We start from the raw sequence: 115,343 nt of genomic DNA on the forward strand, positions 1-115,343 counted from the left end.
CGGAACCGGATGACACTCTCGAGCCCGCGCCGTGACCACCGCTGCTCGTCACACCGGCGCGGTCAGGCCCTCCTGAACGCCGCTGCTCCCATCAAAGCGGCAACAATCAGCCACGCCGCCGCCGCAACCCAGGTTCCCACTGTTCCGATGGAATGGACAATCGACAGTTCAGCCACCTCGCCGTAGTACAGGCTCGCCGCCGAATACATTCCCAACGGAAAGACAATGCTCCACAGGCCAGACTCGTAGCGAAGCGGGTGACGCCGGACAAGATGCCGCCACACCCCGAAGATGACAAGCAGCGGCACCCACCAGAGCCCGAAGGCCCACAGCAGGTAGGTGAGGCCTCCCACCACGTGCCCCATCACCGCCATGACCGGCAGGCCGGCCGGAAGCGCCATGATGTGTGAGCCGGCCAGGACCGTGATCGCCGTGGCCCCCATGAAGATCCAATAGTTGGGGCTGAGCGTTGTCGCCTCGCTTCGAGCCGACAACAGGCGCAGGGTCACCAGTGTCGACAGCATCACATAGAGGAAGACTCCGATCCCCCACAACCCGACCGCAATCGCGGCCAGGGCGCGTGAGTCATGACCGGCACCCAGCACCGCCGCGACATCCGCCAACGACTGGGTGGCGACCACCCAGAGAAACCAGCTGCCGTCGACAGAGGCTGCCACCGGCGACTCGTGCTCTCGCAGCATCAGAGTGGCCGGGATGCCATAGTTCAGCACCAGCCAGATCGGAACACTGATCACCGCCAGAATGATCGTCACCAGCGGTGCGTGAGGCGAGTACAGCAGCACACCGACCACGTTGAGCCCCGCCACGATCGTCAGGTAGCCGAATGCGCGGCGGGGATCGGCCGCATCGCGAAGGAACTCGTTCCTGAACGAGATGAAGCGCCACACGTACAGGATCGCCAACACGATCAATCCGCCGACCGCGATGCCTGCCAACAGCACGGAGGCGAGATCCCAGCCGTTCAGGTGCAGTGCGAGCGAAACGATTCCCGAGGCCATCACGAACCCGAATGCGTTCGGCGGCAGACGCCGCACAGTAAAGACCACGCGGCCGGCCTCGTTTCGAACCGGCTTAGACGGCTCTGACGATTCCGTGCCGGCGGGCATCGAAACTACCCCTTGTCGACGGGCGTTTCGTGCAACGCGTGCAGTGCGACCGCGCTGTGCGCGTATGCCCCGCCCGCCCGCATCTCGGCCGCGACCCAGATGGCCTCCATGATCTCTTCCGGGGTGGCCCCCGTGCGCGTAGCCAGCTTGGTGTGGCCGTCGATGCAATAGGGACACTGGGTCGTGTGGGCCACGGCCACGGCGATCAACTGCTTCGTCTTCTCATCCAGCGCCCCAGCGGCGAACACCTGTCTGCTGAAGGCCTCGAACGCCGCGTGGGTGTCCGGAGCGAGGTCGACTCGCTTCTTGGCCATCTCCGGCGTCATTCTGGGCAACATCGGCTCACTCATCTGAACGCTCCCTCGTACCATGAGCCTGCGCCAGGCCACTGGCGCGGCCGGTCTTCAGCTCACTTCCAGAGTATGCCTCGCTCTTTCCTGGAGCCCGAAAATAGGCGGGTTCGCACATCAAGCGGATTGAGCCGGCACGAACAGTTCAGACGATCAGACGCATCGGATTCTGAAGCAGCTCGGTCAGCTCACGCAAGAAGGCAGCAGCGGTGGCGCCGTCGAGCACACGGTGGTCGGCCGTCATCGTGATGCTGAACTTCGGCACGTTGACCAGCTTCTTCCCCTTCTTCACCAGATGGTCGCCAGCCGCACCCACAGCGAGGATCCCGGCCTCCGGGGGGTTGATCACCGCGGTGAATTGGTCGATCCCGAACATGCCGAGGTTACTGACTGAGAAGGTGCCGCCGGTGAATTCGTCGAGCTTCAACTTGCCGGCACGTGCGCGAGTCGCCAGCGAGATGGTTTCGACCGAGATCTCACTCACCGTTTTCTGGTCGGCGTCGTGGATCACCGGTACGATCAGCCCGTCGTCGAGGGCAACCGCGATCCCCACGCTCACTCGGCCATGACGGATGACGGCGTCGGTGTCGAACGAGGCGTTCACCTCGGGGTGGGCGCGCAGGGCCAGGGCGGATGCCCTCACGATCAGGTCCGTGACACTGATCTTGATGCCTTCGGGCGCCAACTGCTCGTTGATGTCGGCCCGCACCTTCAGCAACCGTTTCGCGTTGACCTGGTTGGTGAGGAAGAAATGCGGTACCGCCTGCGACTCGGTCAGCCGCCGGGCGGTGATCTTGCGGATGTTCGACAACATCACACGTTCGTCCTTGGGTCGCTCAGTGCCTTCTGCCCGACGGCGTGCCTCTCCGTGCGCCATCGGGGCCACCGACCGGGCCTCCGGCTCCCCGGCGCCGGTACCGGGGGATCCGGTACCGCGGGTGCCGGCGATGGCATCCTCCACGTCGGCACGCACGATGCGCCCACCCGGCCCCGTTCCTGCCACGTTGGCCAGGTCGATGCCGCCCTCCTTGGCCAGTTTCCGCGCCAGCGGTGAGGTCACGATGCGACCCGACGGTGACGTGGCCGCCGGGTGCTCCTCCGCCGCATCGGATGCGCGGGCTGCCTCCTCGGGCGCAGTCTGATCGGCACCGGCTGGCTCGGCTGGCTCGCTCTTCACCTCGGTGGGCTCATACGTCGCGCCGCCCGTCTCTTCCCCGCCCGGAGCGGCTTCCGCGGCTTGGGAAGGTGCCGCCTCCTGCTCAGGACCCGTCGAGTCATCAGCGGCCGCCGGGGCGCCTGCCCCGGGGATCGACTCGTTCATGCCGCTGCCATCGCCCACCACGGCGACCGCTTGTCCGATCGGCACCGTGGTGCCCTCAGCAACCAGCAGCTGCTCCAGCACACCGCTTTCGAACGATTCCAGATCCATCGTTGCCTTGTCGGTCTCGATCTCGGCAAGAATGTCACCTTTTGCGATCGTGTCGCCGGGCTTCTTCAGCCAGCGACTCAAAACGCCTTCCTCCATCGTGTCGGAAAGGCGGGGCATCACTATCTCGGTCACGTCTCTCCTACTTTCTGAAGCGGGTGTCTTGCAGCAGTTCGCGCACGGCGCGAGCCAGGTCGTCGGCGTCAGGCATGGCCGCAAGCTCCAACGGTTTGGCGTACGGGAGCGGTACTTCGGCTGCGGCCACTCGGCGCACCGGGGCGTCAAGGTAGTCAAAGGCGCCTTCGGCGATGGTGGCCGAGAGTTCGGCTCCGATCCCGTACGTGAGCCAGTCGTCTTCAAAGACCACTGCCCGGCCGGTTCGCATCACGGAGGCGCAAATGGACCGCCGATCGAGCGGTCGCAGGCTGCGCAGGTCGACCACTTCGATCGAGACCCCCTCGGCCTCGAACCGCTCGGCGACCTCCAACGCTGTAAGAACACCGCGCGAGTAGGACACGATCGTGACATCCGTTCCCGCACGAACCACTGCTGCCCGCCCGATCTCCGCCGCCTCATCGCCATCGGGTACGGGGCCCTTGGTGTTGTACAGCGCCAGGTTCTCGAGAAAGATCACCGGGTCATTGTCGCGAATGGCAGCCAGCAAGAGCGCCTTGGCGTCGGCCGGCGACGACGGTGCGACAACTTTCAGCCCGGGGATGTGCGCGTACCAGACCTCAAGGTTCTGCGAATGCGTGGCCGCCAGTTGCTGGCCGCCTCCGCCGGGAGTGCGCAACACCAGAGGAACGCTCGACTGGCCGCCGAACATCGAGTGGATCTTGGCTGCGTGGTTCACGATCTGATCGATTGCCTTGAGAGTGAAGTTGATCGTCATGATCTCGACCACCGGCCGGTAGCCGAGCATGGCTGCACCGATTGCTGCCCCCGTGAAGCCCTCCTCGGCGATCGGGGTGTCTCGCACGCGCTCAGGGCCGAACTCGGCGAGCAACCCGGCAGTGATCTTGTAGGAGCCTTCGAAGACGCCGATCTCCTCGCCGATGAGAAACACCTTGTCGTCGCGTATCATCTCCTGGCGCAAGGTGTCGTTGAGCGCCTGCCGGTAGGTCATCACCTGTGCGTTCGGCATCGCCACGTGATCGGCGCGAGTCAATGGACGGCGATAGCCGTGCGCGCCGGGTTCCGACGCTTCGACGGGTTCAGCCACTGTGCCTGAGCGGGAGGTCATGACACCACCAACCTTTCGCCGGGTAGAGATCTGGGGGCGTTGGCCACATCCGTGGCATACGCATTGTCAAACAGTTCGTCTGGTGACGGATCGGGGCTGTCCTCGGCGAACTTCACCGCGTCATCCACCACGAGGTCCACCTCCTGATCGATCGCGGTCGCCGCCTGGGCATCGAGGTGGCCCGCCTCGATCAACCGCTCACGGAACGCGGGAACCGGATCCTGGGCCTTCGCCTCTGCGGTGTCGTCGACGGAGCGGTAGCGGGCGGGGTCGACCACTGAGTGCCCGCGCAGGCGATAACTCATCGCTTCGATCAGTGCGGGCCGGCGCTCGATCCTGGCCTGCTCGAGTGCGGCGAGCGCGGCATCGCGCACTTCGATCACATCGTTGCCGTCTACTCGCACACCGGGAATGCGGTAGGCGGAACCGCGCTTGTAGAGTTCTGGTTCGGCCGAAGCCGCCTCGACCGGTGTGCCCATACCGAGTCGGTTGTTGATGATGACGAAGACGATCGGCAGATTCCAGACGCCGGCCAGGTTGAGGGACTCGTGGAACGACCCGATATTGGTGGTTCCGTCACCCATCAGGCACATCACCGCCTCGGTTTCAGCGCCTGCCGGGCCGTCCATGCTGATCGCGAGCGCCGCTCCCACCGCTGGTGGAATCTGGCCGCCGACGATGCCGTACCCGCCGAGCATTCGCCGTTCGGCGTCGAACATGTGCATCGATCCTCCGCGGCCGCGGGAGACCCCCGTGGTCTTACCGAACAACTCGGCCATCACCTTGCCCGGTTCCATCCCGCGGGCGAGCGCGTAGCCGTGGTCACGGTAGGTGGTGAAAAGATAGTCACTCGGCTGCAGGGCATCCATGAGCCCCACCACGGTGGCTTCCTCCCCGAGGTTCAAGTGGCAATAGCCACCGATACGCGCGCGGGCATACATTTCGCTGGCGCGTAGTTCGAATGCGCGGATCAACGCCATCTCACGGTAGAACCCGATGAGGGTTTCGGCCGACTCTTCGTGGCGGTGGCCGGCGACCTGGTTGACTTCCGCCGATGTCACTGGGGCAGAGCTTGGCATTGTGGGCCTCACTTTCTACACGCGATGTCCTTCTCAGCCTAGACCTGTTCACTTCCCCGAAACGGGGTCCGTTGACAGCCGGGGCCAACCGGACGAGAGTGGGCAGAGGGCTCTACAATGCATGCGGCGCCGAGGCCACGGGCCCACCAGCGGAGGTTTGTCATGTCAAATAGCTTTTCTGCACGCAACACGCTCACCGTCGGTGATGCGACCTACGAGATCTTCCGGCTCGACGCCGTTCCGAACTCTGCGCGCCTGCCGTACAGCCTGAAGGTGCTTCTGGAGAACCTCCTTCGAAACGAGGATGGCCACCTGGTCACAGCCGAGCAGGTCACGGCCCTGGCTTCGTGGGATCCGAAGGCAGCCAGTGGTTCGGAGATCCAGTACACGCCGGCCCGTGTACTGCTGCAGGACTTCACCGGGGTTCCGTGTGTGGTCGACCTGGTTGCCATGCGCGACGCAATGGCATCCTTTGACGGCGACCCGCAGAAGATCAACCCGCTGATCCCGTCCGAGCTCGTGATCGATCATTCGGTCATCGCCGACGCGTTCGGGTTCGATGGGGCATTCCAGATCAATGCGGAGCTGGAGTTCTCCCGGAACAAGGAGCGGTACCAACTGCTGCGTTGGGCGCAGCAGGCCTTCGATGACTTCCTCGTTGTACCGCCCGACACCGGGATCTGCCACCAGGTGAACCTCGAATACCTCTCGCGGGTGGTCTTCACCCGGCCGAATGCGGGGTCAGACGGCCTCACCCAGGCCTACCCGGACACCCTGGTGGGCACCGACTCGCACACACCGATGGTCAACGGCCTGGGCGTTCTTGGTTGGGGCGTAGGTGGTATCGAAGCGGAAGCGGCCATGTTGGGGCAACCGATGAGCATGTTGATCCCGCCCGTGCTGGGGTTCAAGTTGAACGGGGCGCTGCGTGAGGGCGTGACTGCGACGGACCTGGTGCTCACGGTGGCCCAACTGTTGCGCAAAGTCGGCGTTGTCGGCAAGTTCGTCGAATTCTTCGGCCCCGGCGTCGCCAATATTCCGCTGGCGAACCGGGCGACGCTCGGCAACATGAGCCCCGAGTACGGCGCCACCTGTGCGATCTTCCCGATCGACGATGAAACCCTGACCTACCTGCGCCTGACCGGTCGCCCGGACAGCCAGGTGGCGTTGGTCGAGGCCTATGCCAAGGAGCAGGGCCTCTGGCACGACCCGGAGCACGAAGCCGAGTACTCGCAGGTGATCGAGTTCGACCTCGCCAGCGTGGAACCCTCCATCGCCGGCCCGAAGCGTCCGCAGGATCGCATTCCGCTCTCGAACGCCCGTCAAGTGGTCGGCGCGATCCTGCACGAGGGGTCGAAGGCTCCGGAAGAGCTCACCGGGCTTGACGAGGCCTCCTCCGAATCGTTCCCCGCCAGTGACCCCATCGCCTACGGCAAGGTCGGGCCGAGCCAACAGCCGATCGATCGCAGCGGCGATGGCACGGAGCACGAGTGGCTCTCCGACCCCGCGACGGTCAGTATGCGGGGCGCCGAGCCGTACACCGTCGACAACGGCCACGTGGTCATTGCAGCAATCACCAGCTGCACCAACACCTCCAACCCGTCGGTGATGATCGGTGCTGGCCTGCTCGCGAAGAAAGCTGTGGAGCGCGGGCTCACTCCCAAGCCCTGGGTGAAGACATCGCTGGCTCCCGGGTCCCGGGTCGTCACCGACTATTTCGAGAAGGCCGGACTGACTCCCTACCTCGACCAGCTCGGATTCAACCTGGTCGGATACGGTTGCACGACCTGCATCGGCAACTCCGGCCCGCTCATTCCGGAAGTGAGCCAGGCGGTCAGCCACAACAACCTTTCGGTCAGCAGCGTGCTGAGCGGAAACCGCAACTTCGAAGGCCGCATCCACGCGGAAACGCAGATGAACTTCCTCGCGTCGCCGCCGTTGGTCGTGGCATACGCCCTCGCCGGAACGATGAACATCGACCTGCTCACCGACTCTCTCGGTACCGGCAAAGATGGCGAGCCGGTCTATCTCAAAGACATCTGGCCCACGAGCCAGGAGATCGAGAAGGTCGTGGGTGAGTCGGTCGAATCGGCGATGTTCACCGCGGGCTACGCCAACGTCTTCGACGGGGACGACAACTGGAAGGGCTTGGAGATCCCCAAGGCCCACATGTTCGCCTGGTCAGACACCTCCACGTATGTACGGCGCCCACCTTACTTCGACGGGATGCCACGTGAACCGAAGCCGCTCGAGGACATTTCCGGTGCCCGTGTGCTGGCCCTGCTCGGCGACTCGGTGACCACCGACCACATCTCGCCCGCCGGCCAGATCAAGCGCGATTCCCCCGCGGGCCGTTATCTCGTCGACAACGGCGTCGAGCCGGACGACTTCAACTCGTACGGCTCGAGGCGCGGAAACCACGAGGTGATGATCAGGGGAACCTTCGCGAACATCCGCCTGCGCAATCAACTGGTTCCCGGGGTCGAGGGCGGCTTCACCCGCCACCTGCCCGACGGCGAGCAACTGAGCATCTTCGACGCCTCCACCAAGTACCAGTCGGATGGCACACCACTTCTGGTCATCGCGGGCGCCGAATATGGGTCCGGATCCTCCAGGGACTGGGCGGCCAAGGGAACCCTGCTGCTCGGGGTGAAGGCAGTGCTCGCCACCTCCTTCGAGCGCATCCACCGCTCCAACCTGATCGGCATGGGCGTGTTGCCCCTTCAGTTCCAGACTGGCGACACCGCGGAAAGCCTCGGCCTGACCGGCGAGGAGACCTATTCGATCACCGGGCTCGCCGGCATGGATGTGCCCCGATCGGTTGCGGTCGAGGTGACCGACGACTCCGGCGAGAAGAGAGAATTCACCGCCACTGTGCGCATCGACACTCCGGCGGAGGCTGCCTACTTCCAGCACGGAGGAATTCTGCAGTACGTGCTGCGCCAGTTGTTGGCCAGCTGACTAAAAAAAATGAACACAGGTGTGCAATGTCGAATGAACAATCAATCGTCATAGTCGGAGCCAGCCTCGCCGGCGCGAAAGCTGCCCAGGCGCTGAGAGAGAACGGCTTCACCGGATCGCTCACGCTGATCGGAGACGAGCCTGACCGCCCGTACGAGCGCCCGCCGCTGTCGAAGGACTACTTGCAGGGATCAACCGAACGGGAGAAGATCTTCGTGCACCCGGAGGGCTGGTACGCCGAGCACGACGTCGACCTCAGGCTCGGCGCCCGGGTGACCGCGATCGACCGTGACGCCCACACCGTCACCCTGGCGGGCGGTGACCAACTGCACTGGGACAAGCTGCTGCTCACGACCGGTTCGACGCCGCGTACCCTGCCGACCCCGGGGATCGACGAGGAGCGTGTGTTCTATCTGCGCCGCGTGGCCGACAGCGACCGTCTGAAGGCGATGATCGGCTCCTCCAAACGCATCATCGTCGTCGGTGCCGGCTGGATCGGTCTGGAGGTGACCGCCGCAGCACGCATCGCCGGAGTGGAGGTCACCGTGCTCGAGATGCTCGACCTGCCGCTGTTGCGGGTTCTTGGCCCCGAGGTGGCCCAAGTCTTCGCCGACCTTCACGACGAACACAATGTGGACCTTCGCTTCGGCGTGAAGATCACCGGCATCATCGCCGGAGTCGATTCACCGGTGACTGTCACCCTGGAGGACGGGCGGACGGTCGACGGCGACGCAATCGTTCTCGGGGTGGGCATCGCGCCGAATGTGGAACTTGCCGAGCAGGCCGGGCTGGCCACGAAAAACGGCATCACTGTCGACGAGCACCTCGCCACCTCTGACCCCGACATCTTCGCAGCCGGCGACGTGGCGAACGCGTTCAACCCGGCCCTCGGCAAGAGTATCCGGGTAGAGCACTGGTACAACGCCGTGCACCAGCCAGAGGTGGTTGCGAAGTCGATGCTCGGGATCGAGGCGACGTACGACCAGATCCCCTATTTCTACACCGACCAGTACGACCTCGGCATGGAATACGTTGGCTACGCCGAACCTGGCGAGAGCGACCAGGTGGTGTTCCGTGGGGATAAGACGAAACGTGAATTCGTCGTTTTCTGGCTCAAGGACCGCCGTGTCCTCGCCGGGATGAATGTGAACATCTGGGATGTGAACGACCAGATCAAAGACCTGGTCGCTTCCGGCAAGCAGGTCGACATCGCGCGACTTTCCGACCCGTCGATCCCGTTGGACGCCGTACTGTCCGGCCCGGATGCCTCCTCCGAAGTAGCTGGGAAGGATAAGTGACGACGCGGCATCGTCCTATTGTTCAACCGCTCCGAGGCAGCACGAAGCCGGAGGCACTGGTTCTGGATGCCATCGTTCTGGCCGGAGGAAGGTCGAGTCGTCTCGGAGGCACCCCGAAGTCGAGCCTGCGCCTCGGTGGCCGAAGCCTGCTGGCCAGAACGTTGGCCGCCGTGGCGGACGCACGCATGACCGTGGTCGTCGGTGATGTCGCGAGCGAAGGCGGCACGGTGTTGCGCGCACGGGAGGACCCACCGTTCGGAGGGCCAGCGGCAGGGATTGGGGCCGGCCTCACTGCCTTGGCACGGGCCACCGATGAGGCGAGTGACTACATCGTGGTTCTGGCGTGCGACATGCCAGCCGTGGCTGAGTCTCTGAGCTGCCTCAGGCAGGCTCTCTCCGGCAGCCACGGGACGACGCCGGTCAGCGCCGACGCGCCGGACGGGTTCATTGCTGTGGCCGTTGACGGCAGGCTTCAACCCCTTGTCGCGATCTATGCCACCGGTGCGCTGGCGACCGTGGTGGCAGAGGCGAACCGGCGTGCTGGGCTCACCGGCGCCTCAGTGTTCGGCCTGATCTCCGGGCTCGATCTGCGGCAGGTCACCGTTCCGGCGGGCTCGACCGACGATGTCGATACCTGGCAGGATGCCGCACGATTCGGAATCGAGCAGGCGGGGATCAGCCCGCTGTCGTAGGTATCAAGCACGTCATGACGTGCGTCAGTCCTGAGTGGGCAATGAGACCACACGATCAGCACCCGCGTAGACGACCATCGACTCCCCGCGGAGGAATCCGACCAGAGTCATCCCGACCTCGGTGGCCAGCTCGGCGGCCAATGACGACGGTGCCGACACCGCCGCCAGCACCGGAATACCCGCCATCATCGCCTTCTGGGTCAGTTCGAAACTTGCCCTGCCCGAGACCATCAGAACCACTCCAGTCAACGGAAGCCTGCCCTCGGTCACCGCCCAACCGATCACCTTGTCCACCGCGTTGTGCCGACCGACGTCTTCGCGCATCACCAACAGTTCGCCGCTTTCACCGTCGAACAGGCCGGCGGCGTGCAACCCCCCGGTCTTCTCGAACACCTCTTGCGAATCCCGCAGGAGGGTCGGAAACGTCGTCAACAACTGGGAGTCCACTCGCAGAGGGTCCTCGCGCACGTCGTACGCCGACTGGGTGCGCACCAGATCGATGCTCGCCTTGCCGCACACCCCGCAGGAACTGGTGGTGTAGAAGGACCGCTGCAGGCTCGGGTCAGGTGGTTTGACGCCGACAGCGAGCGTCACATCCAACACGTTGTAGGTGTTCAGCCCCTCAGCCGTCGCTCCGGCGCAGTATCGGGCAGACGCGAATTCGTCGCCTCGCGAGATCACTCCCTCCGACACGAGAAACCCAGCAGCCAACTCGAAATCGTGCCCGGGGGTGCGCATCGTGACCGCCAGGGGGGTGCCGCCGACCCTGATCTCGAGGGGTTCCTCCACCGCCAACACATCTTCCCGAAAGCTGGGTTCGCCCCCGACCAGCAGTCTGGTCACCTTGCGTCTCGCCATGAGCCTCGCCATGAGTCCGTCCTACCACTTCCGCTGGTACGCGCCAAGGAGATCCACCCGAGCCGAACGGCCCCGTCTCACGTGAGCTGACGCTTTGATACCTGAACATCGATGCCTGAACATCTCAGATCGCCTCGCCGTGAATGAGACGGATGTCAGCTGTTTGCTTCATTTTAGATCAGGCTCGTTGATGATTCGCGGTGCACGGTCAGAAGCGCAACGGTCAGAAGGCTCACCATGGGCCAATGCCCGGTCCCCGCCCCGCCAACGGGCGCGTAGAGTTGACTCACGCAGAAGCTGTCCGGCAGCGGGCACCAGGAGGCTCTATGACCACGCCGAGGATGCCCCACACCGGGCACAGCGCGCCGTTGGTCGCCGCCGGACCGCCGTTGACACCCGAGCGTCTCGCCCGATTCAGCCGGCAGTTGCTGATGCCGGGCTTCGGCGAGATCGCCCAACGTCGCCTTGCAAACGCCCGGGTGCTGGTGGTCGGGGCCGGAGGACTCGGGAGCGCCAGTGTCCCCTACCTGGCCGCCGCCGGCGTCGGCACGATCGGAGTGATCGACTCAGACGTGGTCGAGCCCTCGAACCTGCACCGCCAGGTCGCCCACGGCATGCGCGATATCGGCCGCAGCAAGGTCGACTCGATCGCTGACACGGTTGCCGCGATCGACCCCAACGTTCGATTCCATCGCCATGATCTGCGCCTGGACTCACACAATGCACGAGACCTGCTCGACGGCTACGACCTGGTGATGGACGGCAGCGACAACTTCCCCACGCGCTATCTCACCAATGACGCGGCTGCTCTCGCCCACAAGCCACTGGTCTGGGGAGCCATTCTGCGCTACAGCGGCCAGGCCTCGGTTTCCTGGGCCGATCACGGGCCAACCTACCGCGACCTGTTCCCTTCCCCGCCCGGCCCCGACGAAATTCTCAACTGCGCTGACGGTGGCGTGCTGCCAACGGTCTGCGCGGTGATCGGCGCCATCATGTGCGGCGAGGCGATCAAGATCATCACCGGCATCGGTGACCTGCTGATCGGCCGAGTGACCACCTATGACGCCCTGAGCGGCCGCTATCGCGAGCTGGAGTACGGTCGGGACCCGGATGCCGCCCCGATCACTGAACTGATCGACTACGAACTGTTCTGCAGCGGATCGGCTCCCCACACGGCACACGATGATGCGGCTGACCGGGCCGATGGCGCCGATGACACGATCGACGTCCAGACATTGTCCCGGCACCTGGCGAACAGGTCACCGATTCAACTGGTCGACGTGCGCGAGTTGTTCGAGGCGAAGATCGTGTGCCTGCCCGACGCTGAGGTGATCCCGCTCGGAGCCCTGGTGGGCTCATTGGATCGCATTCGCACCGATGTGCCGGTCGTTGTTTACTGCCACCACGGCACCCGCTCTCGCATGGCGCTCGATCTTCTGCAGAGCCGAGGCTTCAGCAATGTGCGACACCTCGACGGAGGCGTCGACGCGTACGCCACTCTTGTCGATCCTGCACTCACCCGCTACTGAGCGGGTCGCAACTCCAAGCATTCAAGCCCCTGCACGGAATCGTGACTGACGCAAAGTCAGGGCGCACGTCGCCCTGCAGCTTCGTTCTTTCACGCTGACTGAGGGGTGGCGCCGCGACCGTCTTGAGCCCTCACGCGTGAGCTTAAGAAGCCTCGAAGGGGTCGGGCTTCGAGACGAACTTCCTCCGTCGGATCCGTAGATTTCGCGGGTGCTCCGACGGAGGCTGAATGTTCCTTGGCAGTGCGCTGATAAGGGCCTATCGTAAAAAACGGGGGCATCCAATCCAAAAGTAATTCATTGAAGAGCAGCTCCGGAGGATTCTCATGGATCTCGTATTTCAAGCATCCGCATACGCGCCGCTAGCCATCGGTTTTTTCGGCCTCGGCACCGGCTATCTCATCTACGGCCCGCAAGAGTTGTTCGGCTGGCCCAAGCGAGATGAGAGAGTCGACAAGTCAACCGGAATCTGGGGCATCTTTCTACCCGGCCTCTGTCAGTTGGTCGCCGGGCTGATCCTGTTCATCGGCATGACCTGGTTCCAAGTCTTCAAAGAGGCGCCACTCTACATGGCCGCTCTGGCCTTCACCGCATATGGCATTCACTGGTTTGCCCTCGGCTTCAACCGCTGGCAGGGCAGCGACGCTCGCCCGAACGCCGGCATGTGCGTGGCGTTCTTCATCATCTCAGTCGTGGGCGCCGTGGTCTTCTTCGTCGCCGGGGACTGGCCCGTGGGTCTCTTGTTCGTCGGCCTGGCTCTGATTTACTTCAGCGACTTCTTCGCCTCCATCGGGATGAAGATGGGCGAGCGGGCACTGGGCTTCTGGCACCTCATCACAGGGGCCTGGCTGATGTACCTGATGATCGCCACCGCGTTCAACTTCTCTCTCGCTTGGACCCTGCCGCTCTGAACCTGGCAGCCACGTTCACACAGCGATTGCCGCACAGCGTCACCAAATATCATGAGATCACGCACGTGTGAGCGAACCACAGGGCGACCTCGCCGAATCAGGGTCATGACCGTGAACCGGCGGGGTCACTTCTCTGTCGCGGGCTCCAGTCGGATCACCACGGACTTCGACGCCGGCGTGTTGCTGCCTTCGGCCGTGCTCCCCAGTGGAACCAACACGTTGGCCTCCGGAAAGTAGGCGGCGGCGCAACCTCGTGGCGTCGGATACGAGATCACTCGCAGGCCCCGCAGCTCACGGTCCTCATCCCCGGGAAACTCGCTGAATACGTCGACCTTCTGCCCGTCGGCGAGCCCGAGCTCACGCACGTCGTCGGGATTGACGAAGATCACATCGCGGCCCTTCTTCACTCCCCGGTAGCGGTCGTTCAAGCTGTAGATCGTGGTGTTGAACTGATCATGCGAACGGATGGTCTGCAGGATCAGGCGCCCCGGCGGGCACTCCAGGTGCTCCAGCTCGTTGACCGTGATCATGGCCTTGCCGGCGGGCGTCGGGAACGTGCGCGAGTCACGCGGCCCGTGGGCGAGGATGAACCCGCCCGGCTGCCGGATGCGCCGGTTATAGTCTTCGCAATCCGGCACCACCCGGGCGATGTGCTCGCGAATCGTGTCGTAGTCACGCTCGAAGCCGGCCCAGTCGACGGCGACCCGGTCGCCGAGAACAGCGGCCGCCAGCCTGGACACGATGGCCACCTCCGAGAGCATTCCCGAAGCCACCGGTTCGACCTGCCCGCGCGAGGGGCGCACGGCGCAGGCGGTGTCCTCCACCGAGATGAACTGCTCCCCGCCGGCCTGCCGGTCGATCTCGGTTCGTCCGAGAGTCGGCAGGATCAACGCCTCGTCGCCCACCACCGCGTGCGACCGATTGAGCTTCGTCGACACCTGCACCGTCAGGGCCGTATTCTGCATCGCCTTCTCCGCGGCGGCCGAGTCGGAGATGGCGGCCACCATGTTGCCGCCCATGGCGAACCAGACCTTGATCCGGCCTTCGCGCATGTCCCTGATGCCCTGAACGCTGTCGACACCGTGGTCGCGAGGCACCGGGAAGCCGAACTCGGCTTCGAGAGCATCCATGAACGGTTCGGGCATCTTCTCCCAGATGCCCATCGTGCGGTCGCCCTGAACGTTGCTATGGCCGCGAATCGGCGATGCGCCGGCGCCGGGCTTGCCGATGTTGCCGCGAAGAAACAGCAGGTTCATGATCTCTTTGATCGTGGGAACGGCCTTCTTGTGCTGCGTGAGTCCCATCGCCCAGGTGATGATCACATTGTCGGCGGCCACGTACCTGTCTGCGAGCTCATCGATCTGGGCCACCGTCAGCCCGGTCGCGGCGAGCACGTCCGCCTCGTCGAGATCGTCGAGATGGCGTTCGAACTCGGCGAGCCCCAGGCAGTGGCGGTCGAGGAACTCGCGGTCGAGCACCGTGCCGGGGTTTGCCCTCTCGGCCGCGAGCACCCGCTTGGAGACCGCCTGCAGGAGGGCCATGTCGCCGCCGAGGCGCACCTGCAAGAACTGGTCGGCCAGCTGGGTTCCCGTGCCGACCAGGCCGCGCACGGTCTGCGGGTTCTTGTAACGGATGAGCCCGGCCTCCGGCAGCGGGTTGACCGCGACGATCTGGGCACCCGCCTTCTTGGCATCCTCCAGCGCGGTCAGCATGCGCGGGTGGTTCGTTCCGGGGTTCTGGCCCATGATGATGATCAGGTCAGACTTCTCGAAATCGTCGTAGCCGATGGTCGCTTTGCCGACGCCGATCGTCTCCCCCATCGCCAGTCCGGTGGATTCGTGGCACATGTTGGAACAGTCGGGCAGGTTGTTGGTGCCGAATGCCCTGACGAACAGCTGATAGATGAAGGCTGTTTCGTTCGAGGTGCGCCCACTGGTGTAGAAGGCGGCCTCGTTCGGTGAGGCGAGGGCGTTCAATCGGTCGGCGATCAGCGCGAACGCGTCATCCCAGCTGATCGGCTGGTAGTGGTCCTCGCCCTTAGCCTTGTACACCGGCTCGACCAGCCGGCCCTGTTGGCCCAGCCAGTATTCGCTCTTGGAGAGCAACTCCTGAATCGGGTGTGTCTCCCAGAAGGAGGTCGGAATAGTCAGGGGAGTGGCTTCCCAAGTGACCGCCTTGGCGCCGTTCTCACAGAACTCGGCGATCTTTCGGTGCTCGGGGTCGGGCCACGCGCAACTCATGCAGTCGAACCCGCCCTTGTGGTTCATCGTGGTGAGCAGCTTCGCGGTTCGACCCAACCCCATGCCGCCGATCGCAGGAACCATGGAGTGCATGATGCCGGGAATGCCGGCCGCCGCGGTCTTCGGTGCAGTCACCTCGATCTGCGCGTCGCTGACATCATCGATCGGAGCCGTGCCGGTCATACTTCAGGTCCTTCCCCACCAAGCGTCGCCGACCGCTGATAGGTCGGCGAGCACTTCAACGATCTTCCCACAACCGCATGGCCTAGGCTCGAAGCATGCAGCAATGGACAGCCTTGATCACCGCTGAACCGATCGATGAAGCCGCGGTCAGGCGTGCGGTCGAAGCGCCGGAATCGGGTGCGCTCGTGCTGTTCTGCGGGGTTGTGCGCAACCACGATGGCGGTCGCAACGTGTTGTCGCTGGACTACCGGGCACATCCGGATGCACAGGACATCATGGCCGAGACGGTGCGCGGCGTGATGGAATCCTCCGGGCTGACAATTGCCGCTGCCCACCGCGTCGGCGAACTCGCGATCGGCGATATCGCCCTCTACGCGGCGGTCGCCGCAGCGCACCGCAAAGAGGCGTTCGACGCCTGCGCAGAGGTGGTGGAGCAGATCAAGCTCACGGTGCCGATCTGGAAGCGCCAGCACTATGTGGGTGGCATATCCGAATGGGTCGGCCTGTAGGGCGGCCAATCTCCGCGCTGAACAGGGGGAGCCAGACGCAGGGTTAGGTTGCGGGGTTCAGGCGTCGGGTTCAGGCGTCGCCTCAGCCGCCGGCAAAGGGCGGCAACACATCAACCTGGCTCGACACCGGCCAGTCGAGGTCGCGGCGCACCACTTTGTCGACCAGGAACGAGCCGGTTCGAACAACCTGTTCCATATCGGGACCGTAGCGGCGCGTGAGCTCTGCTTTCAGCTCACCGAGCGTTGACCCCGCATTCATAAGGATCATCTCATCCTCACTCCCGGCGGCGTCTGCTGCCGCGGCAAAATACCGAACGTGCACGTTCATCTCGACCGCAGTCTTTTCGACTACAGCCTTTCCAACCGCAGCCTTTTCAGCCGCAGTCTTTTCAGCCGCAGCCTTTTCAACGACAGCTGCGTCACTGGAACTCATCGAAACTCACCGACCTTTCCCGTCTGGGTCTCAGCCCCCAATATAAGACATTTCAATTCTCTTGGGCCCGGAGCCCTTCGGCCGGGTCGACCGGGTCGCCATCTCCTCGCTGCGTTGCTCGGAGTACCGGTCGCCGCGGGCGCGCCACAGGTGCGCCAGCACGGTCGAGAGCTCGTCGTCGGTACATCCGCCACGCATCAATGCGCGCAGGTCGTGGCCGTTCGTGGCGAACAGGCAGGTGAACAACTTGCCTTCGGTGGACAGTCGCACCCGACTGCAGGTTCCGCAGAAGGCCTGGGTGACACTGGAGATCACCCCGACCTCTCCGCCACCGTCGGCATACCGCCAGCGGGCAGACACCTCACCGGTGTAGTTCGGGGCCACTTCCTCAAGCGGCATCTCGGCGTTAATGCGACGGATCACCTCGGCTGAGGGAACCACCTCGCCCATCTTCCAGCCGTTGGTCGTGCCGACATCCATGAACTCGATGAATCGCAGAATGTGGCCGGTGTCCTTGAAATGGCGCGCCATCGGAACAATGTCGTGGTCGTTGGCACCCTTCTTCACCACCATGTTGATCTTGACCGGGCCGAGGCCAACCGCATCGGCGACCTCGATGCCGTGCAGTACGCGCTGCACCGGGAAGTCGATGTCGTTGATCGCACGGAAAGTGGCATCGTCGAGTGAGTCGAGCGACACGGTCACCCGGTTGAGCCCGGCATCCTTCAACGCCTGCGCCTTCTTGGCGAGGGCTGAACCATTGGTGGTCAGCGCCAGGTCGAGCGGCCGGCCGTCGGGGGTGCGCAGCTCGCGCAACTGGGCGATCAGTTCCTCGATGCCGACGCGCAACAGGGGTTCACCACCCGTCAGGCGCAGTTTCTCCACGCCGTGGGCGGCCGCAACGCGAGCGACGCGGGTGATCTCATCGAAAGTGAGCAGCATCTGTTTCGGCAAGAATTCGAAGTCGCGGCCGAAGATCTCTTTCGGCATGCAGTAGACGCAACGAAAGTTGCACCGGTCGGTGACCGAGATGCGCAGGTCATGAAGTGGCCGCCCCAGCGCATCGTTCACGGTGCCGGTCGGCGCCTCGAGTTCGGTCGGAATCTGGGAGACACGGGTGAAGAAGCGAGGGCCGTCGCGGCGCGGCTCGATTATGACCCGTTCCTTCATCACGCAGCTCCCTCCGAATACTCCCTACCGTACAGTGTGCACCTGATCATCGACCGGCCGGTTCCGGATGCGGCGACGCTCCTGCCTGAAATGGATTCCGGCGCTGTATCACCAGATTTTTCACAGTGCTTGTCCTCAGCTCGGAGCCTCATCTCTCGAAAACGCGATTCCTAGTGGTGGGATAAGGCCCCCGCTCCGCATCCGCAGCACCCCGTCCCGCCCGGGATCCGCGAGGGAACTGTCCGTCAGAAGCGAAAACCCCGGTGGTACGCTCGAAATGAGGGCTGTCGCGCAGCGGGTGGAGAACCCCACCTCGTACGACAGCTGATTTGGTGCCATGGGCCCGGTCTCGTCTTGGGATTCACGTGCGCTGTGGCCACTAACACGAGGAGAACTTCATGCCCATCGCAGTACGCACAGCGCAAACAGTTTGGGAAGGTTCGCTCGCCTCGGGCAGCGGAACCGTCACGGGCGCGACCGACGCACTGGGCACCCTGCCTGTGACGTGGGCGGCGCGCACCGAACAGCCCGGAGGTAAGACGAGCCCGGAGGAGCTGGCTGCGGCAGCCCACTCATCCTGCTTCTCGATGGCCCTTTCGCTCGCACTGGGCGAACACAAGCTCACTCCGACGAAGCTGACCGTCGAGGCCGCGGTGACCCTCGACGAGGTCGACGGGGTGCCGACGGTGGTCTCTTCCGCGATCACGGTGAACGGAGAGGTTCCCGGAACGGATGCCGCAAGTTTTCAGGGCATCGTCGACGAAGCCGCCGGGATCTGTCCGATCTCCCGGTTGTTCGCCGGTGCCAACATCACGGTTTCGGCCACTCTCCAAGGCTGAGTCACGCATCGGGGCTCAGCCGGCGCGCACGTGTGCCAGCGCGAGGCCGACCGGGATGCTCACGACGAGCACTGCCACCAGAATGACGTAGGTGAAACGCAACCAACCACGTCGTTGGCTTCCCCGTGCCCCCATCCAGAAAAGTATGAGCGAGAGGACGATGGCAGCCCCGCCGGCATCAACGAGGAATGGCTGCACGATGAAGGTTCCGGTGATCACCGCCGCGTTGCCCAGGTTGAATGCGAGCAACTCGCCGACCACGCGTCGCCGGCTGGGGCTCTCATCGGCCAGTTTGGACTGCCCGTAGCCGAGCCCGATCTGCGCCGCACCGCCGATCAATACCAGATAGGCGACCAGCCACATCGTGCGCTGGCTCGGTGCGGAGGCGGTTGCCGCAGAGATCAGACCTCCCACCACCACGAACAGCATTCCGAGAGTGATGAATATTCGTTCGGCGGTCTGTTTCTGCATGATTCCATGCTACGAGCACGCATCCGCCGGGCGCTCGGAATGAGGGCCCACGGGAGCGACTGGACGGCCAGAGGGTTTTTCAGCGTTCAGCATTCGACCCGACATCGTCTTCGGGAATGCGATCACGGCGTGGGTCGAAGGGCGGCAGTGGCGAGAACAGTTCGCCCACTCGATGCGGCCCGGGGCGCCATATCGACCAGCGAGATCTGCGTCAGCACGAGACGGTCGCCGTCGTGCGCTCGACTGCTGTTCTTGATAGTGATGTGCGGCCTGAACCCGGAGCCGGTGAACGCTCGTTCGTCGGGAGCCGCGGCAAAAGGTCGGACCGCTGCCACCAGCGCCCGGTGCATCGCATTCAGCGGTTCGTTCTCCTCGACGAGGGTCACGAGAACATTGTGGCGTCGGCCGAACATCGCGTCTGGCCCGGCTGTGCCCGCGATGGCGGGCACCGCGTGGGCCACCGCTGACATCGCCTCAGCAATCTCACTCGCGGGAGCCGCAGTCGCGAATGGTGGCAGCACGGTGATGTGCAGCGGCCAGTCCGACACCGCGAAGCTGTCGCCGGTGCGCAACGGCACCAGCGGCAGCACGATGACCAGGCGTGTCAGGGGTCGATTTTCAGAGTTGAAGTTCGCGGGGGCACGGCGGTGACGAGGAATCCGCGCGCTCCATCGGCCCGCACGATCAGGCATGGCTCACGGCGTGGCCGGGTGGATCGCCACGTCGCCAGGCGCGACACTGAGGTGCACGCAGCAACCCGGTTCAAGGTCGAGTGCCGCAACCTCGACGGCGGTCAGTTCGGCCAGAATTCCGGCCGGGTCGTCGGTGCGGATTCGGATGCCTCCGCTCACCGGCTCAAGCGCAATCACAGTGGCGGCCCATCGGTTGTCCACGGCTAGGAATCGGGGAGCTTCAGGCGCACCGGGCGATGAAGGCGCAGCCGAGGCCGATCCCGGTGCCTCGCGAATCACGTCGGCGCGTTCGACCCTCACCGCCGCCGGGCGAAAGACTCCGTGCACCACACCACCAGCCCGCGCCGGTCTTCCCGCCGGCGCCTCCGCCGATTTTTCACTCGGCGCGCCGGTGCGGCTCCTCGCCGGGACTCGGCCCGCCGAAGCGTGCCCCTGCAGCAACCGGCCGTCCGACAGCCTCATCGCGGTGTTGCCCTCTGGGTCGGTGGCCGTCAACTCGCCGGAAGCCAGGACACCCGTCACCAGGTTCACACCGACAAGATCGGCGACGAAGCGGTTGCGCGGCCTCGCCAGAACCTCGGTCGTCACACCCTGGTCGACGATGCGCCCGTCATCGAGGATCACGATCCGATCGGCCAAAACGATCGCGTCGAGCACATCGTGGGTGACCAGCACAGCGGCCGTGCCGCTGCGCCCCAATTGCTCGCGCAGAAGTAGTCGGATCTGCGGAGCCGACTGTACGTCGAGCGCTGCCATCGGCTCATCCAGCAGCAGCAGCGACGGATGGGCGGCGAGTGCCCGGGCAATCGCTACCCGCTGTTGCTGGCCGCCGGAGAGCTGGGCGGGCCTTCGTTCGGAGAACTCGGGCAGCTGCACCGCCTGGAGCCAATCGAGCGATTCCCGCCGCGCCGCGGCCTTCGGCACTCCCTGGGCGCGGCGCCCGAATGCGATATTCTCCATCGCGCTCAAGTGCGGGAACAGAAGCGGATCCTGACCGAGTAGCCCGATCCCCCGATGCTCGGGTTCCACCTGCACAGTTGGGTGGCTTCTGCCGGGGCCCGCCTTCGCGCCCTCCCTTCCGACATCGCGATGGCTGAGCACTCGGCCGGCAGTTGTCACGGTGCCCGACTCGAGAGGGAGCAGCCCTGCCACGGCGTGGAGGAAGGTCGACTTTCCGCACCCATTCGGCCCGAGCAATGCAACGATCTCCCCCGGCTCGACCCGCAGTCGGACATCCAGCACGAAGTCACCACGCCGCACGAGAATCGAGGCGTCAAGCGCAGCGGCATGCTCGTCTTCGGTCACGGTCGCAATCATTTCACGTTCCGGCGACTCGCCGACCGCAGACTGCCCGGTCCCTGCTCGCACCGAGGTGTGCGCCACCCCACTCATTGCGGGGCCCCACGCCAACTTCGCATCAGCAGCAGAATGACGATCGCGACCACGACCAACAGCAGCGAGAGCGCAACTGCGGAATCCTGGCTGACCCCGGCTCCGTTGAATGCCGTGTAGATCGCCAACGGCATGGTGCGGGTGACACCGGCGGCGTTGCCGGCGAACAGGGCGGTGGCCCCGAACTCCCCGAGGGCGCGCGCGAAGCAGAGCACGGTTCCGGCAAGGATTCCGGGGGTGACCAGCGGCAGGGTGATGCGGCGGAACACCGTCCAGCGGCCTGCACCCAGGGTGGCGGCCACCGATTCGAACCGGATGCCTGCGGTGCGGAACGCCCCTTCGACTGAGATCACGAGGAACGGCAGTGCCACGAACGACTGCGCGATCACCACGGCCGCAGTCGTGAATGGAATGCGAATGCCGAACCCGGCGTCGAGCACCGCGCCCAGCAGTCCGTTTCGTCCGAGCAGATAGAGCAGCGCGATACCGCCCACCAGCGGCGGCAAAACGAGCGGAAGCGTTGTGACAGCGCGCAGCACACCGCCGAGCCTGCGGCTGCTGCGTGCGATGACCAACGCCAGCGGGATGCCCACGATGAGACAGATCACGGTCGCGAGCGACGCCGTCTTCAGCGAGAGCAGAAGAGCACTGACCGCTTCGGGCGACGTGATTGCAGACGGCACCGTTCGCCAGTCCACTCGCAGAAACATGCCAAGGATCGGCAGGGTCAACAGGGCCAACCCGATAACAGCTGGAATATACAGCAGCCGCGGAATCTTTCCAGGGGCTACCGGGGTGTGGCGCAAGGCGCTGGACATCAGGGTTTTCCGAAGCCGTAGCCGGCAAGGATCTGCTGGGCTTCCGCCGACAGAGCGAATTGCACGAAGGCGTTTGCCACGGTTGGGTTCGGTGCGTTCGCGAGCACAGCGATCGGGTAGCTGTTCGCCGCTTTCTCCGCACTCGCAATCGGCACGCCGTCGATGGCGCCATCAGCCGCACGCACATCCGTGGTGTAGACGAGCCCGGCATCGGCTTCGCCCAGTTGCACCTTGGTGACGACCGCCTTGACGTTCTGTTCCTCGCTCACCGGGGTCAGATTCACCCCGTCGTCTGTGAGCAAAGTGTTGGCCACCGCGCCGCACGGCACTTCGGGTGCGCAGAGCACGACCTGCAGGCCGGGGGCGACGAGATCGGCCAGGGAGGTGATGTTCTTGGGGTTGCCGGGCTGCACCGCGATCGCCATCGTATTGCTGGCAAAGTCGGTCGCGGGGACGGCAAGCATGCCCGCCTTGTCGGCCCTGGTCATGTTCGCCTGGTCGGCTGATGCGAATACATCCGCGGGTGCTCCCTCGGTCAACTGTGTGACCAGGGTTGATGACCCGTCGAAGGTGATCGGGGGGATGGTGACCCCCGGATGTTGCGCCATGAACACATCAGCCAATTGGGTGAAGCTCGCCGTGAGCGAGGCGGCAGCAAAAATGGTGAGGTCACCGCTGAGTTCATCGGCGGCCGCCGGAGTCTCGACGGCCGGGTTCTGAGACGCCGGGGCGTCGTTCGGCGGCGCAGAGGCCGCAGAGCAGCCGGAGACCAGAAACAGGGCTGCCGCGGAGGCGATAATGGCGAGACGACGGATTGGGGCCATGGGGTCACTCCTGTTGGGTTTCGACGATGACCATGGTGGCCTTCACCACGGCAACTGCGCGAGACCCGACCTCGAGTCCGAGATCGCGCACGGCTTCACTCGACATCAACGAGACGACCCGGTTGGGGCCGCACTGCATCTCGACTTGGGACATCACGGTGTCAGAAAGTATGCCGGTGACAATGCCCACGAACCGGTTGCGTGCGCTGCGGCTCACCTGGGTGCGGTCTTCAGCGGCGTTCGCCACCTCTTGGGCGCGCGCCGCGAGGTCGGCGCCGAGGATCACCTGCCTGCCCGAGGCGTCCTCCTCAGCCGGAACCAGACCGGCGGCGATCCAACGCCGCACGGTGTCGTCGCTCACACCGAGCAGTTCTGCAGCCTCACCAATCCGATAATGCGTCATAACCACGACGATATCATCGCGAATGCGGGAGAATCCATCCCGAATGTCGGAAGATTCGGATACGATACTACCGGCGCGAATGCACAGCATAGAACTTCACCCCGGTCGGCCGTGTGGGATCCAGCCCGATGCGAGACTCGCGGACCTGCAGATCTGGTCCGGCCGGTGGAGGCCTGCATTCGGGTGAGATTCTCTGACTGCATCGCTCACCGCATGGCCCTTCGTGCCCCTTCAAGAAACACTGTGGGCGTTGCGATAGATTCAGCGGAAACCCTGATTGGGATTCATGAAGAGACGGAGTCGGATATCGCGCAGCGAACAGCGCCACGGACACCGGCGCGCAAGCTTGTCCTGTGGGACTTGGACTACACCCTGCTCGACCCGGCCGGGTTTGGCCATTCGTCGATTGATCTGGCTTTCAAGCGACTGTTCTCGGAAGACGCACCGACAGATATCTCGTTCGCCGGCCGCACCGACCGCGCAATACTGGGCGATCTCATCCGCAAGGGCGCCCCCGGGCAGGAAGCTCGTCAGGATGAGCTTCAAGAGCTCGTTGCGGCGCTCGTTGAGCAACGGAACGAGAACCTGGTGGAACATGGCGGAAGGGCACTGCCGGGGGCTCTCCGGGCGCTTGAACGTCTCAGCACAGAAGGCGGGATCATCCAATCTGTACTCTCCGGTAATCTTCGGCGAATCGGGAGGATCAAGGTGGACAGTATCGGCGCGTCGGCCTACCTGGACCTCGATGTGGCCGCATTCGGTGATCACCACGAGATTCGCGCCGATCTGGTTCGGATCGCTGTCGCGGCCGCCGAAGCAAAATATGGCCATGTTTTTGGGGGCCAGGACATAGTGCTGATTGGCGACACTCCGCTGGATATCGAGGCCGCGCTGAATGCCGGCGCGAACGCGATCGGGGTTGCGAACGGTGGCTTCAGCGTCGCCGAACTGGCTGCCGCCGGCGCAACGGTGGCTTTGCCAGATCTGCTCGATTCCGAGGCCATTCTGGCCAGCGTCCTCGGCACTCATCGATAGCGGGCCGGGGACGGCCGGAGAAACCGCTCACGGGGATACTAGGGTGGGAATCGTGAGCAATTCAGATAGTCATCCGCACGTCTCCCCCGCGGGCACCGCAGCTGCGCACACCGGGCTTCCCGCCCCGGGAACACCGGTGTCGATCGAGGACCACCTGGCAACCATCCTCGCCACAGTGTCGACCACAGAACCTGTTCGGATCCCGTTGGCGGAAGCCTTGGGACTCACCCTCGCCGCCGACGTGAACGCACTGGTGCGAGTGCCCGGCTTCGACAATTCCGCGATGGACGGGTATGCAGTCATCGATACCGATGTGGCCACCGCCAGTGCGGAGTCGCCCGTCACCCTTCTGGTGGTCGCCGACCTCGCGGCGGGTACCGACGAAGATCCGTTGCTCGTGCCCGGGCAGGCAGCCCGGATCATGACCGGTGCCCCGATGCCGGCGGGAGCCACCGCCATTGTGCCCGTCGAAGACACCGACGGCGGTGTTGAGACGGTGACAATCACACGCCCTGCCGCGGCTGGGGCTCACCTGCGCCTGGCCGGGGGCGATGTCGAACCGGGCGGACTCGTGCTGACTGCCGGCGACGAGGTCACCGCTCGCCACATCGCCGCAGCCGCCTCGACCGGGCACGCCGACCTCATGGTTTATCCGGCGCCGCGGGTGGGCGTGTTGTCGACGGGAAGCGAATTGGTGAAAGCCGGGGAGCCGCTCAAGCACGGCCAGATCCACGATTCGAATTCTCTGATGCTCGCCGCCCTTGTCACCGCCGCCGGGGCGACGGCGGTGCACCTGGGCTCGGTGTCCGACGACGAGGCAGAATTCGAGCGGATACTCGCCGACAACGCCCACCGGGTCGACGCCTTTCTGCTCTCGGGCGGGGTAAGCGTGGGCGCGTACGACGTGGTCAAGGCGGTGTTGTCCCGAATGGGCTCGGTACGTTTTGTGCGTGTGCCGATGCAGCCGGGCAAGCCACAGGGCTTCGGCGTGTGGGCCGACGGCACCCCGATCTTCGGGCTGCCGGGCAACCCGGTGAGCGCCTTCGTCTCGTTCGAGGTGTTCGTCAGGCCGGCTCTGCGCACAATGATGGGCTGCCGCGAGCCGCAACGGGCGCTGGTACCCGCTGTTGCTGCAGTCGGATGGCGCACCCCGCCGGGTCGCAGGCAGTACATCCCCGTCACCATTCACGCGGAGAAAGGCGTGTCACCCGCGGTGCGCCCATCGGCGGCTGGCGGGTCGGGCTCCCATCTTGTGGCGAGCCTCGCGGCTGCTGATGCCCTGGCGGTCGTCGAAGCCGACGTCGACGAGGTTCGCGCGGGAGACACCGTCACTGTCATGCTGGTGAGACCATGACCGATCCCGCCACCACCCCTGACCAACCGTTCACCCACCTCGACTCGGCGGGCCGAGCCCGGATGGTTGACGTCACCGCGAAGATTCCGACAGTGCGCGAGGCCAGTGCGACCGGTTTCGTGCGGTGCAGCGCGGCCGTGATCGAGGCCCTGCGCTCGGGCACCGCCCCCAAGGGCGATGTTCTGGCGGTCGCCCGGGTTGCCGGCATCCAGGGCGCCAAACGCACGGCGGAGATCCTTCCGTTGGCCCATGTGATCGGCGTGCACGGGGTGACCGTCGACCTCGACGTGCGCGACGACGGAGTGTTCGTGGCCGCAACTGTGCGCACGGCCGATCGCACCGGGGTCGAGATGGAAGCCCTCACCGCAGTGGCGGTCGCAGCCCTCGCCGTGGTCGACATGGTCAAGGGGATGGACAAGACAACCGTGATCGAGAACGTTCAGATCACGGCGAAGTCGGGCGGACGCTCTGGTGATTGGAACCGGCCGGCCGACGCGTAGCCCGCCTGCAACGATCGCGGTTGGCCCCACGTGTTCGAGTGTCCTCAGCGTCGGCAGTGCGCATCGAGTGACGACAAGGCACCCCACTGCATCGGTGACCGCGTAAGAGCGGTCCTTGAACGCCCTGATGCGTCAGTGGTCGCCGCCGTCGAGTTGGTCAAGAATGTGCCCGACCAGCGGCAGCAGCACCTCGAGACCTTCCTGCACCGCTTTCTCCGAGCCGGGTAGGTTCACCACGAGCGTGCGGGAGTCGTCGCCGGCGATGCCGGCAAGCCCGCGGGTGAGCACAGCCATCGGCGCCTTCTTGGCCCCTTCGCTGCGGAGTAATTCGGCGATACCGGGAAGCTCTTTCGTGAGCAGCGGCCGCGTGCCCTCCGGGGTGAAATCGGTCGGGCTGACGCCGGTGCCGCCGCTGGTCACCACGAACCGGGCCCCGTCACCGAGCGCGGCCAGGATCGCTCCGCGCACGCTGTCGACGCCATCGGGAACGATTCGCGCCGCCGAAACCGCGAACCCGGCCTCCTGGAGAAGTTCGACGGCGCGCGGCCCTGACGCATCCGCTCGTTCGCCGCGTGCACTGCGGTCGGAGACGGTGATGACAACCGCGGTCCTTGGTTCTGACGTGTCCATGGCTCCACCGTATCCGGCCCGCCTCACGTGTGCATGCCGCGCATTCGACATACTGTAGAAATCTTCAGGCAACGCGCTTAGGCTGGACACATGACTGCCCAGCCGATTGAATTGAAGACCTCCGCCGACCAGCCTGCACCCGCAACATCCGGATGCGCGTGCGGTGGCACCGACGATGAAGCGCTTGTTCTGGACACGCGGGTGATCCCGCACGCGATCCGGCACGCGACGATCTTCGGTGCGCTGGACTCGCTGGGGGTGGGCATCACCCTGGAACTGGTCGCCAACCACATGCCGGCGCCGTTGCTCGCCCAGCTCGAGCAGCGCCAACCCGGTCAGTTTGACGTGGAGTTGGCTGAAGAGGGCCCTGAGGTCTGGCGCCTGCGCCTCACCCGCACCGGTCGCTGACCTTCCTATTCAGGCCGCTTCGTCGGGCCGCTTCGTCGGGCCGCTTCGTCAGGCTGTCATGTTAGGTAGCCTCGTCAGGTGGCCTCGTCAGGCCGCCTCATCAGGCCGCCTCATCAGATCGCCTCATCAGGACGCTCAGTCGGGCCGAGCCCGGGAGAGCTCGTTGGCGCGTGGGCGCTTCGGCTGAACGCCGAGCAGAAGACTTCGGCCGCATACCTGCGAGCAGAATCTTCGCTGGAGCAACCTGTCCTCCACAGCCCGCCTTTACTGCGATTATGCACAGTATAAAATTGTTCTGACCAGCATTTTCATCCCTAACGAGAATGTCGGTGGCTGGTGCTTGAATGAGAGCATGAACACCCCGACCGGTCAGCTCGAGACGATTAGCGAACAGCTGATGGCACTCACCGCTGGCAACTCGTTCACCGGTCTGTCTGGTGAGGACCTGTTGCGGTTCACCGGGGCCATCGAGCAGGCCGGCCGGCTGGTGGATGCCCTCCGGGTGGCCGCGGCCGCCGAGATCGGGTACCGGTCCCGGTACGAACTGGGCTCCGCCGGGCTTTCCGCGCAGAAGGGCTGCCGCAACGCGGGCGACCTCATCGAGCGCGTCACCCGGGTCTCCGGGCGCACCGCCCGGGACCGCATCGTGTTGGGCGAACAACTCCGCCCGCACTCCTCCCTGACCGGGGACGAACTCCCGGCCCGGTTCCCGGCGGTCGCGGCCGCGTTGACCGGCGGGGCACTCGGGGTGGATGCGGCCTCCGCGATCGTGACCACCCTGCTGCCAGCCCTGCCCACGGCCGGGGTGCTGGCGTTGCAGGGCGCCGAGCACCAGTTGGTGGCGGCCGCGACCGGTACCGGCCCCGACACTCCCGTCCCGGCTGGGGCTGATGAGATCAGGCGTCAGGGCCAGGTGTGGCAGAGCGTCCTCGATCAGGACGGCACCCGGCCATCCGAGGAACGCGTCCTCGCCAAACGGGGCTTCGGTCGAGGGGCCGCCCGGGACGGCCTGATGGTCGGCCGGTACGCGCTCGCGCCGGACGTGTATGCGAAACTGCAACGCGTCTTCGACGCCTATATCCTCACCCGTACCGCGCCGAGGTTCTTCACCGACGAAGAACTCGCCGCCCACCAGTGCGAGAGGGATGACCGCAGTTGGCAGCAGCAACGCCACGACGTGTTCGCGACCATCATCGATGTCATCAGCCGCAGCCGTGACGTGCCCACCATCGGCGGGGCGCCACCGACCGTGTTGGTCAGTGTGCGGGCCGAAGACCTCGACACCAACCCGGATGCCCGGCGGGCCGCCGGGGGTGCCGGGCAGGGTGGCGGTGGCGGTGGCCGGCGGGCTGCCGGGCACGGTGGTGGTGGTGTCGGGCACGGTGGTGGTGGTCTCGGGCGCGGTGGTGGTGTCGGTCATATCGACGGGCTGGGTATCCCGATGTCGTTGCGCACGGTGAAACAATACGCCTGCACCGGCGGCACCCAACAGGTGCTGATCGGCGCGAACGGGGCGGTGGTGGCGTTGGGGACTGAGCAGCGGTTGTTCAACCGGCAGCAACGCCGGGCGATCAACCTCCGGGACGGCACCTGCATCATTCCCGGGTGCACGATACCGGCGTACTGGAGTGAGATCCACCACGTCATCCCCGACAGCCAGGGTGGGCCCACTCATACGAACAACGGTGTTTCGTTGTGTTGGTATCACCATCGCACGATCGATACGTCGGGCTGGCAGATCCGTATGATCGACGGGGCACCGCAGGTGAAAGCGCCCCGGTGGCTGGAAACGAACGCGAAATGGCGGCCCGCCGGCACAAGCCCCACCCAGCTCGCCCGCACCCTCGAACAACGTCGTGCCCGATCGGCGGGGCAGCCCAGTACCGGTCCGCCCGCGCGACCGACCCTTCGGCCACCCGGGCAAACCGAACCTGGAGCACCTGGGAATTCCGAGCGGCGAACGCTGGGAGAACCACCCCCGTGACCACCGCCGAGACCACTCGAGAGATCGAGCGAATCATGCGGTCGAGTGCCCGTCTCTCCCTCGAGTGCCATCGAGATGAGAGTCAGACCCACGCGTCGAACGGGGTGGGCCTGCGCTGGTCGCAGCATTGACTGGCCTTCAACGCAGCCGCCCGAAAAACCCTCAGCTCAGCAGGGAAACCTTCACTCAGCCGCTCCCGTAAGCAAGACCTCGACCAGACCGAGGCTGCAGCCTGAGTCAGATGCGCCACCCACCGCATTGTTACTCGGTGACGTGGAAGACTCCGGCCGCACCGCGCTCGGCATCGACCATCACGTGGTTCACAAAGGGATAGTTGCCCGCTTCCGGGAATGTGAGCTCGACGAATCCGCCCTGGGCAACCGCGAGGTCAAGTACCTGTGATCCGCCGGTGCCGGTGCTTCCGCCGTTCTTGAGCGTGTACTCGCCCTCCTTGAACACCGTGTCGAACTGGCCACCGATGACGTGGAACGCCTCGGACCGGTTGGGGCCGGGATCCAACACCCAGATGCGCACCTTCTCACCGACCTTAGCCGCCAACGGCCGATACTTGTACTGGTTCGCATACCCGTTGAACACCACCAGGTCGGGCTCTTCTGCGGTGACCTTGGCCGCATCGACCTCACCGCTCTGTGGGCCGAGGTAGTACTCCGACTGCAGCAGCACATACTCACGGTCGACCGGCTCCAGCCCTGCCGGGTCGATGATCACCGCCCCGAACATGCCATTGGCGATGTGGGCCGACATGGGCATGGTCGAGCAGTGATACATCCAGATCCCCGAGCGGGTGGCCGTGAAGACGTAATCGAGACTCTCTCCGGGGCCGATGGTGCGCATCGGCTTGTCCGGGGCGAGAGCTCCCGCATGGAAATCGATCGAATGCCCGATCGACCCGTCATTGGTGAGCGTGATCTCGAACTTGTCACCCACCTTGCCGCGCAGGGTCGGGCCGGGAGCCGTTCCGTTGTAGACCCACAGGCGTTGGCTCACCCCGGGTGCCACATCGACGACCAGGTCGGTCACGGTGAGGGTCAGGCGATGCACCGCGGCCGCCGGTGCAGGCGCCAAGGCCGCATCGTAGGCGGTGAAGTCGGCACCCGGTTCCTTCATCAGGTCGATGTCATCAGCGGCTGAGGAACCCCCGGTGGCACCGTCTCCCCTGTGTCCCAGGTGTCCTGCGTCCGGTGCTGGGGTCTCGGCCTGCCCGGGCGCCTGCGCCCCCTCGGACGGGCCGCCGATCACCCGCACTTGGAAGACCATGCCCAGTTGCCGGTGGCCGGTGATCGAGCACCACCCGTCGAGGTCGGAACCGATGACGCCGGCGTCGACCGTTTCGAAAGCACCGGGGGACATCCGACTCGACTGCACGCCGTTGGCCAGAGTCAAGTCGTGCACCATGTCATCGGCGTTGGTCAGCTCGATCACCAGTTGGTCACCGTAGGGTACTTCGATCACATCTGGGGTGAACCGCATGTCTTTCATCGTCATCTGCACAGTGGTGGTCTTCCCGGATGCCTCGACCCCAGACGACCCGCCGACTCCGATGCCTGCACCCGCCGGGTCGAGTGCGACCCCAAGCGTCACCACGAGCACCAGGGCGCCAGCGGCCGCCACCAACATTCCACTTCTGGAATGCATTTGGGCAGATGCCGCCTCGGCTGCCTCCTCGTCGGTTACCTTCACCCGAGCGCGCGGTCTCTCGGTCGGATTCGCCTCCGTGCGCACCCTGCGCGCAACGACGATGGCGCGCACAGCGAGAATCAGGAACCAGAGCAGCATGGCGTAGACCAAGAACGACACGGTCACCTTCACGAGGCTCGGCAGTGGCGCCAGGTACAGCAGTGAGCCGGCGTTGATCACCGTCACCCGGAATACCGCCGCCTGGTCGAGCACAGCGTTGGTCGCCTTCGTCACGGTCGGCCCACCACCTAGTACCACAGGCAGCAGATAGCTCATCGCCCCCGACACGATCTGCGCGACGAACCCGACCACGAATGCCGGCACCAGGATCTGCATGCCGTTGATGGCATCTGCCCAGCTCGCCGACGTGATGACCACGATGGCGAGTGCCGCGACACAGCCGGCCAGCCAGAGCAGGGCCATTCCGATGCTCCAGCCGGCGAAGTTCTGGGGTGGCATTTGCTTGGCCTGTCCGAGCGCGGGCACGAGCACCATGATCACGCCGGCCAGATAGACCAGCAGGCCGACACCGACACCGATCTGCAGATCGAAGACGCTGGCCGCAGTCACGAGTAACAGCCCGAAGACCAGAAGGGGCAGAGACCTGCGGGCGGCCACCTGTGCGGGCTCGGTGATCTTCGCGTGCAATACAGTCGGCCACAGCAAGATGACGGTGCCCAGCACGGTGAGGCCGACCCACCCGAACAGGTTCAAGCTGATGTGGGCCAGATAGAGACGGTCGTGCACCGCCGCTGTGACATCGGCTCGAGCCATCCATACCCCGAGTCCGACCCCCACGGCCAGGGCGAGGCTGGCCGCGATGTAGAACCCGACCAGTTTGCCGAAGCGTGACGGAAGCGCCGTCTTCAACTGCTGGCCGAGGCTTGAGGCGTGTACAACGGCGACCAGTCCGACGATGATCCCGCCGGCGAGCACGATTGCCCACTGGCCAGCGACGATCCCGGTCGCCACCAGCACCGCCCCGACCGTGTGCCCGGCGAGCCGGAGAGCGTGGGAGCGCCTGCCGAAGGCGGCCGGATGCCGAACCAAAGTATCGGCAAAATGCTGGCTCCAGATCAGGATGGCAGTGGTAGCGGCCCCCAGAAGCATCGTGTGCACCATCAGCCATCCGGCCTCGGGAATGCCGCGATGCGCAAATGCGACTACCGCGGCGACCACCGCCCAGGCCAGGACCACGGAGTTCATCAGCACGTACCAGGTGCTGCGCGGGATGGAATCGATCCATCCCGTCTTTTGAGTGTCTTTACCCGATGGCGGCAGAAGGGAGGTGTTCACGCCCGCCCACCGTTCGACATGGCGGGCGGCACATCCGAGACCGCATCGACAGTCCCAGCCGTAGCCGCGTCCGCGTCGTGCCTGGTGATCCGGGGCTCTCGCACCACCGCGGGCACACCGATGATCACCGACGCGGCGGCGAGCACCACGAACAGCAGTACCGCCACCACGTTGAGGATGCCGCCCCACTGCACCAATATCGGTGTGTCCGTTCCGTCACCGGCGATCACGCGCAACACGAGAGACAGGTTCAACAACAGCACCGGCAGGTACAGGATGGGCCGGTACGGCAACGGTTTGCGCAACACGGCCGGTAGGATCACCGGGGCGTGCGCCATGATCATCGACATGGTGAAGCCCAGGAAGATCGCGTGCAGCACCGCGTCATAGGCAGGCCCGGAGTCAACCGGCCCCACCACCAGCCACACCCCGCCGGCCAGGGCCAGCCAGAAGTATCCGGCCAGCAGGCAGGCGGCGATGTACCGGGGCAGGCCGGAGGCGCGCACCAACCGGGTGGCGACGTCGTACAACAGCAGCCAGACAACCATGGCCAGAAGTGCCAGGCCGGTGATCGGGTATCCCCAGTCGGGCCAGAGCAGTGTAGCGAGCGCACCCCCGGTGAATGCAAGCGCCAGCACCAGCACCCAACGCTGCGCGCGCTCGGTGATGACGACCACCCGGGCCAGTTCCACGCGTTCGCCCACAATCGTGAGAATGAGGAACACAGCCATCGACGGCACCAGGTACGGCACATCCACTCCGACCGCCCACAGCGCGGTCGCCGCGACTCCCATCACCGCGCCGAGTGCCTGGAGCGCAACCGCCATCATCGCCTGCCGCCGCCAGACCCCGATGTAGATGAGAGGCAGCACAACGCACCCCAGCAGCAGCGACCATTGCCCGACCCGGAGCGGCGCGCCGGTCAGCAGCAACACTCCGCCCACCCCGAGCAACGCTGGCGACAAGTACCCCCACCAATAGCGCATGGCGACGGCTCGTTCCAAGGCGATCACGGTGCCGATGAACCCGAAGACCATCAGCGGGCCGTGCAGGTCGGGCAAGCGGTCGGTGGTCACCGGGGCGGCCACGCCGAGTAGCAGCAGGCCGGCATCCAACCCCGCCAATAGGGCGATCGCGCCGGGAATCAGGAATGCAAGTCGCACGCCGGTGCGGGCTAGAGGTGAACGCCGCACGGGGAGGCTCGCGTCGGTGGAGCGCAGCTGTCCGGAAGTTCGCTTGATCGGTTCCGCGCCTTCCCTGCCGTTGACCTGTGAACTGGTCTGCAATCTCGGCTCCGCAGATGCGGCAGACTTCTTGCGGGCAGTCACGACTCAATCGTATCGAGTGAACCTGCAGAGCGTCCCCTCGTCTCAAGATCTCAGGATCCTCAGGCCCTAAGATCCTAAGATCTCAGGGCCACAGCCCCGCAGGATCTCAGTGCCACACCCCCTCAGTGCCTCAGGACCTCAGGACCTCAGGACCCCAGGACCCCAGGGCCGCAGGGCCGCAGGGGGCGACGATGGTGATCCCGGCGCCGGCCGATTCTCCCATGGCCACGAAGGCATCGCCCGCGTCGGCCAACCCGATGACGCGGCTGACGAGCAGGTCAGGGCGTAGCTCTCCGGATGCCACAAGCTCGAGCATGCCCGGATAGTCGGCTGCGGCCATCCCGTGCGAACCGTACACTTCGAGCTCCAGGGCGATCACCCGGTCCATCGGAAGGGCCGTCAGCGCGGCCTCGCCCAAAAGCAGGCCGATCTGCACATGCCTGCCCCGCCGACGCAGACAGTGGATGCTGGTGCGGGCCGCCTTCGGATGCCCGATGGCGTCGATGCCGACGTGTGCCCCACCCCCGGTGATCGCAATCACTTCGGCCCGAACTGCGGCGTCGTCTGCGGCATCGAGCACCACTTCCGCGCCCAACTCGCCGGCACGCTGCAGCGCCGCTGCTGACAGGTCGATCGCGATCACTCGCGCCCCGAGAGTCGTCGCGATCATGACGGCGGAGAGCCCGACCCCGCCACAACCGACCACCACCACCCATTGGCCGGCGGCCACCCGCGCGTGCACCCTCAGCGCGCGATAGGCGGTGGCGAACCGGCAGCCGAGCGATGCAGCTGTGGCGAAATCAACGGCATTCGGGAGTCGCACCAGGTTGAAGTCCGCCACCGGAACCGCGACAAGTTCGGCGAACGACCCCTGATCGGTGAACCCGGGTTGGCGCTGATCCGGGCAGACCTGGGCCTCGCCGGCCAGACAGTAGTCACACGCGCCGCAGCCGAGCACGAACGGGGCCGTCACCCGATCGCCGACCTGCCAGCGGCGCACGGTGGGCCCAACGGCCACAACCACCCCGGCGTATTCGTGGCCGGGAACCTGCGGCAGTTCGACCGGGTCGTGCCCCTGCCAGGAATGCCAGTCGGAACGGCAGAGTCCAGTCGCTTCAACCCGTACCAGCACGCCGTCGGCCGGGCAGGTGGGTTCTTCAATCTGTACCAGGCGCGGTGGCACGCCGTAGGCGTCGTATTGCAGTGCTTTCATGGCTCAGGTACGTGCGATCCGGCTAGCGGCGTCGCCGGGTGCCGAAGATTCCACGCACCACCTCGTTGATGATGCTCTTCGCCACCGGCGACCCCAACGCCTCTTCGAGCGGGGACTTCTGTTGCCGGGTTGTCGTCGTGCGCTTCGTCGTCTGACGGGAGGCGGTCTGGCGGAGGATCCGGTCGTACTCCGCCTGGGCCGCCTTCTGTGACTTGGCCTGCTCTGTAGCAGCATCCTTTGCCGCCTTCGCCTGGGCCGCGGCAGCTTGCGCTTGCGTCTTCGCCTGCTCCTCGGCTGCCCGTGCCGCCTCAACGACCGCTGCAGCGGCGTCCATCTTTCGAGCCAGCATCTCCCTGGCAGAATCGCGGTCGATCGCGGTGCCGTACTTGGGCAGGAGCGGTGATCCCGAAATGGTGGCCTGAATCTGAGCCTCCGGCGTCGGGTCCATCGACCCCTGCGGGGCACGCAACCTGGTCCAGGCGACCGGGCTGGGTGCGCCCTTCTCGTTCATCACCGTCACGATCGCCTCACCGATCGACAGCGAGGTGAGCACCTGCCCGAGATCGTAGCCGGAGGTGGGGTATGTCGACACGGTTGCCCGCAGTGCCTTCGCGTCATCCGGCGTGTGCGCCCGCAGCTGGTGCTGCACCCGTGAACCGAGCTGGGCCAGAATGTCGTTGGGCACATCTTTCGGGGTCTGGGTGACGAAGAAGATACCGACGCCCTTCGACCGGATCAGACGCACTGTCTGAGTGATCGACTCCAAGAAATCCTTCGACGCGGTGCGGAACAGCAGATGGGCCTCATCGAAAAAGAACACCAGTTTCGGCTTGTCGGTGTCGCCCACCTCGGGCAGGTCATTGAACAGATCGGCAAGCAGCCACATCAGAAAGGTGGAGAACAGGGCCGGCTTGTCCTGCACACCGGGCACCTCAAGCAGGCTGACGATTCCGCGGCCGTCGGCCGTGGTGCGGATGAAGTCGGCCGTGTCGATCTCGGGTTCCCCGAAGAAGACATCGGCGCCCTGGTCGGCGAAGGTGATCAGCTCCCGCAGGATCACCCCGACGGTGGCGGGGGAAAGGCCGCCCAAATCCTTCAACTCGTCCTTGCCTTCGTCGGTGGTCAGGTACGTGAGCACGGCGCGCAGATCACCCAGGTCGAGCAACGGAAGACCCTTTGTATCGGCGTAATGAAAGACCAGACCAAGGCTGGACTCTTGGGTGGGATTGAGACCCAGGACTTTGGAGAGCAGCAACGGGCCAAATCCTGACACGGTCGCCCGGATCGGAATGCCCTGGCCGAGCCCACCGAGGGCGAAGTACTCGGTCGGTGATGCCGCCGCCTGCCAGTCCTGCCCGATCGACTGCGTACGTGCCAGGAGCTTCGGGCCGCCTGCCCCGGGTGAGGCGATCCCGGACAAGTCTCCCTTGATGTCGGCGGCGAAGACCGGCACCCCGGCGGCGGAGAGCTGTTCCGCGAGCACCTGCAGGGTTTTGGTCTTGCCTGTTCCCGTGGCACCGGCCACCAGCCCGTGCCTGTTGAGCATGCCCAGCGGGATGCGCACCTGCACGTCGGCGCGAGCATCGCCGTTGACGAGGGCCCCCATCTGAAGCGCACTGCCGGCGAACGCATAGCCGTCGGCGATCTTCTGCACAGCTTCGTCACTGAGCGGGCCGGCGGTCGTATCAGATTCTGGAGCGGGAGATTGGGGCGCGGTTGGTGCCTCTCCGCCTGCCGATGGCGCCTCTGCCGGGGCGGGCTCTGCCGGGGCGGGCTCTGCTGAGGCGGGCTCTACCGAGGCGGGCTCTTCCGACATGGGCTGGTTCGGGGTGGGCTGCGCCGGGGCGGGCTGCGCGGCTCCTTGCTCCGAAACTACCGACTGCTCGCGACCCGCGGTCTCGGCCGCGGCCTCGGCGGCGGCCTGCGCCTGCGCGGCTGCCTCCTGGGCGCGCTGCACCGCGGCTTCGGCCTCTTCCTGCGCCTTCGTGGCCGCCGCTATTGCTGCGGCGGCGGCGGCCTGTGCCTGCTGAACCACGTCATCCGTCATGGGTTCAGCCTAATCACCACCGAGGCAGTCCGCCCCGCATACGGCGCACCCGCGCGCACGGCTTTCGCAGCGGAGTTCGCCACCCAGAAGATTCAAGGCCGCACCGCGTAAACTGCGGTCGTGGTCGCGATCAACCTGGGAATGCCCAAAGTCCCCGAAACCCTCGCTCCCCGTCGCGCGAGCCGCCAGATCAGGGTGGGAAACATACTCGTGGGCGGCGGCGCACCGATCAGCGTGCAATCCATGACGACGACCAAAACGACCGACATCGATGGCACCCTGCAGCAGATCGCCGAGCTCACCGCAACGGGCTGTGACATCGTTCGCGTTGCTGTGCCCACACGGGAAGACGCGCAGGCCCTGGCTGCCATCGCCGGCAAGAGCCAGATCCCGGTGATCGCCGACATCCACTTCCAGCCCAACTATGTCTATGCCGCCATCGATGCCGGCTGCGCTGCAGTGCGCGTGAACCCGGGCAACATCAGAAAGTTCGATGACCAGGTCGGCGAGATCGCGCGTCGTGCCCGCGCTGCCGGGGTAAGTCTCCGAATCGGAGTGAACGCCGGGTCGCTGGATCCGAAGCTCCTTGAGAAATATGGACGGGCCACCCCGGAGGCTCTCGTGGAGAGCGCGGTGCAAGAAGCGTGCCTGTTCGAGGAACACGATTTCCACGATTTCAAGATCTCTGTGAAGCACCATGATCCCGTCGTCATGGTGAAGGCGTATCGATTACTCGCCCAGCGCGGTGATTGGCCCTTGCACCTCGGGGTGACCGAGGCCGGGCCGGCGTTCCAGGGAACAATCAAAAGCGCCGCGGCGATGGGCATACTGCTCGCTGAGGGCATTGGGGATACCATCCGAGTGTCGCTTTCCGCTCCTCCGCCGGAGGAGATCAAGGTGGCCCTCCAGATCCTGCAGTCGCTGGGTCTGCGCGAGAAACGGCTCGAGATCGTCTCCTGCCCCAGCTGCGGTCGGGCCCAGGTTGATGTCTACAAACTGGCCGACGAGGTCACCGAGGGACTGAAAGAGATAACGTTCCCACTTCGAGTCGCTGTGATGGGATGTGTCGTCAACGGCCCCGGCGAGGCACGCGAGGCCGACCTCGGGGTCGCCGCCGGTAACGGCAAGGGCCAGATCTTCGTCAAGGGAGTAGTGATCAAGACCGTCCCCGAGTCGGAGATTGTGGCTACGCTGATCGCAGAGGCCGGTCGTATAGCCAGGGAAATGCCCGCAGCCGATTCCGAGATCGGTTCCCCCGTGGTGGCCGTCGGCGCCCGCTGAAGAAATGGAGATCAAGATGACATCTCGAGATCACGTGACACCTGAGCAACTGGAGACAATCCGGTCGATCATGAAAAGCACGCGCATTGCAATGCTGACCACCATCGACTCAGACGGCGCTCTGCACGCTCACCCGATGACAGTTCAAGACGCTGAGTACGACGGCGACTGCTGGTTCTTGGCGTCAGACGAATCGGATGCTGTACGACAGTTACAGGCGAACCCCAGCGTCAACGTGGCCTATTCGGGTTCGTCCCAATGGCTGTCTGTCGCAGGCAAGGCCGAGGTCGTGCGCGATGAGGCGAAGAAGAAGGAATTGTGGAACACCTTCACCGAGGCCTGGTTCACCGACGGTGACACCGATCCTTCAGTCATTCTGATCCACGTCACGGCCCAGTCCGCGCAGTATTGGGACAGCCCAGGCCGAGTTGTGACCTTGGTGAGCATGCTCAAGGCCAAGGTGACGGGTGAACAGCCGGAAGCGGGGGATTCTGCCTCGGTGGAGATGTGAACCTGCCGGTTTTTCGCTGAACACGCCGTGAGATAACTCAAACACGCAGCCTCGGCCGAGCCGGATCGGCCGTCGCCGGGCTGTCCGCGCTGGTCGGTGCGGCGAAGAACAAGCCGCGAAGAACCGAAACGTTCAACGTTTCCCCCACGAGCGGGCGCCTCCCCGACACCTCGATGCGAAGGTCCTGCCCGCAGTAGCCCAACACGACATCGTAGCCGGCGCGATCGAAGAGAACCGACTTGACGGTGCCGACACTCGTCGTCGCGGATGCGGCCCCGTCGACTCGCACATCGTTCGGCAGTATGGCCAGCGTTCCGGCGCCCGAGGCTGATTGCTCATGTTCGATCCGTTCGACCGGCAAGCGGGCACCAGTGAAATCAGTGTGGAACTCGGGGGCGCCATCCGCCGATTCGACCAGACGCCCGGCCACGATCGTCGCATCATTCAGGAACGTGGCCATGAACTCACTGGTCGGGTTCGCGACCAGTTCCTCAGGCCTGCCGACCTGCTCAACCGAACCGTAGTTCAGGGTCACGATGCGGTCGGCCAGCGACAGCGCCTCAGATCTGTCGTGGGTGACGTGCATGACGGTGAGGCCGAAATCGGTGACGAGCTCCTTCAGCTCCATTCGCAGTCGGTGGCGCAGAGGCTCGTCCAGGCTGGAAAGCGCCTCATCCAGCAGCAGAGCAGCGGGTCTCGTCACGAGCGCACGGGCGAGGGCCACTCGCTGGCGCTGACCACTGGACAGAGTCGCCGGCCGGCGCTCCTCGGCACCGGGCAGTCCCACTGTAGCCAGGGCGTCCGCAACCCTGCCCTGCCTCTCGGCCGCCGGCACCTTCTGGAGTTTCAGCGGGTAGGCGACGTTCTGCCCGACCGTCCAATGCGGCCAGATGGCGTGCTGCTGGAACACCATTCCGAGCCTCCGACGTTCCGGCGGCAGCCAGGTGGCCGGCCCAGAGACCAGTTGGTCGCCGATGTGAATGGTGCCGGATTGCGGCCGGATGAATCCGGCGATGGCCCGCAGCAGGGTCGTCTTGCCGGCGCCGCTCGGCCCTATCAGAGCGAGGAACTCCCCGTCGGCGACCTCGAGGGTCACATCGTGCACGCCGGTGCTCGTCCCCTGGTAGGTGACATTCACCCGATCGAGCCTAATTGTTGACATAAGACCGAACCGCTTTCTGTGCTGACTGGTCCACACCATCGCCGCGGGAGGCCACGACCCCGAGCCCCAGCAGCCCCACAATGACCACGAGCAGGGAGAGGCTGGCCGCCGCGCTGAAATCCCCGGACTGTTGGAGATCAAAAATTACCACCCCGAGCGTACGCGTGCCGGGAGCCGCCAGTAACACCGAGATGGTCAGCTCACGTACCGCGGTCAGCGCCACCAGCAGTGCACCGGCGGCGGCGGCGGGAAGGGCGGAACGCCAACTGATGTCGATCATCGCGCGCACCGCAGAAGCGCCGGAGATGCGGGCCGCCTCCTCCATACTGTCGGATGCCGCGGCAAGCGGGGCGCGCACCGATTGCACCACGAAAGCCACGAATGCGGTGACGTAGGCCAAGAGGATCACCCAGCTGGTGTTGTACAGGCCGACCCAGATCCCCGCGATGATCCAGCCGACCCCGATGACCAACCCTGGAATGGATTGCGGCAGGGTTGACGCAAGGTCCATCAGCACGTTTGTGCGACTGCGCGTGCGAGTGATCAGACTGCCGATCGCCAGACCGAGAATGCCGCAGATGAGCGCGGCCGAGATCGAAAGGACCACGCTGTTGATGATGCCGTTCAACGCGCCCGGATACGCGATCGCGTCAGTGAAGTTCGAGAACGTCATGGTCTGCCAGGTGAGTGGGACACCCGGCGCCGGTATCAATGACTGGTTCAGCAGGGCTATCAGTGGGAAAAGGGCAATCACCGCGGCCACCGCCCAGCTGACCACAGAAACCGGCGTGCGGCTGCGCCCGAGTTCTATGGCTGGCGGGGCGCCCCCGTCAGCCTCGAATTGCACAGAACGCGACAGTCTGCGCTGAACCAGTACGGCGATGACCGCGACCAGAAGCAGGACCAGGCCGATTGCGGCGACGACCTGCAACGGGTTGTCGAGCACGGAGGAGACCAGATATTTGTAGATCAGGGTCGACAGTGTGTAGTAGCGCACCGGAAGTCCGAGTATCGCGGGAATCCCGAAGTCAGAGAGGTTGGAGACCGCTGTCAGCGTGAATGTGGCTATCAGCGCCGGGCGGATGAGCGGCAACGTCACATCTCGCAGTGTCCTCAGCCGACCGGCACCGGCCAGCCGCGCCGCTTCCTCGAGACTTGTGGGCACGCGCCGGAGGGACGCAGAGATGATGATGTACGCCGCCGGGTAGGAGTGGATCGTGAGTAACGCAGTGATACCCACGGGACCGTAGAGGGAGAAGACGGGCTCGGAGCTGCCCACGAGCCCGCTGACTGCCTGGGTGATATCGCCCGATGGCCCGAGCAGCGAGAGCCAGGCGATCGCTCCGATGAAAGGGGGAACCAGGAACGGGCTGAAGTAGAGCAGCCGCAGGTGACGCCGGCCACGAACATCGGTGCGGTCCAGAAGCACGGCCAGGCCCGCGCCGATCAGAGTGGCGAGCAAACCACTCACCCCGGCCGTCACCGCACTGTTGATCGCCGCCTGCAGCACATCCCGGCCCACCAGCGCGGAGACGACGCCGGGGTTCAATGCCAGAACTACAACCGCGACCATGGGCAGCGCGAACGTCACGGCGAGACAGCCCAGCACCACGGCCCGGAGGGTGACGATTCCGGGGCCGTTCCCCGGAACCTGGCTGCGCATCATTTCTCTGGCACCGCTGCGGACCCTACCCGTCGAGCAGTGAATTGAAGAGCTTCACAGCAGCGTCCTGCTTCGCGGCAATAGACGCGATATCAGGCTCGAGAAGGGTGAGCTCCGAGAGGGGAACGGCGCCTTTTGGAGTTCCGACATCTTCGCGAACCGGAAGGTAGTTCTGCGCGACGGCGAGTTTCTGCCCCTTTTCGGAGATCAGAAAGCTCACGAACGCCTCAGCGGCCGGCTTGTTCGCGGAGGATTCGAAGACTGCGGCGGGCTGGCTGATGTACGGCACCCCTTCGGACGGATAGATGGTGCCGATCGGCGATCCCTTGGCGGCGAGGTCGCGCACCAGGTAGTCGACCACGATGCCGAGCGGGGGCTGGCCCTCCGCGATCGCCTGCGAAACCGGCCCATTGCTCTGCAGCACGGACGGATCGTTGGCGACCAATGCCTTCAACCACGGTTCGCCGAGGCTCGGAGTGTCCAGCCACAGCGCTGTGTTGAATGCGGCCGCGCCGGAGACGTCTGGGTTGGGCATGGCGATTTTGCCCCGGTAGATCGGGTCAGTGAGGTCTTTCCACGACGTGGGCCTCGCCACGGTCATGTTCGTGTTGTAGGCGATGATGGTGGGTATGATCCGGGTGCCCACGTAGTACCCCTGCGGGTCGACAACACTGGGCAGGAGGTTCTTCGCCTCCTGGGGCACGAACTTGGCCAAGAGGTTCTGCACCTTGAACTTCTCAAACGTGGGCGCGTCCGCGGCCAGAAGAACGTCGGCGCGGACTCCCCCGGCCTCTTGCTCGGAGGCAATGCGCGCAGTGAGTTCACCCGTGGCCGCTCGATAGAGGTTGACCGTCACATCGGGGTAGTCCTCGTTGAACGCCTGGATCACCTCGGTGATCTTGTTCTCCGGCTCTGAAGTGTAGAGGGTTATCTCTCCGCTCGGCGCTTCACCGCCCGGCGCTTCGCTGGCCGGCGGCCCGGTGGCTGGGCTCGGCTGGGCGCTGGGCAGGCTTGTCGCGCACGAGGCGAGCGAGACCGCGGTCACGGCGCTCACGATTATCAGTACTAGCCTGCGCCGATCGATCATGGTGATTCCTCCTGGTGGGGGTGTGCCACTACCGCATCTGAGACCCGAAGTTCTGGGTCGTGAACCGTGAGCTCCTAGTTATTGGCCTTTGCCTTGCCTGCAATCTTCTCGCGTTCTTCACGTTCCGTGCCAGAAATCTTCCGCGGGGACAATCGAATGGTCGCAAGCAGACCGAGCACGAGGAAGCCCGATGCCGCGAACGCGGAGTTGCGGGTACCCGCACTGAACGAGTCTCGCGCCGCATCGACGATTGGCGCGCCCTGGGATTCCAGGCCGGGGATCGCCCCTCCGGCGCTGACCACCACGGCATCCACGACCTCGCTGCGCGCGGCTTCAGGAACTCCGAGGTCGGACAGCTGCGAGTCGAGCGCGGCGCCCGTGGAGACGAACAGGACGGTGCCGAGGATCGCGATACCGAGCGCGGAACCGATCTGCCTGGCAGTGCTCGCCGTTCCGGAGCCCTGACCGCTCTGGTCTATCGGAACGTCGGCGAGAACCACACCAGTCAATTGCGCGGTCGCCAGTCCCACTCCGATCCCGTAGACGAACAGGAACGGCACGATCGTCAGCCAGGAGGCGTTCGCGGTGATGACGAAGCCCAACCCGGTCACACCCACGATCTCGGCAGCTATGCCGGCGCGCACGATCGTGACCGGGGTCACCTTCTGCCCGAAGGCCCCAGACAGCGCGCTGGCCACGAACGAACCGATGGCGAGTGCGAGCAGCACGAAACCTGTCTGGAGGGCGTCGTAGCCGAGCACATTCTGCAACCACAGCGGCAGCGACAAGATGATGCCGAATTCTCCGAGGGAGACGATCATTGCCGCGATGTTGCCGTTGCGGAAGGAGGGAATGCTGAACAGCGCGAACGCGAGCAGGGTCGACCTTCCGGCCCGCTCGCGGTGAACGCCCCACCAGACGAATGCTGCTCCGGCACCAACAGCCAGCGCGAAGACCAGAGGGATCGGCGACAGTGCGTACGGCCAGGATGCATTTGCGATGGCGCGATCCCAGCTCGGATTGACCAGCCACCACCCATAGTTGCGACCCTCGATCAACCCGAAGACCAGGGCCGCGCTGGCCACCACCGACAGGATGGCGCCGACCACGTCGATGCGGCGCGCAGGGCCCGAGTCTCTGGATTCGGCCACGCATACGAGCACTCCGACGACGATGATGAGTGCGAGTGGAACGTTGATTCCGAACGCCCACCGCCACGAGTAGTAGGTGGTGAGCCAGCCGCCCAACAATGGGCCGAGCGCAACCATTCCACCGATTGTCGATCCCCAGACGGCGAAGGCGATCCCGCGCTCCTTGCCCCTGAAGGTGGTGTTGATCAAGGAGAGGGTGGTGGGCAGAACCATCGCGCCGCCGATTCCCTGAATGATCCGCGCCCCGATCAGTAGGTCGCCCGACTGCGCCAGAGCGGCGAACACCGAGGCTGCGGCGAAAATGACCACGCCGACCAGCAGGATGCGCCGACGACCGTAACGGTCGGCGATGGTTCCGAAGACGAGCAGGAGTGCGGCGAAGACCAAGGTATAGCTCTCCTGCACCCATTGCACCTGGGTCGATGTGATGTGCAGGTCGTTGACGATCGACGGGATGGCCACATTGACGATCGTCGAATCGACGATGATCAGGGCGACGGCGATGCTGATGAAGACCAGTCCCGCCCAGCGGCGGCGCGCGGAGGTCATGCGGTCACCTGTTGGGCACGCAGCCGCCAGAGGATGGTCGCAGCCAGCACGGCCGCCACCGCGATGATCGCGGTGATCGCGGTGGGAGTGGAGAGCAGTTCGCCGGAGAGACGGGCATGTGCCAGCCACGTGAGCCCCCAGCACAGTGAGACGGCGGGCGCCAACCGGCCGCGACCGGCGACGGCCAGCCCGATTCCGACCAGTCCGGCCACGGCCACGACCGCGATCGCCCACGCGGTGGCAGGGATCCCCCAGCCGGAGAACCCGATGGCTGTGAGCCATGAGGTGATGTTCGCGGCGGTCGCCACACACACCCAGCCCAGATACAGACCCATCACACCGTCGACGACCACGGCCTCGACGACACCGGATCCCGGCGTGCGCCGATAGAGCACAAAGATCCAGGCGAGCACCGCAAGCAGTGCGACGATCACGACGACGCTGAATGCGAGCCAGCCGGCCTGAATGCTGAGGATCCACGCCGCGTTCAACACGAGGGAGGCCGCGATCGGGTAGCCGAGCCTGCGCTGCCTGCCACTCGCGGCCTGGGCGGGCAGGAATTGCCACACCGTGTAGGCGACCAGGCCGAGGTAGATGACACTCCAGATCGAGAATGCGGGCACGGCCGGAGCGATCAACGTGGCATCCGCGCCGAGGGCACCACCGGCGGCTTCGGCTATCGGCGTGCCGCCGAGTGCCCCCGATCCGACAAGCGATCCAGCCACGGCGGCCACCATGCAGACGGCGACCGTGACCTGACGGATGCGGTCGCCGGTGTTCGGCCCGGCGTCAGCGAGTGGCTGGGCTGAAAGTGTTTCTACGGGTTGCCGTGTGTGCTGCGTGAACTGTGTCATGTGAGGTCACATCCTTTCGAGTGCGTAGGCGATGAGTAGCATCGTCACAAGGAATCCGACCGTGTAGTTCAGCCAGATGAAGCGTTTCCAGCCACGGTTGGCCATTCCCGAGTTCTCATCCGTGACAAAAAAGTAGGGCGCGGCGGTGGCGATGTAGGGCAGTACGAGCACAGCCGCCAAAAGGCCGGGCCACTCGGTGAAGAGCATGAGCACTCCTGCGGCTGCCCAGGCGATGATGGAGAAGCGAACGGTCCAGTGCGCGCCCATGACAGTCGCGATGGATTGGATGTTTCCTGCCCGGTCGGGCATCACATCCTGTACGGCGCCGAATGCATGACTGGCGATGCCCCAGAGGAAGAATGCCCCCACCACCGCCAACAGTTGGGGGGTGAACTGTGCGCCTGCGAGCACCAATCCGTAGACGGCCGGGCTGACGAAGTGGGTGCTGGAGGTCACCGAGTCAAGGAACGGTCGCTCCTTGAACCTCAGGCCCGGAACGGAATAGGCGATCACAGCGAATACGCTGACGGCGAGCACTGCCCACGACGCCGGGTCTCCGAGCAGCACGAGAACGACGATGAACGGAATGCAGGCTATCACCGCGACCCACAGGGTCAGCCGGTGGTTGCTTCCGTCGAGGACCGCCCCCTCCAATCCGCCCTTTCGCGGATTGGCGAGGTCTGACTCATAGTCGAACACGTCGTTGATGCCGTACATAGCCAGGTTGTACGGCACCAGGAAGAAGATCGTTCCGACCACAAAGGCGACGTCGACCCGCCCGGTCGTGAGCAGGTAGGCAGCAGCAAACGGGTACGCGGTGTTGATCCAACTGATCGGCCGGGAGGCAGTGAGCAGTTGCCGGACACGTCCGGGTGCGTCATCGGCATTCGTCATGGCCGCCTCAGCGCTCACCGGCGCGCCCCCTGCCCAGCAGCAGCCACAACGCCGGCAGCAGAAGCAACCCGGCCAGCGGGTAGGTGAAGTCTTCCAATGGTGCAGCCCCGATGAGCAGTCCCGAGATGTGGGTGTCGGCGTAGGTCATCAGGCCCGTACCGATCATCACATTGTCGAAGACCGCTGTCAGCACCATCACGACGACCCCGGCCGCCACGATCGGCAGCCACCAGGTTTTCGCGAGGCGCCGGGGGCGGCCGCTGGTCAACCAGGCGAGAAGGAACACCGCGAGGGCGACGAGCACGAAGATGACGCACAGCCACACGTAGGTCACGACCGGCTCCTTTCCCCACGCGTGAAGAGGTTGTGGAAGCCCATCACCAGCACCATGGTGAGGTAGCAGAGGAAGAGCAGAAAGACCGGCTCCTCCAGGGGAAGCTCCGGCGCCAACACGATACCCGTCATGATGGCGGTCTCACCGATGGCGAAGATCCCCAGACCGATTCCCACGAAGTCCCAGATCAGGAAGAACACCAGGCCAATGGTGAGCACGAGCGTCGCTCGCACCGCATCGCGCCAGAAGAACAGGCGGTAGCGCCAGTCGATCAGTGCCATGCAACCGATCGACGCGAGGAGGAACGCGAGGTAGAGAATGCTCACAGTGGCTCCGGCAGCGCGGATGCGCTCACGTCGTTCCGCAACCTTTTGATCACCAGTTCGGCGCTGATCAGACACATCGGCAACCCGATTCCGGGCACGGTGGTTCCGCCGGCGTAGATGAGCCCATCGACCTTGGCCGATGCGTTCTTTCCGCGGAGGAAGGCGCTCTGACGCAGGGTGTGGGCGGGCCCGAGCGCACTGCCCTTCCACGAGTTGAACTCACCCTCGAAGTCGGCCGGTCCCACGGTTTTGCGCACGACGATTCGTTCAGCCAGATCTGGGATCTTCGCCCAGTCTCCGAGCTGGTGGATGACCTCGTCGGCGACCTCCTCAACCTTTCGGTCGCCGCCGCCGTCCACCCCGCCGCGGCCGATACCGGGGTCGGCCGGAACCGGGACGAGCACGAAGAGGTTCTCGTGATCAGCGGGCGCGACAGTCGAGTCCGTGGCGCTGGGCCGGCACACGTAGACCGAGGCCGGCGAAGGCACCGAGGTCGGCTCGTTGAAGATGCGTCCGAAATTATCTGCCCAGTCCTCGGTGAAGAATAGGCTGTGGTGGGCGAGTTCCGGCAGCGATCCGCTGACGCCCAGATAGACGAGCACGGCACCCGGACCGGCAACTCTCTTCTGCCACCACTTCTCTGGATAGCTGCGCAGATTCTCCGACAACAGCGTGGTCTCGGTGTGATGCAGGTCGGCCGCGGAGACGACGAGGTCGGCGGCGATCCGTTTGGAAGCCCCGTCAGAATCGGTGAACTCCACCCCGGTCACGTGCGGGCGAGGTGACTGCCTCGTGGTGATCGTCGTGATCACGGAGGCGCGTGCCTCGGTGACGATCTCGACTCCCTCTGTTTCGGCCAGGCGAACCAGCGACTGGATCACCTCGGTGAAACCGCCGGCCGGGTAGTAGACGCCGTCCTTCAGATCCAGATGGCTCATCAGGTGGTACAGACTCGGAGTCATTGACGGCGATGACCCGAGGAAGACTGCCGGGTATCCGAGGATCTGCCGCAGCCGCACGTCCGCGAAGGACCGGGCGATGAAGCGATCCAGCGGTTGAGCCAGCAGCCGGCCCAGTCGCCCGGCGCGCGTGAGTACGGGCCCATTTACCAGCGGGCGGAACGACGCGAACGTGCTGTAGAGGAAGCTCTGCAGGGCAATATGGAACGTGTCGGTCGCCGAGGCGAGGTAGCGTCGCAGTGCGTTGCCGGCCCCGGCCTCGATCTGCTCGAACGTTTCGATGTTCGCGTTCATGTCGGCCACAATGTCCACAGGTTCAGGGTGCTTCTCGAAGAAGACGCGGTAGCCCGGATCCAACTTCTTCAGATCGAGCTGTTCCGCGGTCGAGGTTCCGAGCAACCGGTAGAAGTGATCGAACACCTCGGGCATCAGGTACCACGACGGGCCGGTGTCGAATCGAAACCCGTCGCGCTCCCAACTGCCCACACGCCCACCGAGTTCGGCACGCGCTTCGACCAGGGTCACCCGGTAGCCCTCGCGGGCGAGAAGCGCCGCCGTTGCCAGGCCGGAGATGCCGCCCCCGATGACGACGGCGGTGCCCGCAGTGGGGGCGGTCACCAGGTGCTCCGGATGACTCTGCCGGTCGAAGTTCGCAAGAGAATCGCCACTTTCGCGACATTATTGACCCGCGTTCGATGGTGAAGCAGGTCAGAAGCTGGAGTGACTCGGAGTTGGCGAGTGAGACGGCTGAACAGCCCGTGGGCGGCGGCGATGGCGGGCCGACACTCGCGCGGCAGGCCCGAAATGGTTTCGGCCGCGGCGTCCAGGTCTCGATCGATATCGTCGATGAGCTCGTGCTTCTGGGCTTCGGTCAGCCGGGCAGGGTTCACCGACGGGAAGTAGTTGCGGCCGAGCACCTCCCAATCTGCGGACAGGTCGCGCAGAAAGTTGATCTTCTGGAAAGCGGCACCGAGTCGGCGGGCTCCGTGCTCCAGGCGACGACGCTCGTCATCGCTGGGATTCTTCCCGTGCAGGAATACCTTGAGGCACATCAGCCCCACAACCTCGGCGGAGCCGTAGATGTACTCACACAGCCCCTCCTCCGTGAAGGCGACCGGGCTCAGGTCGCGGCGCATGGAGGCGAAGAACGGGACAATCAGCTCTGGCCCGATCCCTGTCGCACGGGCGGTGGCCGCGAAGGAGTGCACGACCAGGTTCGTGCTGTAGCCCGATTCCAATGCCTTGAGGGTCTCGGCCTCGAAGCCGTCGAGCTGTTCACGTTGCTGATCGAGGTCGAGACCGGCTTCGAACGCCGCCCCGTCAACGATCTCGTCAGCGACTCTGACAACGCCGTAGATGTTCTGGATATCGGGCCGCAGTTTCTTGTGCAACAACCTGGTGGCCATGCCGAACGACGTGGAGTAGCCACTGATCACTCGCGCCGAACTTCTCTGCGCGGTCAGGGTGTACAGGGCCAGGTTGGGATGTGTCTGTTCGTGCAGCCGTTGTGTCGTCATCGCAGTCTCTCCGTCGCACGGCGGGCGACATCCCGCAGCTTGATTTGAAGCGAAGCCGGCAGTGCCGGTGTTTCGAGCAACTCAATCGCCCGGTGGACGTGGTCGGCGATCAGGCCCTCAACGAAACTCCGCGCACCACACTGCTCGAGGATTCCCCGCACCACGTCGCCGTCGGCGTCGACGCCTTCCGCCCGCGCCAGGAGCTGCTTCAGGTCGTCCGCATGATTGCTCCGCAGCGCGTAGGCGACCAGAGCGGTGATCTTCCCGGCACGAAGGTCACTGACGACGCTCTTACCGGTCACCTGCTCATCTCCGAAGACACCGAGGATGTCATCGCGGAGTTGAAACGCGGTGCCCACCAGCCGCCCGAACTCACCCAGGGCCTTCAATGCGTCTGGTCCAGCGTCGGCCAAGATCGCACCCGCTTGGAGCGGGCCCTCGAATGAGTAGCTTGCGGTCTTCTGTTCCGCCATCGCAAGCACGTCGGTCAAGTCCGGGCTCTCTGCCCCGGTCGCGAACGCGACGTCGGCGAGCTCCCCAGCCGCGGTCACGAACACGCAATGGTCGAAGAGGTCGAGCAGAGCCAATCGCTGATTCTCGCAAATCGGCAGGCGCGCCAGAGTGGACTGCGCTGCTTGGATCAGCAGGTCCCCGGCAAGTATCGCAGACGCCTGACCCCAGAGCAGCGCATCTGCATTCGACGCTCCGCGATCAGCCGCGACCTCGGCGAAGGAGCCGACGATGTTCAGTCGTCCGCGCCGCACGGTGTCCTGATCGATGACATCGTCATGCATCAAGAACGCGGTGTGCAGAAGCTCGAACGCGGTTGCGGCGCTTACGGCGTGGGTGATCTGATTTCCGGCGAACTCTCGATAAACGCTCACCACGAGAGCCGGGCGAAGCTTCTTTCCGCCCTCGCTCGCCTGACGAGCAGCCTGCCACAGGGCTCCATATTGGCCACCGAGACCTTGAGCGATCTCGATGCGCTGATCAAAGAACGAGTCGATGCTGCGCTGGATCTCAGCATCTACATCGATGGATGCGTGGGGCTCGAAACTGACCTGCATCAACGTTCTCCTCTCACTTGTTCATCTCGGCTCAATCGAAGAAGTCCACTCCTGCCAACCGGAATCGTGTGATGAAATCAATTTCGCTAGCCTGGGAAAATTATAACCTAGCATGTATTACTAGCAAGCTAAATTAATTTATCTTCCGGTCGATGGCCGATATTTTTCGTATTACATTCCCCTCATCGCCGCGGCGGTGATCCGATTCGCCATGCCGTTGAAGATGATTCCGTGAAAGGGCAGAATCGCGATCCAGTACAACCGTCCGGACAAACCCTTGGGGAAGAAGATGGCTCTCTGCTGGTACAGCGCGCCGGCTCCATCCGGAACGACCCGCATCTCGAGCCAGGCCCGACCGGGCAGCCTCATCTCGGCGCGAAGAAGCAGGAGGCGGCCGCGTTCCAGACGCTCCACCCGCCAGAAATCCAGAGCCTCCCCCGTCTGAAGTCTCTGCGGATGCCGGCGGCCGCGCCGCAATCCCACGCCACCCACAAGCTTGTCCAGCCAGCCTCGAAGCGCCCACGCCAAAGGGAACGAATACCAGCCGTTGGCGCCACCGATTCCCTCGACGACCGCCCACAGTTTTTCAGATGGCGCCTCAGAACGTCGCTCTTTGAAGTCGATGAACACCTTGTGCCCGGCCCAGTTCGGGTCACTGGGCAACGGGTCGCTGGGTGATCCCAGCACAGATGAGTTCTGCCAGGTGGTCTCCACCTCGCCGGCTTCCATCTTTGCCAAGGCGAGACGAACTGAATTGCGGTAGCCGGTGAGCCCGCCCGGCGGCGGTGGAATGACGCCATCGATGTCGTGTTCGCTCGCCACGCAGTCATGCTGCAGGGAGGCGATAATGGGTACCGCAATATTCCGAGGAATCGGCGTGACCAGGTTCACCCACTGTGACGCAACCCACGGGGTGAGCACGGGCAGCGAGGCGATGTGGCGTTGCCCGAGACCGGCCTCGAGCGCATAGCCGTTCATCACCTGACCATAGCGGAGCACATCGGGGCCGCCGATGTCGAAAGTTCGGTTGATCGACGACGGCAATTCAGCAGCAGCCACCAGATAATACATCACGTCGCGAACTGCGATCGGCTGGATGAAGTTGCGCACCCACTTGGGCGCGGGCATGTAGGGAAGAACATCGGTGAGGTGTCGGATCATCTCGAATGACGTGGAACCGGAACCGATCACCACCCCGGCCTGGAATGCCACGGTCGGCACACTCGACGCGAGCAATATCTCGCCTACCTTCTTCCGTGATTGGAGGTGCACCGAGAGATCGCTGCCCTCCGGATGCAGCCCGCCCAGGTAGACGATCCGCCCCACACCGGCGTCGGCGGCCGCCTTTGCCACCGTACGGGCCGCCCGAGTCTCGATTTCCTCGAATTTCCCCTTGGCTCCCATCGAGTGAACGAGATAATAGACGACATCCTGGCCCTCGCAGGCCGCGGTGACCGCGACCGGGTCGGTCAGGTCGCCCTCAATGACCGAAACCTGCTCCGCCCAGGGAACATCCGTCAGTTTCTGTGGCGAGCGCACGAGGACAGTGACCTTGTACCCGGCCTCCAAGAGTCGGGGGACAAGTCTCCCGCCGATATATCCGGTTGCCCCGGTGACCAGAACAGATTTCATGCGTATGTCCTCTCCTGCGTGCGTTGTTTAAGACTCTGGTGCGCCGAGAGCGCCGCGCGCCGTGAATCGTCGAGGTCGACGATCTCTTCCGGGTAGGCGTCGGAACCCCACTCAGGCACGTGGGCTCGGATGTACGCGGATTGGGGGTCGAACTTCTTCGCCTGCAGTTGCGGGTTGAACACCCGAAAATATGGTGCCGCGTCGGCGCCAGAGCCAGCCACCCATTGCCAGTTGAACGGATTACTGGCAGCGTCTGCATCGACCAGGGTGTCCCAGAACCACCGTTCCCCCTCGCGCCAGTCGATCAGCAGGTTCTTGGTGAGAAACGACGCGGCAACCATCCGAACACGGTTGTGCATGGTCCCCGTGTGCCAGAGCTCGCGCATTCCGGCATCGACGAGGGGCACGCCGGTGCGGCCGCTCTGCCACGCGACCAGCGCTCGACGATCGAGTGTCGGCCACGGGAAGTCGTCGAACTCCGCCCGCCAATTGGCATCGGCGAGTTTCGGGAAGTGGAAGAGCACGTGCCAGGCGAATTCCCGCCAGCCGATCTCCGTGAGGAACCTCGTTGCCCCCTCCGCTGCCGAAGCGGAGAGCCCGGCGCGGATCTGGCCGACCTCGTGCCAGATCTGGTGGGCACTCAGCTCGCCCCACCGCAGGTGCGGCGACAGTCGCGAGGTGACCGGGTCTGCAGGGATGTCCCGGCCATCAGCATAGTCCTCGAGATCGTCGGCGAGAAAGCTGTGCAGCCGCTCCAGCGCCGCCGCCTCGCCCGGTGTCCAGGTGGCGCGTAGCCCCTCGGCCCAGTCCGGCCTGGTCGGCTGCAGCGCCCATGACTCCAGAGACTCAGAGGCGACGATCGGGGCCGGCCCGGAAACCGCTCGGGGCACAGGCATCGGGTGGCGTGGCTCGCCCCCACGGCGGCACGCACGCCAGAACGGCGTGAAGACCGAATACGGGGTGCCCGTGCCCGTGCGGATGGTCCAGGGTTCGAAGAGCAGCGATGCCTGAAAACTCTCGACCTCCGCGCCATCGGATCGCAGCTTCGCCTTCAGCCACGTGTCGACCGCGATCTCTCCGGCTCCGTATCGCCGGTTCCACACCACCGCCGTTGCGCCGACCTCCGCCACCAACTCGGTGACGATCCTTCCGGCTGGCCCGGCCCGCAGCACCAATGGAACGCCGAGATCGCCCAAGGATCGCTCGAGGGACAGCAAGCTTTCGTGCAACCACCACTTCGCGGCGCCTCCCAGAGGGCGGATGTCCGGTGACTGATCGTCAAGGACATAAAGCGCCACAACAGGCGCGTTCCGGTCGACCGCCGCGCTCAGTGCCGGATTGTCGGCCACCCGCAGATCGTCCCGGAACCAGACCACCGTTACATCGCCGGGCACGGCCGACGGGTCTTCTTTTTCACTCATCTGACACCTCGTCGTCGCGCTTCAGTGTTTTGCAGTGTACAGCCGGAGGGCGTGAGCCCCGTATTTCCCGCAGCGCATCAATCGGCTCACCGGCGGCGGCAAACCTCACAGACCACGCCCGTCCGAAAATCCAAAAAAAGAATTTTGCTCCAGATGCATCCAAACGGAGCACTTCGACGGAAGTGGTCATGAAAGCAAAATTCCGCCCTCGGGCGCTACAAGGAGGAACAACCATGCGCAAGCTACTCGCAACCGGCATCGCAGCCGGAGCATTCATCGCCGTCGCCGCGATTGTCCCGGCCAACGCGGCCGACGGGGATGCCCAACTGTCGGTTCTGCACGGCATCCCGGGCATGACCGTTGACGTCTACGTGAACGGCGAGCTCACGCTCGACGATTTCAAGCCAGGCACCCTCGCCGGCCCTCTGGATCTGCCGGCCGGCACCTACAGCGTCGCGATCACGGCCTCCGACGCGGCGGATGATTCTGATCCCGCACTCGGCCCGATCGACCTCTCCCTCGAATCGGGTGGAAACTACACGGCGGTGGCCCACCTCACCGAGAAGGGTGACCCCAGTGCCACGCTGTTCAACAATGACATCTCGAAGCTCGACGCTGGCGAGGGTCGTCTGACGGTGCGCCACGTAGCTGCTGCGCCCGCCGTGGATGTGCTCGCCGGCGACACCGCAGTGATCACCGACCTGAGCAACCCCGACGAGAAGGTGCTGAATCTGCCGGCCGGGACCGTTTCGGCTTCGGTCGCCGCGACCGGAACCACCGACCCGGTGATCGGGCCGGCCGATGTGAATGTCGCTGAAGGTGTCAACACCATTGTCTACGCCTGGGGCAGCCTCGAGGACAAGAACCTCGACATCGCCGTCCAGACCATCGATGGGCTGCACTCGAACCCCGACAGCATCCCCGCTGGCTCGGTCGGTATGGTAGCCACGAACAAGCCGTTCGATGCAACTGGCCTGTGGATCGGTGCCGGCTTCGCGGGACTGTTGGCCGCTGCCGGTGGAACCGTCGCGGTTCGCGCAAAGTCACGTCGCTGAGCAACTGAGAGACAAAGGATTACCCAAATGAACGCCGCAACGAGAAACCTCCGGTCTCTTGTTGCGGCGTTCGCCGTGGCAGCGCTGCTCGCCGGTTGTTCGATGACTGCCACGACTGTCGACAGCGCGGCCGCCCCTTCGACGCCGAGCGTGGCAGTCAGTCCGGCCCCACCATCGCCCAGACCGACGGCCCGAAAGGACGTACGAACGGTCAGCGCCGGCCTCGACACCCAGTCGCCGCAGGCAGTGCCGCCGATTCGCCTGCGAATCAACGATCTCGATATCGACATGACCGTTGAGCCCATCGGGCTTGCCACTGATGGTGCGATGGCACTCCCCGAGAATCCTGCGGATGCCGCCTGGTACCGCTACGGCGCCTGGCCGGGCAGCGATCAGGGATCGATTGTGATCGCCGCTCACGTCGACTCCTTGAACTATCCGCTGGGGCCGATGGCGAGACTTCCGGAGGCCGTGCCCGGAACACAGATCATCGTCACGACCGCCGACGGCACGGAGGTTGTCTACGTGGTCGCCGACGAGGGATTCGTGGTCAAACGCGATGTACCGTGGGCAGACGTGTTCGACCGCACGGGCGAACCGAGGCTGACAATCGTGACTTGTGGTGGAGAGTTCGACTACGAACGACGCACCTACCTGTCAAATGTGATCGTCACGGCGCTCCCCAGCGAGTGAGGCGTTCACTATGCTGGTTGCTACCATCACACGACCGAGTGGACTCGCACCCGCGTACCACCCCGGCGGAAAGGTTCGGCCTCGGTTCGATGGGGGAGGGCGCAAGCAACTGGTGACAGCATTCGGTGACGAGTCGGCCCTGGCGCTGGCCTTCCGCTCTGGTGACGAGCGCGCGTTGGCTGCGGCATACGCTCGCTGGTCGACACTGGTGCACACCCTTGCGCTTCGCACCCTGGGGTCGACCTCAGATGCCGAGGATGTGACTCAGCAGGTCTTCATCTCGGCGTGGCGTGGACGCTCCACCTTCGATCCGGAACGCGGAGTCCTGGGTTCGTGGCTGACCGGGATCACGAGGCGACGCATCGCCGACGCGTTGGAGGCCAGGTCACGCGCCCGGCGCGTGGAGGAGGCCAGCGCGGAGGCGGCGATGACCGCCAGCCACGTCGTCGATGGCGACCTGGTGGATCGGCTGGTGCTGGCCGATGAGCTGGCGAAGCTCGAACCAATTCCGCGAAAAGTGATGACGCTGGCCTTCTACGCGGACCTGACCCACGCTGAGGTCGCTGAGTCCACAGGAATCCCGCTCGGAACAGTGAAAAGCCATATTCGAAGAAGTTTGACCCGATTACGCACACGCTTGGAGGTGAATGATGCATCTTGACGACGAGAACCTGACCATGGTCGCACTGGGCGAGCGTGACCTTGACGGTGAAGAACGTGACCACCTGAGCCAATGCCGTCGTTGCTCGGGCGAATTGGATGCGATTCGCCGTCTCGTGACAGTCGGGCGCGCTGCCACAGATGTCGAACTGGTCGCCCCGGCTGCCGGGGTCTGGCAGGCGATCCACACCGAACTGGCGTTGAGTGATGTCGTGGTCGAGGACCCGCTTTCGGGCCCCGAGCAACTGTATTCCGACCCGAGCGTGTCCGACATCCCGGCAATCCCAAGCATTCTGCCCTCAGAAACCGAAGCAGAAGCCGAAGCTGATGACTCTGCTGGGGAATCCGCGCCCGTCACGCCGATTCACCGCGGGCGTGGCGGCTCCGGATTCGGCCGGTGGTGGCCGATGGCCGCAGCAGCCCTGTTCGTCGGGATTGTGACCGGAGTTGTTGGCACCCAGTTGTGGCCCACCGCGACGGAGACGGTATTGGCCCAGGCCGCGCTGGAGCCGTTCCCCAACTGGCAGGCATCCGGTTCTGCGCAACTCGCTGAAGTGGACGGCGTTCGCGAATTGGTTGTCGAGCTCGATGCTCCCACCGGGGGCCTGCGCGAGGTGTGGTTGATCGATCCGGAGACATCAGGGCTGCTGAGTCTTGGCCTCATGGATGGGACCACTGGCCAGTTCAAGATCCCCACCGAAGTCGACGTGAGCCGCTACTCGGTCGTGGACGTCTCGCAGGAGCCGGACGACGGCAATCCGGGCCACTCCGGCGACTCGATCGTGCGCGGTGAATTACACGACACCTGAGATCACGCACCGCTACGGGATCAGTGAGAGGCGGAACCGGTCGCCCAGGGTTCGTCACGAAGAGTCATCCGCTCGGCGACCTCATTGAGGAACCTGATAACAACTTCTCGTTCCGCCGGAGCCAGCGCTGCCGCAACCATGAACCTGTTGGCATGCATGCGGCCCACGGTATCCCTCGCAACGGCATGGGTCTCATCGGTGACACTGATCGACAGCGAGCGTCGATCGGTCGGATGGGGGCTGCGCACGATGTGCTCCCCACGCTCGAGTCGGTCGAGTAATTTGGTCGTTGACGCACTGGTGATACCGAGGTGATGTGCGATCGCGCCGGGCGTCACCACCTGTTTCTGATTCGCCGCCACGATCAGGTAATGGATTGCGCGCATCTCGGTCTGACTGAGCTGCATGAATTTCTGCGAGGCTTTCGAGAGCGCTTCCTCGGCCTCTCGCATCCGAGCCATTGATTTCATCACTCGGGTGATCTGCTCGACGTCGTCGGAGCCCATGTCGGATCGGTCGATCAGCTTTCCATCCGGATCGCTGGCGTTCACGTCGTACAGGGAGCGTGCAACTGAAGAGATTCGCTCCGCCGGCTGGGTAGCGATGCCCAGTCTGCCCTGCTGGGCGCCGATCTCGTTGTTCGACATTTCTCCATTCTATTATCAATGTGGGTATTATGCTGAGTTGATTGCTAGACAAGTGAGATATATGATAACAACAAGTTGTTTTGTCCTCACGGCAAAGCATGAACAACCCACACCTTCCGGCACGGTGGGCAGGGACGGCACTGTCGAGAGGAACTCCGTGGCGAACGGGAAACACAACGCAGTCAACGACACGGACTCCGATAGCGCTGAAGTGGTCGATCCTCTCGGTCGTGGAAGCGCGAAGAAGCGAGAGCGCGGTACCGCCACGAGTGCGCCCGGTCGCGGACCGCGGGTTCCCCAATGGCTGCGTGTCGTCCTTCCCGCACTGCTCATTCTCGTTTGGCTGACGGCTGCCGGCGTCGGTGGGCCATACTTCGGGAAGGTCAGCGAAGTCTCATCCAACGACCAGACCAGTTACCTGCCGACCAGCGCAGCTGCCACCGCCGTACAGAAACTGCTCGGCGACTTCCGTGACAGTGACAGCATTCCGGCGGTCGTGCTCTTTGTCGGCGACTCCGAACTCAGCGACGCCACACTGTCCACACTGCAGAAAGAACTCGACAGCGTCAGCAGGATCGATGGCGTGAACAGCGGAATCTCACCTCTGATCTCGTCGAAGGACGGCCTGGCCGCGCAGGCCTTCGTGCCGATCGACAGCACTGGTGAGATCGGTGACGTCGTGGAGGCCACGCGAACCACGCTCGCCGAGAACCTGCCCACCGGGGTGACCGTCTACGTCACCGGCCCGGCCGGGTTCACCAGCGATTTGATTGACGCCTTCAGCGGCATCGACGGACTCCTTCTGCTGGTCGCACTGCTGGCCGTGTTCGTCATCCTCGTACTCGTCTATCGATCGATCCTTCTTCCTGTGGCGGTTTTGGCCACCAGTTTGTTCGCGCTCACCGTGGCACTGCTGACCGTGTGGTGGCTGGCGAAGGCGGGGATCCTGCTTCTCAGCGGGCAGACCCAGGGGATCCTATTCATTCTGGTGATCGGCGCGGCCACCGACTACGCGCTGCTCTACACCGCCCGCTACCGCGAAGAATTGAGAAACAACGAAAACAAGTGGGTGGCGACCATGGCGGCGCTCAAGGGATCGTTCGAACCGATCATCGCCTCCGGCAGCACCGTGATCGCCGGACTCCTCTGCCTACTGCTCAGCGATCTCAAGTCCAACAGCGCACTTGGCCCGGTCGCGGCCATCGGCATCGCGTTCGCCATGCTCTCGGCCCTCACCCTGCTGCCAGCCATCCTCTATGCGTTCGGGCGAAGCGCCTATTGGCCCAAGCGTCCGCACTTCGAGCCGGATGTGGTGCTCGCCGAGGACGGCATGCACATCACGGGCGTCTGGGCGTGGCTGTCGGCCCAGATCCGCCGGCGTCCCCGGGAGATCTGGGCCGTCACGACGGTCGTTCTGGTGATCGGTGCGCTCGGGCTCACCCAGTTGCAGGCGAGCGGGGTACCCCAGAGCGACCTCGTGCTCGGCGCTTCTCAGGCACGTGATGGTCAGGTCGCCCTCGGCGAGCACTTTCCCGGAGGTTCCGGCAGTCCCGCCTATGTGGTGGTGCCCGAGGAGCGACTGCAGAACGGCGCCGACATCCTGCTCGCTTCGCAAGGCGTCGAGTCGGTGGCTGTGACCGCCGCCGACACTCCCAGTGGAAGCGCCGCTGTGACGGCAGACGGCGTGGTCGCCTTCGGCCCGCCCGGCACACCGGCGCCTGAGGCGACCGTCGTCGACGGTGACGTGCTGTTGCAGGCGACACTGACGGATGCCGCCGATTCCGATGCCGCGGAGCAGACGGTTCGCGACCTGCGCACCGAACTCGACGGTGTGGGAATCGTGGGCGGGGTCACCGCGACCGCGATCGACACCAACGACGCATCCATCCACGACCGCAACCTCATCATCCCGGTCGTGCTCATCGTGATCTTGTTGATCCTGATGCTGCTCCTGCGTTCGATCCTGGCTCCCGTGCTGCTCGTTCTGACAACGGTCATCTCGTTCGGCACCGCGCTGGGAGTCTCGGCGCTGGTCTTCAACGGGATCTTCAACTTCCCGGGGGCGGACGCGGCGGTTCCACTGTATGGGTTCGTGTTCCTGGTCGCACTCGGCATCGACTACAACATCTTCCTGATGACCCGTGTGCGCGAGGAGTCCCTGAAACACGGCACCCGCGACGGTGTGCTGCGCGGGCTGTCCGCCACCGGCGGCGTGATCACCTCTGCGGGCCTGGTTCTCGCCGCGACGTTCGCGGCGCTCTCCGTGATCCCGATTCTCTTCCTGCTGCAGCTTGCGTTCATCGTCGCATTCGGGGTGCTCATCGACACCTTCATTGTGCGGAGCCTTCTGGTTCCGGCCCTCGTGTTCGACATCGGGCCGGCCGTGTGGTGGCCGTCGAAACTGTCCCGCCGGATGGAACTGCGCCGCTCCGAGGCGATGCGCCAGTAGGGGCCGTTCAGCGGGGTGGGGTCAGGACTGCGCCGGGCGCCAGAATGTGCTCACCTGTAGCCCGGAGGGCACGGTGATCTCACCGTGCTTCTGGTAACCCACGCTTTCATAGCGGCGGTCATTGTCCGGGTTCGACGACTCCAGATAGGTCGGAAACCCGAGCAGGTCGATGCGCCCGAGGTTCTCCCGGAGCAGCGCCATCCCGAGTCCCCGTCCACGATGATCCGTGTGCGTGGCCAGCAGGCTCAGGTAGTAGTACGGCTCGGTCGGGCGCGCGGCGTCGAAGGCCCGGCCGATCGCCTGCACCTCTCGAGCGGCGGCCTGCCCGGCCAGTTCGACCAGGAACTCGTCGAATCCGGCCTCTTCATCCGCGGTCAACTCCGCAGCGCCCGGCGGGTACCACACGGTCGCCGCCTCGTAGTTCTTGGTGACGAACGTCCACGGGAAACGGGGCACCGCCGACGCCACATAGACGCGCCAGAGCGCAGCCATTTTGTTGAACCGCGTGCTCTTGTCCGAAAAGATCGGCGCCCAGAGCGGGTCGTCAAAGAATGCAGAGGTCACCGTCTCGACGACGGCGTCGACATCCGCCACCTGGGCGACTCGGCCGGGTACCTGAAGGTCAGTCATGACACCGGCCGTTCCTTGATGCCCCGCTGCTGTTCCACGGATGAGCGCAAGGTCGACATCTGCGCGAGGGCGTTGCCCACGCCACCAACACCGCCACGAGGATCGCCATCCCCTTACGCTAGCGACTTTTGGTGAGCCGCGGCCTGCGGCGAGGCAGGCTCCGTCCGTGTCTGTCCAGCCTGCCGCTGCACTGGCACGGCGCCCCGGAGCGTGGGACGATATGGACATGAGCCAGTACGAGAACGATCCGGTCGAGGTCTTGACGGAGGAGGATTGTTGGGAGCTTCTGCGATCCTCAAGCCTGGGCAGGATCGCGGTTGCCTTTCGTGGGGTTCCCGAGATCTACCCGATCAACTTCATCGCGGTCGATGAGCGCTTGCTTCTGCGCACCGCGCCGGGTACCAAGTTGCTGGAGCTCACCATCAACGACAAGGTGGCGTTCGAGACCGACTCGGTGGGCGGCGACACCGCGTGGAGCGTCGTGGTCAACGGAACCGCACGCGTACTCGAGTTGCAATCGGAGATCCAGGCGGCCAACGAGCTTCCACTTCACCCCCTGATCCCCACCCTGAAATACGTCTGGGTAGAGATCCACCCCGTACGGATCAGCGGCCGCCGTTTCAGGCTCGAGCCCGAACCCGAACGGTACTGACCGAGCGATACCGATGCCCGCGGTTGACGGTGCTGCGCGCCATCAGCGGCCGGAGACGATGTCGGCCATCTTTGCCAGAGGAGACGTGGTGTGCCGCCCCTTCTGCTCCGCCGAATCGGCCCAACCATACGCGGTGTACAACGCCTTCACCGCCAGCCAGCGCAGTGGCTCTGGTTCCCAGTTCCGCACCCGATGGTTCACCCACGGCAGGGAGACGATGTCGCTCGCGTTTCCGAGAATGAGATCGGTCAGTGTGCGTCCGGCGAGGTTCGTGGCGGTGACCCCCGTCCCGACGTAGCCTCCAGCCCACGCAAGCCCAGTCTGGGGGTCGAGACCAACCGTCGCGGCCCAGTCCCGCGGAACACCGAGAACCCCCGACCAGGCGTGCTCGATCTGCGCTGAACCGGTCGCGGGAAAGAACGTGTTCAGGAGGGTCTTCAGGAGCACGATCGTGCTTTGGGCCGTCTGCCCGTCGTTGTCGGTCTGGGAACCGTAGCGATACGGCACGCCGCGCCCGCCGATCGCGATGCGATCGTCTGCGGTGCGTTGCGCATACATGTATGCGTGAGCGGCGTCACCCAGCACCTGTCGGCCGTCCCAGCCGATGGTCTCCCAGACAGCATCGGAGAGCGGTTCGGTCACGACCAGGGACGAGTTCATCGGCAACCAGGCCCGGTGCAAACCTTTGAGGCCGGCGGTGAAGCCCTCGGTCGCTCGCACCACGTGGCCGGCGGTGACCGTTCCACGGTCTGTGATTGCCTGCCCCGGCGCGATTTCGATCACGTGAGTGTTCTCGTACAGTTCGACGCCGAGGGATTCGACGACACGGGCCAGCCCTTCGGCGAGCTTGGCGGGCTGGATCCGGGCCGCGTGCGGGTGCCACGCCCCGCCGGTTGTTCCGGCCACGTTGATGCGCTCCCTCGCCTGGGCTGCGGTGAGCAGTTCCACGTCGGTGTTGTCCCACTCGGCCTCGCCCGCAGCGTATGCCGCGAGCCGGCCGTATTGGGCATCGTTTCGGGCAACGGTGAATTCGCCACCCTTGACGATGTCTGCGTCGATACCTTCATGGGCAGCCACCCGGATGACCTCGTCGACCGTCTCATTCAACGCGGTCTGGAAGCGGTGCGCCGAATCGCGCCCATGGGACTTGATGTACTGCTCGCGACCCCCGGTCACTGAGTTCGTCAGCCAGCCGCCGTTCCTGCCTGAGGCGCCGTAGCCCGCGAACTTCTGTTCCAGAACTACGATCCGCAGCTCAGGCACCGCCTTCTTGAGGTAATACGCTGTCCACAGTCCCGTGTATCCGGCCCCGACTATGCACACGTCTGCCTGGATGGAACCAGGGAGTGCGGGCCGGGTTTCAGGCAGATCGATCTGGTTCCACCAGAATGAAACCGAACCGTTCATGGTCTGCACAATTTACTTCTTTCTCGTTCTGTCGGTGGTCGCTCAGTGATGGTTCGACTAAGCGGGACGAAACCCGGTGGTCTCCGGCGGCTTGGCATGCCGGATCATCAGGTGCCGGCTGACCGAATAGTCCAGCAGCGGCTCCAGGCTCATGTCCTTGCCGAAGCCAGATCCCTTGACTCCCCCGTGCGGCGCCTCAGAAGCGATCGGCAGGTGGTCGTTCACCCAGGTCACGCCCACATCCAGCTGATGACTCACCCGGATGGCGCGGCCCACGTCTGAGGTCCACACTGACGACGCCAAACCGTAGACGCTGTCGTTCGCCAGACGCACACCATCCTCCTCGTTGTCGAACGGCAGCACGACCAACACCGGTCCAAAGATCTCGCCCTGGACGAGTTCTGAGTCCTGCTCGGCTCCGATGATCAACGCGGGCGCGTAGTAGGAACCGACGCCGTCGAGATATGTGCCCCCCGTCAACAGTTCGGCACCCTCAGCAACACCACGGCACACGAAACCATGCACGCGTTCGCGGTGCTCGGCCGAGATGAGGGGCCCGATGTGGCTTGCCGCGTCCATGGGGTCGCCCACGACGATGCCTTCCAACTGCGCCCGAAGGGCGGAGACGACATCGTCGAACACCGCGCGCTGCGCATAGACGCGGGTAGCCGCAGTGCAGTCCTGCCCGCTGTTGTAAGTTGCCCCGAGCGCGACCGCGTGTGCCATGTGAGCGATGTCGGCATCGGCGAAAACGAGGGCAGGCGCCTTGCCGCCGAGTTCCAGGTGCACCCGCTTGACCCCGTCGACCGCTCCCGCCATCACTGCTTTGCCCGTGCTGGTCGACCCGGTCACGCTGACCATGTCGACCCCCGGATGCCTCACCAGCGCCTGCCCGATCTCCGCACCGCCGGTGACCACGTTGAGCACGCCAGACGGCAACCCCGACTCAGCGGCGAGTTCGGCCAGCCGTAACGTTGTGCGCGGGGTCATCGACGAAGGCTTGAGGATGACTGAGTTTCCGGCTGCAAGAGCCGGACCTGCCTTCCACAACGCCATGATGAGCGGAAAGTTCCAGGGGGTGATTCCTGCCACTACTCCGACCGGCCGGCGGCTGATCACTGAGGTGTACCCTTCGCTGAGCACTCCGGCCCCGGTACCGTCCAGCGATCGTCCGGCGCCGGCGAAGAAACGCAGGTTGTCGGCGGCGAAGGGAATCTCGCCCTCGAGAAAGGTCGTCCAGGGCTTGCCAGAGTCTTCAACCTCGAGCTTCGTGAGTTGTTCGGCGTCGTCGTCAAGCGCGTCCGCCAGCCTCAATAGCGCTCGGGCTCGTTGTCCTGGCGTCTGGCCAGCCCAGGTGGCCTGCGCACCTCGGGCTGAGACCACCGCCGCATCGACGTCGGTTGCGCCTGACTCCGTCAGTTCGTCTATCGCCTCTCCCGAGGACGGGTCGATGAGCGGCAACGTGGGGCCAGCCCCCGCTCGGTACTCGTTGGAGATGTAGGTGCCTCTGCTCATGAATTTCCCTTGTGCCTGCCGCGGCGTTCGGCTGCAGCTTCTGTTGTGGTTGGTTGGGTCAGCGCTCAGTGTCGTATCAGCGGCCGGTGGTCGCGAGTTGCTCGATCAGGTCGGCTGCGTGCACCAGCCCATTTTTTCCGCGAACCCTCGCACCGATCTCGTCCATGCGCCGCAGCAGATCCACGTCGCCGAGTTGATCAAAGATTGCGTCGCGCATCTGATCGGCGGTGAAGGTGTAGGTCGGCAGCCGTCGACCGAGGCCCTTCTCATGCACTCGCTGTGCATTGTCGTACTGATCCCAGAAAAGCGGCAGTACAATCATCGGTTTTCCGAAATGCACCGACTCGGTCACTGTGTTGTTGCCGCCGTGGGTGATGACCAGGTCGACCAGGGGGAGGATGGTTGTCTGCGGAAGGAACTCAGCGCCGAACATGTTGTCGGCCAGTTCGATCTCGTCGTGACGCGGCCCTTTGGACACGATCACCCGGATGGGGAGCGTGGCCAAAACGCTGATCACGCGGTTCATCAGCTCGACATCAGCACTGCCGAGAGAGCCAAGGCTGAAGTAGATCAATGGGCCCTCTCCGGCGAGAAACTCGTCCGGGATGTCTGGCGCGCTCTCGGTCTGCCGCACCGACGAATCCAGCCGGTGCCAACTTTCACCGAGCGGCCGGGCATCCGTGTAGTCCAACTCGTGCGGGTAGACGTACAGGTTGAGGTCGCCGTCGTGGAGGAACTGGAGGTCGGGCAGCGCTGGCGCCCCCTGTTCCTGCACCCACTCGTTGAACCCCGTCCACAGATCACGATGGGTTCGCTCATACTCGTCTTCAAAAGCCTGCCACTTCTCGGGCTCTGATTCGGCGTAGCCGGAGAACACCGGCGCGACATGCTTGCCGGGCTTTTCCAGTGGGTTGCATGAAATGATCTTGACGAACGGCGCCTCAGCCGTGACCATGGCGGGATACGCCGACACGTTGTCCTGTATCAGCACGTCAGGCTTGGCGCGTTCAATTATCTCAACGAGCTGGCCCTGCACGTATTTTGAAGCGTCGATGAGCTCGCTCCAGATCGGCGCGACCACAGTCTCCAACTGTTCCAACGTCGACTTTCTGAACTCGGGCGCGGTCTCGGCGATGTAATCCTTCCAGAACTGACCGGCATCCTGCTCTGGCTCCCCCTCCACAGGTTCGTCCGGCGCCGCCAGGTGAACCAGGTCTTCCTCGAACCCGAGCGGACTCAGTTTCCCTTCCCAGGAGGCCTCCGCTGCGAAAACGACCCGGTGGCCGCGCCGAAGTAGTTCATGCCCGATTCCGATGCAGTTATTGGTCGGCCCGTATGCGCTCTCCGAGGTGAACAGGAAAGTCTTCTTCTGCGTCATTATCCAACTCCATTATTGTTTGACTATATGCTCAGGGAAGATGACGGATCGTTGTCATCATAGAAAAATTGCTCAAATAATTCTTTGAAGGCCTCTTCAGCCTATCGAAAATCGACGGTCGAACGAAAGGGATGCCCCATGGCAAGGCCGAAGCGTCAGGAGGCGCGGCGCAGCGAACTTGTTGCGGCGGCGCAGCGTGCCATCATCGGGCACGGCCCCGGGCTGGGGCTTCACCATGTGGCCGAAGAGGCCGGGCTCACGTCGGGTGCTGTGCTCTACTACTACCCCAATCTCGATGAGTTGGTGCTGGAGGCGAACCGAGCCGGAATGGAGCGATTCTATGAGCAGCGCAGCCGCATGCTCAATGAGCTGCCTGACGACCCGGTGGACCGCCTTCTGGCCCTGATCCGATCGGGACTGCCCGCAGATCGCACCGATGAGGGCGTGAGGTTCCTGTGCGAGCTCGGCGGCTCGGCGGGCCGGAACCCGACCGCAGCGGCGCTGCTCACGACCCTGTTCGACCGGCAGGTCAGCCTGTATCAGGTGGTGTTGGAGCAGGGGGCGGCTCGTGGCATCTTCAAGCTCACCCAGGGCTCGCTCACCATCGCCCGAAATCTGGTCGCGCTGGAAGACGCCTACGGCTATCGAATTGTCGCCCAGCACCCGGTCATCGACCACGCGGGCGCGGCGGAGTTGATCATCGCATTCGCACGGATGTCCACCGGTCATCCGCTGATCCCTGCCGGCACCGCCGCTTCCCGCTGAGGAACCGCAGAAGAAACCTCGCCGGGCACGATGACGCACCGGTCGCTCTTCCAGCCGACGCCGACCCTGTCACCAGGCCGGAGGCCCGTAGCCGCATGCAATACCGACGTCACGGGAGTGGCGTGGCCGTCGACGGCGAGTGAGACCGTTGACCCACCGCCCAAAAAGACCGTATCGATCACCGTGCATGTCCAACGACCGGTTCCGGGGTCGCCCAGGATCATGTCTTCTGGCCGCAGCACGGCCGAAGCGGGCCGGCCCGCCGGCACAGCGTGCTCGCCAGGGAAGTGGCCGAGACCGGGGACCTCGATCCCGGCCGCGTCAGCGGTCCCGTCGAACAGATTGGAGGTTCCGATGAAGTCGGCGACGAAGCGGGTGCGTGGCGTCGAGTAGAGGCCGACCGGGGTGTCGAGTTGCTCCACCCGGCCCGCGTTGAGCACCGCAATGCGGTCCGCCATCGACATGGCCTCCTCCTGGTCGTGGGTGACGACGACGAAGGTCATCCCCACTTCACGTTGCATGCGCTTCAACTCCAGCTGCATCTCCGCGCGCACCTTCCGGTCGAGTGCTGAGAGCGGCTCATCGAGAAGGAGCAGGCGCGGGCGTTTGATGATGGCACGCGCCAGGGCCACCCGCTGTCGCTGGCCGCCCGAGAGCTGGGCGGGCTTACGCTTTGCCATCGTCGCCAGGCCCACCACCTCGAGGGCCTCACCGACTCTCGTCTGGATCTCGGAACGACTCCGCCGCTCGGCCTCGAGCCCATAGGCGACGTTCTTCTCCACCGACAGGTGCGGGAAAAGCGCATACGACTGGAACATCATGTTGACCGGGCGGCGGTGCGGCGGCATTGAAGCCAGGTCGGCGCCGTCAAGCAGGATTTCACCGTGCTCCGGCTGCTCAAAACCGGCGATGGCGCGCAACAGTGTCGTCTTTCCGCAGCCCGACGGGCCGAGCAGCGCAAAGAACTCATTATCGGCGATGTCGAAGGTGACGTCATCGAGCGCCGTCACCGTCCCGAACCTGTGCCGCAAGCCGCGAACGTCGAGCAGTGGTCGTGCGGTCTGTGTGTTGCTCATATTGCCTCCGTGATGCGGGTGAGCCGCTGGGCGGCGATGACGACGGTCATACTGACCACGAGCAGGAGCGTGGCGAGCGCATTTATCTCGGGGGTGACCCCGAAGCGCACCATGGAGTAGATCACGATCGGCAACGTCGGTGTCTGCGGCGCGGCGGTGAAGTAGGCGATGACGAACTCATCGAGGGACAGCGTGAATGCGAGCAGTGCACCCGCCACGATCCCGGGCGCCAGCTGCGGGATCGTGATTCGAACGAACGTGCGCCCGGCACCCATGCCAAGGTCCTGGCTGGCTTCCTCGAGTGTGGGGTCCACGTTCGCGAGCCGGGCCAGCACGATCGCCGTCACAAACGCCGACGCGAACACGGCGTGGGAGATCAGCACGGTGTGCAGCCCGAGCGACATCTGCAACAGCGAGAACAGGCTGAGCAACCCGATTCCGAGGAGGAGATCGGGCAACAGGGCGGGGGCCGTCGCGTAGGCGCGAATCAGTCCTCCCCTGGTGTAGCGGTGGATGCCGACGGCCATCAACGTGCCCAGAACCGTGGCAAGAACAGTCGCTCCCCCCGCCACGATGAGCGTGTTGCGCAGGCCCTCCAGTACAGCTGAGTCCTTCGCGAGCACGCCATACCAGTCGAGGCTGAAGCCCTTCCAGACGAACAGGTTGGACGACGCGTTGAAGCTCATGATGACCACAACGATGATCGGCACATAGAGGAAGATATATGTCGCCCAGAACGGAACGGCCAGCAGTTTGGGTCTACGCATCCGGTGACCCCTCCGTGATCCGCTTCGAGGCGCGTGACTGCAGGGCGAGCAGAACGACCAGGAATATGGTCAGAACAAGCGCAAGTGACGCCCCGAACGGCCAGTCTCTGGCCTTCAGGAACGCATCACGCACCAGATTGCCGACGAGCAGCATCTTGCCGCCGCCGAGCAGTTCAGGGATGACGAAGTTTCCCATCGAGGGCACGAAGACGAATACGCATCCGATCAGCATCCCGGGCACCGACATGGGCAGAATGACCGTGCGGAAGACGCGGAACGGGCGTGAGCCGAGGTTGGTGGCAGCCTCTTCCAACTCGGGGTCGATCCGTTCGATCGACGAGTATAGCGGCAGGATCATCAACGGCAGATACATGTACAGCAGACCGACCACAACGGCCGGCTGGCTATACAGCAGATTCATCGGTCCGTCGATCCAGCCGAGCGCCTCCAACCCCTGATTGAGCCAGCCCGCATTGTTGAACAGCAGGATCCACGCATAGGTTCGAATGAGAAAGTTGGTCCAGAAGGGCAACAGCACCATCAGGAGGGCGACCGTGCGCCAGCGAGTGGGCAGGCGGGCGATCAGGTAGGCCGTCGGATAACCCAGCACGAGCGCGAGCGCGGTCGTCAACGCCGCGACGCCGATCGAGTTGAACAACACGTTCAGGTACACCGGCTCGAGCAGCCGGGTGAAGTTCTCGAGGCTGAACTCAGGGCTGACCCCGCCAAACCTACCGCGGGTCATGAACGCGTACGTGGTCACCAACCCAATCGGGATGACGACGAACAGCGCCAGAAAGAGGCTCTGCGGACCGAGGAAGGGTGCGGCGCGCAACGCGCGAGAGAACCGCTGACGGTTCATCCCATCGCGCATTGCCCGCCGCACCCTGGCTGCCATCGTGACTTAGCCCGCCTGGATCTCAGTGACGAGACGGCTGTACTCGGTCGAGAAGTCTCCGACGTCGATAAGACCCTCCTGCTCGCTCAACTCCGCCGGGGTGATCGCCAGCGACGGGAAGTCGACGGCCATCTGCGGGTCGACGAGTTCGTTTGCGGCGCGGTTGGGCACGTTGTAAAGGATGTTCTCCACCACCCACGAGTGCACGTCGGGCTCAAGGATGAAGTTCAGGAAGGTCATGGCGGCTTCCTTGTTCTTCGAAGACTTGAGAACCGTCATAGTGTCAGTCCACAGGTCGCTACCCTCCTTGGGAATCACGAACTTGATGTTCGGATCCTCAGCAACGCCGTAGTTGCACCAGCCGTCCCACGCCTCGGTCAGTACCGCCTCACCCGTGATCAGCTTCTGGTAGAACGTGGTGTCATCAAAAGCCAAGAGGGTGGGCTTCGTCTTCTCCAGCTGGGCACGGACCTGGGCGAGCTCATCCGCACTGGTCGAGTTCGCCGAGAAACCGAGCAGCTTCTGCGCCGGCAGGGTCATCCAGCGCTCTGTCGCCAGCATGGTGGTCTTTCCCTCCAGCTCTGGCTTGGGGTTCAGCAGGTCGTTCCATGAATCGGGTGTGAAGTCGATCAGGTCGGAACGGTAGCACAGCCCCGTGGTGCCCCACGCGTACGGCAGGGAGACCTTATTGCCCGGATCGTAGGCAAGCTCCTTGGCCTCCGGGTAAAGGTTCGCCTCGTTAGGAATGAAGGACTTGTCCAATTCCTGGAGCACGCCCTGCTCGCCGAGCGCCTGCGCATACTGCCCGGACATGAAGGCGACATCGATTCCGGAATCGCCCGACGCCATGATCTTCGCGACGATCTCTTCGTTCGTCGCGTGGTTGACAATCGTCATCGGGATGCCGGTCTTCGCTTCGAACCGCTCGGCCAGGTCTTCGGGGTAGTAATCGGACCAGATGCCAACCACAAGACTCTGCTTCGTGAGGTCGGCGTCGGGGTCGAGTGCTGCGCCGCCCGAATCCCCCGCGCTGCACGCGCCAAGTCCGAGTGCCGCGACTGCTGCAATGGCGGTTGCAGCTGCAACCCTGAGCTTGCTTCTTCTAAAAAGCACCGTGTCTCCTTTGACTCTCACACATCCGGACGTGTTGATTCTTACACGCAGACTCAAAAAATGCGATTCTTCGATAGCCTAGCGGTGCGTCTGTGCACATCCAATACTCGAAGATGGATTCAATGAACTCGAATTTTCCGTCCGTTTCAGCGTCGATCTCGTCCCTCAGGGGCACCATCGACATCCTGGAGAACGGTTCGGTAACACTTTCCCAGGAACCGGGGCTTGCCACCGATCTCGTGAACGCCGTGCTCGGCCGGAACGTGGCAGACCTCACAGTTGATGAGGGCGCACTACTCGTCGACTCGGTGGGAGTGACCCATGAGACAGCCGTCTCCGACCCGATTTCGGAGCGCACGATTGCCGTCGACCAGACGAACCTGTCAATTGTCGTCGACGAGCGTTTCATCGTCAAGGTGGTCACCCGGTGCGGCAACGCCGACCAAGCCGCCCACCAACTCGCTCGGCTGGCACGCGCGGGATCGGTGGTGGCTCCTCCGTATCTGGGCAGCGTCGACTGGGACCCCGGCACCGGCGAACCCCACGCGATCGCACTGGTATCCAGGTATCTTCCGGGGACCGAAGACGGCTGGAGTTGGGCTGTCAACGATGTTCTCAGCCTTGTCGCGGGTGGCCTGCCCCCCACCTGGCCACGACAGCTGGGGGAACTCTGTGCCCAACTCCACAGTGACCTGAGCCGGGAAGTCGAGAGGAAACAGCACGATGCGGTTGTGCCCTACGCGGTGCGCCCCCGCGCCGAGGCGGCGCTCACCGAGGCCCTGGAGCTCACGGCGGGATCTCCCGGGATCCGGTTGCGCAATCGGATCGAACCGATCAAGACCGCGATCGCGACGCTCCCCGACGACCTCGATTCGCCGCTGATCCCGATTCACGGTGACCTGCACGTCGGCCAGTTCTTGCGCACCCCGGACGCCGACGCCGACGCCGACGCCGACGAGTATTGGATCATCGATTTCGACGGGGATCCACAACTGAACCCGAGCGACCGGGAACAGCCGGACGCGCCCGCGCGGGATGTCGCCCACATGCTCACATCTATCGACCTGGTCGCGGCGGTGGCACAACGCCGTCTCGGCCGAAGCGACCCTGTGCTCTTCGAGTGGGCCATGTCCGCTCAGCAACAATTCTTGGAGGCCTATCGCGCGCGGTTGGCGACGCACGGACTCGCACGCCTGCTCGACGACCGCCTGCTCGAGGGCTTTATCGCCGAACAGCTTCTGCGCGAACTCATTTACGCAGGCCGATTCCTCCCCCGATGGGCCTACGCCCCCGATGCCGTCATCACATTCCGCTATCCGAATTCCCGCGCCCAGAAAGAGGAGCCATGGAGCCCACCAGATTTTTCGACGACCTGACCCTGATCCCCGAAAAGCTGGGACATCTGGCTGACCAGCTCGAGCTCGGTCTGCCCGGGCTTGACCAGGCCGTACTGCCCGCGGCTGGCCGGGTTCTGATCCTCGGCATGGGTTCTAGCGCGTATGCGGCCGATGTGATCGCCCGTGATGCCCGCGCCACCGGGTTGAACGTCGTCGTGGAGCTGGCGAGCTCACGAACACTGCCGCCGCCGGCCACCGACCTGACCGTCATCGCCATCTCGGCGACCGGTGGCAGTGTCGAGGTGCTGGCGGCGATTGAGCCATACGTCGGGCAGGGCCGACTGGTCGCTGTGACAAACCGACCTGATTCGGCTCTGGCCCGGGCAGCGGATGCTGTTGTCGAACTGCACGCCGGCATCGAGGCCAGCGGTATTGCCTGCCGTACCTTCCGGCACACACTGCTGACCGCTGCTGCGTTGTTGGACCCGAGCGCCTCCGGCAGCAGTGCGCGAGTGGCAGCGGCCAGGCAGGCCGCAGAGTCCACACAAGTTCTGATTGACACTCGCGCCGACTGGGTCGCCGACGTTGCTGACACCTTGGGCGGGCCAGACGGGACCTGGGCGCTTGCTCCGGTGGAACGGCTCTCATCGGCCAGGCAAACTGCGCTGATGATGCGCGAAGTGCCACGACGAACCGCCTACGCGAGTGAGACCGGTGACTGGTCACACGTCGATGTCTACCTGACCAAGACGCAGGATTATCGCGCTCTCGTGTTCGCCGGCTCCGCATGGGACGCCCAGGCGCTGGAGTGGATGCACGAACGCGGTTCGACCCTGATCAGCGTCGGCGGGGCGCTCACGGGTGCCACACAGTGCATTCGCTATCCCGGTGACACCGACGAGAACGTTGCGCGGCTCACTGAAGTTATCGTCGGCGAGTTGGTCGCCGAGCACTGGTGGCGCGCACTGCAGGGCTGACGTTGGTCAGGCTGCTGCTTTCCCAGCCGCCAAGATGTACGCGCGCATCACGTCCAGGCGGGGCTGCCGACCGTTTCCGCGAGCCGCGCCCCAGCGATCTCCAGCCAGACCAAGGGGTCAGCCATGGCAGCATCGGCACCACCGGCCAACTGGGCAAGCGACCGGCAATCGGCGAACCCCGTCGGGTCGGTGTCGATACTGCCCGCAACCAGAAGTATCGGCACCCCGACCGCGGCCGCCACCCCGGCGACGTAGCCGGGCACCTTGCCGGCCGCCGACTGCGCATCGAATCGGCCCTCCCCGGTGATCACCAGTTGGGCCCCAGCCACCGCCTGCGGCACCCCGAGGGCCTCCCCCACCGTGCCCGCACCCGGCGACATGGTCGCTCCCCACGCAAGCAGCCCGAAGCCGACGCCACCCGCGGCACCGGCACCAGGAGCGTCGGGGTCGACGTGACCGAACCGGCTGGTCCGCACCAGCCGGGCCAGCCGGCGCAGGTTGGAGTCGAGGCGGGCCACTTGGCGAGTGGTCGCACCCTTCTGCGGCCCGAATACGGCTGCCGCACCAGCTACGCCCAGCAGAGGATTGGTCACGTCGCTCAGAATCTGAGCACCGCCAGGCGGCACGGGCCGGAGCCGGGTGCTGTCGATCGTCGACACGGTACCGAGGCCGATGTTGCCCAGTCTGATCGGCCGGTCGTCCTCGTCGGTGAACTCTGCACCGAGGGCCACCAACGTGCCGACCCCGCCGTCAGTCGACGCGCTCCCGCCGATCGCCAGAAGTAGGCGGTGCGCCCCAGCCTGCAGCGCCGCCGCAATCGCCTGACCGAAGCCAAGCGAATGCGCGCCGAGCGGGTCCAACTCGTCGATGAGTGTGATGCCGCTGGTGTTGGCCAATTCGACGACGGCCGTGCCGTCGGGCAACTGCAACCAGTGAGTGTCAACCGGCCCATCATCGGGCCCGCGCACAGTGATGGGCATCCGCGTCGCACCCCGCACGGCAGTCTCGAACGCATCAAGTGTGCCCTCACCACCGTCGGCCATAGGTGCCAGGTGCAGCCTGTCGGCCGGTCGAACAGATGCCCAGCCGGCCGCAATCGCCCGTGCCGCGTCGGCGGCGCCCGCGGTGCCCTTGAATGAATCCGGGGCAATCACAATGGTGCACGGCTGGTCGAAGTCAGTCATATCTCCAGCATGACAGCGTCGAGTCCCTACAGCTATCGCCCTGTCACAGACTGCCTGGCACCCCAAGCGTGATGTGGCCCGTACACCCTTCATTCCATCAGGAGGCCAGACCGGCAGATTCGACAGCAGGTTCTGTGCCGCTGGCCATGATACGCGGGGCCAGCACGGCCGCGACGATGCCCACCGCCAATGCCAACGCGAAGCAACCGGCGAACGACCAGACCGCTCCCAGCGGAGCAAGCCCGGTGAAGATGAACGCCGACAGGGCCAGTGCGATCGCCGCGCCCATCGAGTCGGCGATGGTGAGCGCCGCAGAGTTGAACCCCTGTGCCTGGCGGCTGGACAATGCAAAGGTCAGGACCGACAGCCGCGGGAGCATCATTCCCATCCCGAACCCTGCCGCTGCCCACGCGAAGAACGCGATGACTGGGGGGAGCATCCAGACGGTCATGGCGAGTGTCACCGCGAGCGCGATGACCAGCATGCCGGTGCCCAACCGCAGGTGGGCCAACGCCTCCCACCGGTCGGCCGTGCGTCCCTGAAACCAGGATCCGGCGGCCCAGAAGACGCCGCCGGCAGACAGAGCGAGACCGGCGATCGACGCGTCCAAGCCGTACTCGTCGATCAGGAGGTAGGGCAGGTAGACCTCGGCCCCGAAGAATGCGGTGCCGATCATTCCCCGCATCAGCACGACGGAGGGCAGCCCGCGTACTGCTCGCAGGGCCCCCGCCGGAAGCAACGGTCGCAGGGCGACGAGCGTGACGACGAAGGCGAGCGCAGGCAGCACCCAGGCCAGCCAGCCGGAGACCTCGGTCGCGAGGTTCAGCCCCATCACGGCGACCGCGGTCAACAGCGACCACAGGATCGGGCCCACCCGCCAGGGCACGCGTTCGGCGGTCTCAGAGCCCAAGCGAACGCTGCGCAGCGCCGGGATGACCATCACGAACGCGGGCACGATCAGGCCGATCACCCCGAGGAACACCCAGTGCCAACTGAGCTGCTCGGCGACGAGCCCCGCGATGAAGGGACCGATCAGCGACGGCACCACCCAGGCAGCCGCGAAGCCGGCGAAGATCTTGGGCTGCAGACGCGCCGGATATAGCCGTGCGACGATCACATAGAGGGAGACAATCGCTCCACCACCGCCGAAACCGTGAACGAGACGACCGGCGACGAAGACCTCCATGGTCACCGACGTTCCGGCGATCACGAGGCCGAGGGCGAAGAGCACGCACGAGAGGTACAGCGCAGACTTCGGGCTGTACCGGTCAGCCCAGTTGCCGGCGACGACCATCCCGACCACGCCGACGGCGAGCGGACCGCCGAACGCGAGCGCGTACAGGTGCGCCCCGTCCAGGTCGGCGCTGATCGCGGGCATCACGGTTGTGACCGCGAGAGACTCGAACGCCGCCAGAAGAATCAGCATGCACATGCCGATGGTCACCCACCGGAAGGGGCCGGAGAAGATGCCTTCGGCGCCCGTCGATGCGGGCATCCGATCAGCTGGCGCGACAGATCCCGCGAGGGGAGTCTCTTCAACCGGGCCGGGATCGTGCAACACGCTATTGACTCTAATTGCTGGTCGCTGGGGGAACACCCCCAGCGACCCGCCCGATGCGATCCCGCGAACTCAGCCACGCACACTCCCCCGGGAACGCTTCACCGTGACGGGGTGACCCTCGCAGTATCCTGAAAACAGCCCACACACATCCACCGGTCACAAGCGAAACAGGGGTGCACCAGTGAGTACAGCCGCCCGCACCCCCGTGCGCGGAAAGCTCCTGCCACTGCTCGGCCCGGCAATGGTCGCCGGCGTCGCCTATCTCGACCCGGGGAACGTCGCCAGCAACATGACCGCCGGTGCCCAGTTCGGCTACCTCCTGGTCTGGGTGGTGGTGATCGCGAACCTGATGGCCTGGCTGATCCAGTACCTTTCCGCAAAGCTCGGTCTCGTCACGGGCGAGAGCCTGTCGGAAATTCTCGGTACGCGCATTCGCCACCGGTGGGCACGCCGCGCCTACTGGCTACAGGCAGAAGTGGTGGCCATGGCCACCGATATAGCCGAGGTGATCGGTGGGGCGGTGGCCCTTTACCTCCTCTTCGGCATTCCGCTGTTCTGGGGCGGGGTGATCACCGGTGCCGTCTCGGTCGTGGTGCTCAGCGTGCACAGTAGTCGCGGCGCCAAATCGTTCGAACGCGTCATCGCGACCATGTTGATCATCATGGCGATCGGTTTCACTGCGGGGCTCTTCGTCGAACCGCCGGATGCCGCCCAAACCGCGGCCGGCCTCATCCCCAGCTTCGACGGTGCGGGCTCGGTGCTGCTTGCAGCGTCGATCCTCGGTGCCACCGTCATGCCGCACGCGATCTACGCGCACTCAGCGCTCACCCGCGATCGGTTTGGAAAGGTGCCTGCTGTGCGGATTCCGCGGGTGCTGCTGGCGACCAGAGTGGATGTGACCGTCGCGCTGCTGATCGCCGGCACGGTGAACCTCGGCATGCTCTTGCTCGCGGCGACCGTCCTGCCCGGAATCGAGGGCACTGACAGCCTTGAGGGCGCCTACGCTGCCATAGGTGCAGCATTGGGCCCGGTGATCGCAACCCTGTTCGCGGTGGCACTGCTCATCTCGGGGCTCGCCTCAACCGCGGTTGGAGCCTATGCCGGAGCCGACATCATGCACGGCTTGGTCAAAGTGCAGATTTCACTCATCACCCGCCGGTTGATCGTGCTGATCCCCGCACTGGTTATCCTGGGCGCCGGGCTCGACCCGACGTGGTCCCTGGTGCTCAGCCAGGTGATTCTGAGTTTCGGCATCCCCTTCGCCCTCATCCCCCTGGTCTTCCTGACCTCCAACAGCGCGCTACTGGGCGGGTCGGTCAATCGCTGGTACACGACCGCACTGGCGACGCTGGCCGCCGTCTTCCTGATCGCGCTCAACGTCGCCCTGCTCGTGTTGATCTTCACGGGTACCTGACCGGGTCACGTCTGGTCAACTGTCCCCGCGACGCGGGCCTGTTCCGAGTACAACTCGAAGTAGCGGCCACCGGCGGCAATAAGCTCGCGGTGAGTGCCGCTCTCCACCACCCGCCCGGCGTGCACCACGAAGATCACATCGGCTTCGACCACGGTCGACAGGCGGTGCGCAATCGCTATGGTGGTTCGCCCGCTGCTGGCCACCTCGAGCGCCCGCTGCACCACCCGTTCCGAGACCGAGTCGAGGGCACTGGTCGCCTCGTCGAGGATCAGCACCTCCGGGTCTTTCAACAGCACGCGTGCAATCGCGATCCGTTGCTTCTCCCCACCGGACAGTCGGTAGCCGCGTTCGCCCACCAGCGTGTCGTAGCCGGCCGGGAACGATGCGATCGTCTCGTGGATGTTCGCCGCACGAGTCGCCTCCTCCACCTCGGCCATCGACGCCTCGGGCTTCGCATAGAGCAGATTGTCGCGAATGCTCGCGTGAAACAGGTAGGTCTCCTGGCTCACAATTCCGATGTGGGACAACAGCGACTCGTGTCGCAGGTCACGCACGTCCTCTCCGGCGAACAGGACCCGCCCCTCGCGTACATCGTAAAACCGGGGGATCAGGTAGGACACCGTCGTCTTACCCGCCCCGGAGGCACCGACGAACGCCACGAACTGCCCGGGTTCGATCACCAGTGAGACATCATGCAGTGCTGGAGCGGACTGCCCGTCGGCATCCGGATACGCGAACGTCACCCGGTCGAACTCGACCCTGCCAAGAGCCGGGGACGCAGAAACCTCCCGCGCATGAGGGGCGTCGGTGATGGCCGGAACGAGGTCGAGGTATTGAAAGATTCGGGCGAACAACGCGCCCGACGTCTGCAAGTCCAGTGCCACCCGCATCAGTCCGATCAGAGGAAACATGAGCCGGGCCTGCACGGTGGTGAACGCGACAATCGTCCCCATCGTCACGTCTGCACCGCCGACGATCAGGTAGCCGGCGACGACATACACGATTGCCGGAATCACCGACATGAAGATGGTGACCAGCCCGAAGAACCACTGGCCGCTCATCTGCTGGCTCACCTGCAACCGGATCTGGTTGCGGTTCTCGGCGCTATAGCGGTCGATCTCGCCCCGCTGTCGGTTGAAGCTTTTGGCCAGGAGAATGCCCGACACGCTCAACGTCTCCTGGGTGATCGCCGTCATGTCCGACAGCGACTCCTGGGTCTTCGTGGCGATCCGTGCTCGCACCTGGCCGACCCGGCGTTGGGCGATCACCAGGAAGGGCATCAGAATGACGGCAACCAGTGTGAGCTGTGGGCTGAGCAGGAGCATCGCCACGAGTGCGGCGATGACGGTCACGGTGTTGCCGAGAACGCTGGACACCGTGTTCGTGAGCACACTGGCAACACCGCCGACGTCGTTGGCCAGACGAGACTGGATGACACCGGTCTTGGTGCTGGTGAAGAATGCGAGTTCCATGTGTTGCAGGTGGGTGAACAGTCGCACCCGCAACTGGCCCATCACCGTGTTGCCGACAGATGCGGTGAGGTAGGTCTGCCCGACACCCAACACCGCCGAGACAACCCAGATGATGACCATCAGTAACACGATCTGGATCAACCGCTCCAGATCGGGTGAGCCGCCGGACGGAAAGAGGCCTTCGTCAAACGCCTGCTGGGTCAGCAGCGGCGGCAGAACGCTGAGGCCCGCGCCGACGAGGACGATAATGCCGGTCAGTGCGAGCTTCAGCCTGTGTGGTTTGAACAACGCGCCGATACGAGCCAGAAGGTGGGGCACCTTCGGGGCACTGGCGTTCAGCTCACGTTGCGCCCGTGCATCCCTGTCGGAGAGGCGCCCCGAGCCGCGCATGGAAGTCATGTCTGAACTTTATGCGATAGTCCGAACCATCCGCCTGGTGGTGGCCTGTGGATCAGCCGCCGCCCTTGGGCCAGCTCTGATCGATCGCGGTCAGAGTGTCAGCGGTCGACTCCCCGTTGATCCAATCCATCATTCCCGCCCAGAACGAACCACTGCCCACCGAGGTGGGCATCAGGTCGGAGCCGTCGAACCGGATAGTGGCCGAAGGGTTCTGGAGAAGTCTCATGCTGTCGGACAGAATGTCGCTGGAGGCCAGGGCCGGGTCGACCCCGCGGTTGGCCGAGACGACTCCACCGAGTTTCACCCTGGTCGACGCCCAATGCACGCTGGTGAGGTAGGTGTGCACTGATTGGGTGGCCGCGTCATCGTTGAAGGAGGCGACCAGGTCACCGCCGACGATGAACGGAGCGGACTTTGCGGTGGTGCCCGGCATCAGGAATGCCCAAACATCGCCGTCCGGCGCAATCGTCACATCAGCATCTCCTCCGGTGTCCCAGAAGCCCTCGTAGAAGGAAGCCTGGTGGTAGAGCGAGCACTGACCGTCAAGAATCGGAAGCCCGGCTCCGGCAAACTCGGTGGTTGCGATTGACTTGACCCCGTCGAAGCCACCATTCACGAAATCTGGGTTCTTCAGGATCTCCCCCACGGAGTCGAGCGCACGCTCCACCGGCAGGGCGTTGAAGGGGAGCTCGTGACTCACCCACTTGTCGTACACGGAGGCACCGGCCTGCCTCAGCAGCACATCTTCCAACCAGTCGGTTCCCGGCCACCCACTGGCATCGTTGGAGACGAACCCGTCACACCACGGCTTGTTTCGGCCCGCCTCTGCGATGGTCTGTGACAGGGTGAGCAACTCGTCCATGGTCTGGGGAACCTCGTAGCCATGGGCCTCGAACTCGGCCGGGGAATACCAGATGTAACCCTTCACCGTCGACGTGAGTGGCGTGCCGAATGACTTCCCATCGACCGTCCCGAAATCGCTCCAGTACTCGTCCCACGAATTGGAAACGTTCTCCACTGCTTTAGAGGGTGCGGGCACCAGAAACGCCGCATTCGCCATTGAAGTGACCAGTGAGGGCTGGGGGAAGATCGCGAGGTCGGGTGCGTTCTCCTCCTGTGCCTGGACCAGGATTCCGGTCGCGAAGTCCTTGCTGCCGATGTAGTCGACATTGATCCCGGTACAGGCCTCGAACTGATCGAACGACACGTTGAGCAACTCCGCTTCCAGACCGAGCACGGCACCGCGGATGGTCACCCTGGTACCGGAGTCGAATGTTCCGTAGTCGCCGAGTTCGCTGCAGTCCACTTTGGGCACCGCACTCTCAGACGTGGTCGCCTGTTCCGACGAGGTGGAGCAGCCGCTGAGTACCAGACCGGCGAGCGCCAGTGCTGCACCCGCGAGTACGGCGCCGTGGCGCGCTCCTTTATGCATCCGATTTCCCCTCGTGGCGTGACGTGACGCCGTATTCTCTGCTGGGCGAAGCCGCCGGGCAGTCCCCTGAGCTCACGTTAGTCATCATGAGCGTTGTTCACCAGCGCGTAAACGCCCCCAACCCTAGTGTCATTTTACGTGCGATCACCCATCGTCCATCGTGGTCTTCCGGCTCGGACGGGAGGGTTTCGCCACGAAGAGACGCCGCCTCACCGATTGTGGTGAGACGGCGCCTGCCCACGATTTCTCGCGGTTGGTGAATCGAGTGTTACTTGAGGGTAACCGTTGCGCCGGCGGCCTCGAGCTGAGCCTTGGCCTTCTCGGCGGTCTCCTTGTTGGCGCCCTCGAGGACGGCCTTCGGCGCGCCGTCGACGACAGCCTTCGCCTCGCCCAGTCCGAGGCTGGTCAGCGCACGAACCTCCTTGATGACCTGGATCTTCTTCTCGCCGGCAGCCTCGAGGATGACGTCGAAGGAGTCCTTCTCTTCCACTTCCTCGGCCGGGGCGGCTCCGCCACCCACAGCGGCAGCGGCGACGGGGGCCGCAGCGGTGACCTCGAAGACCTCTTCGAACTTCTTGACGAAGTCGTTGAGCTCGATGAGCGTCAGTTCCTTGAATGCTTCAATAAGCTCGTCGTTTGACAGCTTTGCCATGATGTTTCTCCTCGTGAATGTAATGCGTGGTGTCGCTTGGGGTATGACGTATGTGTCTCAGTTTCGAGACAGCTCGTAGCAGTGTGCTAATGCTCTGTGCTACTGCGCGGATTCCTGCTTCTCACGCAACGCGTCGACGGTGCGAACCGCCTTCGACAGCGGGGCGTTGAACAGGTATGCGGCACCGAACAACGACGCCTTGAAGGCGCCGGCCAGCTTGGCCAGCAGCACCTCCCGGGTTTCGAGATCGGCGAGCTTGGTGACCTCTTCTGCGGTCAGGGGGTTACCGTCGAAGTAACCACCCTTGATCACAAGCAGAGGATTTGCCTTGGCAAAGTCACGCATCGACTTGGCCACGGTGACGGGGTCACCGTGGACGAAAGCGATTCCAGAAGGCCCGACGAGCTCGTCGTCGAACGATGAGATTCCGGCCTGGTTGGCCGCGATCTTGGTCAGCGTGTTCTTTACCACGGCGTAGGTTGCGTCGGCACTGATGCTCGTGCGCAGTTCGTTCAACTGGGCAACAGTGAGTCCGCGGTACTCGGTCAGCAGTACGGCAGTCGAGTTCTCAAAGTGACCTTTGAGTTCGGCTACCGCGGCTTCCTTGTTCGCCATGGCGCTCCTTGAATAGATGTGCGCGCGTCGCGGATGCGACGTGCAGCCGGGGCCCGTGGTCTTCACGCAATAAAAAAGCTCCGACGCAAGGGCCGGAGCAGTCTGACCGCACTCACAAGCGCGGATCTCATCACTTCAACACCTGCGCGGGCCTCGCTTACGCGAAACTTCGGCGGATACTCCATGCGGAACATCCACGACCAGCGGTCTTTGGCTCAGATCAGGTTACGTGATGCGAGGCTGCTCGCGCAACTCGTGGCATCGGAGAGATGGCCGCCGTCTGAGGGGCTCGCGCGATCATTGGCGGAAAAGCCTGTCGGCGCGCAGCAGAATGGGCACATGTCCTTCATCGTGCGCAGCGTGCGCCACGCCATTGCGCCCCTGACCCGTACGCGGCCTTTTCGTCGCATCGCCCCTGTGGCCCTTCCTCCTCTGGAGCGGGGACTGAGGCTGGTCAGTGGTGGGCGGCTCCAGGTGAGCGGTCTGCTCGTGCCCTCTCTGGTGCTCCACTCGATCGGGGCGCGCACCGGTATCGAACGCGATACCTCATTGATGTATACGCCAGATGGCGCCGGTAACGCCATAGTGGCCGCGACCAGCTTCGCGCGTGAGAAACATCCTGCCTGGAGCTACAACCTCATGGCCAATCCGAACGCCGCAATCACCGTGCGGGGGCATCGCCAGCAAGTTCGTGCGACCCTGTTGACCAAGGAAGAACGCGAATCGATGTGGCGACGGATCGAAAAACAGTGGCCGGGGTACCGCTCGTACGAACGAGAATCAGGGCGCACCGTGCGGCTGTTCCGGCTCGAGCCTTTTGGCGATTGTGGCGAATTGCCCCCCAGCAGCACGCCGTCCCAGGTCTCGTAGTCTTTTTCACCTCAGGCACCGCATCGCTGCGCTCTACGTCTGGCGTGGGCGACCAGCAGTCGCCGCTCTGACGAAACGAGGTAGCTCCGAGACGACTACTTTCGGGGCCCCCTGTGGCGTTATGTCGCTAGTCGTTAGCGCGGGCTACGTGCGTCGACGAACCACAAGTCTACGAGAGCCGTCATTTCGGTACCCACTACTTGGTGGAACCGGCCAACAGCGCTGAGACGAAATAGCGCTGGAAGGCGAAGAACACGATCAACGGGATGATCATCGACAGAAACGCCCCCGCTGAGAGGATGTCTATGTTCGCGCCGAACTGCCGCAACTGGCTCTGAATGGCGACCGTGATCGGCTGACTGGTGGCGTTGGTGAAGATCAGGGCGACAAGCATGTCGTTCCAGACCCAAAGAAACTGGAAGATCGCGAGGGAGGCGATCGCGGGCATTCCCAGGGGCAGAATGATGCGGCTGAAAATACGCCACTCGCTGGCCCCGTCCAGCCTGGCCGCCTCCAGCAACTCCCCCGGCACCTGGGTGAAGAAGTTGCGCAGGAGAAAGATGGCGAACGGCAGACCATACGCGGTGTGGAATATGATCACCCCGAGGATCGATCCGAACAGCCCGATGCTGCCGTAGAGTTTCGCGATGGGAATCAGCGAGACCTGCAACGGCACCGCGAGCAACACGATCACAGCGACCAGAAGCCAGTCCCGTCCCGGAAAACGGATCCACGCGAACGCGTAACCGGCGAGCGAACCGATGATGACCACAGCCGCCGTTGCGGGCAGGGTGATCGCAATCGTGTTCACGAACGAACCCATGAACTGGGAGTTGGAGAGCAGGTTGGTGTAGTTGTCGACAGTCAGTTGAGCAGGTCGGGTGAACACGGTCCACCAACCGGTCTGGCTGTTGTCGACCGAATTGCGCAGTGAAGACAGCGCAAGGCCGATGGAGGGCACCAGCCAGAAAACGGCGACGATCACCAGAACGATATTGACCACGCCGCGGCCGAAGAAGTCCAGGATGCGCCCGGCCGCTCCGCGCTTGGCGGTCACTATCCCGGCCGGCGCGGTCACTGTTCCCGCTCCATCTTGAACCGACGCACGTTGATGATCATGAAGGGCAGCACGAGTACCAGGAGCAGGATCGCGAGAGCACTACCGAGGCCCTGGTCGTTGCCGCCGCCGAAAGAAACCGTCCACAGCTGCACCGCGATCACCGTCGCGTCTGGAAGCGACGAACCGGGAGGAATGACATAGACCAGATCAAAGATCTTCAGCACATTGATGATCAGGGTTATGAACACGACAATCAGCACGGGCATCAGCAACGGCGCCGTGATGCGCCGGAACACCTGCCACTCGTTCGCACCGTCCACCCGGGCAGCCTCCTGCAGGGAGATATCCATGGCTGAGAGCCCGGATGCGATCATCACCATCGAGAAACCGGCCCAGATCCAGACGTAGGAAAGGATGATCACCGCGGTCACCAGCGTCGGCCCCAGCCACGAGATCCCCGAATAGCCCTGGCTGAAGTTCGACGCCGGCAGGGTCACGATGTAGCTCCCGCTCGAGGTCGGAGAGTTGATCGTGTAGGTCCCATCATCCGCAGCCACTGCGGATGCGACGACAGCGCCGTGAGTGTCGACGACCTCCACCGTCACCCCGGGCAACCCCATCTTGCCGTCCCCGATGGTGCCCGGTGTGCCGCCGCCACCGGGCACGAAGTCCAACCAGACGGTGCCGGTTATCTGGTTGGCAGCCGGCGTTTCAGCGGCCACTGCGGGCTTTGCAGTGCCCGGCAATGTGCTGGTCTGCAACCCGACCAGAGGGAAGTTCTGCACCGACCCCACCGCCACCGTGGCCTGGCTTTGGATCTCGCCGTCGGATGCGACAGTCAAGGTGGAGTCCGAACCGGGACGCGCACCGGGGTAGGAGGCGCCGGGAGAGAAGGCGTCATGAACTGCCACCAGCCCGGCGTTCACCGCGCCAAGGTTGGGATCCTCCTGAAACAGGGTGCGAAAGATCACGCCCGAGGCGACCATGGAGATGGCCATCGGCATGAAGACGATCAGTTTGAACGCGGTCGCCCATTTGATGCGGTTCATCAACACGGCGAAGATCAGGCCGAGCACCGTGCACGTGACCGGTGCGACGATCACCCAGATGATGTTGTTGCGAATCGAGATGAAGGTTGCCGGGTCGGTGAACATGGTGACGTAGTTCTGGCCGCCGATGAAGTTGACACCGCTGGCATCGAACATCGAGCGCCACAACGAATAGACGACTGGGTAGGCGACCAGCACCCCCAGCAACACCAGTGCCGGTGCCATGAAGATGAGCGCGGTTATCAGCCTTCGACGACCGGGTGCGTGGTGGGGAGGGCGCTTTGCGCTCTCCCCACCACGCGGGGTCACCCGAACCGTATGACTGGTGGACATGCGGTCGTCTCCTGTTACCCGGCCACCGGGTCTCCCCCGTCATTCACTTTCCGTAGGCCTCAACAGCAGCCTTCTCTAGCGCTTGCGCCGTGCCCTGCACATCCGTCGGGTTGCTGTAGAAGTCGAGGAGGATCTTCCACTCGCCGGCCCCGGGCGTTCCGCCGAACGCGCTGGGCGCCTGGTCGGACATGTCGAAGCGGAAGGTCTCCGCGTTGATCAGGGACTCAGCGATCTGCTTCGACGTGTCATCCGGGTAGGCCGACATATCCACGAGCTTGTTCGGCGAAGTGAAACCGCCGAGCTTCACCCAGATGGTGGCAGCTTCAGGTGAGGCCAGGTAGGTCATCAACGCGGCCGCTCCCTTGTTGTCCTTGAGCTGGATCGCCGCATTGCCGCCACCCACAACCGCGGGCCCGGAGTTGTTCACCGACGGGAAGTCATAGAACTTCGCATCAGTACCCACAACCGACTTCGTCTGTGACGTGATGTTGCCCGCCACGAAGTCGCCCTCATAGACAGTGCCCGCCTTTGCTGGGGAGCCGAAGACCTCGGTCACCGAGTCGCCAAAGGTGCGCTGGGCGCCGCCAGGCTGCACAATCGTCTTGTCACCCCACAACGTGCCCAACTGGGTGAGTGCGTCGATCACCTTCGGATCCGTCCACGCCATGGTGTGCGCGGTGAGTGCGTCATAGTCATCGGCGCCGGCCGAACGAAGGAAAACGTTCTCGAACCAGTCGGTCAACGGCCACCCCACGTCGGCCCCGATGGACAACCCGTAGACACCGGAGTCGGCAACCTTTTTCAATTGCGCGGTGAAATCATCCCAGGTCTTCGGCTCGGTGGCTCCAGCATTGGTATAGACATTCGTGTTGTACCAAACGGTTGATTTATTCGAACCCTTGAACCACACGCCGTAAGCCTTGCCATCGACAGAACCGAGGTCGACCCAGTCCTTCGAATAGTTCGCCTGAACCGACGCCAGGGTTTCTGGCGACAACTCGATCAGGCTGCCCGCTTTGGCCAGGGAGTCCAGCAGTCCTGGTTGCGGGATGACCGCCACATCGGGTGGATCCCCACCGGTGATCTTGGTGTTCAACGTCGTGGCGACATTGCTGCCATAACTGGTGTAATTGACTGTCGCGCCGGTCTCGGCGGTGAACTGTTTCAGCACCGCCTCGAAGTTGGTCTGTTCAGCTCCGGACCAGTCAGCGGCAACGTTCAATGTGACGCCGCTCAGGTCAGGTGGGGCCGCGGATGCGGGCGCGCTGCTCCCCGCGGAACTTGGCGCAGGCGTCGAACCGCTGGAACATCCGGCGAGCGCCATTGCGAATGCGCCGGTGACTGCCGTTGCGATCAGCACTTGTCGGCGGTAGGTGGACTTCATGGGAACCCTCCTCGTCAGCTGGACTCACACGAGCGGGCGTCTCCCGTTCTTCACCTCAGCGGAGTCGTCGGGCAACTCCCCGTTGGTCATGAGTTCCTCTGCACCCGGGCACCGATCGTTGCCTTACACCTGGTGAACGTCAGGAACGGTCGACCACTCGGACGCATGCCCTCACGCTAAATTCGTTATCAACGATCGCCAATGGGCGATGGGGCAGAACACCCCAAAAAACCCTGATCGTTACCCAATCGTCACCTTCGTCCGGCATTGCTCCACGTTAATCCCGCTGACTGAACGCCGCGTCGAAGGACGCGGTCGGCTGCGGCCACAGCAAGGATCGAACGTACGCCAGCGCCTCCTTCGCCCCGTGCAGGCGATCCATCCCGGCATCTTCCCATTCGACGGAAATCGGGCCATCGTAACCGATCGCAGTGAGCGCCCGGAACGCGTCCTCCCATGGCACGTCGCCGTGGCCGGTCGAGACGAAGTCCCAGCCGCGCCTCGGGTCGCCCCACGGCAGATGGGACCCCAGGATGCCCGCTCGACCGGTGTTCGGCCTCAGGCGCGTGTCCTTGCAATCGACGTGGTAGATACGGTCGGCAAAATCTGTGATGAAGCCCACCGTGTCGATACCCTGCCACGCCATGTGACTCGGGTCCCAATTCAGCCCGAAAGCGGAACGATGACCGATGGCCTCCAACGTGCGCACCGTCGTCCAGTGGTCATAAGCAATCTCTGACGGGTGCACCTCGAGCGCGAACCGTACTCCCTCTTCGTCGAAGACATCCATGATGGGGTTCCAGCGGTCGGCGAAGTCCTGGTACCCGGCCTCGATCACCGACGCATCCACCGGCGGGAACATCGCCACGTACGGCCAGATACTGGAACCGGTGAAGCCGACGACGGTATCGACCCCCAGCCGGCGGGCGACCCGGGCTGTGAGCTTCATCTCCTCTGCGGCCCGGCCACGCACGCCTTCCGGGTCTCCATCGCCCCAGACCCGGGAACCCACAATCGCTTGATGCCTGAAGTCAATCGGATCGTCGCAGACGGCTTGGCCCTTGAGATGGTTGGAGATTGCCCAGACCTGAAGGCCGTGGCGGTCGAGCGTATCAAGCTTCGATTGAAGGTACTCGTCGTCCTCGGCTGCCCGCCAGACGTCGAGGTGATCACCGGAGCACGCGATCTCCAGCCCGTCATAGCCCCACCCGCTGGCCAGCCGGGCAACCTCGTCCAGCGGCAGGTCCGCCCACTGCCCAGTGAATAAGGTCACCGGACGGGTGGAGGAAGCCGTGGTTTCTGGAACCGTCATTTCAGCCATACCTTTCAGCCTGCAACCGAGTGAGATATTCCAGACTGCGCCTGGCAAGATCGTCGGGGCTGGCCGCCAAAGGCCTCCAGATGGATGCCGCGACGGCGATTGTCTCGTTTTCTGCGGTGAAACTCTCAAGATTGAGTGGGCCCGAATATCCGATGCCATCGAGCGCGTCGAGAAATCCGGGCCAGTCGATATGATCGTCGCCCACTGCCCCACGGTCGTTGCCACACACCTGGACGTGGGCCACATGTTCACCGCCCAGAACAATCGCGTCGGTGATGCTCTTCTCCTCGATGTTCAAGTGGTAACTGTCGAGGGCGAGCCCGAGGCCGGGGCCGAAAAGTGGGGCGAGGGCATCGAGCGCTTGCTCCACCGTGTTCATCAGGCTGGTCTCGTAACGGTTCAGCGGCTCAATGGCCAACCTCACTCCGACCGATTCGGCATGCCTGGTCACAGGCGTGAGCGAGTCGACCAATTGGGCATATGTCGCCCGGCGCTCGACCTCGGTCATCCGCCAGCAGCGCCCTGTTGCCGCATAGAACGGTCCCGCCACGATTCGGGCACCGAGCGCCGCGGCGATATCGACGCACTCGGTCAGATAGGTCTGCGTGGCTGAGATCTCCGGGTCTGACGCCTCCACCAGGTTGCGCCCTGCAGACATTGCACCGACGACGAATGGCTCAAGACCGAGCTCGCCGAGCAGATCACGGGCACGTGGAACACTCCAGGCGCCGGGATTCTCCACGGGGAGCTCGACGGCCGTGAACCCCATGCCCGCCACCCTGCGCACGGCTGTTTCGAGGCTGTCATCATCGAGCTCCGCGGCCCACACCCATGTGTTGACACCGAGTTTTCGTTTCACGTCGCTCCTAGAACCTCAAATTTGCCCCTTGATCAGACAATATGCCACAGCGGCGGTTGGGCTGCTCGGTTCGAGCGGCCCAACCGCCTCAATCACTGCTGCACTGCCTGCCAATCGGCTAGGGGATCATCCGCTTCTCCCAGACCTCGGGGTAGCCGGGCAGGTTCTCGCCGCCGAACTTGGCGTAGTGACCGTCAGGCATCCCGGAGTTGCGAGCGAGGTAGTCGTCGAGTTCATCCACCGTGATGGGGCTCTGCGGGAGCACCCATTCCTTCGGAATCTGCTCACCGGCGAAGATCTTCTGCGCGGCAAGCAGCGGCGTGCGCCACTGGAAGTTGGAGTACACCGGGGCGAGCCCGGTGAGGCCTGTGTCCTTCCACTTGCGCAAGAAGCTCATCTCGTCCTCACCTGTCATCACTGGATACGGCTTGCCGGCGTCTTCGAACGCCTCGATGGCGGCGACGGCGCCGTCGCCGGCGTCCATCCAGACACCCTGCACGTCGCCCTTGGCCAACTCGTCCGAGATGATCTTCTTGATCTCGGCCGGGTCCGCGCCGGTGAAGTAGTCGGTCGCGTCGATTCCGGCTTCCTGGAACAGCTTGTCGGCCGCGGCCCAGCGCTGCTCCAGAACGTCAACCCCAGGCAGGATGCGCAACGCGACGACCTTGTCTCCAGCCTTCAGATTGTCGATCAGGTACTCGGCGGTATCGATCCCCCACGCGAATCCACCGATGGGGTGAATGAACGTGACCGGGCAGTCGGTCTGCACGCCGCGGTCGAACACGACCACGGGCTTGTCGGTGGCGCAGGCGCGTTCGACGGCCGGGGTCATTGCCGCGGTGCTGTTCGGCGAGATCAAGAAGATGTCGCAGTCGCCCTCGTTGATGAAGTAGTCGATGTCGGCGATCTGGGTGTCATCGCTGTCCTGCGCGTCGCGGGTCTCCATCGAACTGATGGCTCCGGAATCCTGCAGCACCTTCAGTTGCTGGTTCATCGTGATCCAGCCGGTCTGGCGCCACGGGTTCGAGATCGAGGCGTTGGCGAAGCAGGCCTTCTTGGCACCGTCCGCCTTGTACGCGGCGGTGTCGATCATCTCGGCGTTGATGTGCTGAAGGTACGGCTGGTCGGCCGGTCCTTCCGGCGTGACGCCCCGTTCGTCGTACTGCTTCTGGTAGAGCGCGGCATCGAACCATTCGTTCGACGATGCCTCGGGACCTTGCGACTCCGCTGGCGTGGTCGCTGCGTCGCTCGGTGGTGTCACTGCGGGGTCGGTCGTACAGCCGGCCAGACCGACGAGCGCCGCAGCGCTCACCATGGCCGCGAATACGAGCATCTTCTTGCGTTGCATCACTGAACCTCCTTTTGTGTTGAGTGGTTGCCCTCGTTAGGGCGGGATTGTGGTGCTGAATGAGCCGGTTCCGCGAATGGTTCCGGCTCCTTCCCCGAGATGGGTGAAGTCACGGATGGAGATTTACGCCGACCTCGGAAGACTGCCGCGGAGTACGCGACCGCGGCGATGATGATGACGCCCTGGATCCCGTCACGCCAGGTGGAGGCGACGCCGGCGAAGTTGAGCAGAGTGAACAGAGCTTCCAACGCGAACGCACCGGCGGCCGCCGCCACCACCCAGCCGCGGCCACCGCCGAGCACGACTCCACCGAGCACTACCGCCGTGATGGCGATGAACTCGTACCCCTGGCCGACCTTCGGATGCACTCCGGCATAGCCAACCAGCAGAACGCCGGCGATCGTGGCTGACAAGGAGGAGAGGATGAACGTGCTGGTCTTCACCCACCACACGCGGATACCCGCGAACCGGGCTGTGGTCTCATTGTCGCCCACGGCGATGATCGACCGACCGAATGGAGTTTTGGTGAACCAGATCGCCGCCGCCAGCACAGCGGCGAGAACGAGCACCGCCCACGGAATGATGTCGAGAACCGGAACATTGCGGATGCCACCGCGCCCGATCTCACGGAACCCGTCGGCCGGGTTGCCGGTAGCCGCGCCGCCAGTCCAATACAACACCCCACCGAGCAGTGCAAGCATCATGCCCAGGGTGACGATGAAGCTCGGCACCCGCAGAAGGCTCGTGACCAGGCCATTCACGAGACCGACCAGAGCGCCGAAGACCAGCATTCCGATCAGCACCGGAATGCTTCGGCTGTCATCCTGCCCGATCAGGTTGCCGGCGATGACAACTTGCGCGGTCACCAGGGACCCCATCGACAGGTCGAATTCTCCGGCGACGATCACGAAATACTGGCCGATCGCGACAATGGCGATCGGTGCTACCCGTTGGATGAATCGTATGAACTGGCCCGGCTCGGCGAAGCTCGGGTTGAGTGCAGTGATCGCCAGCAGCAACACGATCAGCAGTAGGAAGACGGCTCCTCGCGGGCTGATCAACGTGAGCAGCGCGCGGCTGATCCGTTGGCTGCCGGAGAGTTGCGCATCAGCTTGTCGGCTCATGATCACGCTCCTTCTCCTGATCCATCGCCAGCTGGAGGTCTACGGACGGGTACATCGATGACTGCGAGTCCCGGCCGAAGCGGGGCCGGCGGGACTCGATGGCCCGGCCGGTGTAGACAGCGACAGCGGCGACGATGATCACGCCGCGCACCACGTCTTTGAGGAACGGGTTCAGCTGGATGACGCTCATCACGTTGTCCATCACAGCGAAGATCGCGACTCCGCCGATCGTGCCCCAGATCGATCCGCGACCGCCCAGAAGCAGCGTCCCACCGAGAACGACGGCGGCGATCGAGAGAAGGTCATAGCCGCCCTGGGTTCCCACAGTCGGGCTGCCCACACCGAGCCGGGATGCCAACAACAACCCGGCCATGGCCGCCATCACCGAACAGAGCATGTGCGCGACGACGGTGGGCCTGGAGGTGCGGATCCCAGAAAACCGGGACACCTGCTCGTTGCCGCCGACGGCGAACATGTGGTTCCCGGTGCGGGTCTTCGAAAGGAACAGTGCGACCAGCAGCGCGGCGGCGAGCATGATGATGGTGGAGACCGGCACCGGCCCCACGCCCGTGGCGCCGATCAACTGGAACTCCCACGGCATGCTTCCCGCTGTGCCCTTGTACTGGGTATCGAGGTATCCCTTGATGATCAGGCCGGCTCCGAGCGTGGCGATGAACCCGTTCACCCGCAGCTTCGTGACGGTCAGGCCGATCAGCAGTCCGATCCCGGCGGCCACCGTGAGGGTGACAAGCACAGCCGGAATAATGTTCGCCGGGTTCCCCGCCATGATGGTCGCTCCGAGGAGGCTCGACAGGCTCACCACATAGGGAACGGAGAGGTCGAGTGAAGCGCACAGGATGACCAGCGTCTGCCCGATCGCCACGAAACCGAGAACACTCATTCCCGTGAGGATGTCCCGGATATTGCCCGGGCTCAAGAAGTTTCGTCCCGCTGTATTCACGAGCACGGCTCCGACGATCATGACTGCCAGTAAGGCGATGTAGACGATCGCTGTGGTGCCGAACCGGCGCCTGGCCTTCGGGGCGAGAGCGCTCATGAGGTCTCACCTCCGATGGCCACCGGATCAGACGAGCCGACGAGCCGGGGGTCTGCTTGGTTCCCGGAAGCCCCCACGAGGGAATCGAGGTTGCCGGTGGCCGCGGCGAGAATGGTCTCCTCTGTGGTGCCAGCCGGGAGCTCAGCGGCGATGAGGCCGTCATTCATCACCAGGATCCGGTCAGACATTCCGATGACTTCGGGAAGTTCAGAAGAGATCATGAGGATGGCGACTGACTGCTTGGCGAGGTCACGCATGAGTTGGTAGACCGCGATCTTGGCGCCGACATCAATTCCCCTCGTTGGTTCATCGAGGAGTACCACCCGTGGGTTCGTCGCCAACCATTTCGCCAGAACCACTTTCTGCTGGTTGCCTCCGGAGAGGAATTGCACTTCCTGGCCGAGACCGCGCGAAGAGAGTTCGAGGGAAGAGAGGATGCCGGGGGCCCGCCGCCGGATTCCCTTCGTGCGGCGAGGGAACACGCCGCGGATGACCAGCAGCACGTTGTCGAGGACCGACTGGTTCAACGCGAGGCCCTGTGCCTTGCGGTCCTCTGTGATCATGGCTATTCCCGCTCGCACCGCCTGCCGCGGTTTGCGAATCCGCACCTGGGCTCCGTCGATCTCGATCCGGCCAGAGTCGAAAGTGCTGATACCGAAGAGCGCTTCAACCATCTCGGTGCGCCCGCTGCCCTGAAGGCCGGCCACCCCGACGATCTCACCCGCCCGCACCTCGAGGTTGATGTCGTTCACCCAGGCGTTCGCGCCGCCCTGCACCCTCAGGCGGCGGGAGCCACGCTCAGTGCCTTCCACCTTGCCCGGGAAATAGGTGGAGATCGACCGGCCGACCATGCGCCGCACCAACTCATCGGTGGTGAGTGCCGATGCCGACGAGCTCGAGACCAGCGCCCCGTCTTTGAGCACCGTGATCTGGTCACACAGGTCGAAGACCTCTCTGAGCCGGTGAGAGACATAGAGAATGGCGACGCCTCGCGCGGTGAGCTTCTCGATAATGGAGTACAGCAGCGAGACCTCGTGCTCGGCGAGCGCTGCGGTGGGCTCATCCATAGAGATCACACGCGCATTCAGCGACAGCGCCTTCACGATCTCCACGATCTGTTGTTCGGCCACGCTGAGTGACCCCACACGTGCTTTCGGATCGATGAAGTCGATACCCAACTCGCTGAGCAATTGCTTGGTCGATTCGGCCATCTTCGTGTTGTCGACGAAACCACGAGTGCGCAGCTCCCGACCGAGGTACACGTTCTGCGCGACGCTGCGGTCGGGCAGCAGGTTGAACTCCTGGAACACTGTGGCGAGGCCGTCGTGCATCGCCTGCGCGGGATGGCTGTATTCGACCTCTTTGCCGTTGAATACGACGGTGCCGGAGTCACGTTCGTATACACCGGCCAGGATCTTCATCAAGGTGGACTTGCCTGCCCCGTTCTCGCCGACCAATCCATGCACGCGCCCCGGATACAACGACAGGCTTGCCCCGGTCAGCACCGTCACCCCAAAGAAACTCTTCGACAGGTCGGTGGCCACGAGGATCGGCTGCACATCGTCGTTCACTGTCATGACAATGCAGCTTCCTGCGCTAGTGCAGCGACGGACACGTCTTCCCAGGTGCCGTCGATTGCCGAGCGCAGCACACCTTCGGTGATCTGCGCCTGTCGCAGCCCGTCGGCGAAGACCGGCAGGCCATCCGGAGCGTCGCCGGCGATGGCGACGTAGCTGTCGGCGACGAAGGCGTTGAAAGCGTCCTGGTAGCCGAGCGGATGCCCCGCGGGGAGGGGTGAAATGCGTGCAGCAGTCGCATCCAGTCGGTCGCCGTCACGCAGGAGTTGCATCGAGCCCGAGCGCTGGCCGATCCATAGGATTTCTGGTTGCTCCTGATCGAAGCGGATGCTCTGGCGGTCGCCAGCGATCTCCAACACCAATGCGTTCTTGCGCCCCGGCGCCACCTGGGAGATCAAGAGGGTACCGACCGCACCTCCGGCTGTCTTGACCACGACGGCCACGAGGTCTTCGGTGGCGATATTGCGATTCTGGCTGCGCTGGCTGAAAACGGTTCGCGTTGTGGCGTTGACCGTGGCGATCCGATCCCCGGTGACGAACTCGACCAGGTCGACCAGATGTGATCCGATATCGGCGAATGCTCGCGACGGGCCCCCCAGCGTCCGGTCAACGCGCCAGTTGTCATCGGTTGGTTCGAGAAGCCAGTCCTGCAGGTAGCTTCCGTGGATGCTGAGCAAGGTGCCCACTTCGCCCGAAGCCATGCGTGCCCGTGCTTCACGCACCATCGGATGATAGCGGTAGACGAATGGCACGGTTGCGGTCAGTCCAGCCAGGTCGGCGGCGTCGGTGAGCCGGCGTGCATCGGCGGCGGAGGTCGCGAGGGGCTTCTCGCAGATCACGTGCTTGCCACGCTCGATCGCCTTCAGCGCCAGGTGGGCGTGGGTGCTGTTTGGAGTGCAGATATGCACGACATCGATCGCGTCGTCGGCCAAAAGATCATCGGCGTTGGCATACCAGCGCTCGAATCCCAGTTGTTCGGCAGCACGGCGACTTGAATCCGCACTCGAAGATGCGCCGCCGTACAAGGTGGCGCCCGACGCTCGCGCGGCACGACTGTGGACCTCGGCCATGAAACCGCCTCCGAGGATGCCCGCCCGAAGTGCGGGTCGGGCGGAAGTGACGTGCGCTGTCATGGGTGAAAGTGTCCCACGACTTGAACGACTTATGTCGAGGGCCATGCAAAAGTTACCAGCTTGTGATCAAGTTACCGCTATTCGGGTTGTGGAAGTGTTGTGTGCTTTACTCGTTGCATGCAGGACATCAGTCGGGGATCCGCTTTAGGCACCTCCGGGGCGAGCGAGCTCTTCCAATTGCTCCGCGACGGCCAACCGCACACCCGCGCCGAACTTGCGAAGCTCACCGGGTTGGCCCGCTCGACCATCGCGCTCCGAGTCGACGAGTTGATGAGGCTCCGGCTGATCACCCCGGTCGATGACGCCGTTTCCACCGGCGGTCGGCCTTCGTCGCAGTTCGCGCTCAACCCGACTGCGCGCGTCGTCGTCGCTGCCGATTTTGGCGCATCACATGCGACGATCGCGATCACCGACCTCACCGGCGCCAACCTGATCAAGCACCGGGAACCACTGAACATCGGCGACGGGCCCGATGTCGTGCTCGGTTGGCTGGTCGAAACGACACATGACCTGCTGGCTCAGATCAATCGTGACGCGACCGAACTGGTCGCCATAGGAATGGGGTTGCCCGGCCCTGTGCAGCACGGGACGGGGCAGCCGATCAACCCGCCGATCATGCCGGGCTGGGATCGGTTCGATGTGCCCGGATGGGTGCAGCAGCACCTCGCCGTGCCCGTGCTCGTCGACAACGACGTGAACATCATGGCTCTCGGTGAGCGCGCCTTCGCGTGGCCAGACACGGAACACCTGATCTTCGTCAAAGTGGCCACAGGGATCGGGTCCGGAGTGATCTCTGGCGCATTGCTGCAGCGAGGCGCCCAGGGAGTAGCCGGCGACATCGGTCACGTGCAGATTCCCCGCGGTGCCGGGATCCCCTGCCATTGCGGCAATCGTGGCTGTCTTGAGGCCCTGGCATCGGGCCCCGCGATCGCCCGGCAGTTGCGCGCGGAGGGAATCGACGCTCAAACCGGCCAGGACGTCGTGGAGTTGGTGAAGCGTGGCAACGTCGATGCGATCCAGGCGGTGCGCCAGGCAGGGCGCGATATCGGTGAAGTTCTCACTGCCTGCGTGAGTCTGATCAACCCGTCGGTGATCGCGATCGGAGGCGGGATGGCCCAGGCCGGTGAGCACCTGATCGCGGGGGTGCGCGAGGTGGTCTATTCCCGCGCCATGCCGCTGGCCACCGAGCACCTGGCAATCGTGCAGTCCGCGGCAGCGGAGAACGCAGGGGTGATCGGTGCCAGCATGCTGGCCATCCACCACGCCCTTTCACCGGAGAGTATCGCCTCCATGGCGAGTGCGTGAACGGTCACCGCGGGAAGTATAGACAATAGAGGAATGACAGTTTTGCCCGCAACGAGCACGGTGACGAGGCATCCGCACCTCTTGCGGGCCGTCGCCGACTCGTCGGATCGGGTGGCGTGGCTACAGGCCAGGAGCAGGGGCATCACAGCCACGGACGTGGCTCGCCTCAGTTCGGCCAGGGCGATGCAGTCGGTGGCCGACGACAAACTGTACGGCTCCTCCTTTCGCGGCAACGCATACACCGACCACGGCACCGCGCGCGAACCGGTGATCGCGGAATGGGTGCGGCGCGAACACGGGATCCTGCCGAGCGAGACACTGTTCCACGCGGAACGGGAGAAGCGTCACCTCGCCACCCCCGATGGGCTGCAGGTCGCCGCCGACGGCAGCTTGGTGCTGTCAGAGATCAAGACCACGAGCAAGCCGTGGCGTTCGATCCCCCGCGGCTATCTCCGCCAGGTGTGGTGGCAGCAGTACGTGCTGGGCGCCGAACGCACCCTGGTCGTCTGGGAGGAGCACCGCGACTTCGTACCGGTCGGCGCCGAGCCGCGCTACCGCTGGGTCGATCGCGATGACAATGAGATCCACCAGTTGCTCGGGCGAGCCAATCAGCTCATCAATCTGCTCGCGCAGCTCACCGCCCGCTGATTGCGCACTTCGCATCCTCTTCGCTCTCGCCACTTCCGCTTCGAGTCCCTTCTCCCTCTTTGAGAGGCCTCAGCGGCTTGTGCCGCCGCACGCTGGCGGCAAACCGGAGGCAGCGCTGGCCGATTGGGTGACGGCCGATGAACAGCGCGGCCCTGGTCACCGGCGCTCCCCAAGCACCAGCGGCCTATCGTAAACTGGTTGACAAGAGTCAACTAGATCCCTATAGTTGATCAAGTTCAACCATGTGGCGATCGTGCGCTCTGCATGTGCCGGATCCCATCCGCCGCCACCACTGACTTCTGGAGTCTCATTAGATGACCGCATCACCCATTCCATCGACCGACGCGGCCCCCCTCGACGTCACCGCCGCCGCCGCCGCCGCTGCCGCCGAAGGATCCGCCCCGAAGATGTCCAAACGCCAGGTTCTCGAGGCGCTCTCAGGCTTGCTGCTCGGCATGTTCGTGTCGATCCTCGCCGGTACCGTCGTCTCCACATCGATGCCCCGCATCATCGGCGACCTCGGCGGCAACCAGGCAGCCTTCACCTGGGTGGTCACCTCCACCCTGCTCGCCACCGCCGTGAGCACGCCGCTCTGGGGCAAGTTCGCCGACCTGTTCAGCCGCAAACTTCTCATTCAACTCTCACTGGGCATCTTCGTGCTCGGTTCGGCCCTGGCCGGTTTCTCTCAGGACACCAACACACTCATCATCTTCCGGGTGCTGCAGGGGCTGGGTGCCGGCGGCCTCGCGGCACTGAGTCAGATCATCATGGCCGACATCATCAGCCCCCGGGAGCGCGGCCGCTACATGGGTCTGTTCGGTGCCGTCATGGCGCTCGGCACCATTGGCGGCCCATTGGTCGGCGGCCTCATTACCGACTCGATCGGCTGGCGGTGGAACTTCTTCGTGGCCGTTCCGTTTGCGATTGTGGCAATCGTGCTGCTCCAGAAGACGCTGCACCTGCCCAAGCTGCCCGCAGGCAAAGTGGTGATCGACTACTTCGGCGCTATCCTGTTGGCCGGCGGTGTCTCCTTGGCACTGATCTGGGTCACCATGGCGGGCACCCAGTTCGAATGGCTGTCCGCAACTTCGTGGATCATGATCGGATCCGCCGTCGCCCTGCTGGTCGCCTTTGTAATCGTGGAACTGAATGTGAAGAACCCGATCATTCCGCTGTCGCTGTTCACGAACCGCACGTTCACCCTCGCGGTGATCGCCAGCATCTCTGTCGGCGTGGCCATGTTCGGCACCAGCGTGTTCCTCAGCCAGTACATGCAATTGGCCCGCGGGGCCACCCCCACGGAATCCGGCCTGCTCACGTTGCCGATGATCGGGGGCATGCTGATCGCTTCAACGGTCATCGGGCAACTGGTGAGCAGATACGGCAAGTGGAAGGGCTGGCTCGTGACCGGCTCGCTGCTGATGATCGCTGGCATGTACCTGATGGGCACCCTCGAGTACGACACCAACTATGTGCTCGTCTCCCTTTACATGTTCCTGCTGGGTGCCGGGGTCGGAATGCTGATGCAGAACCTCGTGCTGATCGTGCAGAACACTATCGCCCCGAAACTGCTCGGCGTCGCCACCTCATCGGTCACCTTCTTCCGTTCGCTCGGCGGCACTGTCGGCGTCTCCGTGATGGGCGCTGTTCTCGGCACCTCGGTCGCGAGCATGATGCTCCAGCGCTCCGCAGAGCTCAAGGCCGCCCTCGTCGCTCTCGGCAAGCCGGGCAAGGCGATCGGCCAGGCGCTGGCGAACGGCACATTGCCCAACGTGCACGAGTTGCCAGCCAGTGTGCGTGTGATCGTCGAGTCGATATACGGGCAAGCCGTCGGCGGCATCTTCCAGGTGGCCGCACCATTGGCGATCGTCACATTGATCGCCGTGATCTTTCTGCCCAACAAACCGCTCAGCACCAAGACCGCGGTCGAGAAACTCGCCGAGCAGGCTGCTCAGGTATCGACAACCACGGCTGAAGTCGCCGGTGTGGTCAGTAGCGGTAGTGCCGTGACGCCCGACGAATCAGAGTTTCAGGAGCGCGACGACCTCGAGCCGATGGCGGCGGGGCCGGCCCAACGAGAATCCCGGTGAGGCGACCATGAGCGGTGTGACTCGCAGTGAACCTGGCCTCCACGACGCCAAGGCGGTCGCCAGCCGCGATGACGATCTTGACCCGACGATTCGGGTGGAGGCCCAACTGGGCATCCTGATCTCACGTGTGCGCTCACAGCTTCGGGAGCGGGCCGCATTCGTTCACCCAGACCTGCAACCGGCCGGATACCTGATTCTTGCGGCCCTCGTTCGGCGCGGGCCGTCACTCGGTAGAGACCTGGTTGACGAGTTGGGGATGGACAAGAGCTCGGTGAGCCGCCAAGTCACCATGCTGGAGTCACTCCGACTGGTCGAGCGAACCGCCGACCCCGCCGACGGCCGCGCGTACTTCCTGGTGGCGAGCACGACCGCGCACAAGGCCATCGCCCGCGTCCGCACCCACCACCAACTGGCGCTCTATGAACGCCTGCGCGGCTGGCCAGCCGGCGACGCCGAGAAGCTCGCCGACCTGCTCACGCAGCTCAACAACATCCAGCCGTAAAGCGCGCGGCGGGCACGGTGAACCCAACGCGGTACACCCCACGCGGGCGTGAGGTGTGCTGTACGACACATGGCCCGGTGAGCACAGACACGGCAGAATGGGTGGCGGAGGCCACTCATGAATCAAACGTTCCAGACGCCAGCACTGCCCACCACCATGCGCGCCATGGTGATCGATCACACAGGAGAGGCCGACGTCTTTCGAGAGGACGCAGAGTTCCCTGCCCCTCCGCGGGTGAGTGACGAGTTCTTGATCCGCGTGCACGCTTCGGCGGTCAATCCCATCGATTCCAAGACCCGGGCGGGCGGCGGTGTCTCGGGGGCGATCCCCACGTTCCCCTGGATTCTCGGCAACGACTTCAGCGGCACTGTCGTCGCCTCCCCTTACGAGCACCACCCGATCAAGCCCGGCGACGAGGTCTATGGTATGGCTCGGGTTCCGCGCGGCTACGGGACCTACGCAGAATATGCGAGCATCCAGATGATGAGCGTTTCCCGCAAGCCGACAAGCCTCGACCACACGCAGGCGGCCGGAGTGCCGTTGGCCGCTCTCACCGCCTGGGGCGCCGTGATGGATGTCGGTGGCGCACGCGCCGGGCAGCGCATTCTCATTCATGCAGGCGCCGGCGGTGTCGGACACTTCGCGGTGCAGTTCGCGGCCCACGCGGGAGCGCACGTCATCACGACGGGCTCTACCCGCAACCAGGAGTTTCTGGCCGGTCTCGGCGCACACGAGGTGATCGACTACACCACCGAGCGTTTCGAAGAGGTCATCGAACCGGTCGACACGGTGATCGACCTGATCGGAAATGTGGCAGATGACACCGGCACCCGCTCGCTGAAAGCGATGAAGCCTGGTGGCCTTTTGGTGAACGTGCCAAGTTTCAGTTGGCCGAACTTCCTGGCCGACGCGGCCGCGGCCGGCATGCGCGCCACCAGCTACAAGGTGGCCCCAGACGCGCGGGTACTCGATGCGATCACCGCGCTCATCGACCAGGGCACGATTCGGGTGCACATCGACCGGGTCCTCCCTCTGGCTGAGGTCGCTGAGGCACACCGGCTGCTCGAACACGGTCACACTCGCGGCAAGATCGTTCTCGCGGTCAGCTGACGCAGCCCCTCACGTCGTCGTCGGACGATACGTGATGGGTCGAACGATGCAGACGCGCGCACATCGCTCGGTCTTGTCTCCATCGCTCGGCCACCTGCGCGTCGCTCGGCGCCGCAGCCTCGTTCGGGCGCGGCAGCCTCATTCGGGCACGAAGAAGGGCCCCGCCGAAGCGAGGCCCTTCCGGTGATACTGACGCGTGATGATCACGCACTGACCACGGTTACGCGAGCACCTGCACGTCGAGCGGGATGCCGGGGCCGAACGTGGTCGACACTGCGCCCTTCAGAACGTAGCGGCCCTTCGAGGAGCTCGGCTTGAGCCGCACGATCTCGTCCAGCGCCGCGGTGATGTTCTCCGACAGCTGGTCGGCGGTGAACGACGCCTTGCCCACGACGAAGTGCACGTTGGAGTGCTTGTCAACGCGGAACTCGATCTTTCCGCCCTTGATGTCAGACACGGCCTTGGCCACGTCGGTGGTGACGGTTCCGGTCTTCGGGTTGGGCATCAGGCCACGTGGGCCAAGCACCTTACCGAGACGACCGACCTTGCCCATGAGCTCGGGAGACGAGACCGCTGAGTCGAACGCGACCCAGCCGCCGGCAACCTTCTCGATCAACTCGTCGCCTCCCACCTCGTCGGCGCCGGCTTCGATGGCCGCCTCAGCGGCCGCACCGGTTGCGAACACGATGACGCGAGCGGTCTTACCGGTACCGTGGGGCAGAATGACGGTGCCGCGCACCATCTGGTCTGCCTTACGCGGGTCGACACCCAGCTTGAGGGCGACATCGACACTGGAGTCGTAATTCGCCGAACCGGTCTCACGCGCGAGCGTGACGGCCTCGGTCGGGTTGTAGAACTTGCCTTCTTCGATCTTGGCCGCTGCGGCGCGGTACGCCTTGGATTTCTTTGCCATGTGAATCTCCTGATTCGAGAATGTGGTTTCGAGCCTGGCCGGCTCTCCCACGAAAGTTGAAAAGGGGGGAACGCGTTACGCGTCGACCGTGACGCCCATGGAGCGGGCGGTACCGGCGATGATCTTGGCGGCAGCCTCGACATCGTTGGCGTTGAGGTCGGCCATCTTGATCTCAGCGATCTCGCGTACCTGCTCGCGCGTGAGCTTGGCCACCTTGACGGTGTGCGGCGTGCCGCTGCCCTTGGCGACTCCGGCGGCCTTCTTGATCAGCTCGGATGCCGGCGGGGTCTTCAGGATGAACGTGAACGAGCGGTCCTCGTACACAGTGATCTCGACGGGAACGACGTTGCCACGCTGCGCCTCGGTGGCCGCGTTGTACGCCTTGCAGAACTCCATGATGTTCACGCCGTGCTGACCGAGTGCCGGGCCGATGGGCGGGGCCGGGTTTGCTGCGCCGGCGTTGATCTGAAGTTTGATCAGACCGGTTACCTTCTTCTTCGGTGCCATGTTCTTCTCTCTTTCTTGATTCGAGCCGATCGGGTTTCCCCGGCCTGGCTCTCCCGCGCAGCCGGCATTTCCGGGTCGCGGTGGTTTCAGGGGCGAAAGCTTCGCTTTTTCCCTAAAGCTTGGTGACCTGGTCGAAGCTGAGCTCCACCGGGGTCTCACGTTCGAACAGGGAGACCAGCACTATGAGCTTGCCGCTCTCGGGTTTGATCTCATTGATCGATCCGGGCAGACCCTCGAACGAACCTTCCTTGATCGTGATCGTCTCGCCGATCTCGAAGTCGATCTCGGCGGGAATGACGCGACTGGCAGCCTTGTCACCCTTGCCGCCGCCGACCTTCGCCGCCGGCACGCTCTGCACCTGCACCAGCGACTTGAGCATCGAGAACGCTTCCTCGAAACGCAACGGCGTGGGGTTGTGCGAGTTGCCGACGAAGCCGGTCACACCGGGGGTGTGCCGAACGACAGACCAGCTGTCTTCGTTCAGTTCCATCCGCACGAGCACGTAGCCCGGAATGCGCACGCGAGTGACCATCTTGCGCTGGCCGTTCTTGATCTCGACCACGTCTTCCATCGGAACCTCGACCTGGAAGATGTAGTCTTCCGCCTCAAGGCTGGTCTTGCGGTTCTCGATGTTCGCCTTGACCCGGCGTTCGAAGCCGGCGTAGGAGTGGATCACATACCAGTGTCCGGGCAGGCTGCGCAGTTCGGCACGGAACTCCTCGTACGGGTCAGCCTCTACCTCTTCTTCGGTGGTCTCCGCCGCAGCGGCGACCTCCGCGTCGATCGCGGGATCCTCGTTCATGCCGAGTTCCTCGTCGACGACCGGCTCGGCCTCAACCGTCGGGTCCATGGCGTCAAGGGCGGCTTCGAGACCAGCTTCAACTTCTTGGTCTGTGCGCACTTCATTCACGTTGTGCATCGCTTTCTCTTCTGCGGCCTGGTCACTTGCAATATCGTGCGCCTGGCTATCGCCGTCCTGAGCCTCTTCCACTTCGGAAGTCTGCTCGGCGGCGGTTGCCCAATCGGCATCGTCACGGTGTGGATCAGACACTAAAACTCTTTCCGTTTGTTGATCGACTCGGTCATCGGGCGCCGAACAGGTTCACTACGAACCAGGAGAACGCCAGGTCGAGGGTCCAGACGATTCCGATCATGATGATCACGAAGACCAGCACGACGCCGGTGTAGTTGATCAGCTCCTTGCGGGTGGGGGTGACCACCTTGCGCAGCTCACCCATCACCTCACGGAAGAAGCGCGCCATGGCACTGAACATCCCGTGCTTTTCTACACGTTTGCCCTGCGCACCCGCGGCGACCTCGTTACCGGGTTCGTCGACTTCATTCCGGGCCACCTGCACGCACCTTTCCCGCACTGGCCTTTCCAGTGCTGGCAATCGACTGATTCGTCGATCTCACTCATCCCTTGTGCGTGTCGACGCACTCAGGCCTTGCAGGGCGGACAGGACTCGAACCTGCAACCTGCGGTTTTGGAGACCGCTGCTCTACCAATTGAGCCACCGCCCTCAGCGGTTTGTGGCTGAAATCTTCGGCCAGCTCCGCCGAACCAATCCCCCGCATCGCTGTTCACACAGTAACTGCCAGAAATGGGCGCAAAAAAGCATGGCAGATTTCAACTACCTCGACAAGTGTAGGCGAGGAGGATGGTCCTGTAAAGTCGGCCCGGCCAAATGCCCGGGTGGCTGGATCTGGCCAGCTCCGTTTGTTCACTCTATGCTCATAAGCGTGGCACACAATAGAATTTCCCAGAGAATCTCATCCATTGCCGAGTCAGCGACGCTCAAGGTGGACGGTAAGGCCAAGGCACTTCAGGCCCAGGGCCGCCCGGTGATCAGTTACGCAGCCGGCGAACCGAATTTCCCCACCCCCGGGCACATCGTCGAGGCGGCCGCCGAGGCCGTCTGGGATCCGAAGAACCACCGCTACACGCCGGTGACCGGCCTGCCCGAGCTGAGGGAGGCCGTGGCCGCGAAAACCCTCAGGGACAGCGGGCTCGAGGTCGCCCCATCCCAGGTGATGATCACCAACGGGGGCAAACAGGCCATCTTCCAGTCGTTTGCAACGCTGCTCGATCCGGGCGACGAAGTGATTGTGCCGACGCCGTACTGGACCACTTATCCCGAGGCGATCCGCCTGGCTGGCGGAACTCCGGTCGACGTGTTCGCCGGCGCCGACCAGAACTATCTGGTCACCCTCGAGCAGTTGGAGGCCGCACGTACCGAGCGCACCAAGGCGTTGCTCTTCGTCTCACCGTCCAACCCGACCGGTTCGGTCTACACCCCCGAGCAGACGGCGGCGATCGGCGAGTGGGCGCACGAACACGGCCTGTGGGTGATCGCAGACGAGATCTACCAGAACCTCACCTACGCCCCGTTGGGCGGTCCCGCCGACGCGGCGCCGGTGCGGGCCATCTCGATCGCCGAGGCGTATCCGCCGCTCGCCGACAAACTCATTCTCGCCAACGGGGTGGCGAAGACCTATGCCATGACCGGGTGGCGCCTGGGCTGGATGGTCGGACCCGCCGATGCCATCAAGGCGGCCTCCAATCTGCAGTCACACATGACCGGGAACGTGAACAACATTGCGCAGCGTGCGGCGATCGCGGCGCTCAACGGCCCGCAGGACGTGGTCGAAACGATGCGCCAGGCGTTCGACCGGCGGCGGCGCACCATGGTCTCCGAGTTGTCGAAGATTTCGGGGATGCGGGTGCCCTCACCCGAGGGTGCGTTCTACGTGTACACCGATGTGAGCGGCCTTCTGAACCGGGAGTGGGCTGGTGTCACCCCGACGACGTCGCTGGAGCTGGCCGATCTACTGCTGGAAAAGGTCGAAGTTGCCGCTGTGCCGGGTGAGGCGTTTGGTCCCAGCGGCTACCTGCGCTTTTCCTACGCGCTCGGAGACGACCAACTTCTGGAAGGCGTGCAGCGCCTGCAGCAGTTCTTCGCCTGATTCACGCGGTGGGGCCTGAAGCACGAATCAGGTCGGCGGCCTTCTCCCCGATGACCACGGCGGGCGCGTGGGTGTGGCCGCGGATGATCGTCGGCATGATGGAGGCGTCGGCGACGCGAAGCCGCTGAACGCCGCGTACCCTCAACTGCGGATCAACGACGGCGTCGGCATCCGAGCCCATCCGGCAGGTGCCGACCGGGTGGTACATGGTGTGCGCGTAGTCGTCGATCGCCGCTGAGTAGCGTTCATCGGGGCTCATCGACGCACCACCGTCGGGGGCGATGTAGTCACCGACGATGCCGCGAAAGGCGTCAGTGTGCAGGATTCTGTCGGCGAGCGCCAGCCCTGCCATCATCGCCCGGCGATCGGCGCCGTCTGGGTCGCTGAGGTAACGCGGGTCGATCAGTGGATGCCTCAGCGGGTCGTTCGACGCGAGCGTGATTCTTCCGCTGCTGGAGGGCTGTTCGAGCAACACCCCCAGGGTGATGCCGTGTCGCGGCGGCGGAACCAGCCCTTCACCGACGAAGGCGACCGGCGCGAACAACAGTTCGAGGTCGGGCAGCGGCAGATCGTGACGGCTGCGCACAAAACCGTAGGCCTCGCCCACGTTCGAGGTGAGCATTCCGCGCTTCCGCACAAGGTAGTCGGCGAGCTGAGCAGGTCTCTCGGCGTCGAACAGGGTGTCGCCGGGCACTTCGACGATCAGCCCGGTGACCAGGTGGTCGCGCAGGTTCTCGCCCACCTCGGCACGGTCGGCGACCACCGGGATGCGGTGTGTGGCAAGTTGGTCGGCGGGGCCGACCCCCGAGAGCAGCAGAAGTTGCGGCGTGTTCACCGCACCTGCCGCAAGGATGACCTCGCGCGTGGCCCGCGCTGTGCCGAATTGCAGTGTGCGGGACCGGCCGCCCTGAACGTAGTCGACGCCGACCGCCACCGGCCCTGCTCCGCCATCACGCGCGCCCGGGATGTCGTCCGGGTTCTCGAACACCACCCGGGTCGCCTGGGCGCCGGTGATCACCGTCAGGTTGCGGCGTCGTTCGATGGGTTCGAGATAGGCGTCGGCCGTGCTGAATCGGCCGCCCCTGCTCTGGTTGACCATGGTCTGGGTGAAGCCGTCTGGCTGCGCAGTGTTGGGTGCGACCGTTGGCAACCCCACCTCGGCAAGCGCCTGCTGAAAGCGTTGGGTGTGTGACCGGGGGCTGCGCTGGTGCTCAATCGTGAGCATGCCGTCCGTGCCCTGGTCGGGGTCAATGCTGTCTGCGATCTTCTCGACCCGCCGAAAGTATGGGAGAAGCTCCTGGTAACCCCAGTCGGGGCTCGCCAGCTGGGCCCACCGGTCGTAGTCGGCGGCGTACCCGCGAACCCACATCATGGCGTTCATCGACGAAGACCCACCGAGCATCTTGCCGCGGGGCCAGTAAATGGTGCGGTCATTCAGCCCCGGCTGCGGCACTGTGTCATAGGACCAATCCACCGTGGATCGGAAGAGCTTCGAGAACGCCGCGGGAATGTGCACCTCCAAGCGGGAATCGCTCTCACCCGCCTCGAGCAGGATGACCGACACCGAAGGGTCGGCGCTCAGTCTGTTCGCGAGGACGGCACCGCTTGAGCCGCCCCCCACGATGATGTAATCCGCGCGCATCCGCTCAACCATTCCAGTCCGCCGACTTCCGGCCACCGTGGCCTCTTCTCCCGACCCCGCGCAGCTCCAATGAACTGGGATGGGGCCGTCCTGAGGCCAATGTACACGCCGCGTGGGGCGCGGTCGGGGCGCGCAGACCGCGCGCGCCGACCGCCTGACCCTGTGGCTACTTCGCGGCCGGAACGACCAGTCCACCCCAGGTGTCGATCATGAATTGCTGCGCCTGATCGGATTGCAGCAGCTCTTTGAGTTTCAACACGCGCGCGTCGTCGGCAAGCTCCGGGCGCACAGCGAGAACATTGAAGTAGTTACTGTCTTCCCCTTCGACCAGGATCGCCTGGTCGGCGGTCAGCCCGGCCGGGAGCGCGAAGGCGATCGTCACGAACGCCGTGTCCACGTCGGGAACGGCCTGGGGCAGGGTGGCGTTCTCCACCTCGATGAAGCTGAAGTTGCGCGGGTTGTCGGTCACGTCCGCCAGCGTGGTCGGCTCGGCGGTGATGCCGATCAGCCCGGCATCGGCAAGGATCTTCAGCGCCCGCCCCTCGTTGGTCGGATCGTTCGGGATGGCGATCTTGGCACCATCCTGCAACTCGTCGAGGCTGGAGACACGCTCGCTGTAGAACGCCGCTGTGGGCAGGTAGATGGCGCCGAGGCTGACGAGGTCGCCGCCGGCCTGCTCGTTGTAGTTCGCCAGGAAGTTCTCGTTCTGGAACAGGTTCGCATCGACAGAGCCGTCAGAAAGTGCCGTGTTCGGGGTGTTGTAGTCGGTGAACTCGGTGAAGACCACCTCGAGGCCGGCATCGGAGGCCAGATTGTCCTGCACGAAATTCAGGATGTCGCCGGCCGGGGTGGCGAGGGCCCCGACCTTGAGGGTGCCGAGTGCGCCATCCTGGCTGGATTCCACCGTCGCAGTGGCTGGCGTACACGCGGTGAGCCCCAGGAGGGCGACGACGGCGATCGCGGTGCCGGCAAGGCGGCGATTGTGAGTGGTGAGATTCATGAGAGGGCTCTTTTCTTTGGATGTGTGGTGGACGGTGATTATTGAACGTTGATAACGGTGATAACGGTGATATCGGTGAATGTTGAACGGTGATTATGACGCGACGAATGCTGAAAGTGGGCGTGAGCGGGCTCGTCGACGCGCCGGTGGCTGCGGGGAGGGTGGGCTCAGAGGGCGGGTTGTACGCGCATGCTGGCCGCGGTTCGCGCCGACCGGGCGACCCGGCCCTGGTGGGAGAAACGGCGGGCCAGCCAGTTGGCGAAGCCCTGCAACGCCATCACCAGTAGAAAGATGATGATGATGACGGCCACCATGTGGATGGTGCTGTAGCGCTGGTAGCCGAACCTGACCGCCACGTCTCCGAGGCCCCCGCCGGCCACGACCCCGACCATCGCCGAAAAGTTGATGATGGAGGTGACCGTGGTCGACATGCCGAGGATCATCGGTGACAGCGCCTCCGGAACCAGCACCTTCGACACGATCTGCCAGCGAGTGGCGCCGAGCGACTCTGCCGCCTCGACCAGTCCGGAATCGACCTCTTTGATCGCGATCTCGACCATGCGGGCGAAGAACGGTATCGCCACCACCGTGAGTGGAACTATAGAAGCCGTGGTGCCGATGAAGGTTCCGACGACGAGCCTGGTGAACGGGATGAGGGCGACCATCAGAATGATGAACGGCACCGAGCGGCCCAGATTGACGACGAATTCCAGCAGCCGGTTGGCGACCACACCGAATCGGCGCGAGCCGAATGGGGCTGAGAACAGACCACCCGGTTCCGTGCCGACCAGCACGACTCCCAGAGGCAGGCCGACGAGCACGGTGATCACCAGCGCCACAGAAACCATGTACAGGGTCTGGCCGGTGCCGACCATGAGAACGTGAAACAGCCCGGGCCAGAAATCCGACGACGATGGGTCGATCATGAGTGGCCCCCAACGATCTCGACGAGCATTCCCTGGCCGCGCAGGGCTCGGATCGCCTCGTCGTTCACGGCGGGTGTTCCGGGCAGTTGCAGCCGTGTGCGCCCGGCCTGGTTGCCGCCGATCGTCTGGATCGCAGCCCCCAGGATGCTGACATCCAGGCAGTAGGTGCGTGCCAGCTGGGCGATCACCGGTCGATCGGCCGTTCCACCGCTGAAGGTGACGTCGATCACGGTGTCACCCGGATGCGCGGGCACCTCTCCCAGCGGAAACAGGTCATGCGCCAGCTGGGATCCGGGGGTGGAGATCAGGGAGACGACACTGCCCTGCTCCTGGATCCGGCCGCCGTTCAGCAGTGCGGCCGAGTCGCACACCCGCTTGACCACATCCATCTCGTGGGTGATCAGCAGTACGGTGAGGCCCAGTTCGATGTTGATGGTTTTGATCAGGTCGAGAATTGAACGGGTGGTCTCCGGATCGAGAGCCGACGTGGCCTCGTCGGAGAGCAGAACCTTGGGCCTGCCGACCAGGGCGCGGGCGATACCGACCCGCTGTTTCTGGCCGCCGGAGAGCTCCGCCGGAAAGGATGCGGCTTTGTGGGCAAGACCAACTAGGTCGAGGATCTCGAGCGAGCGACTGCGGCGCTCGGCGCGGCTTGCCCCACTGATCTCGAGCCCCAATTCCACGTTGCCCTGCACCGTGCGGCCCTCGAGCAGGTTGAAGTGCTGGAAGACCATGCCGACCTTGCGGCGTGCGCGGCGCAACTCATCGGCCGGAAGCGCGGTCAATTCTTCGCCGTCGACGGTGACGGTGCCGGTGTCGGGCCGCTCGAGGAGGTTGATCGCCCGGATCAGGGTGCTTTTGCCTGCTCCGCTCTGGCCGATGACACCGAAGATCTCACCCGGGGCCACCTCGAGGCTGACATTGCTCAGCGCGTGGGTGGCGCCACCCGCCGACGGGAAGGTCTTGGAGATGTTACGAACAGAGATCACGGTGGGCACCCCGGGGCCGAAAGTGGATTCAGCCGGCTGTCCGGCTCCGGCAACGATTGCCGTCTGAGAAGAGTCTGGCGGCGAAGGCGCGAGGCGACCAAAGTGTGTGACGAAGTGTTTCGGCGTGCCCGCATTGGGTCCGCTCTGACGGCATCCACCGATCGGTTGATGTCAGGAATCAGCCGACAGGTCCTATCGCGCAGCCATCGGATCAGCCATTGTTGACATATGAACGAACAAGCCCCGGTCGTGCGCGTGCGAGACCTGCACAAGTCGTATGGCTCATTCTCCGCAGTGAATGGCATCAGCTTCGACATCCAGCTGGGTGAGACCTTCGCCCTGCTCGGCCCGAATGGGGCGGGCAAGAGCACCGCCATCGAGATTCTCGAGGGCTACCGCCATCGCACCTCGGGCGATGTGAGCGTGCTGGGCACCGACCCGCAGAAGGGCGGTCTCGACTGGAAGGCCCGATTGGGGATCGTATTGCAATCCAGCACCGAGGCGGGCATGGTCACCGTGACCGAACAGCTCACCCACTTCGCAGGTTTCTATCCGCACCCGCGACCAGTCGGCGAGGTGATCGACGCAGTCGGTCTGGGGGAGAAGGCGAAGGCCCGCGTGAGCAAGCTGTCGGGGGGCCAGCGCCGCCGACTCGACGTGGCGCTCGGCATCATCGGCCGCCCCGAACTCCTGTTTCTCGATGAGCCGACCACGGGGTTCGACCCCGAGGCCCGACACCAGTTCTGGGACCTCATCCAGGGTCTCAAGGGCGAGAACACCACCATCCTGCTCACCACCCATTACCTCGACGAGGCCGCCCGCCTCGGTGACCGGGCCGGCGTGATCATCGGCGGGCGAATGATAGACATCGGCACCATCGACGAGATCGGCGGGGTCGATGCCCGAGTGCCCTTCGTTCGCTGGCGAGATGTGCAGGGCCGGCTGCAGCAGAAACGCACCCACGAACCGGCGACCCTCGTCGCGGCCCTGGTGAGCGAACTGGGAGGCGAGCCAGTCGACCTCGAGGTCGTTCGACCCAGCTTGGAAGACGTCTACCTCGACCTCGTGCGAAGCCAGGGCGCGGCCGAGAGCGACGGCCGGGTCGGGTCGAACGCGGGGCCGGTTCGCGCACCGGAGACGACGGAGCGCAACGCATGAGCCTCATCACCCTGGGCGCCTCCCGGATCGGCTACGAGACCAAGATCTACTTCCGCTCCCCCGACACCCTGTTCTTCACCTTCTTGTTCCCCGTGGTCATGCTCAGTATTTTCACCGCCGCGTTCAGCGCAGGCGGAAACGTTGGCACCCAGCCCGACGGTACCGGCGGAATCAGTGTCGGGGCGTACTACCTGCCCGGAATGGTGGCCGCCGGCATGCTGCTCTCCGGTCTGCAGAATCTCGCCGTCGACATCGCCGGCGAGAAGAGTGATGGCACCCTCAAACGCCTCGGGGGCACACCATTGTCGCCGTTCAGTTACTTCATGGGAAAGATCGGCCAGGTCTTCGTGACCGGGGTGATTCAAGTGGCATTCTTGCTGGCCGTCGCCAATTTTGTCTTGGGAATCAGCCTTCCGACTGAGGCGAGCGCCTGGATGACGTTCGCCTGGGTGTTCGTATTCGGCACGATCACCGCGGCATTGCTCGGCATCGCAATGTCGGCGTTGCCCCGCTCCGGCAAAAGCGCGACGGCCGTGGTGATCCCGATCATGTTGTTGTTGCAGTTCATCTCCGGCGTATACCTGCAGTTCTATATGTTGCCGGCCTGGATGCAGAACTTCGCCAGCCTGTTTCCGCTCAAGTGGATGGCGCAGGGCATGCGCAGTGTGTTCCTGCCCGAAAGCTTCGCTGCGCTCGAACCGTCAGGCTCGTGGGATCTCGGGCTGGTCGCACTCAACCTCGGATTGTGGCTCGGGATCGGACTGATTCTCAGCCGGGTGACCTTCCGCTGGATCCGAAAAGACACCTGACCGGCCACGCCCGAGGGGAAACTGGTGACATGACAACCAGACGCTGGTGGGACATCGCATTCGCGGGTGCGCTCGGGGTCTTGGCGCTGCTCGCCGGGGGCGCCGCCGACGCCAGCGCCACCGAACGGATCGGGGCGGTCGCGACGCTCGCCGTGATGGGCGCGTTCTACGCGGCCTTCGGCCGGCGCGCCTTCGTCTCCGTCGCCGGTCGCGCCCTGGAGGGGCCCGCCGCCGACGCGCACTCGTCGACCAGGGCTGCCTCGATCAGGGCCGCCTCGATCGCGCTGCGGTCGGTCATCATCGTCGGCGCCGGGGTGGCCACCGCGTTCAACCCCACCATGGCCGTCTTCCAAGCCATAGCGTTCCCGCTGATCTGGTCGCTCACCGACAGTTACCTGCGGGCCGTCGCCCTCAGCGGAGTTCTCGCGGTCAGCGTCGGAATCGGGTTCTACCTCGGCCTGGGCGGGGGCGGCGCCGCCCTGGCTTATGCGGCAGTGATCCAGGGCCTCTCCTTCGCCTTCGCGGTGGCGCTCGGCACCTGGATCACCCGCATCGCCGACGAGGGCAGGAAACAACGCCTGCTCTTTCAGGATCTCGCCGCCGCACAGGACGAGTTGGCCGCCATGCACCGGAAAGCCGGCACCGTGACCGAACGTGAGCGGCTGGCCCGCGAGATCCATGACACGATCGCGCAGTCGCTGACCAGCCTGGTCATGCTGGCGCAGCGATCGCACCGCGAACTGGCCGAGATCCCTGACGAACGCGCCACCCGAGCAACCGAGACGGTCGACCTCATTGAGTCCACTGCGCGGGATGCCCTCACCGAGGCACGTGCGTTGGTCGCGTCAATGGCGTCGGTGACAACCGAGAACTCGACATTGACCGAAACGATCACTCGTCTCGGCGAACGCTTCGAGAAGGAGACAGGCATCCGCGTCTCGGTATCCGTCGAGGCTGTCGCCGTGGGACGGGAGCTGGAGGTCGTGTTGCTGCGGTGCACGCAGGAGGGACTGGCGAACGTGCGCAAGCATTCGCAGGCAAGAACCGCCTCAGTGAGTATCGCGCTCGACGGGTCCGGACCAGAGGTCGCGTTAGAGGTGCGAGATGACGGCCGCGGCATCGGCACGCTCCCGAGCGGCTCACAGCCCACCGCAACCGGGTTCGGCATTGCAGGCATGCGCGACCGGGTCGCCCTGGCCGGTGGGCGCATGGACGTGTACGGCGGCGAGAGGGGCGGAACCGTGTTAAGGGTGGTCGTGCCCGGAGAGGATGCGGTGAAGCCAACGGTGACGAAACCATGATTCGAGTTCTGGTCGCCGATGACCACCCGATCGTGCGCAGCGGAATCGTCGGTCTGCTCACAACCGTCGACGATATCGAGGTGGTGGGCGAAGCCGCCGACGGCGCCCAGGCGGTGGAGTTGGCGAGCGCGCTGAACCCAGATCTGGTGCTGATGGACCTGCGGATGCCTGTGCTCGACGGTGTTGCCGCCACCGAGGCGATCCTTGGCACGAATCCGGCCATCCGGGTGCTCGTGCTCACGACCTATGAAACCGATGATCTGATTCTCGGCGCGATCGAGGCCGGGGCGAGCGGCTACTTGTTGAAGGCGGCCCCTCAGGCGGAGATTATCGAGGGGGTGCGTTCGGTGGCGGCGGGCCACACGGTGCTGGCGCCGGCGATCGCCGCAACCCTCGTGGCTCGACTGCGATCGGAGACCGTGCCCCCAGCTGGCACGCTGACGGCACGGGAACTCGATGTGTTGCGGCTGGTCGCTGCCGGAAACAGCAACGCGGCAATCGCGCGGGCCCTGTACATCGGCGAGGCCACCGTGAAGACCCACCTGTTGCACACCTTCGAGAAACTCGAGGTCGGTGACCGTACCCGCGCCGTGACCCGCGCGATGGAATTGGGGTTACTGTGACCTGGCTGTTTTGGGCGCACTCCTCACCAAGGGTCAAAATCGGTGCCAGAATCCAACCGTGCGATCCTGTGAGGCGCCGATCTTGGCCCCTCAACCCAAAGGCCTGGCGTGTCAGTGTTCAAGCGGCGCCAGCTCCAAGAACTTCTCCGGCACCCTGGCCGAATCGTGTGGCCCGCTGCCGTCAAGACCGTAGAACGGCTCCTCGAACTCCACCACCCAGGACTGCTCCTGGGTGGATGGCGGAGCCCAGTACATCACGCCGAGTTCTTCGCCCGGGGCGACGATGATACCCACCGGGTCGTCTTGCGGAGGCCACGCGCCTTCGGACCGGTTGAGGTGAACGATCACTTGCGCGCCCACTCCGAATGTTCTGCCCTTGGGCCGGCGGGACGATCTGTCCTCAGAGCGAGTCGAGTCTGACCCGTGGGTGCCCAGGGTCACCCCGGATGTACTGGAGGGTTGGGATTTCGGGCGCCCGGCGTCCCGATCGCCGAAGAATCGTTGCCACCGCATTCGTTCAGCGTAGCAACCGGGGCTGTATCCTCACCCAGACGATTCTGGGCCCGGGCTCACCGGTCGCACGGCTCATTGAGCCCGAAAGACCTGGCCGATTGTTGGGGCGTCGGGGCGTTCGCGCACTATGTGGATCGGATCACCGGCAGTGATGTTTCCGGGGCGAACGACCTTGAGATAGGCACCCGGATGGCCGTGGGCAGTGAATCGCTCAACCCAGTCGTGCACGTGCTCGCCGCCGACCCAGCGAGCGAAGGTCTGGCAGGGGATACGTGGATCCGTCACCTCGAGGATCACGGCAAACGCGGAGTCTCCGATCTGCCAGTGCTCTCCGATGTGGGCGCCGGTGACATCCAACCCCGTGGTGCGCAGGTTCTCGCCGAACCAGCCGGGCGGTATCTCACGGCCAAGTTCCGCGGCCCAGTGGTCGGCGTTCTCCTGCGCGTAGGCGTAGACCGCCTGGTTGGGGCCACCATGAAACTGCCTGTCGGCCTGCACATCGCCGTACAGTCCAAGCTTTCGCACCTTGACCGGGCCGGAGACAGGCTGCTTGTCGATTGCGGTCACCCCGACACCACCGTCGTCAGGGTGGAGGGAGTGCACTACACATACGGATTGCAGAATGGCCATGCGCTCCATCGTAGGGTCTTCGGCCGGTGGGAGTTGCCGTCACACATTTCGAAATGTGTCGCCCGGGTTCGCGTTGAGATTCTGCGCCCGCTTACGCTCGCCCCATGAGCCTCCACACCCAGACCCCCAGCGCCCACCTCGTCGGCAGCATCAACCTGCCCGATGCCGAGACCGTCTTCCGCACCGCGAGCGAACACCTCGGCGCCCATCTGAAGCGCATCCCCGACGGAGAGGTCGGCGAGCGGTTCTATTGGATCCACTTCCAGAAGGCACACTTCGATCGAACAACCGGGCTCAGCAGGGTGGGCGAGCCTGGATTCTTCCTTCGCGGACACTTCGACACACGGCCGTTCACCCTCGATGCCGGAGTGCAGGCTGCAGACCTGGTCTTCCCTCCACTCGGTTATGCGAGCGCCGCGCGGGAGTCGTACCAGACCTTTGCCCGACTGCGCGCTGACGGCGTAATCGCTCCGGGAACCCGGTTTCAAGTGAGCCTGCCCACCCCGGCTGCCGTCATCGGCAGCTTCTTCGTTCCGGAACACAAGGCCGCCGTCGAGCCGATCTACGAGCGTGCCCTGTTCGCCGAACTCGATCAGATTCTGGACGACATCCCGCACGGCGATCTCGCGATCCAGTGGGACACCGCTCTCGAGTTCGGCCTGCTGGAGCAAGCGGTGGTCTACGGAACCACGCTGACCGCGTGGTTCGACGACGTGTTCGGCGGAGTCATCGAGCGCGCGCTGCGTCAGGTCGCCCAGGTACCCGCTGACGTGCACCTGGGCTTCCACCTCTGTTACGGCGACGTCGAGGAGGAACACTTCGTGCAGCCGAAAGATGCCCAGCTCCTGGCCGACGTGGCCCAGGCGATCCTGTCGCGCTCCCCACGAAACATCGACTGGGTGCACCTGCCGGTGCCGATCGACCGCGACGACGAGGCGTACTTCGCCCCGTTGAAGGCTGTGGATTGGCCTGAATCGACGGAATTGTATCTGGGGCTCGTACACCACGAAGACGGAATCGACGGTGCCGCGGCTCGCATCGCCGCCGCTCGAACTGCGGTTGGCGAGTTCGGGGTCGCCACCGAGTGCGGCTTCGGCCGCGGGCCGGCCGAGCGCACCGCGCCCCTGTTCGACCTCCATGCCCAGGTGGTCGAACGCTCGCTCTGACCCGAAATCGACTCGGCGACGCCGGCCAGGGGCTCAACGGCCGGATCCCCGTCGATCGTCGCTTCGCCTCCGAGATCGTTCGGCTCCCGTTGAGTGCGGACCGGTCGACTTTACCCGTACCCGTGAATCCCCGTAGGCTCAGTGCACGAGAGACTACGCACGAGACGCTGCGTAGGAGGAGGCCACGCCGATGCACGTGAGACGACGATTCGGAGCGCTCGTTCTCACCGCCGCGCTGGCGATCGGAATGGCGCTGGCCGGTCAAGCAGTCGCACTCGCCGAGTCACCGGTATCGTTCGGATCCAGCCCGATCGTCGATGAGGCCGGCGTGCTCGGGAACGATACTGCAGCCGCAGAAAAAGCCATTGCCGACTTGCGCCAATCGACCGGAATGAACCTATTCGTCGCGTACGTGAACACGTTCACGAATCCGACCAATTCGGCGGATTGGGCCGACACAACGGCTGAGCTCAACAACATGGGCACCGACGACTACCTGTTGGCTGTGGCGGTGGCTACCGATTCA

105 protein-coding genes, 1 tRNA gene and 1 pseudogene (2 of these 107 cut by a window edge) are annotated in these 115,343 nt (G+C 64.3%); 38 read left to right on the forward strand and 69 right to left on the reverse strand.

Annotated features, from left to right (window positions below):
• Positions 1–35 carry the 3' end of a cation:proton antiporter gene (locus DL891_RS01670; protein ID WP_111718658.1) on the forward strand. The gene continues 1,183 nt to the left of window position 1, outside the view, so 35 of the gene's 1,218 nt are visible here — the last part of the coding sequence; the start codon falls outside the window, past its left edge; it ends in the stop codon at positions 33–35.
• A 27-nt stretch (positions 36–62) separates the two neighbouring features.
• Here the strand turns inward: DL891_RS01670 and DL891_RS01675 are convergent, their stop codons facing one another.
• The 5 genes from DL891_RS01675 to pdhA all read right to left on the reverse strand — a co-directional run bounded on the left by DL891_RS01675 (position 63) and on the right by pdhA (position 5,207).
• Entirely contained in the window at positions 63–1,067 is a 1,005-nt protein-coding gene (locus DL891_RS01675) for a tellurite resistance/C4-dicarboxylate transporter family protein (protein ID WP_157962350.1), read from the reverse strand.
• A 65-nt stretch (positions 1,068–1,132) separates the two neighbouring features.
• Positions 1,133–1,477 carry a carboxymuconolactone decarboxylase family protein gene (locus DL891_RS01680; RefSeq protein WP_111718820.1) on the reverse strand — a complete coding sequence of 115 codons (345 nt, stop codon included), beginning with the start codon at positions 1,475–1,477 and terminating at the stop codon, positions 1,133–1,135.
• A gap of 145 nt (positions 1,478–1,622) precedes the next feature.
• Positions 1,623–3,038 (reverse strand): dihydrolipoamide acetyltransferase family protein, encoded by a 1,416-nt coding sequence (locus tag DL891_RS01685; RefSeq protein WP_198668722.1) that lies wholly within the window; start codon positions 3,036–3,038, stop codon positions 1,623–1,625.
• Positions 3,039–3,045: 7 nt separating this feature from the next.
• Positions 3,046–4,146 carry an alpha-ketoacid dehydrogenase subunit beta gene (locus tag DL891_RS01690; protein ID WP_368665611.1) on the reverse strand — a complete coding sequence of 367 codons (1,101 nt, stop codon included), beginning with the start codon at positions 4,144–4,146 and terminating at the stop codon, positions 3,046–3,048.
• Positions 4,143–5,207: a pyruvate dehydrogenase (acetyl-transferring) E1 component subunit alpha gene (gene pdhA / locus DL891_RS01695; protein ID WP_232818953.1), complete on the reverse strand. Its 1,065-nt coding sequence runs from the start codon at positions 5,205–5,207 to the stop codon at positions 4,143–4,145. Before pdhA ends, DL891_RS01690 begins: the two co-directional genes overlap by 4 nt.
• Before the next feature lie 180 nt (positions 5,208–5,387).
• Here pdhA and DL891_RS01700 point away from each other — a divergent pair, with 180 nt between their 5' ends.
• The 3 genes from DL891_RS01700 to DL891_RS01710 are packed head-to-tail and all read left to right on the forward strand — an operon-like array spanning position 5,388 to position 10,176.
• Positions 5,388–8,186, forward strand: coding sequence for an aconitate hydratase (locus DL891_RS01700; RefSeq protein ID WP_157962351.1), 2,799 nt, complete (start codon positions 5,388–5,390; stop codon positions 8,184–8,186).
• A gap of 26 nt (positions 8,187–8,212) precedes the next feature.
• A complete protein-coding gene (locus DL891_RS01705; protein ID WP_111718663.1) occupies positions 8,213–9,484 on the forward strand; it encodes an NAD(P)/FAD-dependent oxidoreductase in 1,272 nt (423 codons plus the stop codon).
• Complete coding sequence (locus DL891_RS01710; protein WP_232818954.1) at positions 9,481–10,176, forward strand: molybdenum cofactor guanylyltransferase; 696 nt, start codon at positions 9,481–9,483, stop codon at positions 10,174–10,176. Before DL891_RS01705 ends, DL891_RS01710 begins: the two co-directional genes overlap by 4 nt.
• 24 nt (positions 10,177–10,200) lie before the next feature.
• Here DL891_RS01710 and fdhD read toward each other — a convergent pair whose 3' ends face one another.
• Complete coding sequence (fdhD, locus tag DL891_RS01715; RefSeq protein WP_111718664.1) at positions 10,201–11,046, reverse strand: formate dehydrogenase accessory sulfurtransferase FdhD; 846 nt, start codon at positions 11,044–11,046, stop codon at positions 10,201–10,203.
• 314 nt (positions 11,047–11,360) lie between these two features.
• On the opposite strand from fdhD, the gene DL891_RS01720 reads away from it, so the two are divergent.
• Positions 11,361–12,563 carry a ThiF family adenylyltransferase gene (locus DL891_RS01720; protein WP_232818955.1) on the forward strand — a complete coding sequence of 401 codons (1,203 nt, stop codon included), beginning with the start codon at positions 11,361–11,363 and terminating at the stop codon, positions 12,561–12,563.
• A gap of 323 nt (positions 12,564–12,886) precedes the next feature.
• Positions 12,887–13,471, forward strand: coding sequence for a hypothetical protein (locus DL891_RS01725; protein WP_111718665.1), 585 nt, complete (start codon positions 12,887–12,889; stop codon positions 13,469–13,471).
• A gap of 125 nt (positions 13,472–13,596) precedes the next feature.
• Here the strand turns inward: DL891_RS01725 and DL891_RS01730 are convergent, their stop codons facing one another.
• Positions 13,597–15,894, reverse strand: a complete 2,298-nt coding sequence (locus DL891_RS01730) for an FdhF/YdeP family oxidoreductase (RefSeq protein ID WP_111718666.1) — start codon at positions 15,892–15,894, stop codon at positions 13,597–13,599.
• Between the two features lie 95 nt (positions 15,895–15,989).
• On the opposite strand from DL891_RS01730, the gene DL891_RS01735 reads away from it, so the two are divergent.
• The gene (locus DL891_RS01735) at positions 15,990–16,403 is read left to right on the forward strand and encodes a molybdenum cofactor biosynthesis protein MoaE (protein ID WP_111718667.1); all 414 of its coding nucleotides are present in this window, start codon (positions 15,990–15,992) and stop codon (positions 16,401–16,403) included.
• An 82-nt stretch (positions 16,404–16,485) separates the two neighbouring features.
• Here the strand turns inward: DL891_RS01735 and DL891_RS01740 are convergent, their stop codons facing one another.
• Together DL891_RS01740 and moaA are read right to left on the reverse strand one after the other, a co-directional pair.
• A complete protein-coding gene (locus tag DL891_RS01740; RefSeq protein WP_232818956.1) occupies positions 16,486–16,836 on the reverse strand; it encodes a MoaD/ThiS family protein in 351 nt (116 codons plus the stop codon).
• Between the two features lie 30 nt (positions 16,837–16,866).
• Positions 16,867–18,006 (reverse strand): GTP 3',8-cyclase MoaA, encoded by a 1,140-nt coding sequence (gene moaA / locus DL891_RS01745; RefSeq protein ID WP_198668723.1) that lies wholly within the window; start codon positions 18,004–18,006, stop codon positions 16,867–16,869.
• Positions 18,007–18,404: 398 nt separating this feature from the next.
• On the opposite strand from moaA, the gene DL891_RS01750 reads away from it, so the two are divergent.
• The gene (locus DL891_RS01750; RefSeq protein ID WP_111718669.1) at positions 18,405–18,845 is read left to right on the forward strand and encodes an OsmC family peroxiredoxin; all 441 of its coding nucleotides are present in this window, start codon (positions 18,405–18,407) and stop codon (positions 18,843–18,845) included.
• Between the two features lie 15 nt (positions 18,846–18,860).
• On the opposite strand, the gene DL891_RS01755 is transcribed toward DL891_RS01750, so the two are convergent.
• From DL891_RS01755 to DL891_RS01780, 6 genes are all read right to left on the reverse strand, one after another.
• Positions 18,861–19,316, reverse strand: a complete 456-nt coding sequence (locus tag DL891_RS01755; protein WP_111718670.1) for a hypothetical protein — start codon at positions 19,314–19,316, stop codon at positions 18,861–18,863.
• 122 nt (positions 19,317–19,438) lie between these two features.
• A complete protein-coding gene (locus DL891_RS01760) occupies positions 19,439–20,008 on the reverse strand; it encodes a 2'-5' RNA ligase family protein (protein ID WP_111718671.1) in 570 nt (189 codons plus the stop codon).
• 3 nt (positions 20,009–20,011) lie between these two features.
• Positions 20,012–21,391, reverse strand: a complete 1,380-nt coding sequence (locus DL891_RS01765; protein WP_157962352.1) for an ABC transporter ATP-binding protein — start codon at positions 21,389–21,391, stop codon at positions 20,012–20,014.
• Positions 21,392–21,396: 5 nt separating this feature from the next.
• The gene (locus DL891_RS01770; RefSeq protein WP_111718673.1) at positions 21,397–22,218 is read right to left on the reverse strand and encodes an ABC transporter permease; all 822 of its coding nucleotides are present in this window, start codon (positions 22,216–22,218) and stop codon (positions 21,397–21,399) included.
• Complete coding sequence (modA, locus tag DL891_RS01775) at positions 22,218–23,042, reverse strand: molybdate ABC transporter substrate-binding protein (protein ID WP_111718674.1); 825 nt, start codon at positions 23,040–23,042, stop codon at positions 22,218–22,220. The genes DL891_RS01770 and modA overlap by 1 nt, the downstream gene beginning before the upstream one ends.
• A 4-nt stretch (positions 23,043–23,046) precedes the next feature.
• Positions 23,047–23,445: a molybdopterin-binding protein gene (locus DL891_RS01780; RefSeq protein WP_111718825.1), complete on the reverse strand. Its 399-nt coding sequence runs from the start codon at positions 23,443–23,445 to the stop codon at positions 23,047–23,049.
• A gap of 213 nt (positions 23,446–23,658) precedes the next feature.
• Between DL891_RS01780 and DL891_RS17420 the strand changes: the two genes are divergently transcribed.
• From DL891_RS17420 to moaC, 3 genes are read left to right on the forward strand one after another with little or no spacing between them, the layout of a single operon-like run.
• Positions 23,659–24,480 carry a haloacid dehalogenase-like hydrolase gene (locus tag DL891_RS17420; protein ID WP_368665612.1) on the forward strand — a complete coding sequence of 274 codons (822 nt, stop codon included), beginning with the start codon at positions 23,659–23,661 and terminating at the stop codon, positions 24,478–24,480.
• A 52-nt stretch (positions 24,481–24,532) separates the two neighbouring features.
• On the forward strand, positions 24,533–25,834 hold the full coding sequence (gene glp, locus DL891_RS01790) for a gephyrin-like molybdotransferase Glp (protein WP_232818957.1): 1,302 nt from the start codon (positions 24,533–24,535) through the stop codon (positions 25,832–25,834).
• Positions 25,831–26,334: a cyclic pyranopterin monophosphate synthase MoaC gene (gene moaC / locus DL891_RS01795; protein ID WP_111718676.1), complete on the forward strand. Its 504-nt coding sequence runs from the start codon at positions 25,831–25,833 to the stop codon at positions 26,332–26,334. Before glp ends, moaC begins: the two co-directional genes overlap by 4 nt.
• A 132-nt stretch (positions 26,335–26,466) precedes the next feature.
• Here moaC and DL891_RS01800 read toward each other — a convergent pair whose 3' ends face one another.
• The gene (locus DL891_RS01800) at positions 26,467–26,964 is read right to left on the reverse strand and encodes a molybdenum cofactor biosynthesis protein B (RefSeq protein WP_111718677.1); all 498 of its coding nucleotides are present in this window, start codon (positions 26,962–26,964) and stop codon (positions 26,467–26,469) included.
• A 90-nt stretch (positions 26,965–27,054) separates the two neighbouring features.
• Here DL891_RS01800 and DL891_RS01805 point away from each other — a divergent pair, with 90 nt between their 5' ends.
• Both DL891_RS01805 and DL891_RS01810 read left to right on the forward strand, forming a co-directional pair.
• Entirely contained in the window at positions 27,055–27,372 is a 318-nt protein-coding gene (locus tag DL891_RS01805; RefSeq protein ID WP_111718678.1) for a DUF2249 domain-containing protein, read from the forward strand.
• Positions 27,373–27,724: 352 nt separating this feature from the next.
• A complete protein-coding gene (locus DL891_RS01810; RefSeq protein ID WP_111718679.1) occupies positions 27,725–29,356 on the forward strand; it encodes an HNH endonuclease signature motif containing protein in 1,632 nt (543 codons plus the stop codon).
• 261 nt (positions 29,357–29,617) lie between these two features.
• Here DL891_RS01810 and DL891_RS01815 read toward each other — a convergent pair whose 3' ends face one another.
• The 4 genes from DL891_RS01815 to DL891_RS01830 all read right to left on the reverse strand — a co-directional run bounded on the left by DL891_RS01815 (position 29,618) and on the right by DL891_RS01830 (position 36,938).
• Positions 29,618–32,350 carry a multicopper oxidase domain-containing protein gene (locus tag DL891_RS01815; RefSeq protein WP_232818958.1) on the reverse strand — a complete coding sequence of 911 codons (2,733 nt, stop codon included), beginning with the start codon at positions 32,348–32,350 and terminating at the stop codon, positions 29,618–29,620.
• The gene (locus DL891_RS01820) at positions 32,347–33,678 is read right to left on the reverse strand and encodes a hypothetical protein (protein WP_198668724.1); all 1,332 of its coding nucleotides are present in this window, start codon (positions 33,676–33,678) and stop codon (positions 32,347–32,349) included. The genes DL891_RS01815 and DL891_RS01820 overlap by 4 nt, the downstream gene beginning before the upstream one ends.
• Positions 33,679–33,808: 130 nt before the next feature.
• Complete coding sequence (locus DL891_RS01825; RefSeq protein WP_111718680.1) at positions 33,809–34,891, reverse strand: alcohol dehydrogenase catalytic domain-containing protein; 1,083 nt, start codon at positions 34,889–34,891, stop codon at positions 33,809–33,811.
• A gap of 22 nt (positions 34,892–34,913) precedes the next feature.
• On the reverse strand, positions 34,914–36,938 hold the full coding sequence (locus DL891_RS01830; protein ID WP_111718681.1) for a helicase HerA-like domain-containing protein: 2,025 nt from the start codon (positions 36,936–36,938) through the stop codon (positions 34,914–34,916).
• A gap of 120 nt (positions 36,939–37,058) precedes the next feature.
• Here DL891_RS01830 and ispG point away from each other — a divergent pair, with 120 nt between their 5' ends.
• Together ispG and DL891_RS01840 are read left to right on the forward strand one after the other, a co-directional pair.
• A complete protein-coding gene (ispG, locus tag DL891_RS01835; RefSeq protein WP_198668725.1) occupies positions 37,059–38,219 on the forward strand; it encodes a flavodoxin-dependent (E)-4-hydroxy-3-methylbut-2-enyl-diphosphate synthase in 1,161 nt (386 codons plus the stop codon).
• A gap of 16 nt (positions 38,220–38,235) precedes the next feature.
• Positions 38,236–38,730 (forward strand): pyridoxamine 5'-phosphate oxidase family protein, encoded by a 495-nt coding sequence (locus tag DL891_RS01840; protein ID WP_111718829.1) that lies wholly within the window; start codon positions 38,236–38,238, stop codon positions 38,728–38,730.
• Positions 38,731–38,767: 37 nt separating this feature from the next.
• On the opposite strand, the gene DL891_RS01845 is transcribed toward DL891_RS01840, so the two are convergent.
• From DL891_RS01845 to DL891_RS01905, 13 genes are all read right to left on the reverse strand, one after another.
• Positions 38,768–39,868: an ABC transporter ATP-binding protein gene (locus tag DL891_RS01845; RefSeq protein ID WP_198668726.1), complete on the reverse strand. Its 1,101-nt coding sequence runs from the start codon at positions 39,866–39,868 to the stop codon at positions 38,768–38,770.
• A 10-nt stretch (positions 39,869–39,878) separates the two neighbouring features.
• A complete protein-coding gene (locus DL891_RS01850) occupies positions 39,879–41,558 on the reverse strand; it encodes an iron ABC transporter permease (RefSeq protein ID WP_232818959.1) in 1,680 nt (559 codons plus the stop codon).
• A 22-nt stretch (positions 41,559–41,580) separates the two neighbouring features.
• A complete protein-coding gene (locus DL891_RS01855; RefSeq protein ID WP_111718683.1) occupies positions 41,581–42,642 on the reverse strand; it encodes an ABC transporter substrate-binding protein in 1,062 nt (353 codons plus the stop codon).
• A 74-nt stretch (positions 42,643–42,716) separates the two neighbouring features.
• On the reverse strand, positions 42,717–44,342 hold the full coding sequence (locus tag DL891_RS01860; protein WP_111718684.1) for an MFS transporter: 1,626 nt from the start codon (positions 44,340–44,342) through the stop codon (positions 42,717–42,719).
• Positions 44,339–45,196: a tryptophan-rich sensory protein gene (locus DL891_RS01865; protein ID WP_368665613.1), complete on the reverse strand. Its 858-nt coding sequence runs from the start codon at positions 45,194–45,196 to the stop codon at positions 44,339–44,341. Before DL891_RS01865 ends, DL891_RS01860 begins: the two co-directional genes overlap by 4 nt.
• 6 nt (positions 45,197–45,202) lie before the next feature.
• Entirely contained in the window at positions 45,203–46,090 is an 888-nt protein-coding gene (locus DL891_RS01870) for a prenyltransferase (RefSeq protein ID WP_111718685.1), read from the reverse strand.
• A gap of 7 nt (positions 46,091–46,097) precedes the next feature.
• Positions 46,098–46,424 (reverse strand): lycopene cyclase domain-containing protein, encoded by a 327-nt coding sequence (locus DL891_RS01875; protein ID WP_111718686.1) that lies wholly within the window; start codon positions 46,422–46,424, stop codon positions 46,098–46,100.
• The gene (locus DL891_RS01880; protein ID WP_111718687.1) at positions 46,421–46,750 is read right to left on the reverse strand and encodes a lycopene cyclase domain-containing protein; all 330 of its coding nucleotides are present in this window, start codon (positions 46,748–46,750) and stop codon (positions 46,421–46,423) included. Before DL891_RS01880 ends, DL891_RS01875 begins: the two co-directional genes overlap by 4 nt.
• A complete protein-coding gene (gene crtI / locus DL891_RS01885; protein ID WP_157962354.1) occupies positions 46,747–48,327 on the reverse strand; it encodes a phytoene desaturase family protein in 1,581 nt (526 codons plus the stop codon). The genes DL891_RS01880 and crtI overlap by 4 nt, the downstream gene beginning before the upstream one ends.
• Positions 48,324–49,226, reverse strand: a complete 903-nt coding sequence (locus DL891_RS01890) for a phytoene/squalene synthase family protein (protein WP_111718689.1) — start codon at positions 49,224–49,226, stop codon at positions 48,324–48,326. The genes crtI and DL891_RS01890 overlap by 4 nt, the downstream gene beginning before the upstream one ends.
• Positions 49,223–50,293: a polyprenyl synthetase family protein gene (locus tag DL891_RS01895; protein ID WP_111718690.1), complete on the reverse strand. Its 1,071-nt coding sequence runs from the start codon at positions 50,291–50,293 to the stop codon at positions 49,223–49,225. Before DL891_RS01895 ends, DL891_RS01890 begins: the two co-directional genes overlap by 4 nt.
• 171 nt (positions 50,294–50,464) lie before the next feature.
• On the reverse strand, positions 50,465–51,925 hold the full coding sequence (locus DL891_RS01900) for an SDR family oxidoreductase (protein ID WP_111718691.1): 1,461 nt from the start codon (positions 51,923–51,925) through the stop codon (positions 50,465–50,467).
• Positions 51,922–53,346, reverse strand: coding sequence for a deoxyribodipyrimidine photo-lyase (locus DL891_RS01905; RefSeq protein WP_111718692.1), 1,425 nt, complete (start codon positions 53,344–53,346; stop codon positions 51,922–51,924). Before DL891_RS01905 ends, DL891_RS01900 begins: the two co-directional genes overlap by 4 nt.
• A 233-nt stretch (positions 53,347–53,579) precedes the next feature.
• Between DL891_RS01905 and DL891_RS01910 the strand changes: the two genes are divergently transcribed.
• The 4 genes from DL891_RS01910 to DL891_RS01925 are packed head-to-tail and all read left to right on the forward strand — an operon-like array spanning position 53,580 to position 56,563.
• On the forward strand, positions 53,580–54,401 hold the full coding sequence (locus tag DL891_RS01910) for a DUF4397 domain-containing protein (RefSeq protein WP_111718693.1): 822 nt from the start codon (positions 53,580–53,582) through the stop codon (positions 54,399–54,401).
• Between the two features lie 27 nt (positions 54,402–54,428).
• Positions 54,429–55,094 carry a class F sortase gene (locus DL891_RS01915; RefSeq protein WP_111718694.1) on the forward strand — a complete coding sequence of 222 codons (666 nt, stop codon included), beginning with the start codon at positions 54,429–54,431 and terminating at the stop codon, positions 55,092–55,094.
• 10 nt (positions 55,095–55,104) lie between these two features.
• Entirely contained in the window at positions 55,105–55,755 is a 651-nt protein-coding gene (locus tag DL891_RS01920; protein ID WP_111718695.1) for an RNA polymerase sigma factor, read from the forward strand.
• On the forward strand, positions 55,742–56,563 hold the full coding sequence (locus DL891_RS01925; protein WP_111718696.1) for an anti-sigma factor: 822 nt from the start codon (positions 55,742–55,744) through the stop codon (positions 56,561–56,563). Before DL891_RS01920 ends, DL891_RS01925 begins: the two co-directional genes overlap by 14 nt.
• A 20-nt stretch (positions 56,564–56,583) precedes the next feature.
• Here DL891_RS01925 and DL891_RS01930 read toward each other — a convergent pair whose 3' ends face one another.
• Positions 56,584–57,210: a MarR family winged helix-turn-helix transcriptional regulator gene (locus DL891_RS01930; protein ID WP_111718697.1), complete on the reverse strand. Its 627-nt coding sequence runs from the start codon at positions 57,208–57,210 to the stop codon at positions 56,584–56,586.
• A 325-nt stretch (positions 57,211–57,535) separates the two neighbouring features.
• Here DL891_RS01930 and DL891_RS01935 point away from each other — a divergent pair, with 325 nt between their 5' ends.
• Positions 57,536–59,659, forward strand: a complete 2,124-nt coding sequence (locus DL891_RS01935; protein WP_232818969.1) for an efflux RND transporter permease subunit — start codon at positions 57,536–57,538, stop codon at positions 59,657–59,659.
• Between the two features lie 21 nt (positions 59,660–59,680).
• Here DL891_RS01935 and DL891_RS01940 read toward each other — a convergent pair whose 3' ends face one another.
• The gene (locus DL891_RS01940; RefSeq protein ID WP_111718699.1) at positions 59,681–60,289 is read right to left on the reverse strand and encodes a GNAT family N-acetyltransferase; all 609 of its coding nucleotides are present in this window, start codon (positions 60,287–60,289) and stop codon (positions 59,681–59,683) included.
• Positions 60,290–60,455: 166 nt separating this feature from the next.
• Between DL891_RS01940 and DL891_RS01945 the strand changes: the two genes are divergently transcribed.
• Positions 60,456–60,941, forward strand: coding sequence for a pyridoxamine 5'-phosphate oxidase family protein (locus DL891_RS01945; protein ID WP_368665614.1), 486 nt, complete (start codon positions 60,456–60,458; stop codon positions 60,939–60,941).
• Between the two features lie 42 nt (positions 60,942–60,983).
• Here DL891_RS01945 and DL891_RS01950 read toward each other — a convergent pair whose 3' ends face one another.
• From DL891_RS01950 to DL891_RS01960, 3 genes are all read right to left on the reverse strand, one after another.
• Complete coding sequence (locus DL891_RS01950) at positions 60,984–62,348, reverse strand: FAD-binding oxidoreductase (RefSeq protein WP_111718833.1); 1,365 nt, start codon at positions 62,346–62,348, stop codon at positions 60,984–60,986.
• A 57-nt stretch (positions 62,349–62,405) separates the two neighbouring features.
• Positions 62,406–63,863, reverse strand: a complete 1,458-nt coding sequence (locus DL891_RS01955; protein WP_111718700.1) for an aminobutyraldehyde dehydrogenase — start codon at positions 63,861–63,863, stop codon at positions 62,406–62,408.
• Between the two features lie 76 nt (positions 63,864–63,939).
• The gene (locus DL891_RS01960; RefSeq protein ID WP_111718701.1) at positions 63,940–65,241 is read right to left on the reverse strand and encodes a glycosyltransferase; all 1,302 of its coding nucleotides are present in this window, start codon (positions 65,239–65,241) and stop codon (positions 63,940–63,942) included.
• 138 nt (positions 65,242–65,379) lie between these two features.
• On the opposite strand from DL891_RS01960, the gene DL891_RS01965 reads away from it, so the two are divergent.
• A complete protein-coding gene (locus DL891_RS01965; RefSeq protein WP_111718702.1) occupies positions 65,380–66,006 on the forward strand; it encodes a TetR/AcrR family transcriptional regulator in 627 nt (208 codons plus the stop codon).
• Here DL891_RS01965 and DL891_RS01970 read toward each other — a convergent pair.
• The 4 genes from DL891_RS01970 to DL891_RS01985 are packed head-to-tail and all read right to left on the reverse strand — an operon-like array spanning position 65,967 to position 69,860.
• Positions 65,967–67,082, reverse strand: a complete 1,116-nt coding sequence (locus tag DL891_RS01970) for an ABC transporter ATP-binding protein (protein WP_111718703.1) — start codon at positions 67,080–67,082, stop codon at positions 65,967–65,969. The genes DL891_RS01965 and DL891_RS01970 overlap by 40 nt on opposite strands.
• The gene (locus DL891_RS01975) at positions 67,079–67,849 is read right to left on the reverse strand and encodes an ABC transporter permease (RefSeq protein WP_111718704.1); all 771 of its coding nucleotides are present in this window, start codon (positions 67,847–67,849) and stop codon (positions 67,079–67,081) included. Before DL891_RS01975 ends, DL891_RS01970 begins: the two co-directional genes overlap by 4 nt.
• Positions 67,842–68,711 carry an ABC transporter permease gene (locus DL891_RS01980; protein WP_232818960.1) on the reverse strand — a complete coding sequence of 290 codons (870 nt, stop codon included), beginning with the start codon at positions 68,709–68,711 and terminating at the stop codon, positions 67,842–67,844. Before DL891_RS01980 ends, DL891_RS01975 begins: the two co-directional genes overlap by 8 nt.
• A gap of 42 nt (positions 68,712–68,753) precedes the next feature.
• A complete protein-coding gene (locus tag DL891_RS01985) occupies positions 68,754–69,860 on the reverse strand; it encodes a spermidine/putrescine ABC transporter substrate-binding protein (RefSeq protein ID WP_111718706.1) in 1,107 nt (368 codons plus the stop codon).
• A 122-nt stretch (positions 69,861–69,982) separates the two neighbouring features.
• Between DL891_RS01985 and DL891_RS01990 the strand changes: the two genes are divergently transcribed.
• Both DL891_RS01990 and DL891_RS01995 read left to right on the forward strand, forming a co-directional pair.
• Positions 69,983–71,236: a hypothetical protein gene (locus DL891_RS01990; RefSeq protein WP_111718707.1), complete on the forward strand. Its 1,254-nt coding sequence runs from the start codon at positions 69,983–69,985 to the stop codon at positions 71,234–71,236.
• Positions 71,206–72,174: an SIS domain-containing protein gene (locus DL891_RS01995; protein ID WP_111718708.1), complete on the forward strand. Its 969-nt coding sequence runs from the start codon at positions 71,206–71,208 to the stop codon at positions 72,172–72,174. Before DL891_RS01990 ends, DL891_RS01995 begins: the two co-directional genes overlap by 31 nt.
• 47 nt (positions 72,175–72,221) lie before the next feature.
• On the opposite strand, the gene DL891_RS02000 is transcribed toward DL891_RS01995, so the two are convergent.
• Complete coding sequence (locus DL891_RS02000) at positions 72,222–73,358, reverse strand: glycerate kinase (protein ID WP_111718709.1); 1,137 nt, start codon at positions 73,356–73,358, stop codon at positions 72,222–72,224.
• 97 nt (positions 73,359–73,455) lie between these two features.
• Positions 73,456–74,919 (reverse strand): MFS transporter, encoded by a 1,464-nt coding sequence (locus DL891_RS02005; protein WP_232818961.1) that lies wholly within the window; start codon positions 74,917–74,919, stop codon positions 73,456–73,458.
• A 175-nt stretch (positions 74,920–75,094) separates the two neighbouring features.
• Between DL891_RS02005 and DL891_RS02010 the strand changes: the two are divergent.
• A pseudogene (locus tag DL891_RS02010) lies at positions 75,095–76,333 on the forward strand (Nramp family divalent metal transporter); the annotation flags it as partial.
• 5 nt (positions 76,334–76,338) lie between these two features.
• On the opposite strand, the gene DL891_RS02015 reads toward DL891_RS02010, so the two are convergent.
• From DL891_RS02015 to rplJ, 4 genes are all read right to left on the reverse strand, one after another.
• Entirely contained in the window at positions 76,339–78,204 is a 1,866-nt protein-coding gene (locus DL891_RS02015; RefSeq protein WP_111718712.1) for an ABC transporter ATP-binding protein, read from the reverse strand.
• A gap of 52 nt (positions 78,205–78,256) precedes the next feature.
• Entirely contained in the window at positions 78,257–79,636 is a 1,380-nt protein-coding gene (locus DL891_RS02020; RefSeq protein ID WP_111718713.1) for an ABC transporter substrate-binding protein, read from the reverse strand.
• A 268-nt stretch (positions 79,637–79,904) separates the two neighbouring features.
• Positions 79,905–80,288 (reverse strand): 50S ribosomal protein L7/L12, encoded by a 384-nt coding sequence (gene rplL, locus DL891_RS02025; RefSeq protein ID WP_111718714.1) that lies wholly within the window; start codon positions 80,286–80,288, stop codon positions 79,905–79,907.
• A 99-nt stretch (positions 80,289–80,387) separates the two neighbouring features.
• Positions 80,388–80,903, reverse strand: a complete 516-nt coding sequence (gene rplJ, locus DL891_RS02030; RefSeq protein ID WP_111718715.1) for a 50S ribosomal protein L10 — start codon at positions 80,901–80,903, stop codon at positions 80,388–80,390.
• 339 nt (positions 80,904–81,242) lie between these two features.
• Here rplJ and DL891_RS02035 point away from each other — a divergent pair, with 339 nt between their 5' ends.
• Positions 81,243–81,773, forward strand: a complete 531-nt coding sequence (locus tag DL891_RS02035; protein WP_111718716.1) for a nitroreductase family deazaflavin-dependent oxidoreductase — start codon at positions 81,243–81,245, stop codon at positions 81,771–81,773.
• 196 nt (positions 81,774–81,969) lie between these two features.
• Here the strand turns inward: DL891_RS02035 and DL891_RS02040 are convergent, their stop codons facing one another.
• The 10 genes from DL891_RS02040 to DL891_RS02085 form a co-directional block, all read right to left on the reverse strand.
• Positions 81,970–82,851: a carbohydrate ABC transporter permease gene (locus DL891_RS02040; RefSeq protein WP_111718717.1), complete on the reverse strand. Its 882-nt coding sequence runs from the start codon at positions 82,849–82,851 to the stop codon at positions 81,970–81,972.
• Positions 82,848–84,215, reverse strand: coding sequence for a carbohydrate ABC transporter permease (locus DL891_RS02045; RefSeq protein ID WP_111718718.1), 1,368 nt, complete (start codon positions 84,213–84,215; stop codon positions 82,848–82,850). Before DL891_RS02045 ends, DL891_RS02040 begins: the two co-directional genes overlap by 4 nt.
• A gap of 43 nt (positions 84,216–84,258) precedes the next feature.
• The gene (locus DL891_RS02050) at positions 84,259–85,599 is read right to left on the reverse strand and encodes an ABC transporter substrate-binding protein (protein WP_111718719.1); all 1,341 of its coding nucleotides are present in this window, start codon (positions 85,597–85,599) and stop codon (positions 84,259–84,261) included.
• 277 nt (positions 85,600–85,876) lie between these two features.
• Positions 85,877–86,911 (reverse strand): sugar phosphate isomerase/epimerase, encoded by a 1,035-nt coding sequence (locus DL891_RS02055; RefSeq protein ID WP_198668734.1) that lies wholly within the window; start codon positions 86,909–86,911, stop codon positions 85,877–85,879.
• 1 nt (position 86,912) lies between these two features.
• Positions 86,913–87,779, reverse strand: a complete 867-nt coding sequence (locus tag DL891_RS02060) for a sugar phosphate isomerase/epimerase (RefSeq protein ID WP_111718720.1) — start codon at positions 87,777–87,779, stop codon at positions 86,913–86,915.
• Positions 87,780–87,897: 118 nt separating this feature from the next.
• On the reverse strand, positions 87,898–89,127 hold the full coding sequence (locus tag DL891_RS02065) for a substrate-binding domain-containing protein (RefSeq protein ID WP_232818962.1): 1,230 nt from the start codon (positions 89,125–89,127) through the stop codon (positions 87,898–87,900).
• On the reverse strand, positions 89,127–90,251 hold the full coding sequence (locus DL891_RS02070) for an ABC transporter permease (protein WP_111718721.1): 1,125 nt from the start codon (positions 90,249–90,251) through the stop codon (positions 89,127–89,129). Before DL891_RS02070 ends, DL891_RS02065 begins: the two co-directional genes overlap by 1 nt.
• The gene (locus tag DL891_RS02075) at positions 90,235–91,308 is read right to left on the reverse strand and encodes an ABC transporter permease (protein WP_111718722.1); all 1,074 of its coding nucleotides are present in this window, start codon (positions 91,306–91,308) and stop codon (positions 90,235–90,237) included. The genes DL891_RS02070 and DL891_RS02075 overlap by 17 nt, the downstream gene beginning before the upstream one ends.
• A complete protein-coding gene (locus tag DL891_RS02080) occupies positions 91,305–92,885 on the reverse strand; it encodes a sugar ABC transporter ATP-binding protein (protein WP_111718723.1) in 1,581 nt (526 codons plus the stop codon). Before DL891_RS02080 ends, DL891_RS02075 begins: the two co-directional genes overlap by 4 nt.
• Positions 92,882–94,018, reverse strand: a complete 1,137-nt coding sequence (locus DL891_RS02085) for a Gfo/Idh/MocA family protein (protein WP_111718724.1) — start codon at positions 94,016–94,018, stop codon at positions 92,882–92,884. The genes DL891_RS02080 and DL891_RS02085 overlap by 4 nt, the downstream gene beginning before the upstream one ends.
• 117 nt (positions 94,019–94,135) lie before the next feature.
• Here DL891_RS02085 and DL891_RS02090 point away from each other — a divergent pair, with 117 nt between their 5' ends.
• The 5 genes from DL891_RS02090 (at position 94,136) to DL891_RS02110 (ending at position 99,673) form a co-directional block, all read left to right on the forward strand.
• Positions 94,136–95,323, forward strand: coding sequence for an ROK family transcriptional regulator (locus DL891_RS02090; protein ID WP_111718725.1), 1,188 nt, complete (start codon positions 94,136–94,138; stop codon positions 95,321–95,323).
• A gap of 33 nt (positions 95,324–95,356) precedes the next feature.
• Positions 95,357–95,971: a YqaJ viral recombinase family protein gene (locus DL891_RS02095; protein ID WP_111718726.1), complete on the forward strand. Its 615-nt coding sequence runs from the start codon at positions 95,357–95,359 to the stop codon at positions 95,969–95,971.
• Between the two features lie 407 nt (positions 95,972–96,378).
• On the forward strand, positions 96,379–98,061 hold the full coding sequence (locus tag DL891_RS02100; protein WP_111718836.1) for an MDR family MFS transporter: 1,683 nt from the start codon (positions 96,379–96,381) through the stop codon (positions 98,059–98,061).
• Positions 98,062–98,068: 7 nt separating this feature from the next.
• Positions 98,069–98,563: a MarR family winged helix-turn-helix transcriptional regulator gene (locus tag DL891_RS02105; RefSeq protein ID WP_111718727.1), complete on the forward strand. Its 495-nt coding sequence runs from the start codon at positions 98,069–98,071 to the stop codon at positions 98,561–98,563.
• Between the two features lie 117 nt (positions 98,564–98,680).
• On the forward strand, positions 98,681–99,673 hold the full coding sequence (locus DL891_RS02110) for an NADP-dependent oxidoreductase (RefSeq protein WP_232818963.1): 993 nt from the start codon (positions 98,681–98,683) through the stop codon (positions 99,671–99,673).
• Between the two features lie 220 nt (positions 99,674–99,893).
• Here DL891_RS02110 and rplA read toward each other — a convergent pair whose 3' ends face one another.
• The 5 genes from rplA to DL891_RS02135 form a co-directional block, all read right to left on the reverse strand.
• Entirely contained in the window at positions 99,894–100,586 is a 693-nt protein-coding gene (rplA, locus tag DL891_RS02115; protein WP_111718728.1) for a 50S ribosomal protein L1, read from the reverse strand.
• 75 nt (positions 100,587–100,661) lie between these two features.
• Positions 100,662–101,093: a 50S ribosomal protein L11 gene (gene rplK, locus DL891_RS02120; protein ID WP_111718729.1), complete on the reverse strand. Its 432-nt coding sequence runs from the start codon at positions 101,091–101,093 to the stop codon at positions 100,662–100,664.
• Positions 101,094–101,205: 112 nt separating this feature from the next.
• Complete coding sequence (gene nusG, locus DL891_RS02125; protein WP_111718730.1) at positions 101,206–102,144, reverse strand: transcription termination/antitermination protein NusG; 939 nt, start codon at positions 102,142–102,144, stop codon at positions 101,206–101,208.
• Between the two features lie 31 nt (positions 102,145–102,175).
• Positions 102,176–102,445 carry a preprotein translocase subunit SecE gene (gene secE / locus DL891_RS02130; protein ID WP_111718838.1) on the reverse strand — a complete coding sequence of 90 codons (270 nt, stop codon included), beginning with the start codon at positions 102,443–102,445 and terminating at the stop codon, positions 102,176–102,178.
• A 99-nt stretch (positions 102,446–102,544) separates the two neighbouring features.
• A tRNA-Trp gene (locus DL891_RS02135) sits at positions 102,545–102,617 on the reverse strand.
• 219 nt (positions 102,618–102,836) lie between these two features.
• Between DL891_RS02135 and DL891_RS02140 the strand changes: the two genes are divergently transcribed.
• On the forward strand, positions 102,837–104,060 hold the full coding sequence (locus tag DL891_RS02140) for a pyridoxal phosphate-dependent aminotransferase (RefSeq protein ID WP_157962356.1): 1,224 nt from the start codon (positions 102,837–102,839) through the stop codon (positions 104,058–104,060).
• 1 nt (position 104,061) lies between these two features.
• Here DL891_RS02140 and DL891_RS02145 read toward each other — a convergent pair whose 3' ends face one another.
• From DL891_RS02145 to DL891_RS02160, 4 genes are all read right to left on the reverse strand, one after another.
• Positions 104,062–105,702 (reverse strand): GMC family oxidoreductase, encoded by a 1,641-nt coding sequence (locus DL891_RS02145; RefSeq protein ID WP_198668727.1) that lies wholly within the window; start codon positions 105,700–105,702, stop codon positions 104,062–104,064.
• A gap of 166 nt (positions 105,703–105,868) precedes the next feature.
• Positions 105,869–106,702, reverse strand: a complete 834-nt coding sequence (locus tag DL891_RS02150) for a MetQ/NlpA family ABC transporter substrate-binding protein (protein WP_111718733.1) — start codon at positions 106,700–106,702, stop codon at positions 105,869–105,871.
• Between the two features lie 167 nt (positions 106,703–106,869).
• Positions 106,870–107,628: a methionine ABC transporter permease gene (locus DL891_RS02155; RefSeq protein ID WP_111718734.1), complete on the reverse strand. Its 759-nt coding sequence runs from the start codon at positions 107,626–107,628 to the stop codon at positions 106,870–106,872.
• Positions 107,625–108,617 carry a methionine ABC transporter ATP-binding protein gene (locus tag DL891_RS02160; RefSeq protein ID WP_111718839.1) on the reverse strand — a complete coding sequence of 331 codons (993 nt, stop codon included), beginning with the start codon at positions 108,615–108,617 and terminating at the stop codon, positions 107,625–107,627. Before DL891_RS02160 ends, DL891_RS02155 begins: the two co-directional genes overlap by 4 nt.
• Positions 108,618–108,845: 228 nt before the next feature.
• Between DL891_RS02160 and DL891_RS02165 the strand changes: the two genes are divergently transcribed.
• The 4 genes from DL891_RS02165 to DL891_RS02180 are packed head-to-tail and all read left to right on the forward strand — an operon-like array spanning position 108,846 to position 112,508.
• Positions 108,846–109,775 carry an ABC transporter ATP-binding protein gene (locus tag DL891_RS02165; protein WP_111718735.1) on the forward strand — a complete coding sequence of 310 codons (930 nt, stop codon included), beginning with the start codon at positions 108,846–108,848 and terminating at the stop codon, positions 109,773–109,775.
• Positions 109,772–110,584 carry an ABC transporter permease gene (locus DL891_RS02170; RefSeq protein ID WP_111718736.1) on the forward strand — a complete coding sequence of 271 codons (813 nt, stop codon included), beginning with the start codon at positions 109,772–109,774 and terminating at the stop codon, positions 110,582–110,584. The genes DL891_RS02165 and DL891_RS02170 overlap by 4 nt, the downstream gene beginning before the upstream one ends.
• A 29-nt stretch (positions 110,585–110,613) precedes the next feature.
• Positions 110,614–111,885: a sensor histidine kinase gene (locus tag DL891_RS02175; protein WP_111718737.1), complete on the forward strand. Its 1,272-nt coding sequence runs from the start codon at positions 110,614–110,616 to the stop codon at positions 111,883–111,885.
• Positions 111,882–112,508, forward strand: a complete 627-nt coding sequence (locus tag DL891_RS02180; protein ID WP_111718738.1) for a response regulator transcription factor — start codon at positions 111,882–111,884, stop codon at positions 112,506–112,508. Before DL891_RS02175 ends, DL891_RS02180 begins: the two co-directional genes overlap by 4 nt.
• Before the next feature lie 111 nt (positions 112,509–112,619).
• Here DL891_RS02180 and DL891_RS02185 read toward each other — a convergent pair whose 3' ends face one another.
• Positions 112,620–113,021, reverse strand: coding sequence for a hypothetical protein (locus tag DL891_RS02185; protein WP_111718739.1), 402 nt, complete (start codon positions 113,019–113,021; stop codon positions 112,620–112,622).
• A 72-nt stretch (positions 113,022–113,093) separates the two neighbouring features.
• Positions 113,094–113,651 carry an MOSC domain-containing protein gene (locus DL891_RS02190; protein ID WP_111718840.1) on the reverse strand — a complete coding sequence of 186 codons (558 nt, stop codon included), beginning with the start codon at positions 113,649–113,651 and terminating at the stop codon, positions 113,094–113,096.
• A 104-nt stretch (positions 113,652–113,755) separates the two neighbouring features.
• Here DL891_RS02190 and DL891_RS02195 point away from each other — a divergent pair, with 104 nt between their 5' ends.
• Both DL891_RS02195 and DL891_RS02200 read left to right on the forward strand, forming a co-directional pair.
• Positions 113,756–114,817, forward strand: coding sequence for a hypothetical protein (locus tag DL891_RS02195; RefSeq protein ID WP_111718740.1), 1,062 nt, complete (start codon positions 113,756–113,758; stop codon positions 114,815–114,817).
• A gap of 190 nt (positions 114,818–115,007) precedes the next feature.
• Positions 115,008–115,343, forward strand: the 5' end (the start) of a protein-coding gene (locus DL891_RS02200; RefSeq protein WP_111718741.1) for a TPM domain-containing protein. The gene runs 1,770 nt beyond the window's last position; only the first 336 of its 2,106 coding nucleotides appear in the window; its start codon is at positions 115,008–115,010; the stop codon falls past the right edge of the window.

Origin of the sequence: Homoserinimonas sp. OAct 916 (assembly GCF_003260275.1) — a bacterium.
GTDB lineage: Bacteria > Actinomycetota > Actinomycetes > Actinomycetales > Microbacteriaceae > OACT-916.

Excerpts from the sequence above, each read along its gene's own strand:
- DL891_RS01680 (WP_111718820.1), bottom strand. The coding sequence starts at position 1,477 with ATGAGTGAGCCGATGTTGCCCAGAATGACGCCGGAGATGGCCAAGAAG.
- DL891_RS01690 (WP_368665611.1), bottom strand. The coding sequence starts at position 4,146 with ATGACCTCCCGCTCAGGCACAGTGGCTGAACCCGTCGAAGCGTCGGAA.
- DL891_RS01700 (WP_157962351.1), top strand. The coding sequence starts at position 5,388 with ATGTCAAATAGCTTTTCTGCACGCAACACGCTCACCGTCGGTGATGCG.
- DL891_RS01705 (WP_111718663.1), top strand. The coding sequence starts at position 8,213 with ATGTCGAATGAACAATCAATCGTCATAGTCGGAGCCAGCCTCGCCGGC.
- fdhD (WP_111718664.1), bottom strand. The coding sequence starts at position 11,046 with ATGGCGAGGCTCATGGCGAGACGCAAGGTGACCAGACTGCTGGTCGGG.
- DL891_RS01720 (WP_232818955.1), top strand. The coding sequence starts at position 11,361 with ATGACCACGCCGAGGATGCCCCACACCGGGCACAGCGCGCCGTTGGTC.
- DL891_RS01725 (WP_111718665.1), top strand. The coding sequence starts at position 12,887 with ATGGATCTCGTATTTCAAGCATCCGCATACGCGCCGCTAGCCATCGGT.
- DL891_RS01730 (WP_111718666.1), bottom strand. The coding sequence starts at position 15,894 with ATGACCGGCACGGCTCCGATCGATGATGTCAGCGACGCGCAGATCGAG.
- DL891_RS01735 (WP_111718667.1), top strand. The coding sequence starts at position 15,990 with ATGCAGCAATGGACAGCCTTGATCACCGCTGAACCGATCGATGAAGCC.
- DL891_RS01740 (WP_232818956.1), bottom strand. The coding sequence starts at position 16,836 with ATGAGTTCCAGTGACGCAGCTGTCGTTGAAAAGGCTGCGGCTGAAAAG.
- moaA (WP_198668723.1), bottom strand. The coding sequence starts at position 18,006 with ATGAAGGAACGGGTCATAATCGAGCCGCGCCGCGACGGCCCTCGCTTC.
- DL891_RS01750 (WP_111718669.1), top strand. The coding sequence starts at position 18,405 with ATGCCCATCGCAGTACGCACAGCGCAAACAGTTTGGGAAGGTTCGCTC.
- DL891_RS01755 (WP_111718670.1), bottom strand. The coding sequence starts at position 19,316 with ATGCAGAAACAGACCGCCGAACGAATATTCATCACTCTCGGAATGCTG.
- DL891_RS01760 (WP_111718671.1), bottom strand. The coding sequence starts at position 20,008 with ATGCCTGATCGTGCGGGCCGATGGAGCGCGCGGATTCCTCGTCACCGC.
- DL891_RS01770 (WP_111718673.1), bottom strand. The coding sequence starts at position 22,218 with ATGTCCAGCGCCTTGCGCCACACCCCGGTAGCCCCTGGAAAGATTCCG.
- modA (WP_111718674.1), bottom strand. The coding sequence starts at position 23,042 with ATGGCCCCAATCCGTCGTCTCGCCATTATCGCCTCCGCGGCAGCCCTG.
- DL891_RS01780 (WP_111718825.1), bottom strand. The coding sequence starts at position 23,445 with ATGACGCATTATCGGATTGGTGAGGCTGCAGAACTGCTCGGTGTGAGC.
- DL891_RS17420 (WP_368665612.1), top strand. The coding sequence starts at position 23,659 with ATGGCCCTTCGTGCCCCTTCAAGAAACACTGTGGGCGTTGCGATAGAT.
- moaC (WP_111718676.1), top strand. The coding sequence starts at position 25,831 with ATGACCGATCCCGCCACCACCCCTGACCAACCGTTCACCCACCTCGAC.
- DL891_RS01800 (WP_111718677.1), bottom strand. The coding sequence starts at position 26,964 with ATGGACACGTCAGAACCAAGGACCGCGGTTGTCATCACCGTCTCCGAC.
- DL891_RS01805 (WP_111718678.1), top strand. The coding sequence starts at position 27,055 with ATGACTGCCCAGCCGATTGAATTGAAGACCTCCGCCGACCAGCCTGCA.
- DL891_RS01810 (WP_111718679.1), top strand. The coding sequence starts at position 27,725 with ATGAACACCCCGACCGGTCAGCTCGAGACGATTAGCGAACAGCTGATG.
- DL891_RS01825 (WP_111718680.1), bottom strand. The coding sequence starts at position 34,891 with ATGAAAGCACTGCAATACGACGCCTACGGCGTGCCACCGCGCCTGGTA.
- DL891_RS01830 (WP_111718681.1), bottom strand. The coding sequence starts at position 36,938 with ATGACGGATGACGTGGTTCAGCAGGCACAGGCCGCCGCCGCCGCAGCA.
- DL891_RS01840 (WP_111718829.1), top strand. The coding sequence starts at position 38,236 with ATGACATCTCGAGATCACGTGACACCTGAGCAACTGGAGACAATCCGG.
- DL891_RS01850 (WP_232818959.1), bottom strand. The coding sequence starts at position 41,558 with ATGATGCGCAGCCAGGTTCCGGGGAACGGCCCCGGAATCGTCACCCTC.
- DL891_RS01855 (WP_111718683.1), bottom strand. The coding sequence starts at position 42,642 with ATGATCGATCGGCGCAGGCTAGTACTGATAATCGTGAGCGCCGTGACC.
- DL891_RS01860 (WP_111718684.1), bottom strand. The coding sequence starts at position 44,342 with ATGACCTCCGCGCGCCGCCGCTGGGCGGGACTGGTCTTCATCAGCATC.
- DL891_RS01865 (WP_368665613.1), bottom strand. The coding sequence starts at position 45,196 with ATGACACAGTTCACGCAGCACACACGGCAACCCGTAGAAACACTTTCA.
- DL891_RS01870 (WP_111718685.1), bottom strand. The coding sequence starts at position 46,090 with ATGACGAATGCCGATGACGCACCCGGACGTGTCCGGCAACTGCTCACT.
- DL891_RS01890 (WP_111718689.1), bottom strand. The coding sequence starts at position 49,226 with ATGACGACACAACGGCTGCACGAACAGACACATCCCAACCTGGCCCTG.
- DL891_RS01895 (WP_111718690.1), bottom strand. The coding sequence starts at position 50,293 with ATGCAGGTCAGTTTCGAGCCCCACGCATCCATCGATGTAGATGCTGAG.
- DL891_RS01900 (WP_111718691.1), bottom strand. The coding sequence starts at position 51,925 with ATGAAATCTGTTCTGGTCACCGGGGCAACCGGATATATCGGCGGGAGA.
- DL891_RS01905 (WP_111718692.1), bottom strand. The coding sequence starts at position 53,346 with ATGAGTGAAAAAGAAGACCCGTCGGCCGTGCCCGGCGATGTAACGGTG.
- DL891_RS01910 (WP_111718693.1), top strand. The coding sequence starts at position 53,580 with ATGCGCAAGCTACTCGCAACCGGCATCGCAGCCGGAGCATTCATCGCC.
- DL891_RS01915 (WP_111718694.1), top strand. The coding sequence starts at position 54,429 with ATGAACGCCGCAACGAGAAACCTCCGGTCTCTTGTTGCGGCGTTCGCC.
- DL891_RS01920 (WP_111718695.1), top strand. The coding sequence starts at position 55,105 with ATGCTGGTTGCTACCATCACACGACCGAGTGGACTCGCACCCGCGTAC.
- DL891_RS01925 (WP_111718696.1), top strand. The coding sequence starts at position 55,742 with ATGATGCATCTTGACGACGAGAACCTGACCATGGTCGCACTGGGCGAG.
- DL891_RS01930 (WP_111718697.1), bottom strand. The coding sequence starts at position 57,210 with ATGTCGAACAACGAGATCGGCGCCCAGCAGGGCAGACTGGGCATCGCT.
- DL891_RS01940 (WP_111718699.1), bottom strand. The coding sequence starts at position 60,289 with ATGACTGACCTTCAGGTACCCGGCCGAGTCGCCCAGGTGGCGGATGTC.
- DL891_RS01950 (WP_111718833.1), bottom strand. The coding sequence starts at position 62,348 with ATGAACGGTTCGGTTTCATTCTGGTGGAACCAGATCGATCTGCCTGAA.
- DL891_RS01955 (WP_111718700.1), bottom strand. The coding sequence starts at position 63,863 with ATGAGCAGAGGCACCTACATCTCCAACGAGTACCGAGCGGGGGCTGGC.
- DL891_RS01960 (WP_111718701.1), bottom strand. The coding sequence starts at position 65,241 with ATGACGCAGAAGAAGACTTTCCTGTTCACCTCGGAGAGCGCATACGGG.
- DL891_RS01965 (WP_111718702.1), top strand. The coding sequence starts at position 65,380 with ATGGCAAGGCCGAAGCGTCAGGAGGCGCGGCGCAGCGAACTTGTTGCG.
- DL891_RS01970 (WP_111718703.1), bottom strand. The coding sequence starts at position 67,082 with ATGAGCAACACACAGACCGCACGACCACTGCTCGACGTTCGCGGCTTG.
- DL891_RS01975 (WP_111718704.1), bottom strand. The coding sequence starts at position 67,849 with ATGCGTAGACCCAAACTGCTGGCCGTTCCGTTCTGGGCGACATATATC.
- DL891_RS01980 (WP_232818960.1), bottom strand. The coding sequence starts at position 68,711 with ATGAACCGTCAGCGGTTCTCTCGCGCGTTGCGCGCCGCACCCTTCCTC.
- DL891_RS01990 (WP_111718707.1), top strand. The coding sequence starts at position 69,983 with ATGAACTCGAATTTTCCGTCCGTTTCAGCGTCGATCTCGTCCCTCAGG.
- DL891_RS01995 (WP_111718708.1), top strand. The coding sequence starts at position 71,206 with ATGGAGCCCACCAGATTTTTCGACGACCTGACCCTGATCCCCGAAAAG.
- DL891_RS02000 (WP_111718709.1), bottom strand. The coding sequence starts at position 73,358 with ATGACTGACTTCGACCAGCCGTGCACCATTGTGATTGCCCCGGATTCA.
- DL891_RS02015 (WP_111718712.1), bottom strand. The coding sequence starts at position 78,204 with ATGACTTCCATGCGCGGCTCGGGGCGCCTCTCCGACAGGGATGCACGG.
- DL891_RS02020 (WP_111718713.1), bottom strand. The coding sequence starts at position 79,636 with ATGCATAAAGGAGCGCGCCACGGCGCCGTACTCGCGGGTGCAGCACTG.
- rplL (WP_111718714.1), bottom strand. The coding sequence starts at position 80,288 with ATGGCAAAGCTGTCAAACGACGAGCTTATTGAAGCATTCAAGGAACTG.
- rplJ (WP_111718715.1), bottom strand. The coding sequence starts at position 80,903 with ATGGCGAACAAGGAAGCCGCGGTAGCCGAACTCAAAGGTCACTTTGAG.
- DL891_RS02035 (WP_111718716.1), top strand. The coding sequence starts at position 81,243 with ATGTCCTTCATCGTGCGCAGCGTGCGCCACGCCATTGCGCCCCTGACC.
- DL891_RS02045 (WP_111718718.1), bottom strand. The coding sequence starts at position 84,215 with ATGTCCACCAGTCATACGGTTCGGGTGACCCCGCGTGGTGGGGAGAGC.
- DL891_RS02050 (WP_111718719.1), bottom strand. The coding sequence starts at position 85,599 with ATGAAGTCCACCTACCGCCGACAAGTGCTGATCGCAACGGCAGTCACC.
- DL891_RS02055 (WP_198668734.1), bottom strand. The coding sequence starts at position 86,911 with ATGACGGTTCCAGAAACCACGGCTTCCTCCACCCGTCCGGTGACCTTA.
- DL891_RS02065 (WP_232818962.1), bottom strand. The coding sequence starts at position 89,127 with ATGCAACGCAAGAAGATGCTCGTATTCGCGGCCATGGTGAGCGCTGCG.
- DL891_RS02070 (WP_111718721.1), bottom strand. The coding sequence starts at position 90,251 with ATGAGCCGACAAGCTGATGCGCAACTCTCCGGCAGCCAACGGATCAGC.
- DL891_RS02075 (WP_111718722.1), bottom strand. The coding sequence starts at position 91,308 with ATGAGCGCTCTCGCCCCGAAGGCCAGGCGCCGGTTCGGCACCACAGCG.
- DL891_RS02080 (WP_111718723.1), bottom strand. The coding sequence starts at position 92,885 with ATGACAGTGAACGACGATGTGCAGCCGATCCTCGTGGCCACCGACCTG.
- DL891_RS02085 (WP_111718724.1), bottom strand. The coding sequence starts at position 94,018 with ATGACAGCGCACGTCACTTCCGCCCGACCCGCACTTCGGGCGGGCATC.
- DL891_RS02090 (WP_111718725.1), top strand. The coding sequence starts at position 94,136 with ATGCAGGACATCAGTCGGGGATCCGCTTTAGGCACCTCCGGGGCGAGC.
- DL891_RS02095 (WP_111718726.1), top strand. The coding sequence starts at position 95,357 with ATGACAGTTTTGCCCGCAACGAGCACGGTGACGAGGCATCCGCACCTC.
- DL891_RS02100 (WP_111718836.1), top strand. The coding sequence starts at position 96,379 with ATGTCCAAACGCCAGGTTCTCGAGGCGCTCTCAGGCTTGCTGCTCGGC.
- DL891_RS02105 (WP_111718727.1), top strand. The coding sequence starts at position 98,069 with ATGAGCGGTGTGACTCGCAGTGAACCTGGCCTCCACGACGCCAAGGCG.
- DL891_RS02110 (WP_232818963.1), top strand. The coding sequence starts at position 98,681 with ATGAATCAAACGTTCCAGACGCCAGCACTGCCCACCACCATGCGCGCC.
- rplA (WP_111718728.1), bottom strand. The coding sequence starts at position 100,586 with ATGGCAAAGAAATCCAAGGCGTACCGCGCCGCAGCGGCCAAGATCGAA.
- rplK (WP_111718729.1), bottom strand. The coding sequence starts at position 101,093 with ATGGCACCGAAGAAGAAGGTAACCGGTCTGATCAAACTTCAGATCAAC.
- DL891_RS02145 (WP_198668727.1), bottom strand. The coding sequence starts at position 105,702 with ATGCGCGCGGATTACATCATCGTGGGGGGCGGCTCAAGCGGTGCCGTC.
- DL891_RS02150 (WP_111718733.1), bottom strand. The coding sequence starts at position 106,702 with ATGAATCTCACCACTCACAATCGCCGCCTTGCCGGCACCGCGATCGCC.
- DL891_RS02155 (WP_111718734.1), bottom strand. The coding sequence starts at position 107,628 with ATGATCGACCCATCGTCGTCGGATTTCTGGCCCGGGCTGTTTCACGTT.
- DL891_RS02165 (WP_111718735.1), top strand. The coding sequence starts at position 108,846 with ATGAACGAACAAGCCCCGGTCGTGCGCGTGCGAGACCTGCACAAGTCG.
- DL891_RS02170 (WP_111718736.1), top strand. The coding sequence starts at position 109,772 with ATGAGCCTCATCACCCTGGGCGCCTCCCGGATCGGCTACGAGACCAAG.
- DL891_RS02175 (WP_111718737.1), top strand. The coding sequence starts at position 110,614 with ATGACAACCAGACGCTGGTGGGACATCGCATTCGCGGGTGCGCTCGGG.
- DL891_RS02180 (WP_111718738.1), top strand. The coding sequence starts at position 111,882 with ATGATTCGAGTTCTGGTCGCCGATGACCACCCGATCGTGCGCAGCGGA.
- DL891_RS02185 (WP_111718739.1), bottom strand. The coding sequence starts at position 113,021 with ATGCGGTGGCAACGATTCTTCGGCGATCGGGACGCCGGGCGCCCGAAA.
- DL891_RS02190 (WP_111718840.1), bottom strand. The coding sequence starts at position 113,651 with ATGGCCATTCTGCAATCCGTATGTGTAGTGCACTCCCTCCACCCTGAC.
- DL891_RS02195 (WP_111718740.1), top strand. The coding sequence starts at position 113,756 with ATGAGCCTCCACACCCAGACCCCCAGCGCCCACCTCGTCGGCAGCATC.